Below are 112627 nucleotides of genomic sequence, written 5' to 3'. Positions count from 1 at the left end.
GACCCCGGAGCCCCACCGGACGGTGCCGGGCGCGAGGGCGCCGAGCAGGAGCTCCCGCAGCGTTTCGCGCCGGATCTCCGGACGCCCGCCCTCGCCGTCGTCGTCCTCCTCGTGCAGGACCCGGCCCTCGCGGTCCAGGACGCGGAGGGCCTCGCCTCCGGGGAGCACGGCCGCACGGGAGGCGTCCTCCAGACCGGCCGCCCGCAGCGCCGCCTGCCCCGACTCCTCGTGCATGTCCAGCATGCCGCCCTGGGTCCGCGCGGACGGCCCGGCGTCCCGGTCCAGCACGACGACCTCGACGCCGTGGCGCGCCAGCACCGCCGCCAGCGTGAGGCCACCGAGGCCCGCGCCGACGACGACGATCACGGGAGCTCCGGCGGCGGTCATGGTCGTCTCCCGGGGACGAGGGGATGTCTCTTCGCCACGCTACAACGAACATGTTCGTGGCGAACATGTTCGCCGGATCACGGTCGTCACGGCGTTGACGTGATCTGGACCACACCCTAGCGTCGGGCCGGCGGCTCCCCTGATTCGACGACGAACTGGAGCATTTGCCATGGTCGACTACGACCCCCGTACGGACACCGGCATCCCGACCGAACCGGTCGGCTCGATGCCACGGCCCCAGAAGCTGCAGGAGGCCTACGCGGCCTACGACGAGGGCAAGGTGGACAAGGCGACGCTCGAGGCCGCACAGGACGAGGCGGTGGCCGACACGCTGTCCCGCTACGAGGCCACGGGCGCGCCGATCATCTCCGACGGCGAGCAGCGGTGGTCGTCGTTCGCGACCTACCCGATCACCGACACCCTCGCCGGGACCGGCCTCGCGCCCTCGCTCGGCCCGGGCGGGCAGTTCTTCGCGATCTTCGCCGACGGCCACGGCCGCCAGCTGCCGAAGCTGGTGAAGGGCCCGTTCGAGTACCAGAACTACGCCGTCGACACGCTGCGCAAGTCGCTGCCCCTGGCACACAAGCCGATGAAGCAGGCGGTCATCTCGCCCTCGATGCTGGCGCTGCTCTACCCGCTGAAGGACCCGGTGGAGGGCTACAGCCGCGAGGACTTCGAAGCCAAGCTCATCGACGAGTGCGAGAAGGACATCCGGCAGTCGTTCGACGCCGGCGCCGCGCGCGTCTCCGTCGACTTCACCGAGGGCCGCCTCGCGACCCGTGAGGACCCGCGCAACCCGTGGACCGGCGCCGGCCTGCTCCCGCACTTCATCGACCTGATCAACGGCGTCATGGCGCGGTTCTCCGCCGACGAGCGCACGAGGATCGGCATCCACACCTGCCCCGGTGGCGACCGGGACTCGGTGCACTCCGCCGACGTGCCCTACAACAACCTGCTGCCCGAGATGTTCAAGATCAACGCCGGCTACTTCCTCATCCAGCTCGCGAGCGAGCGCGACAAGGACCCGGTGTACGAGTCGATCGGCAAGAACCTCCGCACCGACGCGGACGGCGTCACGCAGATGGCCTACATCGGGGTGATCAACCCGGGCAACCCGCGGGTGGAGAGCGCCGAGGAGGTCGCCGGGCGCCTCGAGCGGGCCGCGAACTTCATCGACCGCCAGCAGCTCGGGTCCACCGACGACTGCGGGTTCTCGCCGTTCTCGATCGACGAGAAGCCCAACCACGGGTCGCCGGACTTCGCCCGTGACGTGGCGTTCCAGAAGATCACCAACCGGGTCGCCGGCACGCGCATGGCGGCCGAACGGCTCGGAGTGTCCTGAGGCGGTGTGCGTCGAGTTCCGGTCCGAGCGCTCCGACCGCGCGCCGGGCCGGGAGCTGCTCGCGCAGCTCAACACCCTCCTCGACGCGCAGTACCCCGGGCGCGTGGTGCGCCCGGGGTCGGTGACGACCCCCGAGGAGATGGCGCCGCCACGGGGCCGGTTCCTCGTCGGGTACGCCGAGGGGCAGCCCGTCGCGATCGGCGGGCTGCGCCCCCTCGACGACGAGGTCTGCGAGATCAAGCGGATGTACGTCGTCCCCCACGCCCGGTCCCGGGGCGTGGGCCGCGCGCTGCTCGCCGCCCTCGAGGAGGCCGCGCGCGAGCTCGGCTACACGCGGGCGCGCCTCGACGCGGGCAGCGAGCAGCGGCACAGCCGCAAGCTCTTCGCCGCGACCGGCTACCGGTCGATCCCGCCCTACAACGAGAACCACATCGCCGTGTTCTTCGGCGAGAAGATCCTCTGATTCGATCAGCTATGGCGTGGATCACGCCCGGGTGCCAGGCTCTCCTCCGGCGACCCACACCACCACGGGGGCGGCGAATGGCGGAATCCGGCGGCGATCCCGGCGCGGCGTGGCACCAGCGCGTCCTGGCAGAGATCACCCGATGGCCGTGGTTGCGACGCCTCAACGACCAGGTCGCCGAGGCCGTCGACCCGGTCTACGATCGCTTCCGCGCCAACCCGGCCGTCGAACTGATGCACGGCGGTCGCTGGCTCGGGCACTCGCTGCACCCGGCGCTCTCCGACCTGCCGATCGGGTTCTGGTCGGCCGTCCTGCTGCTGGACATGGCCGGCCAGGACGTCCCTCCCGAGGGCTCGCGCCTGGACCCGGCCTCGACGCTCAACGCGGCCGGCATCGCGGCAGCGGCGGCCACCGCGGCCACCGGGGTCGCCGACTGGACGGTCAGCGACGCGGAGGACCGCCGGGTCGGGCTGTTCCACGGCCTGCTCAACGGCGCCGGCACCACCCTGCAGGGGATGTCCCTCGCCGCGCGGCTCGCGGGCCGCCGGCGGACCGGCCAGGTGCTCGGCGCGGCCGGGCTCTCCGTCACCGTGGCCGCGGCCTACGTCGGCGGGCACCTCGTGCAGGGCCGCGCGGTCATGGTCAACCGCGTCGCGACGCACACCGGCCCGCAGCGCTGGGTGAAGGCCGTCGCGGAGGAGGACCTGCCCGACGGCGCGGTCACCGGCGTCGAGGTCGAGGGCCGGCGGGTGATGCTGCACCGCAGCGACGGCGAGGTGCACGCGATCGACGACGTCTGCAGCCACGCCGGCGCGCTGCTGCACCGCGGCGAGATCGACGACTGCACCGTGGTGTGCCCGCTGCACTTCTCGGTGTTCGACCTGCGCGACGGGCACATCGTGCGCGGGCCCGCCCACCATCCCCAGCCCGTGCTCCCGGCACGCGTGCGCAACGGCTGGATCGAGGTCCGCGGCTCCGCGCCGGCGCCCCGATCGCGACGAGCGTCGAACTCCTGAGAGGAACCACCACCATGGCCTGGGAAGCGGTCGCGGACACCGACCAGCTCGAAGAGGGCGACATGATGCTCTGCCACATGGGTGGCGAGCCGATCTGTGTCGTCCGGCTGTACGAGGACGAGGCGGTGGCCGTGCACAACACCTGCACCCACCAGCAGCAGCCGCTCAACGAGGGCTATCTCCAGGAGGACGACTCCCTCATCTGCCCGGCGCACAACTCCCGCTTCGACCTGCACACCGGCATCCCCACCGGCGTCCCGGCCGTCGACCCGATCCCGACCTACGCCTGCAAGATCGAGGACGGCGCGATCTGGGTCGACTTCGAGCAGCAGACCAACGACGCCGCGATCCCGCACAAGCCGTACCACTGAGGCCGTTCGGCGCCGGAGCGGTTGCTTCCCACGAACGGCACCTTCGGCATGCCGAAGGACCACATGAGCTGCCGAGAGTGCCTCTCGGCCGCCCGCGCTAGGTCAGGAAGGTGCGCGGAGAGGTTACGGTCATTGGCTGGGGATACACTCCGCCCTGCTCGCGCCACAACTCAGGACGGGCGAGACACCTTGGCTGATCCGGGTCATAGGAGACGGCGGCCGCGGCTGGGCTGATGTTCCTCCCTGCCCGTGGTGTGCCTACGGCGTCGTCGACAAGCGCGCCACTAACGTTGGCGTCTGTGAGATCGATCCCGTCGATGTTCGCACCGCGGAGGTCCGCGCCAGCCAAGTTTGCACGTCTGAAACTCGCGCCAGCGAGGTTGGCGCCTCGCAGGTCCGCATTCTTCAGATCTGCATCATCGAAACTGGTTCTTGCGTTGGCGACAGCACATTGGAAGTACGTCGACTGGAATGAGACGCCACCCCAGGAGGAGTCGGTCAAGTCGGAGCCGCGCATGTCGGCGCGAGCAAAGTTATGCCCGTCGATGCCTAGGGGAAACACCAAGCCCGCCAGCCTGGCACGGTAGAGATACGCTCGACTAAGGTCGAACCCGGGCTTCGGAACAGCAGCCGCTTCGTCCACCTCCTCGCGCATAGCAATAAGCTGAGGAGCGATCGTGATGAGCGCACGTAGCTGACCGACAACGTATGGCGCCGAAGGGGTCGTCGCGGTTCGACCGGCTCCGATGCGTGGGGCACCGTCCTGACCGTTGACCACCAGCTCGGATTGTGACTTGAGGTAGTTCTCGACGGTGTTGGTAGTAGTCACCGCGAGCGCAACCGTATTTGCCTCGTCTTCGGCGAAGGGCCAGGCATACGAAGTTGCGACGATCCGCTCTTGAAGATTTCGAACCAGGAGGGTGAGCCCCGAGATCCGGGCGGTCGGACTTTCCGAGCCTAACGCATCAAACGCGCTCGAGAGCCTCGCCTCTCTCGCCTGGTGAGCGTTCTCAGCAATTGTCGTCAGTGTGCCGACCGCCGATAGAATCACGGCCAGTACTGCCGCGAATGCTGCGATCGCAGCTACCCTCGTAGCCCTCGCCTGCACGTTCGTGGCGGCAGTCTGTGCTTGCGCCGCCTCCCGCTGCGCAATGACGGCTTCTCGTTGGGCAAGTGCTGCGTCTCGCTGAGCTTCCGCTGCCGCCACGTCACCGTCCGCCGACCTCTCGGCAGCAACGATCTCTCTTAGTCGAAGATCGTTGGCTTCGACTCGCTCGAGATCGTCTCCTTCACCCTCACTACGAGGGTCCGGAACCACGCTCGTGCTCATCGTGTGACCTCAGTATCGCAGCGCAAGCAGATGACCCTGAGACAACAAGCTTCGTCGAACATGCCACGAGTAGCGAGCGATCCCCCCATGCCTTGCAAATTAACCAGTAGGCGGGGCAATAGAGGAAGGCCAAGTCACCCAAGCGGCCCAGTTCGGGAATGACGAGGCCTCTTGCTCCTATGCACTGCGCCGTCAATCGAACACGGATTGTAGTTCGATCGTAGATGGCAGTGCTGCTGCCCAACACTCGGAAGCAATGACCGCAGCCACTTCTCCCGGATTCGCGCACGGAGGCAGCCCACCCAGGGGTCGTTCACAGCGCCGGCATTGTCGGTCTCGTCGCGGCCGCTCAACCCCTCGCCCGTCTAAGGCCTCACGGCCGCGGCGCACCCTCCATGACCTCGTCGGGGGTGCGCCGGTAGGTCCACGTCCCCACGCACAGCACCGTGGCGACGAGGGCGAGGGCCACGGCGACGAGGAGCCCCGCCTCCATCCCGACCCAGACCGCGGCGCTCGCGCCGCCGGCGGCCGCGGCCGGCCAGAAGGCGCCCTGGATGATGCTGTTGTAGGCGCCGTGCGCGACGACGCCCGGCCAGACCGAGCCGGTGCCCAGGCGGATGCGGGCGAGGACGAAGCCCATCGGGATCACGCTGACCATGAACACGATCGCCGCGACGACCGTGTCGGGGTGCTCCGTGTAGATCAGCCCGGCGATGATCAGCGGCAGGTGCCACAGGCCCCAGATCACCGAGTGCACCAGCACCGGGCGCGGGACGCCGGCGTCGACGAGGCGGATCAGCATGTAGCCGCGCCAGCCGATCTCCTCGCCGGCGGCCCACACCATGTTGAGCACGAGGCCGACGGTCAGCGCGCCGAGCAGGCCCATCCAGAACCCGCCCGGGCCGGGGGCGAACGGGACCAGCCCGGTCATCCACGCCGTCCCGAACGCGAGCGCGCCCACCACGAGCGGGACGATCAGGCCCACGACGGACCAGGTCACAGAACGGCCCCCGCCCCAGCGGAAGGACACGTCGCGAAAGCCCTCGCGGTTGACGAGCCGCGTGATCGCCGAGGCGAGCGTGACGCTCCACATCAGGGCGTAGATCCACAGGACGTTGCCGGTCGCGACCATGACCGCCAGCGACAGCGCCTCGAACACGATCACGAGAGGGAAGAACAGGGCCAGCCCGCGCCGGGCCCGTGTGCGGTCCGCCAACGGTCTCGACGGGGCGATCACTCGGGTCACGTCGTTCCTCCTACGGACGAGATCCGTCTGCCGGTGATCCGAGCGTGATGACGCTGCGTGAACATGTCAACGAGCAGTCGCGAAGATGACTGCGCCGATCGGAGTCTCTGTCCGAAATACGACTCGCCGCGGCTACATCAGGTAGCCGATCCCGTGCGCGCCGGCGCCAGGGGCACCGCGCAGGAGGCCGAGAAGCCCTGCGACTCGACGCCCATGGCGACGTTGCTGCGCGTGGTGAGGTTGGCGTAGCCGATCACCGCCGTCAGCTCCGTCATCCCGGCCGGGCCGAGGGCGTCGAGCAGCCGCGCGGCCAGCGCGTCGGTCACCGTCGGGGGCGTGTCGGTCATCGCCTCGGCGTACTCCAGGACGTCCCGCTCGAGCGGTGTGAACACGTCCGCCTCGCGCCACCGCGGCACCTGGCTCGCCACGGCGAGGTCGAGGTGCTCGTTCTGCGCCTGGAAGTAGCCGAGGTCGAGGCACCAGCTGCACCCGACCTTGGCGGCCACCGCCATGTGCGCGTACGTCTTGAGGCCGGCCTCGACGGCGTCCCAGCTCTGGACCTTGCGGCCGAACCCCATGCTCGCCAGGAGCACCTTGCGGTGGTGCCACCCGACCTCGGCGGGTTCGGCGACCTGCCCGAACATCCGCCTGCTGACGAGCTTGACCACCGCTCCGGTGACCCCGGTGAGCTCCTTCTTGGGGACGCGTGGCGTCATGGTGTCCTCCCGTGCGTCTCGTTCCGTCACCGACAGGACGCGACGCACGGCAGGAACGTGACAGCCGCCCAGAACCCCGCGACCGAGGAGGCCGCACCGTGCCGCAGGTGACCGCGACGACGCACCGCACCATCGGGGCCCCGCCCGAGGACGTCCTGGCCGCGATCTCGGACTACCGCGAGGTCCGGCCCGCCGTCCTTACGGAGCACTACCGCGACTACCGCGTCGAGGAGGGCGGCCGGGGCGCCGGCACCGTCGCGCACTGGATCCTCCAGGCGACCTCGAAGCGGAAGCGCGACCAGACCGTCGACGTCACGGTCGACGGGCACGCGCTGGTCGAGCGCGACCGCAACTCGAGCATGGTGACGACGTGGACGGTCGAGCCCGCCGGCGGCGGGACGACCGTCGCCGTCGACACCCGCTGGAACGGCGCCGCCGGTGTCGGCGGGTTCTTCGAGCGCCTCTTCGCGCCGAAGGGCCTGCAGCGCATCCACGACGGGGTGCTGGCGAACCTGGAGGCGCGCCTCACCGGGGGCGCCTGACGCGGTGATGCGCCTACTGGCTGGTATCACTCGCACAGCGAGGGATACCAGCCAGTAGGCCCGGGCCGCGGGGTCAGCCGACGACCGTGTCGATCGCCTCGTGGTGCTTCTCGAACTTCACGTAGTCGTCCTCCATGATCGCCCGCGGGTTGAACAACGGGTCGGCGAGGATGCCGTGGACGCGGCGGCGCTGCATGCCCATGTTGCCGCCGTCGTAGATCGGCAGGACGGCCGCCTCGCGGAGGATCTTCCCGAAGCCGTGCTTCGTCTCGAGGCTGTTGACGCCCACGATCTGCAGGCACTTGTAGACGCAGTCGAACATCATCTCGGTGACCTGGATCTTGTTCATCGCACCGACGAGCTCGGCGTGCTGGTCGTGCTTGTCCAGGTAGTCCGCGGCGCGCCAGGAGAAGTACCGGCCCATCTCGATCTTCGCCGCGACGTCGCCGAGCACGTAGCCGACGTTCTGGAAGCCGATGATCGGCCGGAGCGCGCCGGCGGTGTTGCCGCGGGCGAACTCCAGCGCCATCTCGTAGGCCGCGCGGGCCATGCCGACCGCGGCGATCGCCGCCACCGGGCCGGACCACGCGAAGTTGCGGTTGATGACGAGGTCGCCGTTGCCCTCGGCGCCGGGCAGCAGGTTCGCCGCCGGGATGCGCGCGTTGTCGAAGTGGATCTCGGCGTTCGACGCGAGGCGGTGCCCGACCTTGTCGAGGTGCTGGTAGGTGACGCCGGGCGTGTCGCGCTCGAGGACCAGCGCCGAGAGGCCCTCGGTGCCGCCCTTCTCCGAGTCGGTGCGCACGATGAGGGTCCCGGCGTTGACGCCGCGCTCGTCCCAGCCCGCCGAGGACGGCCAGTACTTGCGGCCGTTGACGACGAACTCGTCGCCGTCGCGCACGGCGGTGAGCCCGACGCCCGCGGGGCGCGGCAGCGGGATGTCGAAGTTCGCGGTGCCCGACGGGTGGCCCGGCGGCTCGCTGGCGGTCCACCCGCCGAGGTACTCGCCGGTGGGGTCGGACGTCGCGGCCCGCAGGAAGCGTTCCTTCTGCTCCTCGGACCCGTACCAGGCCACCGGCATGAGCCCGAGCCCGTTGCAGAGCACGGTGCACGCGAAGCCCGGGTCGACGACGCAGATCTCCTCGGCCGCGATCACCAGGTCGACGCACGACACGCCGCCGCCGCCGTACGCGGCGGGGAGCATGCACATGGCGATGCCGGCCTTGTAGGACTCGATGTACGCGGGCTTGGTCATCCGGAAGCCCTGGAGCGGGTCGGGCTCGGCGTCGGCCGCGGCCACCACGGGCTTGAGGACGTTCTCGGCGAACGCCCGGACCTCGTACTGCAGCTTCTTCTGCTCGTCCGACATCGTGAAGTTGACGGTCATGGGTCCTCCTCGCAGTGCGGTGCCCGCCACGGCCACGGAGCGGGATGAGAGGTACGCGCCGTGCGGGAATCGGCCCGGCACCCGACGCGACGTCGACGAGCGTGGAGCGGCGCGCGCCGCGGGCGGAAGGACGGCGGCACGGACGGCACGACATCGGTCACGAGCGGCGCGGCGCGGCACGAACGGCTTCCGGACCCGTCGGTAGCGAATTAGCATCCGCGATACCGATTTGCGGCGAGAGAAGCTCACCATGGTCGCGGCCCGAGCGAGACGAGCAGGTCATGAAGCACACGAGCCACGCCGACTTCGCGCTGCGGGTGCTGCTCTACCTCCGGGTGGCGCCGGGGCGGCGGGGGTCGGTCGCGGCCATGGCCGAGTCGCACGCCGTGTCGCGGCACCACCTCGTGAAGGTGGTCCAGGGGCTCGCCGGCGCCGGCATCGTCGAGACCTCGCGGGGTCGCGGCGGCGGGGTGCGGCTGGTGCGCGACCCCGGGTCGATCACGGTGGGCGAGGTGATGCGGGCGATGGAGTCCGACTTCGCGGTCGTCGAGTGCCTGGGGCCGGCGCGGTTCTGCCGGGTCGCGGGCGTCTGCGGCGCCCGCAGCGTCTTCTCGCGCGCGCTGGACGCGTACTTCGCGGTGCTCGACGAGGCCTCCCTCGAGGACATCGCAGCGAACGATCTCGGGCTCAAGGGAGCGCTCGGACTGGTGGCCGGCGGGCCGTAGCCGTTCCGGCCGCCCGCGGGCCGGACGCCCGGGAGGACACGACGTGCCCATCGACTTCGACCTGACCGCCGAGCAGCGCAAGACCAAGGACGTCGCCCGCGAGTTCGCGCGCGAGGTGCTGCGCCCCGTCGCCGACCGCGCCGACGCGCTCCCGGACCCGCAGGACGCGTTCCGCGCGATGCGGCCCGTCTACGAGCAGGCCGCCGCGCTCGGCTTCACGAGCATGTTCCTGCCGGCCGAGTACGGCGGGGGCGGGGCCTCGACCGTCGACTTCCTCGTCGCCATCGAGGAGCTCTGCGCCGTCGACCCCGGCTTCCCGACGGTGCTGCTGGTCAACGGGCTCGCCCTCATGCCCCTGCTGCGCTACGGCACCGACGCCCAGCGCGAACGGTGGATCCCTCGCGCGGCCACGGACGTCCGCGGCGACTTCCTCGCCGGCTGGGTCGTCAGCGAGCGCGGCGGCACCGCGAACTTCGACCACCCGAGCCCGCAGGCGGGCATCCAGCTCGTCGCCGACCACGACCGGGCCCGCGGCGAGTACGTCCTGCACGGCGAGAAGCACTGGCCGTGCAACGCGGGCGGCTGGGATCTCGAGGGTGCCGACGTGAACCTCTGCGTGGTGCGCACCGACCGCCGCGCGGGCGGCAAGGAGGCGTTGTCGGCGATCCTCGTCGAGCGCGGCACGCCCGGCGTCTCGTACACCGTGATCGACAAGATGGCCCACCGGACGTGCCAGAACGTCACGATGACCTTCCGCGGCGCCCGTGTGCCCGAGGAGAACCTCCTCGCCCCCGGCGACGGCGACCTGCTCGTCAACCGGAACTTCACCTGGTCGGCCCCGATCGCGGCGATCGCCGCGGTGGCCGTCGCGCGGGCGGCGTACGACTTCGCGCTGAAGTGGGCCAGGACCTACACCGGCGGCGGCGCGGGCCCGATCATCCAGCACCAGGCCGTGGGGCACCTGCTCAGCGAGGTCGCCGCCAAGATCGAGGCCGGGCGCTACCTCTGCTGGAAGGCCGCCCACCACCTCGACGCGAGCGGCGGGGAGGGCCACGCGCTCGGCGCCATGAGCAAGACCTTCTGCGGCGACCTCATGCAGGGCGTCGTCTTCGACTGCATGCGGATCGTCGGTGTCAACGCTCTCGACCGGAAGTTCCCGATGGCGCGGTACTACCGCGAGTCGATGGTCTTCCCCCTCTACGACGCCGGGAACCTCGCGATGCAGCGGCGCCGGGCGTGGGGCGTGATGGCCGACCCGGCGTTCTCGCCGGACACCTTCGTCGACGGCGACCCGATGGTCTTCACCAAGTCGATGGAGGGCTACGGCGTCATCTCGGAGATCGGCTGAGACGTGGACGCCCCCGCCCGCTCCTTCGACCGCGCCTTCGCACGCACCTACGCCGCGTGGGAGCGCTTCGCCGCCGGCGACGGTGACGCCTCCGACGTGCCGCCCGCCATCGCGATGTCCTGGTACCGCTGCCGCGACGTCTACCGGATCGACCCGACCCGCGCCCGACCCGCGCCCGCGCCCGATGCCGCCGACCCCGCCGATCCCGCCGGCCGCCCGGTGCACGGCGGCGTGCTCGCGCGGCTCGGTGCGCTCGGGGCCGCGCTCGCGAGCCGGACCGGCAACCGCGTCGCCACCGTCACCGACGGCCACGGGACGGTCCTCGCGACCTGGGGCGACGGGCCGACGCGTCGCCGGGCCCCGGACGCCGGGCTCGACCCGGCCCTGGCCTGGTCCGAGCCGGTCGCCGGCACCAACGGCGTCGGGACGTCGCTCGTGGCGCGCCGGGTCTGCTCGGTGCGGGGCCCGGAGCACTGGAGCACCGCGCTGCACGAGTGGAGCTGCACCGGCGTCGCGTTCGCCGACCCGGTCACCGGCGCCCCGCTCGCCACGCTCACCCTGGCGAGCTGGCGGGAGATGGTGCCGATCCGGCCCGTCGACCTCCTCGTCGCGACCGCGCCCGTCGCGGCCCTGCTGCAGGGCACCGCCGCCCACCACGGTCGCCGGATCGCGACGGCCTTCGCCGAGCTCGAGCGGCGCACGACCGGACCGCTGCTCGCCCTCGACCTGGCCGGCCGCGTCGTCGCGGCCAACACTGCGGCCCGGCGCCGCGGCGCGGTGCCTGGCGAGTACGCGACCGGGCGCACCCCCGGGCCCCGCGACATCCACAGCCTCGGGCACGTCGCCCCCGACGTCCGCGAGAGGGTCCGGGACGACCCGGGCTGGCGCGGCACGGTCTCGCTGCGCTCCGCCGTCACCGACGAGGACGAGACCTTCCGCGTCATCCCCGTCGTCGCCGGCGCCGACCCGATCGCCTTCCTCGCGTGCACCGACGCCCGCGCCGGGTGCGGCGAGCCCCTCGACCGCGTCCCCGCGCCGCGTCGCGGCGGCCGCCCGCAGCGCGTCCCCGCCGTCGGCCCGGGCGGGCAGATCGTCGTCCTGAACCCGCGGGAGATCCGCTCGGCACGCGCCGACGGGCACGCCGTCTGGTTCGCGACCGACCACGGGCCGCGGCGGGCGACGCGCCGGGGCATCGACCTGGTCGAGCGGGACCTGGCCGGGGCGGGCTTCCTGCGCGTGCACCGCAGCCACCTCGTCAACGTCGCGCGGATCCGCGACGTCGCCCGCGACGGCGACCGGCTCGTGATCAGCACCGCGCCGGAGGAACGGATCCCGGTGTCCCGGCGCCACGTGCCGGCGGTGCGGAGGGCGCTGGGGATCTGAGGGTGCTCAGCGCACCGGGTAGTGCGTCCCCGCCGCCTTGACGGTCCGGATCACCGGCGCCGTCTCGACGCTCTGGACGCCGGGCAGGGTCGCGACGCGCGTGGTCAGGTACCGGTACAGCCCGGCGGCCCCGGTGGTCGCGACGCTGGCGTAGATGTTGGCCTTCCCCGCGATCGCGGCGGCGAACGGCACCTCCGGGTGGGCCGCGAGCGCCCGTCCGGCCGCGTCGAGGTCCGCCGGGGCGACGGCCAGCCAGAGCATGGTGCGCAGCGGCAGGTCCATGACCTCCGGGTCCACGTCGACGTCGAGGTAGAGCAGCCCGCTGCCTCGCAGGTCGTGCAGCCGCCGGCGCACGGTCGACGCCGACGTCCCGCACGTCCGCGCCAGGTCCTCCACCGGGGCGCGGCCGTCGGCCCGGAGCAGGTCGAGCAGGTGCCGGTCGACGTCGTCGAGCCGCGGTGCCGGCACCGCGGCCGGGAGGTGCTCGGAGAGCCGCGCGACCTGCTCGTCGTCCAGCGCGCCCAGCTTGGTGAACGGCTCGCGGGCGCCGCCGTAGAAGACGTGCAGGACCTCGTGGGCGCTGACGTCGAGGATGCGCGGCGTCCGCGGCAGGCGGTGCAGCAGCATCTCGTCGGCGGTGGCGCTGCGCCCGCGCAGGGAGCACGCGATCTCGGTGCCGCCCGCGATGAGTCCGATCCAGGACGTGTCCGGGCGGCGTGCCAGGGCCTCGGCGATCTCGACGCACGCGTCGGGCGCGCAGCGCAGCCGCACGTGCCACTGCTCGTCGCCGACGACCGTGGGGTCGCTGAACCCGACGATCCTCAGCGTCCGGGCCGTGCGCAGGCGCGCGTAGCGGCGCGCGACGGTCTGGTCGGACACGCCGAGGACCTCGGCGACGCGGCGGAACGGCGCCCGCCCGTCGACCTGGAGCGCGTGCACGAGGGCCCGGTCGAGGTCGTCGAATTCCACCGCCACGAGGGCCTCCGAAGTCGAGAGCCGCCGGGAACGGCCGGGAACGTCGTCCGTCACCGCAGCGGATGTCGACGATGGTCGCAGTGACGACGTCCGGTCGTCGAGCCTCCCCGAGGAGAAGCACATGCGTCCGTGGTGGCCGCTGGTGGCGATCTGCCTGGGCACCTTCATGCTCCTGGTCGACGTGACGATCGTGAACGTCGCCCTTCCACCGATCGCCGCGTCGCTCGGCACCTCGTTCTCGTCCCTGCAGTGGGTGATCGACGGGTACGCGCTGGCGCTGGCCGCGCTGCTCATGATCACCGGTACCGTCGCCGACCGCTGCGGCCGCCGCCGGCTCTACCTCGCCGGCCTCGGGGTGTTCGCGGTGTCCTCGCTGGCCTGCGGCCTGGCGCCGTCCGCCGGCGCCCTCGTCGCCGCGCGCGTCGCGCAGGGCTGCGGCGGCGCCGCCATGTTCGCGACGACCGCGGCGCTGATCGCCGCGACGTACCACGGCCCGCGGCGCGGAACCGCCTTCGGCCTCTGGGGCGCGGTCAACGGCCTCGCCGCCGCCTGCGGACCGCTGCTGGGCGGCCTGCTCACCGAGGCGTGGGGCTGGCGGGCGATCTTCCTCGTGAACCTCCCGGTCGCGGTGGTGGCGGTCGCCCTGACCCTCGCCGTCGTCACCGAGTCGTCGTCGGGCGGCACGGGGCGGCTGGACGTCGCCGGCGCGACGAGCTTCACCCTCGCCTCGGGCACCCTCGTGTGGGGCCTGGTCTCGGCCGGCGAGCGGGGCTGGGGCGCGACGCCGACCGTCGTCGCCCTGGCGCTCGCGGCGGTCGCCCTCGCGGTGTTCGTCGTCGTCGAGCACCGCAGCGACGCCCCGATGCTCGACCTCGCGCTGTTCGCGAACCGGTCGTTCACCGCGCTCATGGTCGCCGCCGCCGTGCTCTCGGCGTCCGCCTTCGCGCACCTCGCGCTCGTGTCGCTGTGGCTGCAGTCGGTGCTGGGTCTGAGCCCGATCCGCGCCGGCCTGGTCGCGCTGCCGCTGTCGCTCGCGTCGTTCACCGTCTCGGCGGTCGCCGGGCGCTTCCTGCACTCCGGCTCCCCCGCCCGCCCCGTCGCCGGTGGCCTGGCGCTCATCGGGACCGGGGCGCTGCTCATGACCGTGGTCGGCGCCGGCTCCGCGCCATGGATCCTCGTCCCCGGCCTGGTCGTGGCCGGCCTCGGGGTCGGTCTCGCCACCCCGGTGTTCGTCTCGGCCACCCTCGCCGTCCTACCGCCGTGGCGGGCGGGCGTCGGCAGTGCGGCGGTCAACACGTTCCGCCAGCTCGGCCTCGCCGTCGGCCTCGCGGTGCTCGGGACCGTGTTCACGGGACGGATCGCGTCCACGCTCACGAGCGGCGGCGTCCCCGACGCCGACGGGCTGGCGACGGTGCTGGCGGGCGGCGGCGCGCCGGGCGTGCTCGCCGGCCACCCGACGCTCGGACCCGTGGTCGGCGCGGCGTTCCCGGCGGGCCTGGACACGGTCTTCACCGTCGCCGGCGTCGCCGCGCTCGCCGCGGCCGTCCTCGTCGCCGTGCTCGTGCGGCCGTCGGCGGGACCTGACCGGGACGCTGCGGAATCCGGAGCATCGCCGTCCGCGGCGTCGCCGGCGGGACGTCCGGCGCCGGTGCGGGGCTGACCCGGCCCGTGATCGCTCCGGGTGCTCCTCTGACCCGATGTCATGGGGCTCCAGGAGCACCGGGAGCGATCATGCGCGTGACCCCGGTGCTTGACCCCCCGACACCCGCGCCCGACCATCGGCCGGTGCGGGTGCTCGACAGCGGGACGGTCGCGGAGTTGCTCGATCCGGACGCCCTCCTGTCGGCCGTGGCCACGGCGATGGTCGATCTCAGCCACGGCCGCGCCTCGCTCCCGCCGCGCATCGCCGCGCGGGTCGAGGGCGCGGGGCTGCTCGCGACGATGCCCGCCTACAGCCCGACCGCCGGGGTGCTCGCGGCCAAGCTCCTGACGGTCTACCTCGGCAACGCCGCCGCCGGGCACCCGGTGCACCAGGCGGCGATCGCGGTGTTCGATCCGCCGACCGGCCGGCTGCGCGCCCTCGTGGCGGGCGACCTCCTGACCGCCGCCCGCACCGCCGCGTGCTCGGCGCTGTCCGTCCGCCACCTCGCGCGACCGGACGCCCGCGTCCTGGCCGTGCTCGGTACCGGGCCCCAGGCCCGCGAGCACGCGCGCTACGCGGCCCGGGTGCATCCCTTCGGCGAGGTGCTCGTCGCGGGCCGCGACCCGGACAAGGCGGCCGCGCTCGCCCGGGAGCTCGACCTGCCCGCCCGACCCACCACGCTGGCGGAGGCGGTCGCGGCGGCCGACGTCGTCTGCGCGGCGACCAGCACCGTCGCGCCGATCCTGCGCGACGGCGAGGTCCGGCCCGGGACCCACATCGCCTCGGTCGGCTACATCCCGGACGGGCGGGAGGTCGACGCCGCCGTGCTCCGCGAAGCCCTCCTGGCGGTGGAGCACCGCGCCACGACCCTGGCGCCGTTCCCGACGGGCTCCAACGACCTCGCCGAGCTCCTCGAGCGCGACGAGATCGCCCGGGAGGACGTCGTCGAGATCGGCGAGCTCGTCGCCGGTGACCACCCGGGCCGCTCGGACGCCGAGAGGATCACCGTGTTCAAGTCGGTCGGTGTCGCCGTGCAGGACGCGGCCGCCGCCGCGGCGGTCCTCGCGGCGGCGGAACGGGCCGGCGCCGGGACCGACGTCGCCCTGTGAGGAGCTGCGTAGGGTTCGGGGGTGACACGATACGTCTTCGTCGGCGCCGGGGCGGTCGGCAGTGCGCTCGGCGGTCTGCTGGCCGGAGCGGGCCGCGACGTGCTGCTCGTCGCCCGCGGCGAGCACGCCCGCGCGATGACCGAGCGCGGCGTGACCCTGCGGTGCCCCGACACCACCGTGACCGTGCCCGTGCCCGTCGTGACCGCTCCGGAGCAGGCCCGGCTCCACGTCGACGACGTGCTCGTCCTGACCACCAAGACCCACCAGGCCGAGCAGGCGATCGACGCGTGGACGGACGTCCCGGTGCACGGGGACGACGGCGCCGTGACGGGCCGCGCCGCCGACGTCCTGCCGGTGCTCACGGCCCTCAACGGCGTGGCGAGCGAGGAGATCGCGCTGCGCTACGCCGAGCGCGTCGTCGCGGTCTGCGTCTGGTTCCCGGTCGTGATGATCGAGCCCGGCGAGGTGCTCGTCCGGACCGCCCCGCAGCGCGGCGTCTTCCACGTCGGCCGGTACGGCGTCTCCCCCGATCCGGCCGGCGACGCCACGGTCCTCGACGCCCTCGAGCGCGACTGGACGCCGGCCGGACTGCTGGTCAAGCGCCCGGACGCGGTGATGCCGTGGAAGTACCGCAAGCTGCTGACCAACCTCGGCAACGCGTTGCAGGCCCTGCTCGGCGACGCCTCGGGCGCCGCGGACATCCAGCGGGCGGCCGAGGCCGAGGCCCGCGCGGTCCTCGACGCGGCGGGCATCGCGGTCACGCCCGACGACGAGGCGTGGCCCGGCTGGGAGCCGGACCGCGTCGCGATCCGCCCCGTCCCCGACGAGCCGCCCGTGATGGGCGGTTCCAGCTGGCAGTCGCTCGTGCGCGGCACCGGCACCATCGAGACCGACTTCCTCAACGGCGAGATCGTGCTGATCGCGCGCCGTCTCGGGCGCGCGGCGCCCGTCAACGCCGGGCTCACGAGGCTCGCCCGCCGCGCCGCCCGCGAGGGACGGGCGCCGGGTTCGGCGGACCCCGACGAGCTCCGGGCGCAGCTCGTGGGGACGGCGTGACCCGTCAGCGCGGGTCGAGCACGAAGACGGGGATCTGCCGGTCGGTCTTCGTCTGGTACTCCGCGTAGGACGGGAACGCCGCGACCGCGCGGTCCCACCACTGCGCGCGCTCGTCGCCGGAGACCTCGCGGGCACGGTAGGCCCGCGTCGTCTCGCCGTCCTGGAGCTGGATCTCCGGGTGCGCCCGCAGGTTCTCGTACCAGACCGGGTGCTCGGGCGCGCCGCCCTTGGACGCGACGACCGCGTAGCTGCCGTCGTGCTCCACGCGCATCACCGGCGTGTAGCGGAGCTTGCCGGACCTCGCGCCCCGCAACGTCATCAGCACGATCGGCGCGCCGCGGACCTCGACGCCCGTGGTCGTGCCCGTCTCCAGGATCTTCTGCGTCTGGCCCCGCACCCAGTCGGTCGGGCTCAGCTCGGCCTTCTCATCCGTCACGCCCGGACAACCCCGCTCCAGTCCGGTCGCATTCCGGCTCGTCCCGCGGGCGGAGCGAGCTACCGACCGAACGGCCCCTCCTTCCGGGCGATCGGCCGCTCTTCGGTCCCGGGGCGTCTGGAGATCGCCGAGCCGGGAAGTCGATCGCCATGGGAGCCGACGACACCGTCAAGAACCGTTCGCAGCAGGTGAAGGGGAAGGCGAAGGAGGTCACCGGCAAGGCCACCAAGAACAAGAAGCTCGAGTACAGCGGCAAGAAGGACATGGCCGCGGGTGAGATCAAGGAGCGCACCTCGTAGCGGGCCGCTCCCCTCCGGCACCATGGGCGCATGGTGGCGGGGGCGCAGCGGACGAAGGCCGTGCTGCGGCTGCCGTGCCTCGGTCCCGAACCGATGGGGCTGGACCGGGCGCTCGACGCCGTCGTGGGGTACGCGCGGGCGACGCGCTGGCTGCGGTTCCGGTCCCCCGGCAGCCCGGAGGGCCGGTGGGCGCAGGTCCCGGCGTTCGGCTGGACGCGGTTCGACGCCCGCCCGGCCAGCACGGGCCTCGACGCGGACGTCCTGCTCGGCGAGGGCCTGCACGGGCGCCTCGACCGCGCCGGGTGGCACGACGTCCACGACACCCTCGACCGCACGGCGCCGCTCGTCGACGCCCTCGTCGCCCGCGCCGACGGCAGCCCGCTCTGGGCGCAGGACGACGACGAGCTCTCGGTGCTCGGCGAGCCCGGGACGATCGGCGCGCTGCTGCGCCAGGTCGGACACGAGTCCGGGCCGCACGCCGCCCACGTGCTCGCGGCGCTGCACCACCGTCATCCCGCGCTCGTGCCGCACCTGACCCGCACCACCCGCCGCACGCTGCTCCCCCACCTCGAGGAGGGCGACAGCGGCGTCGAGGCGGTGGTGCGGCGCGACCTGCGGGCCAACGACGACGCCTTCGCCGAGCTCGAGGCCGCGGTGGCGACCGCGATCGGCGACGCGCGCCCCACCCGGCTGCGCCTGCACGACGTGCTGCTCTGGCTGTCGACGACGCTGCGGCTGGCGCACGCCGAGGGCGAGGGGCGCCGGTTCAGGGACCCGGGTCGATGAAGCGGGTCCGGTAGCGGTCCGCGAGCACGAGCAGCGCGAGCTCCGCGACGACGGCCACGACCACCAGCTCGGCGTCGAGGTAGCCGAGCGCCACGTTGACCCCGGCCAGGGCCACCAGCAGGCCGACCCGGCAGAGCCGGATGCCCACGTGGTCGCGGCGCAGGACCAGCGCGACGGCCGCCACGAGCAGGAGCACGCCGACGACCGCCTCGCCGGCCGAGGCGACGACGAGCATCGCGGGCCGCGAGCCCCGCGGGACCACCTGGTCGTCGAGGACGATCGCGACGTCGGGGTCGCTGCTCCACAGGGCCAGCAGGACGACGAGCCCGACCAGCGAGACGAGCCCGAGCGCGATCGCACCGAGGATCACGACGACCCGGTGCGCCCAGCGCGGGAGCAGGACCGCCTCGGCGCGCCGGAGCCCGGCCACGACGGGCCGGCCGCGCTGCCGCGGCTCCTCGACGGGCGTCGCCTCGACGACGGGGCGCAGCGCGGTGGCGTAGGCGACGAGGTCCGGCCGCGCGGTGTCCGTCTCGAGCGCGACGAGGTCGCGGAGCAGGGCCGCCCGGTCGTCCGGGCGCAGCGGGCCGTCGGCGAGGTAGCGCGACCGGACCGCGACGGAGAACGCGAGCGCCCGCGGCCGGTCGAGCCGGGCCCGCCGCGCGAGGACCGCGAGGCCGAGCACACCCAGGAACACCGCGTAGATGATCGGGGCGGCGAGCGGGGTGAAGTAGTCGTTGCGGGCGGTGATGAACTTGCCGACCTCGTCGACGAAGAGCCCCGAGCCGACACCCACGCAGACCGCGGTCGCCGTCGGCACCCACCGGTTGCTGTAGAGCAGCGCGACCAGCCCGCCGACCAGGAGCAGCAGCCCGCCCCAGAGGGCGTGGGCCAGGTGGTACTCCCCGCCGCCGATCTGCGGGTAGCCCGTGAGCGCCAGGTAGAGCCGGGTGACGACGACGGTGACGCCGAACGCCACGGCCACCAGCCGCACGTTGCGGGCGGCGTCGTCGCGCGGCACCGGCCCGCGCCGGGCACGCACGGCCACCGTCGGCGGCCGGTCGTCCTCACGGTCCGGCACGGGCGCCGTCGTGGTCATCTCATCCGTCCTGCGCGAGCCCGGCCCAGGTGTCCCGCAGCTCGCGCTTGAGGATCTTGCCACTCGGGTTCTTCGGCAGCTCGTCGACGAGGACGACGTACTTGGGCGCCTTGAACCCGGCCAGCCGCCCGCGGGCGTGCGCGACGATCTCGGAGGCCTCGGCCCGCTCCCCGTCGCGCAGGACCACCGCGGCGGCGACCGCCTCGATCCACTCGGGGTGCTTGACGCCGAACACCGCGACCTCGCTGACCGCGGCGTGGGTGTAGATGGCGTCCTCGACCTCGCGGCTGGCGACGTTCTCACCGCCGGTGATGATGATGTCCTTCTTGCGGTCGACGATCGTGAGGTAGCCGTCGGCGTCCATCACCCCGAGGTCGCCGCTGTGGAACCAGCCGTCCTTGAACACCTCGGCCGTCGCGTCCGGCTTGCCCCAGTAGCCGCGCATGGCGTGCGGGGTCCGGTGCACGATCTCGCCGACCTGGCCCACCGGCACCGGCCGGTCCTCGTCGTCGTGCAGCCGCGTCTCGACGTTGAGGCTCGGGCGCCCGGCCGTCCCCGCCTTCGTGATCTGCTCCTCCGGGAACAGCACCGTCGCGTTGGGCGCGAGCTCGGTCTGCCCGTAGTAGTTGAACAGCCGGATGTCGGGCAGCCGCCGGCCCAGCTCCTCCAGCACGGCGACGGGCATGATCGCCGCCCCGTAGTAGCCCTTGCGCAGCGAGGACAGGTCGTGGGTGTCGAACGCCGGCGAGCGCAGCAGCCGGATCCACACCGTGGGCGGGCAGAACATCTTCGTGATCCGCTCGGCCTCGACGGTGGCCAGGATCGTCTCCGGGTCCGCGCTGTCGACCACGACGCTCGTGGCGCCCAGGTAGACGTCGGGCGTGAGGAAGTCGTGCAGAGCGGCGCAGTGGTACAGCGGCAGCGCGTGCAGCTCGACGTCGTCGCGGTGGTACTCGCCGTCGACGATGTCGCTGACGTACTGCGCGATGAGGTTGCGACTGGTCATGATCGCGCCCTTGGGCGCCGAGGTGGTGCCGCTCGTGTAGAGCAGCTGCACCGGGTCGTCGTCGCCGATCGCGACGTCCGGCTCGCTCGCGTCGTCGTGCGCCAGCAGCTCGTCGAACGACGTCCACCCGTCGCGCGCGCCCACCGTGACCCGCAGGTCCACGGGCACGTCGGCCGCCTCGAAGGTCTCGACCAGGGCGTCCTCCACGATCGCGGCCGTGGCGCCGCTGTCGTCCAGGACGTAGCGGGCCTCCGAGGGCACGAAGTTGAAGTTCACCGGCACCGAGATCGCGCCGAGCCGCGCGAGGGCGAAGTAGGCGACGACGAAGGCGTAGGAGTTGTGCGAGTGGATCGCGACGCGCTGGTTCCGGACGACGCCCCGCGCCGTCAGCGCGTTCGCCACGCGGTTCGCCTCGGTGTCGAGCTCCGCGAACGTCCTGCGCGTCCCGCGGTGCACCACCGCCGTCTTCCCCGGGTACTTGATCGCGGTGCGCGCCAGCAGCGAGCCGATCGACTGGCGCCGCGCCCGCGCGACGTCCGCGGTGTACGGCGGGAGATACCGGTCGAGATCGTCCATCCGCTGCTCCTCACCGTGGTCGGGGGATCATCAGACCGCCGGGCGGGCCCGGTCGGCAAGCACCCGCGGCTCAGCCGACCGCGTCCGTCCCGATCTTGAACCGGCGCACCTTGCCGACGCTGGTGCGCGGGAGGCTCTCGATGTGGTGCCACTCGCGGGGGCGTGCCGACGGCGCGAGCCGCTCGGCGGCCCAGGCCGCCAGGTCGTCGAGTGCGGGTGGGTCGGCCGGGTCGTGGGGGACGACGTACGCGACGGGCACGTGGTCGCGGACCTCGTCGTCCCTCGCCAGGACGGCGACCTCGAAGATGCCCGGGGCCTGGGCGAGGATCGCCTCGACCTCGGTCAGGCTGACGTTCTCGCCGGCGACCTTGATGACGTCGTCGACCCGCCCGACGAAGCGCAGCGCCCCGCCCCCGGTGTCCACGGCGAGGTCGCCGGTGCGGAACCAGGTCACGCCCTGCTCGTCGGTGGTGAAGGAGCGCTCGGTGACCGCCGGGTCGTCGAGGTACTCGCGGAACAGGTCGACGCCCCGCTCCCCCGCCAGCGTGATCACCCCCGGCGTCCCGGAGCCGGCCTCCTCGCCCGTGGCCGGGTCGACGAGGCGCACCGCGCGCCCGGCGATGGGCTCGCCGATGAGGTCGGGGGCGGGCGGCTCGCTGCGGTCCGCGGTGACGATCGCGGTCGTCTCGGTCATGCCGTAGAGCTGGCGCGGCAGGACGCCGGTGAGCTCGCCGAACCGGCGGTGGTGCTCGGGCCCCAGGTTCTGCGCGAACCAGGTGTGCCGCAGCCGGCAGGTGGTGCCCTCGGGGGTACGCGCGAGGATCATCCGGACCGGGGCGGCGAAGAGGCTGGCGTGGGACGCCCCGAGCTCGGTCGCCTGCTCGACCCACCGGCTCGCCGAGAACGCCGCGGTCAGGGCGACCGAGGCGCCGACCGCGATCGCGGAGGCGAAGCAGTAGAACTGGGCGTTCGCATGGAACAGCGGCAGCGTCACCAGCCACCGGTCGTCCGCCTCGAGGCCCGCCGCGGCCGCCATGGCCTCGGCGACGTAGCGGTAGTTGGCCTGGGTGAGCACCACGCCCTTGGGCTGCGAGGTCGTGCCCGACGTGAACATCACGGCCAGGCGGGCTTCCGGCGCGACGGGGTCCTCGTCGACGGTCCGGCCGTCGCCGGCCCGCAGCCGCCCGCCCGCCCGGACGTCGACGGCGGTCTCCTCGAGCGCGAGGACCCGCACCCTCGAGCCCTCGGCACCGGCGCGGTACGTGTCGGCGCGCGCGGCGGCGTGGAAGCCGACCTTCGGCGAGACGCGGGCCAGCTGGGTCTCGATGTCGCGGCTGCTCGACGCCGGGTCGACGGGCACCATCCAGGCGCCCAGCTCGGCGCAGGCCAGCCACAGCGCGATGAACCCCGGGCAGTTGCGCAGGCACAGGTGCACGGCGTCGCCCTCGACCACACCGTGGGCGATCAGCAGCGCCATCGTGTCGCGCACGACGCGGTCGAACTCGTCGTAGGTCCACGTGTCGACCCGGCCGTCCTCGCCGCGGAACACGAGGAAGGGGCGGCGGCCGTGTCGCGCGACCGCGTCCTGCCAGAGGTGGGCGAAGGTCCCGGGCGTGCCGGTCGTGGTCACCGAAGGATCATGCCGGTCGCCGTCCTGCCCGGGCCAGGGGTCGGTTGCGCACGACGCTTGCGTCGGATCGACGGGTGCGGCAGCGTCCTCACAGCGGAATGTGATCCGCCTAACACGCCCGGCGAGGAGGCCGTAGCCTGATGAAGCTCGCTCTGTACCTGCCGAACTTCCGCACCGAGGTGACGATCAAGGAGCTGGAGGATCTCACCGATCTCGCCGAGGAGCTCGAGTTCGACTCGGTGTGGACGCTGGACCGCATCGTCGTGCCGGAGGCGTCCGACAACGAGCAGCTCCAGCACACCTTCGGCATGATGGAGGGTCTCCCCCACGCCCTGCCGGTCGCCGCCCGCGGGCAGTGGTTCCAGGGCTACCCGCTGCTCCCGTGGCTCGCCGCGCGGACCTCGAGGATCCGCATCGGCCAGAGCATCATCGACACGCCGTTCCGTGCGCCGGGCGTGCTCGCCGCCGAGCTCGCGACCATCGACCACCTCTCGAACGGCCGCCTCAACGTCGGCCTCGGGGCCGGGTGGATGCCCGAGGAGTTCGCCGCCGCGAGCGCGACGGACATCTTCCCGAAGCGGCACAAGCACGTCCGCGAGACGATCGAGGTCCTGCAGGGCGTGTGGGGGAACGACCTCTTCGAGTTCCACGGCGAGTTCGCCGACTTCGACCGGTGCGGCTTCGGCGCGAAGCCGCTCCAGCAGCCCCGCCCGCCGATCTTCATGAGCGGGCTCAAGGACCCGCTGCGCTCGGCGAAGCGCATCACGAAGTACGACCTCGACGGCTGGATCGGCATCCAGGACTCGCCCGAGGGCCTCGGGAAGTGGATCCAGGCCATCGACCAGCAGTTCGAGGAGATCGGCAGCCCGAAGCGGTCGAAGGACCTCGAGATCTGCAGCATGATCTGGACGGTCATCACGGACGCGGAGACCGACCAGACCGACAACGGCGTGCCGTCCAACCTGCTGGTGGGCACCGAGAAGCAGCTCACCGACCGGCTCAAGGCCTACAAGGAAGCCGGGATGACCATGCCGCTGATCTGGCCGCCGTTCACCGACGTGCCGGTGTCGAAGACGCTCGACGACCTCAAGCGGATCAACAACGACATCATGCCGAAGGTCAACGCCGCGTAGGAGACGCGCCGGGAAAGGGGGTCCCATCGCGCCCGGGCGGCGCGGCGGGTCTCCCGTCCCGCACGACCGTGGCGACCCGTCCGGATGACGAGGCCGGGTCGTGTGTGACAGGTGGGACCCGTGTGGTCGATGGTGCCCAGGTGGCATCGGATCGCACCGACTTCCAGAACGACGACTTCTCCTCGGCGTACGACGGGGCGGCGGCCACGGGGATGCTGCACGGCGCGTACCACTTCGCCCTGCCGGACCGCTCGGACGCCGCGACCCAGGCGACCTACCTCCTCGACCACGGCGGGGCCCCGAGCGGGGACGGCCGGACCCTGCCGCCGATGCTCGACATCGAGGACGACCCCTACGGCGACCAGTGCTACGGCATGTCGCCGGAGAACATGGTGGCGTGGATCCGGTCGTTCTCCGACACCGTCGCCGCCCGCACCCACCGCCTGCCCACGATCTACACCAGCCTGCGCTGGTGGAGCGCGTGCACCGGGAACTCCGACGCGCTCGGCGACAACCCGCTGTTCATCGCCCACTACGACGAGGACGTGGGCACCCTGCCGGCCGGCTGGGAGCAGGAGACGTTCTGGCAGTACAGCGACTCCGGGCCCCTGCCCGGCGACCAGGACGTCTTCCACGGCACGCCCGAGCAGCTCCAGGCGCTCGCCGCCGATCCGTCGACGTCGTCTGGGTCCGCGGGCTCCACCTCCTCGAGCACCCCGCCCACGTCGACGTCCACGTCGGCGCCACCGTCCACGCCACCGTCCACCACGAGCACGCCACCCAGCACGACGACGCCCAGCACGACGACGCCGGACTCCCCGGCCTGAGCGGCGTCAGGGCGTCGGCACACCGTCCAGGTCCGGTCTCATCCCGGCGGGCAACGGCAGGCGCAGCCCCGGCGGGGCGTGCCCGTGCCCGGCCCGCATCCGCGCCGCCAGCAACACCGCGGTGACGGCGCCCAGCGCCGCCAGCACGAGTGCCGCCGCGATGGCGGCGACGCCGATCGCGGTGACGGCCGTGGGCGGCACCGGCAGCACGATCAGCACCGGGCTGAGCATCCCGAGCAGTGCCACCGCGGCCGACAGGAACGCGTCGGCCCGGATGACCGCCCGCAGGGTGGCGTCGTACCGGAATCCGGGTGTGCCGTCCATGCTCACAGCACACCCCGGCGAGGTCACGGCGTCGATGACCTCGCAGGTCATGGGACCGGGTCAGGCCTCCTGCGGGGTGAGGGGCGGACCCACCACCTGGAGCCCGTACCGCGGACCGGCCTCCATCCAGCGTTCCAGGTCGGCGGGGTTCACCCCGCCGTCCGGCAGACGCCGCTCGGTGGCGGGGCGGCCGACTTCGTCGTAGACGTCGAGCAGTCCCCCGGGCAGTGCGAGTGCCAGGAACCGCGCCGGGGCCGTTCCCGTGATGCGGAACGCGTGGGGCACCCCGGACGGCAGGTAGATGAAGTCGCCCGCACCCATCCGCGTCAGCTCGTCGCCCGCCCGGTAGGTGATCGTGCCGTCGAGCACGAACCACGCCTCCGCCTCCCGGGTGTGCACGTGGAGCGGGCTCGCCTGACCCGGCGGCTGGCTGACGACCGAGGCGGACAGCCGGCCGCCGGTGTCCTCGCCGCCGACCAGGCGCTCGAGCAACATGCCCATCGCCCAGGTGGCGGGGCCGGTTCCGGCGGCGCGGGCGACCACGCGGTCGTCGGCGGTGCTCGTCGTGGGCATCGGACCCCCCTGTGTTGACCCGAACCTCGTTCGGATGAACAGAGGTTGGCGCGGCGCGTTGCTCCTGTCAATCCGTCCGATGTACGTTCGGGTGAAATCGAGGAAGGAGCGAGGCGCTGGCGACCAGCGACGCCCGGGATCGGCGGTCCACCCGGCGCTACCACTCCCCCCGCCGCGAGGAGCAGGCCGCGGCGACCCGCCGTGCCGTCCTCGGGGCCGCCCGCGAGCTGTTCGTCCGCGACGGTTACCGGGCGACCGCGGTCGCCGAGGTCGCCCGCCGGGCCGGCGTCGCGGTCGACACGGTCTACGCCACCGTCGGCCGCAAGCCGGCGCTCCTCCGCGAGGTCCTCGAGAGCGCGATCTCCGGCACCGACCACGCCGTGCCCGCGCTCCAGCGGGACTATGTCGCCCGCGTGCAGACGGCCACCACCGCCCGCGACAAGATCCAGGCCTACGTCGACGGGCTGGTCGCGCTGCAGGTCCGCCTCGCTCCGGTGTACCTCGCCCTGCGCGACGCCGCAGGCGCCGACGCCGACTCCGCGGCGCTCTGGCAGGAGATCAGCGACCGGCGGGCCGCGAACATGCGCCTCTTCGCCGCCGACCTCCGCGGTACGGGCGAGCTGCGCCCCGAGCTCACCGACGACGCCGTCGCCGACATCATCTGGAGCATGAACGGGCCCGAGTACTGGACGCTGCTGGTGCACGGCCGCGGCTGGTCGGCGGCGGCGGTCGGCGAGCACCTGGTCGATGCCTGGCAGCGGATGTTCCTGACGGCGACCCACCTCGAGGAGGACCGATGACCGAGATCGATGCCGCCGAGGCGCGCCGACGTCTCGACGCCGGCGAGGCCGTCCTCGTCGACGTCCGCGAGCCCGACGAGTGGGGCGCCGGCCACGCCCCGGACTCCCTCCACCGGCCGCTCGGCGACCTCGACCCGGCCGAGTTCGGCGACCGATCCGTGATCACGACCTGCCGCGGCGGCGGCCGCGGATCGCGCGCCGCGGCCGCGCTCACCGAGGCGGGCGTCGACGCCGTCAGCCTCGGCGGCGGCCTGCGGGCCTGGGCGGACGACGGCGGGGCGATCGTGCGCGACGACGGGGCGACGGGCTCGCTCGGCTGACGAGGACCCGTGTCCCGGGGACACGGGTCCTCACCCGGAGCCGGCGCCCTCCGGAGCGGGTTCCGGCTCGTCGCCCTCGGGAGCCCGCTGCGGCTCCTTGCTCTCGCGGTGGGCCCGGACGCTCGCCCGGACCGTCACCACGGCGACGAGCGACAGCGTGATCCACAGGGCGTACTGATCGATCAGGAGCACCACGTCGACGCCGCTCTGCCCCACGCCGTAGCCGAGGCCGGCGACGAGCGCGGCACCGACCGCGTCGAGCACCAGGAACGGGACCAGCCGCATCCGGCCCAGCCCGGCCAGGGCGAACACCGCCGGGGCGGGCACCCCCGGCAGGGCCGCCCCGACGACGGCGAGCGCCATCGCCCAGCGCGGCGCCGACCGGATCCGCGCCACGAAGCGCCGCGCGACCTCGCCGGGCGCCCACAGCTCGAGGATCCGCGTGCCCCACCGGCGCCCGGCGAGCCAGAACAGCCAGTCGAACTTGATCATCCCGACGACGCCCGCGACGATCACCAGCCAGAGGTCGCCCTGCCCGATCCTGGCGAAGGCCGCGCCCGAGCCGATCGCGGAGAGGCTGCCGGTCACCGCGCTGAGGGCGACCGGGTGCGACGCCAGCAGGAACGGCCGGAACGGCATCGACGCGACCATCAGGACGACGACACCGAGCGTCGCGAACACCAGGACCTTGTCGCCGCGCGACATCGGGTGGTCCCACGGCATGGCCTTGCGCCACGCCTGCCTCGCCTCCTCGAGCTCCTCCGGCGTGAAGTCCCGGGACCGCCAGCGGAAGCGCTTCAGCTTCTCCGATTCGGACATGCGGCCAGTCGACACCATGCCGCTGCGGCATGGTCAAGACGTCTCAGGGCGTGAGGACGTCCGGGAAGCCGAAGGCCGCGACGAGGGCGGGGTCCCCGAACTCGACGACGCGTGCGACGCCCGCGGCGGTGGGGACGAGGACGACGACCCCGTCCGCGCGGAGCACGTCGTCGGCGCGCCGGCGGTACACCGCGGCGGCGGGGTGGCCGTTGGCGCGGGTCGGGAGCATCCGCCAGCGGCCGGGAGCGCCCAGCACGTAGGTCCCGAGCACGTGGAGGCACGTCCCGCGACCGGACTGCCAGTCGCGGAACGGGGTCGCCTCGAGCGTGGCGTCGGCGCGCAGCACCAGCTCCAGCAGGCGGACGTCCGAGCGCTCGAACGCCGCGACGTACCCGTCGAGCAGCGCGCGGGCGCGCTCGTCGTCGGGGCCGAGCAGGTCCGCGGGATCCGGTGCCACCTCCGCCAGCCGCGCCCGGGCTCGTTGCAGGCCACTCTTGACCGCCGCGCTGGTGGTCCCCAGGACCTCCGCGGTCTCGGACGCGGAGAACGCCAGGACGTCGCGCAGGAGCCAGGTCGTACGCGGTGGGCCGGCCGGGCGGCACGACGCCGGCGGCGACGAGCCCGGCGAGCTCGCCCAGGACCTCGCCGAAGACCGTTGGAGCGGCCCGAATCAGCGCGCCCAGGTTGAACCCGACGACGTGGACCGGGTGCCGGTAGACCAGGTCCCGGGTCGTCAGCGTCGCCTCACCACCCGCCGAGCCCGTGACCACGACGCGGCCGGTCACCCGCTTCGCCGCGGCCAGGCTCGCGGCGAACACCGCACCGCCCGCCGACTCGAGCACCAGGTCGACGCCGGCGCCCGCGGTCAGGTCCCGGACCTCGGCGGCGAGGTCGGCGCCGCGCGCGTCCAGGACGTGGTCGGCGCCCAGGTCCCGCACGACGCCGTGCTTCTCCGGCGAGGCGGCCCCGAGGACGACCGCTCCACGGTGCTTCGCCGCGACGACCGCCGCCTGCCCTGTCGCGCCCGCCGCGGCGTGGACCAGCACCGTCTGCCCCGCCGTGAGGCCGCCGAGCGGACCGAGGGTGGCCAGCGCGGTCGGCCAGTTCACGACCAGACCCAGTGCCTCCTGCTCGGTCCAGCCCTCGGGCAGGGGCATCGCCGCCGCCGCGGGCAGGACCACGAACTCGGCGAACGCCCCGTCGCCGACACCGACGACGCGGCTCCCCGCCGCCGGACCGGTGACGCCCTCGCCCCGCGCGACGACGACCCCGGCGGCCTCGAAGCCGGCGGTGTACACGGGACGGGGGCCGTCCCCGAACGTGCCACGGGCCTTCGCGACGTCCGCGAAGTTCACCCCCGCCGCGACGACGCGGACGAGGACCTCGCCCGGACCCGCGACCGGCGTCGGCGCGTCGGTGACCAGGTGCATGTCCTGCGGTCCGTCGAGGGAGGTCTGCTGCAGCGCGCGCATGGTCACGGGCCCTTCGTCGCCGGGGAACGGAGGCGGGCGTGCCTCCCTCCTGGGTGGACCCGGGACGGGACCGGAAGGAATCGGTGTCTCAGGGCCCGGTGACGCGCAGCCCGTCGAGCAGCACCCACGTCGCGGGGCCCGTGTCCCGGTAGACGCCCTGCTTGAGGTAGTTCTCGTCGCTGGTCATGGTCGCCCGGGCCTCGCGGGGAACGGTGGCGACGCCGTTCTCCCAGCCCTCGACGAAGCCCGCGTCTTGGTCGCGGGAGAACCTCACGTGCAGGGTGTAGTCGACCCACTCGCCGCGTCGGACCGGCCCGAGCGTGCGGCGCGGCTCGCTCTTCAACCCGTCGCCGCCGATCTGCACGTCACCGTCGTTGCTGACGGTGATCGCCAGCGGCGGTGACCCGGAGCCCGCGTGCCACTGCATCACGATGAACCACACGCCGGTCGGGTTCGGGAAGTCCGCCGGGAACTTCATCGACCACTGGTACCAGCGCTCGTCGCCGTCGTGGACCACGACGCCGTCGGCGTCCGAGCGCACCTCGGCCCGCTCGCCGCCGCCGAAGTCGGGGACGTCGCCCGGCGCGACGTCGAACCGCGCGGCGTACCGGCCCTGGCGGACGTCGTCGGTGACGATCCGCATCGTCCGGTCCCCCTGCCCGAAGCCGGCGCACCGCGAGTTGGTGGTCGCCGTCTGGCAGATGTCCCACTGGCTGAAGTCGCCGGTCTCGTAGTCGCCCCGGAAGAGCTGGCGCGGACCGACCGGGACCACCGGTCCGCCACGGTCGTTCGGGTACGCGGTGGCCGGGTCCTCGGGCGGCGGGGTCGGTGTGGGCGACGTGGTCGGCTCCCCGGGCGTGGTCGTCGTGGTGGGGCTGGTGGTCGTGGTGGGCGTCGTGGTGGTGGGCGTGGTCGGGTCGGTCGGCGGCGGGGGCTCGAAGCCCTCGTCGTACCGCGACCGGGGGTCCGGTGTGGGAGGCGTCGGCGACGGTGTGCCGGCCGCCGTCAGGGTGACACGGACGCCGTCCGGCGCCGCGGCGAGCACGGGCACGAGGCCCACGGCGAGGAGGAACGCGAGCGTCCCGACCACGTGACGACCCACAGCACCGGACACCGCGCGCCTCCCGCCGCCGGACGGGACGGCGGGCGCCTCCCGATCCTCTGGAGATCGACGATCACGTACGGGACGCGTGGGGGGCGAGTGTCGCGTGTGACGACTGGCCGTTCCGGTGACTTACAGCCGCGTGGTTCGCGCGCTCAGCTGACCGTCTTGCCCGTCGTGTCCGCGCGGGACCGGCTGGGCTGCACCCGCTTGGGCTCGCCGGGCATCTTCGGGTACTCCGGCGGATAGGGCAGGTCGCCCAGGTCGTGGTCGCGCTGGTCGCGCTCGACCCACTCCAGGACCGTCTCGAGGCTGCCCGGGTCGTCGTGCAGTCCCGCCAGCGCGTCACCCCGGTCCGCGAGCACGCCGGCGGCGGTGAGGACGTCGAAGTCGTCGGGGTCGACGTCGGCGAGGTCGTCCCACGCCAGCGGCATCGACACCGTGGCCCGCGGGGTGCCGCGCACCGACCACGCGGAGGCGATCGTGCGGTCGCGGGCGGCCTGGTTGTAGTCGAGGAACACGCGCTCGCCGCGCTCCTCCTTCCACCAGTCCACGGTCGCCTCCGAGGGGATGCGTCGACACACCTCGCGGGCGAGCGCGATCACCGCGCGGCGCACGCCGACGAAGTCCCACTCCGGGCGCACCGGCACCAGCACGTGGATCCCGCGCCCGCCCGAGGTCTTCGGACGCCCGTGCAGCCCGGCGTCGTCGAGGACCTCCCGCAGCACGCCCGCTACCCGCACGGCGTCGGCGAAGTCGGTGCCCGGCTGCGGGTCGAGGTCGATCCGCAGCTCGTCGGGCTGGTCGACCTGCCCGCGGCGCACCGGCCACGGGTGGAAGTCGAACGTGCCGAGGTTGGCCGCCCAGGCGGGCACCGCGGTGCGCGTCGGGCAGATCTCCGTGGCGGGCCGCCCGCTGGGGAAGCGGACCTCGACGGTGTCGACCCACTCGGGAGCGCCCTTGGGCACCCGCTTCTGGTAGAAGAACTCGCCGGTGACGCCGTCGACGAACCGCTTGAGGTGCGTCGGGCGCTCGTAGAGGACGGCGAGCAGGGGCTCGCGCACCGCGACGTAGTGCTCGACCACCTGCCGCTTCGTGATCCCCCGGTCCGGGAAGTAGATCTTGTCGGGGTTGGTGACGCGCACGGTCAGGCCGTCGACGTCGATCTCCTCGGCCGGGGACTTCGCCACGGCGGCAGGTTAGGCCCTCAGCCCTCGCCGGTCACGATGCTCTCGTCGGCGGTGCGCAGCCGGTCGGCCAGCGCCTGGAGCTCGCGGCGCAGGCGTGCAAGGTCCTCCTCCTCCATGCCGGTCTCGGCCCGCACGCGTTGCTGGACCGCGAACACCGGCTCACGCAGCGCCTCGCCCTCCGGGGTGCACGTGACCTCGACGGTGCGCTCGTCCTCCGGGCGGCGCCGGCGCACGACCCGGCCGCGCTCCTCGAGACGCTGCAGCAGCGGCGAGAGCGTGCCGCTGTCGAGGTGCAGCTCGCGGCACAACCGGCCCATGGTGGTGGGCCCGTGCTCCCAGAGCACGAGCAGCACGACGTACTGGCTGTACGTCAGGCCCAGCGGGGCGAGGCCCTTGCGGAACGACGCGGCGATCGCCCGCGACGCGTCGTGCAGCGCGAAGCACAACTGCGCGTCGAGCGTCGTGGTCGCCGTGGTGTCCGTGCTCATGGCACCAGGGTAGGCCCGCCGTGAAGACCCGCGGGTTACCGTGGCGCGATGACCTCGCCCGATATGCCCCGCGACGGGGATCACACCGGTCCGCCGGGGCGCTTCGCCGAGGATCTCGTCGGTCTGGACCCGGACGATCCCGAGGCCCGGGCCTTCGCCGCGCACCTGGACCGCATGGAGCGCGTCGGCCCGCCGGCGTTCACGGTCGAGGGGCAGCTGGCCGGCGTCCGCGACTTCGCCGAGTCGGCCAACCGTGCCGGTGGGGCGCGCAGGCTCGCCGCGGTCGTGCTCGTGGCCCTGGTGCTCCTGGGCACCGGCTTCGTCATCTTCGAGGCGCTCGAGGTCGTGCTCGGCGCCGCTTTCTGAGCCGTCGGACGGGGTGCGCGGCGTATTAGCCTGGGTGCATGAGCAGTGACTCCTCGATCGGCGCCCCGAAGGTCAGCAAGTCCGACGACGAGTGGCGCGAGCAGCTCTCCCCGGAGGAGTACCAGGTACTGCGCCAGGCGGGCACCGAGCGCCCGTTCACCGGCGAGTACGACGAGGTCTTCACCGAAGGCGTCTACTCGTGCCGGGCGTGCGGCGCCGAGCTCTTCCGCTCCGAGACCAAATTCGCGTCGCACTGCGGGTGGCCGTCGTTCTACGCGCCCTCGGCCGACGACAACGTGATCCTGCGCGAGGACCGCGCGATGGGCATGACCCGCGTCGAGGTGCTGTGCGCCACGTGCCACTCGCACCTGGGCCACGTCTTCAGCGGTGAGGGCTACGGCACCCCCACCGACCAGCGGTACTGCATGAACTCGGTGAGCCTGCACCTCGAGCCCACCGGCTGAGACGGGTCGCCCGCAGCGGGGGCGGGCACGTTACGGTTTCCTGTCAATGTCATCGACGACCGCACTCGCGCCTCCGCGCCGGATCTCGCGCGGCCTCGCCCGCGACCTCGGCCGCCGTCTCGCCCGCCGCCTGCACCCGATCCAGCCCCGTCGGCTGCTCGTCGCGGCCGGTCGCCAGCTCTCGACCCGTCAGCTGACGGGGCTGCGCACCGCCCTCGGCGCGCTGGAGCAGGGCAACTGGATCCGGCAGATGGAGGCCCACGTCCCCAACCGCGGGGACCGGTTCGACGTGTTCGCCGAGATCGTCGAGCGGCTGCGCTCGCCGCGGCCGCTCTACCTCGAGTTCGGCGTCCACGAGGGCCGGACCCTGCAGTGGTGGAGCGAGCACCTCGCCACGCCTGGCGCCCGCTTCGTCGGGTTCGACAGCTTCGACGGGCTGCCGAACGACTGGCACCAGGACGCCCCGGCGGGCAGCTTCGCCACCGGGATCGTCCCGCGCTTCGACGACCCGCGGGTCGAGGTCGTGCTCGGATGGTTCTCCGACACCCTCCCCGGGCGCGAGCTGCCCGAGCACGACGAGCTGGTCGTCAACGTCGACTGTGACCTGTACTCGAGCACCCGCGAGGTCCTCGACTGGCTCGAGACGCACCTCCGCCCGGGCACCCTGGTCTACTTCGACGACCTCTTCGACCACGACGCCGAGCTCCGCGCGGTGTGGGAGTGGGTCGAGGAGCACCCGGAGACCGTGCGGCCGCTGTCGATGGCGCGCTGGGGACAGCACCTGCTCCTCGAGTACTGCTGACCAGCCCTCTGGTCCGTTCGGCCCAGTCCGGGCCCCCGGGATGCGGCTTTCCGGCCGCGTGCCGGTGTCCGTGACCACCCGCGGGGGGCGTGTCGGGGCAAGGTCGTTACCGTCGGGAGACGGCCAGCCCGCTCCGTCTCGAAGGAGAGAGGACGATGCCGTCGATGACGCACCCGACCCGCCCCGGCACCGCGCCCCACCACACGCGGCGCCCGCACCCCCTCGCGGCGCGGCTCCCGCGGTTCGACGAGAGCGTCCAGTACGACGTCATCCGCGACAGCCTGATGCCCGAGGAGCACATCGACGGCGTGTACGCGAGCGACAGCGCCATCGCGCTGTGCGGGCTCACCAACCGCCGCGTGATCCTGCTCGACACCGCGTTCCCCGGGGCCCGGGCCGCGCTCATCACGGCGCCGTACAGCCGCATCACGACCGTCGCGTTCGTCTCGACCGAGGACGACCCGATCTTCTCCCGCACGGTCGCGATCCAGATCGGCCGGACGTTCTACGAGGTCGCGTGCCGCGGCGAGGAGCAGGCCGCGGAGATCCACGACCTCGTCACCTGGCACCTCATCGACCACTGACCCTCACGCGGTGAGGGCGGGCGTCTCCACGGGGGCGGTCGCGGCGAGCTCCTCGATGCCGACCGCGGCGATCCCGCGCTCACGGGCCACGCGGACGACGTCGCCGAGCAGCGCGGGCCAGGTGCACACCACGGCGTCGACGTCACGGCCGACGAGCTCGCCGACCCGCGCGGCGATCCGGGTGCGGACGTCTCCGGTCGGGTCGAGCAGCGTGCGGTCCACGACGTGGACGTCGGTCACGCCCGGCGCGTGCTCGGCCAGCAGCCGGCGTGCCGCGTGGACATGGGCCGCCGCCACGTGCAGGAAGCCGACGGTCGCCACACACGGAATATGTCACGTCGCGCTGCGTGGTAGGGCAACTTGATCGATGTACGGCTCGTCCGGTACGGCGGACGGCACCCGATCAGGGGAGCGCGCTCAGGGAAGTGCCGTGACCAGCTGGCCCGGGGTGACACGCGGCCCCGTGAAGAACGGGACCTCCTCCCGGACGTGGCGCCGGGCCTCGGTCGCGCGCAGGTCGCGCATGAGGTCGACGATGCGATCGAGCTCGTCGGCCTCGAAGGCGAGGATCCACTCGTAGTCGCCCAGGGCGAACGCCGGCACGGTGTTGGCGCGGACGTCGGCGTAGCCGCGGGCGGCCTTGCCGTGGTCGGCCAGCATGGTGCGCCGCTCCTGGTCGGGCAGCAGGTACCAGTCCAGCGACCGGACGAACGGGTAGAGGCAGAGGTAGCCCTTCGGCTCCTCGCCCGCGATGAACGCCGGGACGTGGCTCTTGTTGAACTCCGCGGGCCGGTGCAGCGCCGTGCCCGACCAGACCGGGGTCGAGGCGCGGCCGAGACCGGTGCGGCGCAGCGCGGTATAGGTGGCCTGCAGGGCCTCGATGTCCGGGGCGTGGGTCCAGACCATCCAGTCGGCGTCCGCCCGCATGCCCGCGAGGTCGTACATCCCCCGCGTCACGACGCCCTTGCCCTCGGCCTGCTCGAGCACCCCGGCGACCTCGTCGCCGAGCGCCGCGCGGTCCTCGGGCAGCCGCGCCGGGTCGGTGCGGAACACCGACCACATCGCGTAGCGCAGGGTCGAGTTGAGCTCGTCGTAGTTCAGCCGGGCCACGGCCCCATGGTGCCACCCGGGAGACGGAGCGCAGCGGAGCTCGACCGATCGACGGCGTCGTCGGGCGCACGTGGCCCGCCGATCACAGCGACTCCTCGGCGCTCGACACCCCGGGCACGCGGTCGGCGCGGAACGCCTCGACGAAGCGGCGGTGGTCGTCGCGGACCACCCCGGCGTAGTCGCGGCCGAACGCGACGAGGTCGGCGACGAACGCGTCCTCCCGGTCCCCCACGACGGCGAGGACCGCGTCCTCGACCTGTCCGGCCACCAGCGCCTGCTCGGAGTCGGCGTCGCTGACGCAGTGGGCCCGGGCGGTGGCGCGACCCAGCTGCACGAGCACGTCGCGCAGCTCGCGGGGCTCGGTGAGGTCGTCCCAGTCGAGGTCGTTCTCGTACGGCGAGAGCTCGCTGACGACGTACCCGGTGCCGCCGAGCACGGTCCAGCCGAGCAGCCGGTCCGCGTGGGCCTGCAGCGCCCGCCGGGACAGCGCGGTGCGGTGACCGTGGTGACGGAACGACGACGCGATCTCCGGGTCGTCCACCGCGCGGCTCGGCGCGGCGCGCACGGCCTGCTTCATCGACAGGACGATGTCGTTGTCGAGCGCCTCGGTCGGGCCCTCGATCAGCACGTTGTAGGCGGGCAGCCCGGCGCTGCCGATGCCGAAGCCGCTGCGCCCGACGACGTCGTGGACGGTGTAGGCCTGCGCGGGCCAGCGCTTCGCCGGAGGGATCGTGTCGAGGTAGGCCTCGTAGGCGGCGACGACCTCGGCGCGCTCGGCGTCGTCGAGGCGCCGGACGCCGGGGCCCAGCCGGAACACCCGGTCCTCCCCCTCGATCTCGGTGAGGTCGTCGAGCAGGGCGCGCCGGCTGCGCTCCCGCGAGCGCTGCAACGCCGCGCGGATCGGCCCGTCGGTGTTGTGCCTGGTCAGGGCGAACTCGCGCTCGGCGGAGCCGCCGGCGAACGAGCGCACGGCGGCGAGGTACGCGCGAAGGTAGGCGGCGTTCAGCGCGTCGATGTCGGCGTCGGAGAACGCCTTGGACCAGCCGAGCAGGGCCACGCTCGCGACGAGCCTGCGCAGGTCCCAGGTCCAGGGCCCGAGGTAGGCCTCGTCGAAGTCGTTGACGTCGAACACGAGCACGCCGTCGCCGTCGAGGTAGGTGCCGAAGTTCTCGGCGTGCAGGTCGCCCTGGATCCACACCCGCCGGGTGCGCTCGTCGACCCACGGGTCGTCGCGGTCGGCGAGGTCGGCGTAGAACAGGCACGCGCTGCCCCGGTAGAACGCGAACGCGTCGGCCGCCATCTTGCGGAACTTCGTGCGGAAGCCCGCCGGCGAGGCCGCCATGAGGTCGGCGAACGCGTCGGCGAGCGTCTCGACGATGACCGTCGTCCGCTCCTCGTCGTCCCGGGCCCCGAGCGCCCCGGCGAGATCGTCCATACCCGGGAGTCTGGACCGGTCGTCAGGCGCGGGCCACAGCCGCCAGGTGGGCGGCGACGCGCTCGGCCGCGGCGTCGGCCGTGGCGAGGCAGGCCGGGACGCCGACGCCGTGCAGGGCCGCCCCGGCGACGGCCAGCCCGGGCAGGGCGGCGACGCCGTCCTCGATGGCCGCGACACGGTCGAGGTGGCCCACCCCGTACTGCGGCAGCCCGCCGGGCCAGCGCACGACGGCGGACTCGACCGGGACCGCGTCGACCCCGGTGAGGGCGGCGAGGTCGTCGCGCGCGGCGCTGACGAGGTCGGGGTCGTCGCGGCGCAGGGCGTCGAGCGAGGCGGCGTCGCCGTACTTCCCGATCGACAGGCGCAGGACCGCGGTGTCCTCGGGGTCGTCGGTGTCGGGCGCGAGGTGCGGCCACTTCTCCGCGCTGAACGTGGCCGCCTTGATCGTCCAGGGCAAGCCGTCGGGACGCCGCTCCCCCGCCCCGATGAGCACCCCCGAGCGCCCGGCCAGCGGCGCGGCGGCCGCTGCCGGCAGGGCGAGCACGACCAGCGCCGACGACGCGAGCTCGATCTCCCCGGCCGCGCGCGCCGCGCCGGGGGCCTGGTCGGCGAGCAGGCGCCGCACGGCGGGGGGCGGCACGGCCAGCACGACGGCGTCGACGTCGAGCGCGGCCGTCTCCCCCGACTCCGCCGCGAGCTCCACGCGCCACCCCTCGGCGGTGCGGCGCACGGCGGTCACGGTGCGCCCGAGGCGGATCTCGGCGCGGGCGGCGAGCGCGAGCGTGGCGGGCAGGTCGGCGAGGCCCCCGCGCAGGGTCCCGAACACCGGCACCGGCGGCGCGCCCTCGACCGGGGGCGCCGGGAGGCAGGCGCGGGCGGCGGCCAGCAGCGAGCGCGGGTCGGCGTCGAGGGCGGTCGCGAGCGCCGGCACGGTCGCGCGCACCGAGAGCCCGTCGGCGTGGCCGGCGTAGACCCCGCCGAGCAGCGGGTCGACGAGGCGGTCGGCCACCTCGTCGCCCAGACGCTCGCGCACCAGCGCGCCCACCGCGACGTCGCCGCCGGGCTCCCAGGGCCCCGGGCGGTCGGCGCGCAGGGCCGCGACCCCGGCCGGGGAGAGCGCGTCGCCGACGACGTCGGGGTCGCCGGGCACGCCCATCACCGTGCGCGGCGGCAGGCCCACCGTGCGCCCGCCGACGCGCAGCGCGGAGGCGGCCGATCCCGGGTGCACCAGCTGGTCGCCGAGCCCGAGTTCGGCGACGCGCGCCGCCGCCTCGGGCCGGCGGGCGAGGAAGGCCTCGGCGCCGACGTCGACGCGGCGCCCGCCGACCTCGAGCGCGGAGAGCTTGCCGCCGAGCGTGCGGGCCGCCTCGGCCACCACGATCTCGGCGTCGGGCCCGAGCAGCGTGCGCAGGCGGTGTGCGGCGGCGAGACCGGTGACCCCGCCGCCGGCGACGAGGACGCGGGTCACGGGACGGCGTGGACGACGTCGACCACCCGGGCGAGGACGTCCGGGTCCGTCTCGGGCAGGACGCCGTGGCCCAGGTTGAACACGTGGCCCTCCGCCGCGGAGCCCTCGGCGAGGATCCGGCGGACCTCGCGCTCGACGACGTCGTGGCCCGCGAAGAGCAGCGCCGGGTCGAGGTTGCCCTGCAGCGCCCGGCCCGGCCCGACGCGGGCGGCGGCCACGTCGAGCGGGACGCGCCAGTCGACGCCGACGACGTCGGCGCCGGCCTCGCCCATCGCACCGAGCAGCTCGCCGGTGCCCACCCCGAAGTGGATGCGGGGCACCCCGGCGTCGGCCAGCCCGCGCAGCACCCGGGCCGAGTGCGGCATGACCAGCTCGCGGTAGTCGCGCTCGGACAGCGCGCCCGCCCAGGAGTCGAACAGCTGCACCGCGTCGACCCCCGCGGCGATCTGCGCCCGCAGGAACCCGAGCGTCATGTCCGCCAGCGCGGAGCACAGCGCGTGCCAGGTGTCCGGCTCGGCGTGCATCAGCGCCTTGGTGCGCTCGTGGTTGCGGCTCGGCCCGCCCTCGACGAGGTAGGACGCGAGCGTGAAGGGCGCGCCCGCGAAGCCGATCAGCGGCGTCTCCCCCAGCTCGCCGATCAGCAGCCGCACGGCCTCGGCGACCGGGGCGGCGCCGTCGGGCTCGAGCCGCGGCAGCGCCGCGACGTCGGCGGCGGTGCGCACGGGGTGCTCGACGACCGGGCCGGTGCCGGCGACGATGTCGACGCCGACACCCGCGGCCTTGAGGGGCACGACGATGTCGGAGAACAGGATCGCGGCGTCCACCCCGTAGCGGCGCACCGGCTGCAGGGTGATCTCGCAGGCGAGGTCGGGGGTCAGGCAGGCCTCGAGCATCCCGGTGCCCTGCCGGACCTCCCGGTACTCGGGCAGCGAGCGCCCGGCCTGGCGCATGAACCACACCGGCCGGCGCGACGGCCGCTCGCGCCGCGCCGCGGCGAGGAACGGGGCGTCGGGCAGGTGCCGCCGCGCCGTGCTGCCCATGCCGTCCGTGCTGCCCGTGCTCACGACCCCTGCCCCGCTCATGGTCCCGCCATCCTCCCACGACCCCCCGGGAGCACCGTGCGCGTGCTCCGGATGCCGGTACCGGTGACGGGCGGGACGAACGGTCACCGGTGGGACGCCTGGGGCGGCCCGGCGTGGGAGGTACAGATCAGAACCCGTTCGGCCTACTGTCATCGAGGTGACGGCGCCCACCACCCACCCCGAGGCGTTCCGGCGCGCGGTCGAGTCCCTCGACGACCTCCGGACGCGCCCGGAGATCGAGCTGCGCACGATGCGCCCGCCCCAGCGGCTGGCCCCGTACTCGGCCGCCTGGAGTGCCGAGGTGCTCGCGACCCCGCCGGCGCCGGGCGCGGGCGAGGTGGACGACGCCGACGTCGTGGTCACGGGCCGCCTGGTGCTGCTGCACGACCCCGAGGGCCAGGACGCCTGGGACGGCACCCTGCGGGTGGTGACCTTCGTGCGGGCCGAGCTCGACCCGGAGCACGCCGGGGACCCGATGCTGCCCGAGGTCGCCTGGTCCTGGCTCACCGGGGCGCTCGAGGACTCGGGCGCGAGCTGGACGGCGCTGGGCGGCACCGTCACGCAGACGTCGTCGGTGCGCTTCGGCGACATCAGCGGGCCGACCCACGCGACCGATCTCGAGCTGCGCGCGTCGTGGACGCCCACCGAGGAGATCCTCACAACGCACGGCGAGGCGTTCGCGGGCGTTCTCGCGATCGCCGCGGGACTTCCGCCCGAGGGCGTGACGACGCTCGGTGCCCGTCGCGCCGGGCGTTCCGGCTGACATTCTCCCGGTACTGGCGGTATCGCTTCCGCAATTCTGTACGTGCATCTGCAGGTCATCCTGCACCATCCAGGGATGCACAGGCTGCCGTCCGATCAGCCCGTGAGTGCTGCGTCGGTCACGCGCAGGCACTGCGTCGTTGGTTGCAGCCCGGATGCGTCGGTCGGCGCCACCGAGCACTCTCCGTAGCAGCGACTACACGCAGTGTCACATAGAGACGATTTCGTGGAGTCTGTCCACTCCAACGTGTGACCGCGGCCGCGTAACACGCGAAACTCCACCGAGCGAAGTTGGCCCTGATGCTCTCGTTAACTCGCCCGGGGGGATATCTTCTCTCGCACGCACTTCCTCGTCCGATCGGCGGCGCGGTCGATGGTTCGAGGGCCCGGTGCGGAATGTCGGGGGGCAAGACCGACTTCTAGGAGGTACTCGACGTGGCAACCGTGGGCCCAGGCATGGCCCTTCGCGGCGTCGCGAGCGGCTTGCTGCCGCCGGCCATGGTCCCGCATCCGCGGGAAGAGATGTTCACTGTCCTGGTGGTCGACGACCACCCGCTGCTGCGCGAGGCGATCGCCCAGCGGCTCTCCTCGATGGGCGCGGGCACCGTCCACGAGGCGGCCTCGATCTCCGAGGCCCGCACCCGGGCGCTGGCCAGCGGGCCGTGCGATCTCGCGATCCTGGACCTGGGGCTGCCCGACGGCAGCGGCCTGGACCTGATCGCCGAGCTCCGTGCGCAGGGCTGGAACCGTGTCGTGGTGCTGGCGGCCTCGGACGACCCGTCCGCGGTCCGGGCGGCCTTCCAGGCCGGCGCCCAGGCGTACCTCCTCAAGTCGGCCTCGCCCGGCGTCGTCACCGACGGCGTGCGGCGGGTCCTGGAGGGTGGCCTGTACGCCGACCCGTCGGTCGCTCCGCTGCTCGCGGCGGGCACCCGCGTGCCGGCGACGGACAACACCCCGCGGGAGCTCTCGGCCCGTGAGGTCGAGGTGCTGCAGCTGGTCGCCGACGGGCGCTCCAACAAGGAGATCGGCGACGCGCTGAGCCTCTCGGCGCTGACGGTCAAGAGCCACCTCTCCCGGATCGGGCGCAAGCTCGGCACGGGTGACCGTGCGCAGATGGTCGCGCTGGCCATGCGGGCCGGCGTCATCCGCTGAGCGCGAGGGCACGCGGGTCGGCCGCCGAAGCAGGGCGGCCGGCCCAGGTCTCGCGGTCCACGGACCCCGCCGGGGGCGCCGGCGGGGTCCGTGGCCGGACCGTCCGCGGGAGATCCGGGCCCGACACGCCCGCGACTTGCTCCGGATCTCCGGCGGATGACGGCGCGGAGGGGCAGACTTCCTCCTCCGTGACGACCGACACGGATTCCGCACCGGACGGGCAGGCGGAGGCACCCGACCCGGACGTCGTCGACCTGCTCGAACCGGCCGACGGCGTACCGCCACTCGTCGCGGACGCGACCGCGCTGGCGGACGCCGCCGCTCGTCTGGCGTCGGGCACCGGTCCGGTCGCCGTCGACGCCGAGCGGGCCTCGGGCTACCGCTACTCGGCGCGCGCCTACCTGGTGCAGCTGCGGCGCGAGGGCACCGGCACCCTGCTCGTCGACCCCATCGCGTGCGGCGGCGACCTCACCGCGCTCGGCGACGCCCTGCGCGGCGTCGAGTGGGTGCTGCACGCCGCCTCGCAGGACCTCGCGTGCCTGGACGAGGTCGGCATGCGCCCCGACAGGCTCTTCGACACCGAGCTGGCCGGCCGCCTCGTCGGCTATCCGCGCGTCGGCCTCGGCCCGCTCACCGAGCACCTCCTGGGCGTGCGGTTGCAGAAGGGCCACGGCGCGGCCGACTGGTCACGCCGCCCCCTGCCCGACGACTGGCTCACCTACGCCGCCCTCGACGTGGAGCTCCTCGTCGACCTGCGCGACGCCGTCGCCGCCGACCTCGAGCGCCAGGGCAAGACGGCGTGGGCCGAGCAGGAGTTCGAGGCCGTCCGCCTCGCGCCGCCGCCGCCCCCGCGCGCCGAGCCGTGGCGTCGCACCAGCGGCCTGCACAAGGTGCGCCGGCCCGCCCAGCTCGCCGTCGTGCGCTCCCTGTACCGCTCCCGTGACGAGCTCGCCGCGGCCCGCGACGTCGCGCCCGGGCGCCTGCTGCCCGACGCCGCGATCGTCGACGCCGCCGTGCGCGAGCCCGCGACCCGCGACGACCTCACGGGCATGCCCGTCTTCCGCGGCCGCGCGCAGCGCCGCCTCGCCGAGCGCTGGTGGTCGGCGATCCAGCAGGCGCGCGCCCTGCCCCGCACCGAGCTGCCCGCGAGTGCGGCGGCGCCCGACGGCCCGCCGCCCGCGCACCGCTGGGGCGACAAGGACCCGGCCGCGGCCGCCCGCCTCGCCGCCGCCCGCGCGGCGCTCGCCGGGCTCTCCGAGCGCGTCGGCACCCCGGTGGAGAACCTCGTGACGCCCGACCTCGTGCGGAGGCTGTGCTGGTCACCGCCCGAGGCCGACGCGGACGCCGTCGGCGCAGCGCTGCGCGCGCTCGGCGCGCGCCCCTGGCAGGCGGAGCTCGCTGCGCCCCTGCTGGCCGAGGCGCTGCGGGCCGAGCCGCCCGCCGCCGAGGACTCCGCTCAAGAATCCGACGGCGCCTGAGCCTCCGCGCGCAGCGGCAGCTCCACCGTCACCGCGAGGCCGCCGCCCTCGACCGGCTCGGCGACGACCCGCCCGCCGTGCGCGCGGGCGACCGCCCGCACGATCGACAGCCCGAGTCCGGTGCCGCTGCCGGTGCGCCCGGCGCCGCGGCGGAAGGGCTCGAAGAGCTCGGTCACCATCGCCGGCGAGACGACCGGCCCGGACGAGGACACGGCCAGGACCGCGTGCCCGTCCTCGGCGCCGGTGCGCACCGTGAGCCAGCCGCCCTCGACGTTGTGGCGCACCGCGTTCTCGACGAGGTTGCCGGCCACCCGCCCCAGCAGCGCGCTGTCGCCGGTGACGGCGGCCGGGGCGAGGTCCGTCCGCACCCGCAGGGCGCGGTCCCGGGCCTCGGCCCGCAGGGCGTCGAGGGCGGCGGGCACGGTCTCGGCGAGGTCGACCGGCTCGGACGGCACCGTGTCGGCGGCCTCGGTGCGCGCGAGCAGCAGCAGGCCCGCCACGAGGTGCTCCGCGCGGCGGGTCGCGTCGCGGATCACCTCGCCCATGCGCCGGAGCTCGGCGGCGTCGGCGTCCGGGTCGGCGAGCGTCACGTCGACCTCGGTGCGCAGCACGGCCAGCGGCGTGCGCAGCTCGTGGCTCGCGTTCGCGACGAACCGGCGCTGCGCGTCGAACGCGGCCTGCAGGCGGTCGAGCATGGCGTCGAAGGTCGCGGCGAGCTCGGCGACCTCGTCCCGGGGCCCGGAGACACCGATCCGCGCGTCGAGCGACTCGGCGGACAGGCGCCGGGCCGTCGCGGTGACGTCGTGCAGCGGGCGCAGCACCCGCCGCACCAGGACCCAGGACACGAGCCCCGCGGCGAGCACGACCATCGCGAACGCGATCGACCCGACGCGCAGCACCTCGGTGCGCGCCGACTTCCCCAGCGCGTCCGCCAGCTCCCCGGCGGGAACCCGGACGCCCTCGACCAGCACCGGCGTCCCGGGCGGCAGCTGAGGCACGGCGGCGACGACCTCGCCGACCAGCATCCAGCCCAGCCACACCAGCAGCACGGCGACCACGGCGACGAGACCGGTGGCGAGCAGCGTCAGGCGGACGCGCAGCCCGGGGCCCCGGCGCTCGTGGGACGAGCGCTCGAGCTCGGCGGGCGCGTCGACCCGGGTGGCTGCCACGTCCGGACAGTACGACCCGCCGCGTCTGGCCCCCGCGAACGGTCGGGCCGGGACCTCAGACCGTGGCGGGGGCGTGCACCGGGACGCGGTAGCCGGAGCCGACGACGGTGTCGATGATCCCGGGGTCGCCGAGCTTCTTGCGCAGGGTCATCACGGTGACCCGCACCGTGGTGGTGAACGGGTCGGCGTTCTCGTCCCACACCCGCTCGAGCAGCTCCTCGGAGCTGACGACCGCGCCGCTCGCCGAGAGCAGGACCTCGAGCACGCCGAACTCCTTGCGCGTGAGCTCGAGGGGGGCGCCGTGGCGCGTCACCGTGCGCTTCGACGGGTCGAGCACGACGTCGGCGGCGCGCAGCACCGGCGGCACGGCCGGGGTGGCGCGACGGCCGAGGGCGCGCACGCGGGCGACGAGCTCCGGGAAGTCGAACGGCTTGGGCAGGTAGTCGTCCGCGCCCAGCGCCAGGCCCTCGATCTTGTCGCGCAGCGCGCCGCTGGCGGTGAGCATGATGACGCGCGTGACGCCACCGACGATCTCGGCGCACAGGTCGTCGCCGGACATCCCCGGCAGGTCGCGGTCGAGGACCACCACGTCGTAGCGGGTGATGCCGACCTTCTCGCTGCCCTCGTCGCCGTCGTATGCGACGTCGACCGCCATCCCCTCGCGGCGCAGGCCCCGGGCCAGCGCGTCCGCCAGGGCCTGCTCGTCCTCCACGATCAGTACTCGCACGTCCTCCACGGTGCCACAGGTCACCTGAGCAGGCGCTGAGAAGAATCCCAGCTCAGCGTGCGAGATCCGCGTCCGGGACGGTGAGCGCGTCCCGGCGCGACACCCACTCGGTGACCCGGCGGGCGACGTCGGCGTCGGTGAGGCCCGCGGCGGCGAGCACCTGCCCGCGCGAGGCGTGGGCGAGGAACGCCTGGTCGAGCCCGAGCCGGTGCACCGGGACGTCGATCCCCTCGGCCGAGAGCGCCTCGGCCAGCGCCGACCCGACGCCGCCGTGGCGCCCGCCGTCCTCGACGGTGACCACGAGACGGTGCTCGGCGGCGAGGTCGGCCAGCGCCCGCGGCACCGGCTGCACCCAGCGCGGGTCGACGACGGTGACGCCGATGCCCTGGGCCGTCAGACGCTCCGCGGCCTGCACCCCGAGCTCGCCGAACGCGCCGATCGCCACGAGCAGCACGTCGGGCACCTCGGGCAGCGCGCTGTCGGGCAGACGGTCGACGGCCGTGGGGCGCGGGGCGACCCGCGACGGGCGCGACGGCTCGGCGAGGACGTCGACCCGGCCGGGGCCCTCGGCGGCCCCGAGCGTGCGCAGCGCGGGCACCGAGGCCGGGACCGCGCCCTTGGACCAGCGCAGGGCGGTCGGACCGTCGCCGATGGCGACGGCCTCGCGGAGCTCCTCCCGCAGCGTGACCGCGTCGCGGGGCGCGGCCACGCGCAGGCCGGGGACGATCCCGAGGATCGACAGGTCCCACATGCCGTTGTGGCTGGCGCCGTCGCTGCCGGTGACCCCGGCGCGGTCGAGGGCGATCGTCACGGGCGCGCGGTGCAGCGCGACGTCCATGAGCATCTGGTCGAACGCCCGGTTGAGGAACGTCGAGTACAGGGCGACGACGGGGTGCAGGCCGCCGGCGGCGAGCCCGGCGGCGGAGGTCATCGCGTGCTGCTCGGCGATGCCGACGTCGAAGAGGCGCTCGGGGTAGGACTCGCCGAACTTCGCGAGCCCCGTCGGGCCCCCCATCGCCGCGGTGATCGCGACGACGTCGGAGCGCTCCCGGCCCAGCTCGAGCATCGACTCGGTGAACACGGTGGTCCAGTCCCGCGGCTTCGGCCCGACCGGCCGCCCGGTCTCCGGGTCGAGCGGCCCGGGCGAGTGCATGAGGTCGGCCTCGTCGGCCTCGGCCGGCGCGAAGCCGCGGCCCTTCGCGGTGACGGCGTGCACGACGACCGGGCCGCCGAAGTCGCGGGCGCTCTGCAGCGCGTGCTCGAGGGCCTCGACGTCGTGCCCGTCGACCGGCCCGAGGTACTTCAGGCCGAGGTCGGCGAATAGCGGCTGGGGGCTCAGCGCGTCCTTCACCCCGGCCTTCGCGGCGTGCAGGGCCGAGTAGAGCGTCGACCCGACCAGCGGCAGCCCCTGCACGGCGCGCTTGCCGTGCTCGAGGGCCTGCTCGTAGCGGGGCAGCAGGCGCAGCGAGGAGAGCTTTCGCGAGAGCCCGCCGATCGTCGGGGAGTACGACCGGCCGTTGTCGTTGACGACGATCACGACGGGCCGGTCGGGGGCGGCCGCGATGTTGTTCAGCGCCTCCCAGCACATCCCGCCGGTGAGGGCGCCGTCGCCGACGACCGCGACGATCGCCCGGTCGCGGCCGGTGAGCGCGTCGGCCTTCGCCAGCCCGTCGGCCCAGGACAGGGCGGTGGAGGCGTGGGAGTTCTCGACGAGGTCGTGCTCGCTCTCGGCGCGGCTCGGGTAGCCCGACAGGCCGTCGCGCTGGCGCAGCCCGTCGAAGTCGCCGGACCGGCCGGTGAGGATCTTGTGGACGTAGCTCTGGTGGCCCGTGTCGAAGACCAGGGCGTCGCGCGGCGAGTCGAACACGCGGTGCAGGGCGAGGGTCAGCTCCACCACACCGAGGTTCGGGCCGAGGTGGCCGCCGGTGCGGCACACCTTGTCCACGAGGAACGTGCGGATCTCCGTCGCGAGGGCGGACACCTCGTCCGCGTCGAGCCCTCGCAGGTCCGCAGGGGTGCGGACACGGTCCAGCAACGTCACAGGACACCTCGGCTCGGCGGGTGGACGGCTACGGCCCCGCCAGTCTACGGAGCCGCGGCGGCCCCGCAGCGTGCGACGACGTGGGTCTCAGTGACGCGGGCGACGGGCGAGGTAGACCACTGCCGGCGGCACGTTCGCCAGCACCGTGCGGCTGACCACGACCTCCTCGAAGTTCGCCTCGAGGTTGCGCTGCACCTGCTTCGCGGTCGGGAAGAACCGGATCCAGGCGTGCGCGAGCTGCGTCACGGCGCCGCCCGGGGCAGCCAGCCGGGCCAGCGGCGCGAAGATCGAGCGGTCCTTCGGCGCCGTGGCGAGCCAGGGCAGGCCGGAGACGGCGAGATCGACGCGCACGCCCTCGGCGAGCAGGCGGTCGACCACCGCGTGGGCGTCGTCGCAGATCACCTCGACCTTCGGGTGGCGCTCGGCGAGGACCTCGGCCATCCGGGGGTTGAACTCCACCGCGATGTGCCGGCCGCGCCCGTGCAGCCGTTCCTGGATGACGTCGGTGACCTGGCCGGTGCCGGCGCCGAGGTCGAGCACCACCGGGTCACCGGTCTCGGGCAGGGGCGCGGCGGCCTGGCGGCACAGCGGCGGGAAGCTCGGGAAGAGCGCCGCGACGTGCAGCGGGTCGCGGAGGAACTCGCGGGCGAAGGCCTGGATCGCCTGGGTCTCGGTCACGATGGCTCGTCGGCTCCGGGGTGCGAGGGGACGGCGGGTGGCGCGAGCGCCGCGCCCGTCGCGGTGACGGCGGCGAGGAGCGCGCGGGCGACCTCGCCGACCATCGCGTCGTCGGGCGAGAACTCGGGGTGGTGCAGGCCCGGTCCCTCGCCCGGGGTCGTCCCGGCCGCGGCCGTGCCCACGAACAGCATCAACGACGGCAGGTGCTCACCGTAGTGGCTGAAGTCGTCGGCGCCGCAGGAACGGAAGGTGGTGTCGAGCACGAGACCCGTGACCTCGGGACCGTCGTCACCGGCCGTCCCACTGCCGTTCACCCGGTCGTCCGCGCGCCGGCTGCCGAGCGCCCGAGCGACCGTGCGGGCCAGCGCCTCGTCGTTGACGACGGCCGGCTCGTTGGGCACGACGGTGAGCGTCGCCTCGCACCCGTACGCCCGGGCCGTGTTCTCGACCACGGCCCGCACGGCGGCGAGCAGCTCGTCGCGGTCGGCGTCGAGCGCGCGCACCGTGCCCCGCGCCGTGGCGGTCTCGGGCACGACGTTCGGCGCCGACCCGGCCTCCATCTGCCCGAGCGTGATGACGCCGGCGGTCATCGGGTCGACGCGGCGGGACACGATGTGGTGCACGCCGCTGACGATCTCGGCCAGCGCCAGCACGGGGTCGCGGGTGCGGTGCGGGTAGCCGCCGTGGCCCCCGCGCCCGTGCACCTCGATCTCGATCTCGTCCGCCGACGCGTTGACCGGGCCGCCGCGCACCGAGACGGTGCCGCGCGGCAGCTCGGGCTGGACGTGGACGCCGACCATCGCCCCGGCACCGTGCGCGGTGAAGCGCGCGTCGGCGGCGACGTCGGCGGCACCCGACGGCGCCTTCTCCTCGCGCGGCTGGAACACCCCGAGCACCGGCGTCGGGACCCGGTCGGCCCCGGCGCGCGCCAGGGCCCGCAGGACGGCGACCAGCGCCGCGACGTGCACGTCGTGCCCGCAGACGTGGGCGGCGGGGCCGGTGGCGCTGAAGGGCAGGCCGGTGCGCTCGACCACCGGCAGGGCGTCGAGCTCGGCGCGGACGGCGACGGCGGGGACGCCGGCGTCGGCCCGGGCGCCGAGCCGCACCATCGCGCCGGTGTCGGCGACCGGGTCGGGCGTGCCGGGCAGGACGTCGGCCAGGGCCTCGAGCACCAGGTCGCGGCTGTCGGCCTCGTCGCCGGAGAGCCGCGGCTCGCGGTGCAGGGCGTGGCGCAGCGCGACCGCGGCGTCCAGCTCGGCGTCCAGCGCCGCCCGCAGGCCCGGGTCGACGCGGGGCGGGACGGCGGCGTGCGGGGTGGTGTGGGGGGTGTCGGGCACGGTCACCCCGGCATCCGCCCGTAGACGCGGCGCGCGTTGTCGGTCCCGATCATGGTGGCCACCCGTTCGGCGTCGGCGGGCGCGAGCTCGTCGGTCGCGCAGAGGTGCTCCAATAGACCACCCAGCGCCGACCGGAACCGCAGCGCCCCCAGCAGGTGCAGCTCCGGGAGCCCGAAGGCGTCCGAGGAGTAGAGGACCTTGCCGTAGGGCGCGAGCTCGAGCAGCTCGGCGACGACCGTGGCGGCCCGCGCACCGATGTGGGGCACGGCGAGGCCGACGTCGACGTGCACCACCGCGAACACCTGGGCGAGCCACGCCGCCTCCCGGTGGTAGGGGTAGCAGTGCAGCAGCATCAGCGGCACGCCGAGCGGCTCGACGAGCCGGGCGAGGTCGATGAGCAGGGCCGGGTTGGCGCGGTGCAGGTCCTCGTCGCGGTCGCCGAAGCCGGTGTGCAGCTGCAGCGGCAGGCCGGTGTCCAGGCCGGCCCAGAGCCCGTGGCGCAGCAGGACGGGGTCGCGCAGCGGCGCGCCGGTGTCCGCGCGGTCGCGCAGCCAGCGGCCGGCGGCCTGCTCGACCTGCGCGGGCTCGGGGCGGGTCGGGTCGACGTCGAGCCCGGCGCGGTAGGCCAGGACGCTCTTGGTGGCCACGGGCACCGGGTCGGCTGCGCCGTCGGTGCGGGCGGCGACGGCCTCGCGCAGCGCCTCGCCGTAGCCCGCGGCGTCCACCCCGGCGTCCGCGACCGCCTCGGCCACCGCCTCGAGGCGCACCACGTCGCCGACCGGGGCGCCCGCCGCGGTCCCGAGGGCCGCGGGGGCGAGCAGGTCGCCGGCGGCGAAGCCGTGGTCGACGAGCAGCGCCCCCACCCCGGCGCCGCCGAGGAAGCGCCGGTTCACCTCGTCGGGCCCGAGCTCGGCGCGGCGGGCGAGGTAGTCGTCCGGGGCCGCGTGGGCGGGGAGGTCGAGCGCGGGCGCGCACCAGCGGCGCACCGAGAACCCGAGCGCGGAGTCGAAGCTGCTCGTGCCCGCGGCCGGGGCGGCCCCCTCGGTGAGCAGCGCCTCGAAGCCCGCCCGGTCGAGCGGGCCGTCGACGACGCTGTGGCAGTGGTGGTCGACCAGGCGCACGCCGTCGAGGAAGTTCACCGGCCCGGCCGGCACGAGTCCCGCGCTCACCAGGCTCCCGCTCGGGCTCCCGCTCACCGGTGACTCCCTCGACGCCGCCGGGTCCTGTGTACCGGAGCGCCTCACGTCGCGAGCAGGGTTGCGACGCATTCGACGTGATGGGTCATCGGGAAGGCGTCGAACGCCCGCAGGTGCTCCAGCCGGTACCCGTGCTCGGCCAGCGCCGCGACGTCGCGGGCGAGCGCGGCGGGGTCGCAGGCGACGAGCACGATGCGCGCGGCACCCTGCTCGCCGAGCTCGCCGGCCAGGCGCCGTCCCAGCCCTTTGCGCGGCGGGTCGGCGACGATCACCGACGGCGGGCCCGGCAGGCCGCCGAGCGTCTTCTCCACCCGGCCGCGCACCACCTGCACCGCGGGCAGGTCGGCCAGGCACTCCCCCGCCGCGGCCGTCGCCGCGGGATCGTTCTCGACCAGCACGACGCGGCCGCCGGGGCCGACGCGCTCCGCGAGCGGCGCCGCGATCAGGCCCGCACCGCCGTAGAGGTCCCAGACGCACGCGCCGGCCTCGAGGTCGCCGGCGCCCTCGAGGACCGCGTCCACCACCGCGTCGGCCGCGTGCGGGTGGACCTGCCAGAACGCCTCGGCCGGCAGCGCCCAGTCCCGCCCCGCGGCCCGCTCGTGCGCGACGCCGCTGCCGACCTCGGGGTGCCGCTCGCCCTCGAACAGCTCGGCGGCGTGGACCTCGCCGTCGGCGTCGCGGACCACTTCGACCTCGGCGGTCGGTGTCCACTCCCGCTCCAGGACCGGCAGCAGCGCCCCGGGCGCCGCGATCGGGCAGTCGCCGACCGGCAGCACCTCGTGGCTGCGGTGCGCCCGCAGGCCGGGCCGTCCGTCGTCGGTGACCGCCATCCGCATCCGCGTGCGCCAGTCCAGCGGCCCGCCGGGCAGTTCCTCGACGACCACCTCGCGCTCGACCCCGGCCAGGTGGGCGAGCTGCTCGGCCACCACCGCCGCCTTGAGCGCGCGCTGGGCCGCGGGGGTCGCGTGCTGCCAGTCGCAGCCCCCGCACCCGCCGGGGCCGGCCCAGGCGCACGACGGCTCGACCCGGTCCGGCGACGCCGCCAGGACGGCCACGGCGTCGCCGCGACAGAACGAGCCGCCGCCGTCCTCGGTGACCACCACCCGCACCCGCTCGCCGGGCAGGGCGTGGCGGACGAAGACCACACGGCCGTCGTGGCGGGCGACGCAGTGGCCGCCGTGCGCCACGGGACCGACGTCGACCTCGAGGAGGCGGTCGGTCCAGTCGAGGGTCCCGGCGGCGGCGTCGGTCCCGGCGGGGCTCATCGCGGGCGGGCCGGCGTCTCGTCGCGCGGGCCGCCCGGGCGCGACGGGCCCGACGGGGCGCGGTCTGCCGTCGCCGGGCTCGGCGGCGGGGCCGGCGCGGCGTCGGGCGGCGCACCGGCCGCGGTCGTGCCCGGGGGCGGCTCGTAGCCCCGGCGGGCCGAGCCGGGGGCGCCCGGGGGCCGGCGGGCCGCGGCCCGCTTCGAGGACTCCAGCTGCCACGGCACGCTGACCACCATGACACCCTGCTGGAACAGCAGGCGGCCCTTGAGGCGCAGCGCGCTCTGGTTGTGCAGCAGCTGCTCCCACCAGCGCCCGAGGACGTACTCGGGGATGAACACGGTGACGACGTCGCGCGGGTTGTCGGTCCGGATCCGCTTGACGTACTGCAGGATCGGCTTCGTGATCTCCCGGTAGGGCGACTCGACGACCTTGAGCGGCACCGGGATGTCCCGCGCCTCCCACTCCGCGACGAGCGAGCGGGTGTCGGCGTCGTCGACGTTGACGGTCAGCGCCTCGAGCACGTCCGGGCGGGTGGCCCGGGCGTAGGCGACGGCGCGCAGCGTCGGCATGTGCAGCCGGGAGACGAGCACGATCGCGTGGTTGCGGCTGGGCAGCGTGCTCGTCATGACGTCCGGGGCGGCGATCTCCTCGCTGACCCGGTCGTAGTGGCGCCGGATCGACAGCATCATGAGGAACGCCAGGACGCCGGCGACGATGGCGATCCAGGCTCCGACCATGAACTTGGTCACCAGCACGACGAGCAGCACGGTGCCGGTCATGGCGGTGCCGAAACCGCTGATCCAGCGCGAGCGGGTCAGCCGGGTCCGCTCCCCCGTGTCGGTCTCGGTGCGCAGCAGGCGGGTCCAGTGCCGCACCATCCCGGTCTGGGACAGCGTGAACGAGACGAACACGCCCACGGTGTAGAGCGGGATCAGCGCGGTGACCTCGGCCGAGAAGCCCACCACGAGCACGACCGCGAAGAACGCCAGGAAGAGGATCCCGTTGGAGAACGCGAGCCGGTCGCCACGGGTGTGCAGCTGGCGCGGCAGGTAGCGGTCCTGGGCCAGGATCGAGCCGAGCACCGGGAAGCCGTTGAAGGCGGTGTTGGCGGCGAGCACCAGGATCAGCGCCGTGAAGATCGTGACCGCCCAGAACCCGGGCGGGAAGCCGTCGAACACCGTGCGCGCCAGCTGCGCGATCAGCGTCTCCTGGCGGTAGCCGGGCGGGGCGCCGACGAGCTGCTCGGGGCGCTCCGACATCACCACGCCCGAGGCGCGCGCGAGAGCGATCATCCCCGAGAACAGGAACACCGAGATCAGCCCGAGCATCGCGAGCGTCGTGGCCGCGTTCCGCGACTTGGGCTTGCGGAACGCCGGCACGCCGTTGGAGATCGCCTCGACGCCGGTCAGCGCCGCGCAGCCCTGGGTGAACGACCGGAGCACGAGGAAGACGAGGGCGAGCTGGGAGAGGTCGCTCGTCGAGGAGCCGCCGTCCTCGGTCAGCACGCCGAAGCCCGCGCTGGGCGCGACGAGGCCGTCGCCGAACACGACGCGCAGCACGCCGACGACGATCATGCCGGCGAGGCAGACGATGAAGCAGTAGGTGGGGATCGCGAACGTGATGCCCGACTCGCGCACCCCGCGCAGGTTGATCGCCGTGAGCACCAGGATCGCGGCGACGGCGAAGAACACCTTGTGGTCGCCGACGAACGGGATGAGGGCCCCGAGGTTGTCGGCGGCCGACGAGACCGAGACCGCGACGGTGAGCGTGTAGTCGACGAGCAGGGCGCTCGCCACGGTGAGCCCGGCGTACTTGCCGAGGTTGACCGTCGCGATCTCGTAGTCGCCGCCGCCCGACGGGTAGGCGTGCACGTTCTGGCGGTAGCTCACCACGACCGTCGCCAGCACGACGATGACGGCCACCCCGACCCACGGCGAGAGCACGTAGGCGCCGAGCCCGGCCAGCGAGAGGGTGATCAGCACCTCCTGCGGGGCGTAGGCGACCGACGACAGGGCGTCGGAGGCGAACACCGGCAGGGCGATGCGCTTGCGCAGCAGGGTGCCGTGCAGTTCGTCGCTGCGGAACGGGAGACCGAGCAGCAGTCGCTTGGTCGCCGTGGCGAGCTTGGGCACAACCGGAAGCGTAGGCGCGTGGGGGCGCTCCGGCGCACCCGGCGCAAGGGCACGTCCGAGGGTCGGGAGGTCGGTCGGACGGACGCTCCGGGCGATACGGTGCGCACCGCCCACAGGCAGCGGTCGGGGAGGCAGGGATGACGCGGTGCACATCGTCGTGATGGGCTGCGGGCGCGTGGGGTCGTCCGTCTCGCTGGCCCTCGAGCGGCTCGGCCACGACGTGGCCGTCGTCGACCGCGACCCGCAGGCGTTCCGGCGTCTGGGCAGCGACTTCCACGGCCAGGAGGTCGTCGGCACCGGGTTCGACCGCGAGGTGCTCACCGCCGCCGGCATCCACCGCGCCGAGGCCTTCGCCGCGGTGTCCTCCGGCGACAACTCGAACATCATCGCCGCGCGGGTGGCCCGCGAGACCTTCGGCGTCGGCCAGGTCGTGGCCCGTATCTACGACGCCAAGCGCGCCGCGGTCTACGAGCGTCTCGGCATCCCCACGGTCGCAACCGTGCCCTGGACCACCGACCGGCTGCTGCGGATGCTGCTCCCCGACGGCGTCGCGACCGCTTGGCGCGACCCGTCGGGCACCGTCGCGATCATGCAGCTGCACTTCCACGAGGACTGGTCGGGGCGCCCCGTCACCGAGCTCGAGGAGGCCACCGGCAGCCGCGTGGCCTTCATCGTGCGGTTCGGCACCGGCCTGCTCACCACGGACGACACGGTGCTGCAGGCCGAGGACGTCGTGTACGCGGCCGCCGTCAGCGGCACGGTCGCCGCCGTGACCGCCGCCGCGGCGACGTCCCCGGAGAGGGCGGAGTAGGCGATGCGTGTGCCGGGGAGGGACGACCGATGCGTGTGACCGTGGCCGGAGCGGGAGCGGTGGGCCGCTCGATCGCCGCCGAGCTCGTCGAGGCCGACCACGAGGTCATGCTCATCGAGCGTGACCTCGCCCACGTCGAGCCGGAGGCGGTGCCGCAGGCGGAGTGGGTGCACGCCGACGCCTGCGAGCTCGCCTCGCTGGAGGAGGCGCGCCTGCAGGGCTGCGACGTCGTCATCGCGGCCACCGGCGACGACAAGGTCAACCTCGTCGTCTCGCTGCTCGCCAAGACCGAGTTCGCGGTGCGCCGCGTCGTCGCGCGCGTCAACGACCCGCGCAACGAGTGGCTGTTCACCGACGCCTGGGGCGTCGACGTCGCCGTCTCCACCCCGCGCATGCTCGCCGCGATGGTCGAGGAGGCCGTCTCCGTCGGCGACCTCGTCCGCCTGATGACGCTGCGCCAGGGCACGGCCAACCTCGTCGAGGTCACGCTGCCCGCCACCACGCCGCTGGCCGGGCGCGCGGTCCGCGAGCTGCCCCTGCCCCGCGAGGCCGCCCTCGTCGCCATCCTGCGCGGCGGGCGCGTCATCGTCCCGCAGGCCGACGACCCCCTCGAGCCGGGCGACGAGATGATGTTCGTCGCCGGCGAGGACGTCGAGGAGGAGATCCAGCGCGTCCTCTCGGGCGGGCCCGAGGACTGAGCTGTGGTGCGAGCTGTGTCGCAGCGAACGCCCTATCGGCGTGCTCAGCTGGACGTTCGCTGCTTCTCGGCGCGCGTTCGCCGCGTTGATCTCCGTCGCCCCGGCGCCGGCTCGCCGTGGGACGCCGCGCGGCTGCGCCGGATGGCCCACACCGTGACGAGGGCGGCGAGGGCCGCGAGCGGCACGCCCATGGCGATGCGCACCCAACCGAGCCAGGTGTCGGCGTACGCGGAGTCGTAGAGCCAGCGCTGGACCACGAACCGCGCACCGAACACGAGGACCCAGGCGAGCGACGCGAGGTCGAAGGCCCGGAGGACCCGCGGGTCCTGCCGCCAGGTCTGGCCCTCGCCGTTGACGAGGTGCCAGATCACCCCGACCAGCGGGCGCCGGGCGATCACCGACAGCAGGAAGACGCCGCCGTAGACCAGGCTCGTCCAGATGCCGAGCAGGAAGAACCCCTTGGCCTCGCCGGTGCGCCAGGCGACGAACGCGCACACCGCGACGCCGAGCAGGCCCGAGAGCGCGGGCTGCACGGCCTCGCCGCGGACCAGGCGCCACACGGCCACGGCGACCGCCGAGACCACGGCGGCGATGATCGAGGCGACGAGGTTGCCCGCGACGGCCTGGACCACGACGAACACGACCACCGGGACGCCGGAGGCGACGATCCCGGAGATCCCGCCCATCTGGTCGAGCAGCGTGGGCGCCTTCGTCGGGTCGGCGGCCTCCTCCTCGACGTCGGCCCGGTCGGGCTCGTCGAGCGCGTCGTCGGCGTCGTCCGCGGACGGCGTCGCGAGCACCTCGGTCGGCGGCTCGGTGGTCCGGGAGCCGCGCAGGCCGCGCACCGGTCCCGTGGGCGGGTCGGCGTCGGCAGGGGCGGCGTCGGGGGCCGCGGAGCGGGGGCGGTCGGGCCTCGGGTCGGCGCCGTGGTGGCCGCCGCTGCGCGTGTCGGGTCGGATGGCGGTCTCCCGGGGCGGCGTGTGCCCTGCTCGGCTCAGGGCGCCCGCTGCAGCTCGTAGTAGGGGTTGTAGATGACCTTGCGTCCGTCGCGGACGGCGACCCGCCCGCTCGCACGCACCGTACGACCCGGCTCGATGCCCGGGATCCGGCGGCGTCCCAACCACACGAGGGTGACGCCGTCGGTGCCGTCGAAGAGCTCCGCCTCGAGGGTGGCGACCGACCCGCGCGGGCAGATCTCCACCGAGCGGAGGCGGCCCTTGACGGTCACGGACTCGCCGGTGCTCGAGTCGCACGCCCGGTTGCACCCGGAGCGGACGGCCTCGGCGGACAGGTCGTCGGCGTCGAGGTCGCCGACGTCAGAGGTGAGGCGGCGGACCATGCGGCGCAGGAATCCGGTCTCGGCGGTCATCACAACGCTCCCGTGCGTCCCCGCGGCAGTGCGCCCGGACGGGCACCCTCGGCCGCGGATGACTGAAGGATAAACGGATCGTGCGCCATCGGTATGCCCGTCCCACACTCCGGAACGGGCGTCAGCTGCGACCCGGCGACGTCCCCGCGCCGTCGCGCTGGGGCAGCATCATCGGGATCACGGGCCCCTCCGGCCGGGTGATCTGGCGGGGCTTGGTCGGCATCGACTCGACGAGGGAGTCCGCGAACTCCGGCGGCACGTCCTCGGGCACCTCGAGCGGCAGCAGCGAGCGCACCGGCAGCGGGTCCGACGACCGCACGACCACGGTGCCGCGGATCATCTCCCGCAGCATCCCGTGCAGCTTGAGCGCGTGCTCGACCGGCCCGGTCCCGACCCCGCGCAGCATCCAGCGGGGGCCCTCGACGCCCACGACGCGCGCCACCGTGTTGCCGTTGCGGGCCACCAGCTCGCGGCCCCACTCGCCCCGGTCGCGACGGATCGTCGCGCCCTCGGACTGCAGCTGGGCGGCCAGCTCCTCGGCCAGCTCCGGCCACAGGCCCCCGGTGCGCGGCGCCGCGAAGGCGCTGACCGTCAGCCTGCCCTCGGGGATCATCGCGTGCACCGCCCGCAGCGGCCCTGACGGGTCGGGCTCCGCCTTGAGCCGCGCGCCGCGGGGCACCGGCAGCTGCACCGAGCCCAGGTCGAGGCGCAGCCGGCCGTCGCGCGGGGCGTCCTCGGCGTCCCAGGGGCCCTGCCGCTGGTGGTGACGCCGCCCCGCGGGGTCGGCGGCCGCCGAGACCTGCGCGACGCGCCCGGCGCGATGCCGGTGCCGCCCAACGCCCTCGCTCACCGCTGCTCTCCTTCCGTCCCTGCGCCGGCGACCCCGCTCGAACCGAAGCCGCCCGCCCCCCGTGCCGACGGCGCGACGGTGGCGAGCGTCTCGAGGTCGTCGACACCCTCGAGCACCCGGAACTCGGCCTGCTCCACCCGCTGGACCACCAGCTGCGCGACGCGGTCACCGCGCCGCACCGTGACGGTCCGGGCCGGGTCGTGGTTGACCAGGCACACCATGATCTCGCCCCGGTAGCCGGCGTCCACGGTGCCCGGTGAGTTCAGCAGCCCGACGCCCTCGCGCACCGCGAGCCCGGAGCGCGGCATGACGAACGCCGCGTAGCCCTCGGGCAGCACGAGCGCGATCCCCGTGCCCACGAGCGCGCGCTCCCCGGGGGCGAGGGTCACGTCGCGAGCCGCGGCCAGATCCGCGCCGGCGTCGCCGGGCCGGGCCCGGGACGGGAGCGGCAGCCCGGGGTCGAGGCGGACGACGTCAACCGGCACCACGGCGGGCGAGACTACTCTGGGTGTCGTGAGCTCCCCGCGGCCCTCACCGGGATCCGACGCCGGCTCGGGCACGAGCCCGGTCTCCGGCGGCGACCACGCCGAGCGCCTCGGCGTGCCGTGGTGGTGGTGGCCGCCGACGGTGCTGGTCGCCGTGCTGCTGGCCGCGGAGCTCCACATGGGGCACCCGGGCGTGCGCGCCTGGCTGCCCTACGTGCTGCTGATCCCGATCGCCGTGGCCCTGCTCGTGTGGATGGGCCGCGTGCGCGTCGCCGTGAGCGGCACCGGTGGGCAGCGGGAGCTGCGGGCCGGCCCGGCGCACCTGCCGGTGTCGATGATCGGTCGGGTCGACGCCGTCACGGGCGAGGACAAGCGCCTCGCCCTGGGCCCTCGGCTCGACCCGCAGGCCTTCGTGCTGCACCGGCCGTGGGTGGGTCCGGTCGTCCGGATCGAGGTCCTCGACCCGGACGACCCCACCCCGTACTGGGTCGTGTCAACCCGTCACCCGGAACGGCTGATCGCCGCCCTCAGATGAGGGTCACGCCGCACAATCGCGGCAGATGAACATGCCTCCACGCTGATCCGCGAGACGGCTGCGGTGGTGCACGAGGAAACAGCTCCCACACGTGAACTCGTCAGCCTGCTTCGGCAGCACACGGACCGTCAGTTCCTCGCCGGAGAGGTCGGCGCCGGGGAGCTCGAAGCTCTCGGCGGTGTCGGTCTCGTCGACGTCGACGGCGGCGGACTGCGCTTCGTTGCGGCGGGCCTTGAGCTCCTCGAGGGAGTCCTCGCCCATCTCGTCGGTCTCGTTGCGGCGCGGGGCGTCGTAGTCGGTCGCCATAGCGGTTCCCACCCTCGGTCTTGCCCGGTTTCCTGCCCGGTTCCATCTCGGTCGTGCGGCTCCACAACGCGGGACGGCGACCGTTTGTGCCGGGCCAGAAAGTGACCCGGATCTCATCTGGGAGGTCCCTCGGCACGGACGACGCGACGTCCGCGCGGCTGTGGAGCGGCGGGAGGGTAACCCATGGGAGCCCGTCCGGTCAGCCGACCCCCGGGGACGCGCCGCGGCGACGGAGGAGTCCGCCACGGCGCCGGCCACCACTACCCTGGTCCGCACCCGCGGGGACGGGTGCGGAGTCGGGGCGGGAGGACGTCGGTTGGTCGGCACGGTCAGGGCGGGCACGGAGAAGGTCCGCGACGTCTACCGGCGGCGCAACATGTGGCCCGCGACGGTGCTCGTGGCCGTGCTGGCCGTGGCGAGCATCGTCACCTGGACCATCGTGTTCACCAGCTCGACCGCCGGTTCGGTCACCAGCTGCAACACCTCGCCGGTGGCGGGCGCCGGCTCGCCGCAGCCGACGGACGCCCTCGACGACCAGCAGGCCGCCGCGCCCGGCGACGTCCGGGTGAAGGTGCTCAACGGCGCCGGCCAGCGCGGGCAGGCCCAGCTCGCGGCCGCCGAGCTGGGCGAGCTCGGGATCGCCGAGGCCGCCCCGCCCGACAACGACCCGCTCTACCCGTCGCAGGACCTCTCCTGCGTGGGCCAGATCCGCTACGGGCCCGACGGCGCGGGGGCCGCGCGCACGCTCAGCCTGGTCGTGCCCTGTGCCGAGCTGGTCTCGGACGGCCGCTCGGGCAGCGAGGTCGACATCGCGCTGGGCGACGACTTCCGCGACATCTCCCCCGGCCAGCCGGTCACCGAGGCCCTGCGCGCGCTCGCCCGGCAGACGGCCACCGACGGCTCGGGCAACCCCGCGAGCGTGCCCGACGACGCGGCCCTCACCGCGCTGCGCTCGGTGGACTGCAGCTCCTAGACCTCTCCTGCACCCTCGGCGACGAGCAGCTTCGTCAGCGGCCCGGCGAGCGCGGGGGCCGCGACGAGGGTCGCGTCCTCCCCCAGGCCCTCGGGGTCGGCGCCCGGCAGCCGCACCACCGCTCCGGCCTCCTCGGCGACGAGGCCGCCGGCGGCGACGTCCCACGCGTGCAGCCCGTGCTCGTAGAAGCCGTCGAGCCAGCCCGCGGCGACCGAGCAGAGGTCGAGCGACGCGCACCCCGTGCGGCGCACGTCGCCGATCCGCGTCGCGATCCGGGCCAGCAGCGCCGCCTGGCGGCCGCGCCGGGCCGGGTCGTAGTTCAGGCCGGTGCCGACGACGGCGAGGCCGAGATCGTCCTGCTCCGGGGCCCGCAGCGGCTCGTCGTCGCGGTGGGCGCCGTGCCCCCGCGCGGCTCGCCACACCCGCCCGGAGACGGGCTCGACGACGGCGCCGGCGACCACGACGCCGTCCACCTCGGCACCCAGCGACACCGAGAACCACGGCAGGCCGTGGGTGTAGTTGACGGTGCCGTCGATCGGGTCGACGACCCACCGCACCTGGCCGGGCGCCGGGGTGCCGCTCGCGCCGCCCTCCTCGCCGAGCACGAGGTCGCCCGGACGGGCCGCGGCGAGCCGCTCCCGGACCAGCGCCTCGCACGCCGTGTCGCCCTCGGTCACGACGTCGGTGGCCGAGCTCTTGGTGTCCAGGCGGTCGGGGCGCACGACACGGTCGCGCACCGCGAGGGCGAGCGCCGCGGTCTCGCGCGCGATCGCGACCGCCAGCTGCTCCAGAACGACCGGGTCGACGGGGTCCACCGGCGCATCCGACCACACGGAGATGTCCACACGACGACGCGCGGACGATCGCGCTCCGCAGCAGTCGGAATCGATCCCGGTACCCCGCCCGGGCCCGGTACCCACGGTGTCGTGACCGCGAGGTGCGACGGGGAGTGCTCACGCTCGTTACAATGAAGCGCGAGCCGAGGCGGGGCACCGGTCGAGACCGGCTCCCTCACGCGCCGGCCTCGCGTCCGGGCCGCCCGCCAGGGGGCCCGGGCTCGTCGATCCGAGCATCGCCGTGCAGCCGTTCGTCACGAAAGGTCGTCTGTGGCAGCCGCAAAGTCCGCAACCCGACGCCGCGCCGCTGACGCGGCCGACACCGACGCCACCACCACGGGCGGGCCGGTCGGTGTGGTGGCCGCTCCCGAGGACGCTCCGGCGCCGGCGAAGAAGGCGGCCGGCCGCTCGGCCAAGGGTGCCAAGAAGGCCCCCGCCAAGGGCGCGAAGAACGGCGGCGCGACGAAGACCGACGCCGACGCGCCCGAGGGCGCCGAGGAGATCGACGGCGCCGACGGACCCGAGGGTGCCGACCTCGAGGGCCTCGAGGGCGCCGAGCTCGAGGCCGCGGCCTCCGAGCTCACCGAGGACGTCGTCGTCCTGGGCGCCGAGGTGGTCGAGGCCGCCGAGGTCGAGACCGAGGAGCCCACGGAGGAGGACAAGAAGTCCGGCGACTTCGTCTGGGACGAGGAGGAGTCCGAGGCGCTGCGCCAGGCGCGCAAGGACGCCGAGCTCACCGCGTCCGCCGACTCGGTCCGCGCCTACCTCAAGCAGATCGGCAAGGTGGCGCTGCTCAACGCCGAGGAGGAGGTCGAGCTCGCCAAGCGCATCGAGGCCGGCCTCTACGCCTCCGAGCGGCTGCGCAAGGTCGCCGAGGCCCAGCAGGAGCTCGCGACGCAGATGCGGCGCGACCTGCGGTGGATCGTCCGTGACGGCGAGCGCGCCAAGTCCCACCTGCTCGAGGCGAACCTCCGCCTGGTCGTCTCGCTGGCCAAGCGCTACACCGGCCGCGGCATGGCGTTCCTGGACCTCATCCAGGAGGGCAACCTGGGCCTGATCCGTGCGGTCGAGAAGTTCGACTACACCAAGGGCTACAAGTTCTCGACCTACGCGACGTGGTGGATCCGCCAGGCCATCACCCGCGCGATGGCCGACCAGGCCCGCACCATCCGCATCCCGGTGCACATGGTCGAGGTCATCAACAAGCTCGGCCGCATCCAGCGCGAGCTGCTCCAGGACCTGGGCCGCGAGCCCACGCCGGAGGAGCTCGCCAAGGAGATGGACATCACCCCGGACAAGGTGCTGGAGATCCAGCAGTACGCCCGGGAGCCCATCTCGCTGGACCAGACGATCGGCGACGAGGGCGACTCCCAGCTCGGTGACTTCATCGAGGACTCGGAGGCGGTCGTCGCCGTCGACGCGGTCTCCTTCACGCTGCTGCAGGACCAGCTGCAGTCCGTCCTCGCGACGCTGTCCGAGCGCGAGGCGGGCGTCGTGCGCCTGCGCTTCGGCCTCACCGACGGCCAGCCGCGCACCCTCGACGAGATCGGCCAGGTCTACGGCGTGACGCGCGAGCGCATCCGCCAGATCGAGTCGAAGACGATGTCGAAGCTGCGCCACCCGTCGCGCTCGCAGGTCCTGCGCGACTACCTGGACTAGCTGCCCACCCGCGATCGACGGCCCCCGGAGCTGCGGCTCCGGGGGCCGTCGTCGTGTGGGCTTGGTGCGGTGCTCTCCAGATCGATCTCTTGGGAGTGTCAGGAGCGCGGTCGCCCGGCGCGCCGAGCCTTCGCCCTGAGGTCCGGGGTCGACCGTTGCGTCCGATTCAGTGTCGAGGACTGCCCGTCCGGCGCGTCGCCTCGGCGGAAGGTATCGATCGTGGTCTCATCCTCGCCCTAAACATCCGATCGAGTGAATGCAGGGCCCGAGGGCCCTGTAGTGGGTGGGGCCGGAGATGACAGGACCCGGGAACTTCGACGCGTCGAAGCTACGGATCGCGGGCATCGTCCTGATCGCTCTCGCCGGCGTGGCCGTCCTGGTGGGCGTGCTCGCGCTCGGGGGCGGGAGCTCGACGACACCTGTCGCGACACCGACCACCTCGCCCCCGGGCACGCCCGGCTCGACCTCCGCGACCGGCCCGCTCCCCGGCCCGTCCCCGGAGACCGTTCCGCCCGGCCCTGGGGTTCCTGGTGCCGAGCCGCCGGAGTCCGTCCCCGGCTCTCCCGGCGCCGTGCCGCCGGGAACGGGTCCCGGCGCGCCGGGTGTCGTGCCGCCCGGTGCGAGCCCCGTTCCCGGCGGCGCGCCGGCCGGCGCGCCCGGTGGCGTGCCCGGCGCTCCTGCGGGTGGCACTCCTGCGGGTGGCACTCCTGCCGGCGGCGCTCCCGCGGGCGGCACTCCTGCGGGTGGCACTCCTGCCGGCGGCACTCCTGCGGGCGGCGGGCCGGTCGTGGCCGCGCCGATCGTCCCGGGTGGCGCGACCGGCGGGGCAGTGGCCTCCGGCGGTGCGGTCACCCCCGGCGGAGCCCTCGCGCCCGGCGGCACAGTCGCGCCAGGCGGGGCAGCCGCGCCGGGCGGAGTGACCGCTGCTGGCGGACCGGCGCCTGCCGACGGATCTGTCCCTGCCGGCGGGGCAGTCGCCGCGGTCGCCCCCGGCGGCGCGATCGCGGCGGTGCCCGGCACAGCGGCGACCCCCGAACCCGGACTGACTTTCTATCCCCCCGCTTACAACAACGCCTTCGCCAAGGCGAATCCCTCGCCCCCTCTGCTCGGCAGAGCGATCAAGAACATACTTGAAGCGAACAATGAGCCGATCGACGAAGATGCTCCTCCTGATGAGGCGCTATGCTTTGCCGAGCCCACCTGCTTGCGAGGAGTCGTCGAACTCTTCGTCTTTGCCGATTTCGCCGTAAGCGATCAGCAAGAGGGCACGCCGGAGAGCGGCTGGCATGGCTGGACGCTTGGACAGGACCCGCAGCAACCCGGCATCGACCTTGGGCAGTTCCTGGCGACTCCTTCTACTGGCGTTCCGTGTGGTGCAAGGCCAGTCTTCTATTACGAGTCCGATGATGACTTCTTCAGATCACCAGGCGTTGCGGGGAGTCGAGAGCGCGAAGAACGCCTTCACGATGCACTGGCGTCGGTCGAAGTCTCCGACTCCACGCCAGGCCTCCTGCCCGCGTTCGACAGGGCACTTGAGCAACTAGAGACCGAGAGATCCACGGTCCGCGTGTACAACAACTCTCCAAGAACCGGTCTGGCCGACCGCGCGGCCGACCAACTGCGCGAGGCAGGTTGGAGCGTTGGCATGGTCGGCAACTACAACGCGATCGAAGTTCCTGAAAGCACGGTCTACTACCGCCCCAACACCGGCGAGGAGGGCGCTGCCCGAGCACTCGCGACCCGGTTCGGAGCTACGGCGTCGGAACGCTTCCCGGATATCTCGAACGCCTCGCCCGGTGTGATCGTCATCGCTGCGGAAGATTGGGACCAGAACGTCAACAGGTCACCAGCGCGGTCCTGCAGCCGCACCCGGCCGCCCAGTTCCTGAAACGGGAGGCCTCGCGTGAGACACATTGCGAGTCCTGTCGGCGACACGGCCACGGGATTCGGCTGCGGGCCCTGACGCAGGGAGCCCGTGCGTTCTCGTTGACGGCGGCGTGGACTTGATCGCAGATGCGAGCGGGAGTCCTGTCCTGGCTGGTGCTGATCAGGAGCACCTCTTGCACCTGGCCGGGCCAGGCAAGGTGGATGACGCGCCCGTGATCTTGACGGCGACCCGGGGCGAAGCTCCGCCCGGAGGCGAGGGGCACGTTCGGCAGGTCTCCGGGCCTGTCGATCATGCGCAAGGTGCCCCTCGCGACACGGGTGGGCACGTCCGCTCTCCGGAGCCACGGTTACTGGCTGGTATCGCTCGCCTGGCGAGCGATACCAGCCAGTAACCCTCAGCCCGGCCGTCGCCCTCCCCGGGAACCCCAGCGCGCGCACAGCGCCCGCCCGCGGCCCGAGCACCCCGCCGACGCCGCCCGCACCCCGCCGACCCCGCCCTGCCCCGAACAGTCCCCGCCACCCCCGCACTGACCCGAACAGCCCACGCCCCGCGCGCCGGCACGTCGGCCGTCCGGACCTGTCAGATTGCGCCTTGCCTCGCAGATGCCGCTCCTTGGAAACTATTTCCTACTCGCGCGGGATCGAGTGTCGAGGAGGACGCGATGGCGACGTACGCCTACCGCTGCCCCGCTTGCGGCACGTTCGACCAGACCCGTCCGATGGGTGAGGCCCCGGAGTGCGTGGCGTGTCCACGCTGCGCTGCGTCCTCGCCGCGACAGTGGACCGCTCCGCTGCTCGCGCAGATGAACCCCGCGCTGCGGTCGGCCCTCGCGCGGGAGGAAGCCAGCCGCGACGTCCCCGAGGTGGTCACGCGCGCCTCGGGCTCCGCGCGTCGCTGATCGGGCGAGCAGGCGGCCCGGCGCCGCCCCGTCGGTCGCCCGTGCCCGTCCCAGGGAGGACCCCCAGTGGTTGCCACCGGCCTGTTCTACGTCGGCGCGGTCCTGTTCGTGAACGGACTGCTGCTCCTCGGCTTCATCGACCCCAAGGCCGCGGGGGTCATGAACCTGTTCGTCGGCACGCTCCAGGTGGTCACCCCGACGTACGTGATCTTCACCGCGAACGGTGACGCGGCGACGATCCTCACGGGGTCGGGCCTGTACCTCTTCGGTTTCACCTATCTCTACGTCGGGATCGGCCTGCTCGCCGACCTCGACACCACCGGCGTCGGGTGGTTCTCGCTGTTCGTCGCCATCGCCGCGCTGGGCTACTCGTGGGCGAACTTCACGCTCGCGGGCGCCCCGTGGCTCGGCGTGATCTGGCTCTACTGGGCCGTGCTGTGGACGCTGTTCTGGCTCGTGCTCGGGCTCAAGCGGGAGTCGCTGACGCGCTACACCGGCTGGGTCACGCTCATCGAGGCCTGGGTGACCGCCGCGATCCCCGGCTTCCTGCTGCTCACCGGCCAGTGGCCGGCGACGGGCCTCACCGCCGTGGTGCTGGCTGCCATCGGCATCGTGATGTTCCTCGTCCTCCTGCCCACCCTCCGCGGGCCGCGCCGGCAGACCGCGACGGCGGGCGAGGGCGGCCCCGCCCCCGTCGAGACCCCGCCCGACCAGGCCTACACCCGCACCTGATCGCTTCCTCGTCCGCAGTCCCCGGTCGGCGACCGCCGACCCGTTCCTGGAGAAGGTGACCGACCGTGCCCGAGACCGTGTTCGAGGTGGACCAGTCCAAGTCCATGCGCGACCAGGCCGTGCCCGGCCACAACCGGTGGCACCCGGACATCCCGCTGGCCGCGATGGTCCGGCCCGGGAGCGAGTTCCGGGTGGACTGCCGGGAGTGGACCGACTCGCAGCTCGGCAACAACGACTCCGCCAACGACGTCCGCGACGTCGACCTCAGCCACGCGCACATGCTGTCCGGGCCGATCGGGGTGGAGGGCGCGGAGCCGGGCGACCTGCTCGTCGTCGACATCCTCGACCTCGGCCCGTGCCAGGCCCCGCAGGAGTTCGGGGACGCGCCCGGCCAGGGCTGGGGCTACACGGGCATCTTCGCGAAGGAGAACGGCGGCGGGTTCCTCACCGACACGTTCCCCGACGCGGCCAAGGCGATCTGGGACTTCCACGGCCAGGTCGCGACCTCGCGCCACCTGCCCGGCGTGCGCTACACCGGCATCACGCACCCCGGCCTGTTCGGCACGGCACCGTCGGCCGAGCTCCTCGAGCGGTGGAACCGCCGCGAGCGCGCGCTCATCGCGCGCGACCCGGACCGCGTGCCCCCGCTCGCGCTCCCGCCGCTGCCCGAGAGCACGCTCGCGGGCCAGGCCACCGGCTCGGTCGCCGAGGCCATCGCCCGGGACGGCGCCCGCACGGTGCCTGCCCGCGAGAACGGCGGGAACCACGACATCAAGAACTTCACCCGCGGCAGCCGGGTCTACTACCCGGTGCACGTCAAGGACGCGAAGCTCTCGGGCGGCGACCTGCACTTCAGCCAGGGCGACGGCGAGATCACGTTCTGCGGCGCGATCGAGATGGGCGGGTTCATCGACTTCGGCGTCGACCTCATCAAGGGCGGCATGGAGGCCTACGGCGTCACCACGAACCCGATCTTCATGCCGGGCAACGTGGAGCCGCGCTACTCGGAGTTCCTGACGTTCATCGGCATCTCGGTCGACGAGGACGACACCAACGAGTACCTCGACGCGACGCTGGCCTACCGGCGGGCGTGCCTCAACGCGGTCGAGTACCTCAAGAAGTTCGGCTACACCGGCGAGCAGGCGTACCTGCTGCTCGGCTCGGCGCCGATCGAGGGGCGGGTCAGCGGCGTCGTGGACATCCCGAACGCCTGCTGCTCGCTCTACCTGCCGACCGCCATCTTCGACTTCGACATCCGCCCGTCGGCGTCCGGTCCCGCGCGGGCCGACCGGGGCATGTCGGCGGTCACGAGCTGATCGGCGGACCCCCCGCGGCCGGGGTGGGCGGCGCGCCCCCGTCCACCCCGGGCCGTGAGGTCACGACCGGGACCCCGCCGCAGTTCCAGCAGGACGGCTCGGGGTCCTGGTCGCGGCCGGCGACATCGCACGACGGGCAGTGCCAATGACTGAGGATGAGAGACACGAGGAGACTCCGGAGGACGAGGACCCGCGGTCGCGTGAGTGGGTTCCCCCCGCACGGCACGTCGCCGCCGACCGCGCCTCGGTGCACAGTCTGTACACAGTTCATCACATCACGGAGGCACTGGCCGAGGCGGGCGAGCCCGACGAGCCCGTCGTGCTCGACCGGAAGGGCCCGCACCGGAGCATCGCGGGCCTCGAGCGCCTCCTCGACGAGGCGCTCGAGGAGGAGGAGGAGGAGACCCGGCGGGCCGACGAGGACGAGGGCTGCTGAGCCGGGTCAGGCCAGCCGGCGGATCCCGGGCCACAACGCCGCCCAGGTGTCCCGGCGGCCGGTGGCGATCCAGACCGGCGCGCCGCGTTCCTCGTTGTCGACCCCGACCGCGTTGTCGATCCGCCCGACCGGCCGCAGGTCGGTGAACCAGCGCCGCAGGGCGGCCTCCGGGTAGCCGACGGCCACCACGGTGGTCGCGGACTCCGGCGGCGGACCCCAGTCGGCGTAGCTGTTCTGGCCGCTGTAGGCCGGCGGGAGGTCGGGCACGCCGGGCCGGCCGCGCAGGACGTCGACCGCGCCCGCCTCGCCGTAGTTGCTGCCCAGCAGCACGGTGCGGGCGCGCTCCGCGGGCGGCACGAGCGCGTAGGCGCGGCCGACGGTGTCGAGGTACTCCGGCCACCCGACGGTCTCGGCCGGGATCGGCGAGACCGCGACCTGCGGGCTCCCGGGCAGCCACCGCGCCGGGACCAGGGGCAGCATGAGGACCGCGATCACCACCGCGTTGACGGTCAGGACGGTGCCGACGACGCGGGCACGGCCGCGGGCGGCGCGCATCCACGCGACGACGGGCACGGACCCGGCCGCGAGGAGCACCGGGTACAGGCCGGCGAGGTAGTAGTGCTTGCCGCCGGCGGCGAGCAGCAGGACGAACAGCAGCCCGTAGGCGACGGCGAACGCCCGGGCGGACACGACGGACGGGTCGCGCACCAGCCGCCACAGCCCCGCGACCCAGATCGGCACGAGGAACGGGCTGACCTCGATGAGCTGGAAGAGCGGGAACGTCCAGCGCGGCTCGCTGCCCCCGTTGCCGACCGTCGCGACCTGCTGCCCGAAAGCCAGCTGCGGCCAGCCGTGCGTGGCCTGCCATACCAGGTGCGGCGCCCACAGGGCGAGGGCGACCAGCGCCGCGAGGCCGAGCCACGGGTCGCGGAACACCCGGCGCGGGCCGACGGCGAGCACCCCGAGCGCCACGACGCCGAGGAACGCCGCGACGAGCGACTTGGTCAGCAGCCCGACCCCGGCGACGACGCCGACGGCGAGCCACACCCGGCCGCCGTCGCGCAGGGCGCGCACCAGCAGCCACGACAGGGTCGTCCAGACGAGCAGGTCGAGCGTGCTGGTGGAGAGCATGTGGCCGGTGGCGATCGGGAACGCGGCCCCGGCCGCGCACCCGGCGGCGACGGCCGCGGCGACGCGGTCGCCGCCGAGCTCCCGCGCCATCCGGCCCGTGATCACGACGCACAGGCCGAGGGCGAGCGCCGGCACGACCCGCAGTGCCGTCGGCGACACCCCGAACACCACGGCCTGCGCCGCCGCGAGCCACGGGACCAGCGGGGGGTTGTCGACGTAGCCGAGCGCGGGGTGGCGTCCGGAGACGAGGTAGTAGAACTCGTCGCGGTGGAAGCCGTAGCGCGCCGACACGGCGAGCAGGAGGACGGTCACCGCGAGCCCGATCAGCGCCGGCGCCGCCGCGAGCAGCCGCGCGCGTCGCGTCTCGACCTCGTCCACCCCGCCCCCGGACCGCCTCAGATGAGCCCGAGTGATCGTGCCACGGCCACCGCGTCGGGACGGGACGCGACGCCCAGCTTGCGGTAGAGGCTGCGCGTGTACGCCTTCACGGTGTTGATCGACAGGAAGAGCGCGTCGGCGATCTCCCGACGCGTCGCGGTGCCGGTCAGCGCCCGCAGGATCGAGAGCTCGCGGTCGGTGAGCGTCTCGGGCAGCGCACCCCGGTCGTGCGCGGACCGGGCCGCCTCCCGGCCGATCCGCTGCTCGGCGCGCACGAGCCGCTCCACCTCGTGGGGCAGCACCGGCTCCCCCTCGTCGACGACGTCGCGCGCGACGGCCAGCGCCCGCCGCGCCGCGGCACGGCGCCCGGCAGCCAGCTCGGCGTCGGCGAGGAACACCAGCCCGGCGACGTGCACGCTCGGCCGGGCGCCCGCCTCCGCCGCGGTGACCGCGCGGGCGAGCACCGCGCGGGCGGCGTCGATCTCGCCGCGGCGATAGGCGTGGCGGCCCTCCACGATCCGCACCGAGGCCGCGACGGGCGTCGAGGGCCCCCAGGCGCGCTCCACCGCGTCCGCGAGGGGACCCGCCTGCTGGACGAGCCGCTCCAGCTCCTCGTCCTGGTCGGTGTCCCCGAGGGCGAGACCGAGCACGCCCCCGAGCTGCAGCGACAGGTCCCGGGTCCAGGCGCCGGCGTTCCGCGTGCGCCACGCCTCGCGCAGCAGCGGGACGGCGTCGGCGAAGCGGGCGTCCCTGGCGTAGGCGCTGCCCAGCGCGGCGAGGGCGGGGGGCGAGGCCGTTTCCCCGCCGGCGGTCTCGCGCCGGACCGCCTCCTCGGCGAGCTCGACCGCCCGCCCCGGCTCCGCGTCCGAGGTCGCGATCATCGCCCGGCACATGAGGGCCGCGGCCCGCCCGTCGCGCCAGCCCGCGACGACGTCGGCGGGCGTGATCCGGGCGTCGCACACGTCGAGCCAGTGCCACGCGCGGTCGGGCCGTCCCGCGATCGCGGCGGCGTACGCGAGGCACAGCGCGAGCGTCGGTGACACGACCCCGACGGGCAGGCGGGCGCCGAGCCGCTCGTAGGAGGCCGCCACGCCGCGCTCGACGAACCACATCCACTCGGCGGTCATCAGCGCCGCCGCGCCCTCGGCGTCGCCGCCGAGGATGCGGTGCTCGGCGGCGTCGTCGAGCCGTCCCCGATCGGCGAACCACGCCGCGGCGCGACGGAGCACCTCGCCGTCGCCGGCACCCGCCTCGCGGCGCAGCGCGTCCTGCAGCAGGCCGTGACAGCGGTACCACTCGCGGTGCTCGTCGAGTCCGACGACGAACAGGTCCGCCCGGTCCAGCTCCTCGAGGACGTCCGCGGATCCCGTGCGGTCGAGGACGGCGTCGCAGAGGGAGCCGGACAGCCGGGCCAGGGGCGCCGTGGCCACGAGCAGGTCGCGCTGCGCCGGCGCCAGGTCGGGCAGGACCTCGGCGGCGAGGTAGTCGAGCGCGTGCCGGTGGTGGGCGGGCCGGCCGTCGCCGCCCCGCCCGCGCAGACCCAGCCCGCTGAGCTGGAGGCCGGCCGCCCAGCCCTCGGTGCGCTCCCAGAGCGTCCGCACCCCGTCCTCGTCGACGTCGGTGCCGGACACAGCCGCGACGAGGTGCGCCGCCTCGGCGACCGAGAACCGCAGCTCCGCGGCCCGCAGCTCGGTCAGCTCGCCCCCGGCCCGCAGCCGGGCGAGCGGCAGTGGGGGGTCGCGGCGGGCGGCGACGACGATCCGCAGCGACGGCGGCAGGTACCCGACGACGTACTCGAGGCCCTCGTGGATCCGGCGGTCGGCGAGCAGGTGGTAGTCGTCGAGCACCAGCACGTGGCGTCGGGTCGTCGCGGCCAGCTCGTTGAGGAGCACCGGGAGTGCGTGGTCGACCGGCGCGGCTCCCGGCGTCCGCAGCGCCTCCAGCGCCTCGGCGCCGAGACCGTCCGCGGCCTCCCCCAGCGCGGTGAGGACGTAGCTCCAGAACCGCGCCGGCTCGTCGTCGCCCTCGTCCAGCGACACCCACGCCACGACGACGTCCGCTCCCGGTGCCGACGCCCACCCGCTGAGCAGGCTCGTCTTGCCCCAGCCCGCCGGGGCGGCGACGAGCGTCAGCCGGGTGTCGGCGTCCCGGAGGCGTTCCTCGAGCCGTGCGCGGCGCACGGCGCCCGCCCGGACCGGCGGGATCACCCGCTTCACGGTGAGCAGCGGGCTGCGCGAGGGGACATCGGTGGTCATGGCCGCTCCGTGCGCCGGCGATCGGCCGAGGAGTCTGCCACCTCCACGGCACCCCGGGTGCACCTCGTCGCGGGGTGGTGCGGCACTGCCCGTACCCCCGGCACGCTCGATCCACCCGACCGACCCGGCCCCGGGAGGACCGCCGTGGTGACGACCGAACCGGCGCCGCCGGCACCGCCGGGCGTGAGCCGGCGACACGTGCTGCGTGGCCTGGGCGCCGCGACGGGGGTCGCCGCCGTGGCCGCGACGGGCCTGCTGAGCTACCGCGCCTACGACGCCGCCGTGCTCGACCCCGGGGGCGGCGACGCGCACGCGCCGTGGCGGGACTGGCGCGCCGTCCCCGGCCCGCTCGGCGCCGTCGGCGCGGCCGTCCTCGCCGCGAGCCCCCACAACACCCAGCCGTGGCGGTTCGCGGTCGCCGACGACGCGATCGACGTGCTCGCCGACCCCACCCGCGGCACCGGATCGGTCGACCCGTTCTCCCGCGAGCGCGACGTGGGGCTGGGGTGCGCGCTGGAGAACCTCGTCCTCGCGTGCCCACCGCGCGGCCTGTCCCCCACGGTGACGCTGCTGCCCGGCGGCGACCCGGTCGCCCGGGTGGCCCTCACGCCGGGCCCGGCCGTCACGCACCCCCTGTACGACGTCATCGACCGCCGGCACACCGACCGCGGCCCGTTCCGGGCGACGCCCCTGGCCCCGGCGACCCTCGAGGCGCTCTCGGGTGCCGACCCGGCCGTCCACTGGGTGGTGGACACGGCGGCACGGGCCGCGCTCGGCCGGCTGCTCGTCGACGCGGCCGAGGCGCTCGTCGCGGACACGGAACAGTCGGTCGACAACTTCGCGTGGTTCCGCGCGACGCACGACGACGAGGAGCGCCACCGCGACGGGCTCGTGCTCGACGGGCAGGGCTTCGGTCCCCTCCAGCTCGGCGCCGCGAAGCTGCTGCCGCCCTCGTCACGCGCCGAGGGCGACCGGTTCTGGGTCGACCGGACCCGCGACGTGCACGTCGCGACGGCCGCCGCCTACGGGGTGGTCACGACGCCCGCGGACACCGACGACCGCGCGGCCCACCTCGAGGCCGGGCGCCTGCTGCAGCGCGTGCACCTGCGCGCCACGTCCCTCGGGATCGCGCTGCACCCGATGAACCAGATCACCGAGCGGCTCGACCGGGAGGCGACGACGGGTACGGCCTCCGACCTCGGTCCGCGCCTCGCCGCCCTGCTGCCGGCCGGCACACGTCCACTGCTCGTCTTCCGCGTGGGCGTGCCCGTCCGACCCGCCCGACCGACCCCGCGGCGGCCCGTCGCGGCGGTGGTCGCGTGAGACGGGCGTGGGCGGCCCGTCTGGGGACCGCGGGTGCGCTCCTGCTGGCCGTCGCCGGCGTCGTGCAGGTGGCGTTCGGTCGCGCCGTCCCGGCGTGGACCGGCGCCAAGGCGGCACCCGTCCCGCTCGGGCTGCTCACGGTCGCGCTCGCGGCCCTCGCGATGCTGGCCGCCGGCCGGGCGCGGCGTCCCGACGACCCGCCCGGGCTGCGGGCGGCCGTCGCACTCGGCCTCGCCGGGCCCGGGCTGCTGTGCCTGAGCACCGTCGGGGTCCTGGCGTGGCTGCCCGCGGCCCTGCTCGTCGCCGCGGGCGCCCTCGTCGTCGCCGACGGCGGGCGCGCGCTGGTCACCGCCGTCGCGGCGCACCGGTACCGGGTCCTGCTGGGGGCGCTCGGGTGCTGCCAGTGGCTGATGGCCGCCGCCGCGGCGCCGGTGCCCACCGTCGCCGCCGTCGTGGGCGGCGCCGCCCTGCTGACCGCCGCCTGCCTGCCGCACCCGGGCCCCGCCGTCCTGACCGGGCTCGTCGCGCTCGGCGTCGTGCCCCTCGCGGTCGTCGGCTGGGCCGGGATCGTCCCGCTGGTCGTCGCCGTGGCGGCCGTTCCGCTCGCGGCGGCCATCCGGCCGATGGTCGTCACCGGGGGGCGTTCCTAGACTCCTCGCCGTGACCGTCAGCCGCTCCCCGCAGGGTGGTCTCGCCGAGGTCCTGGACCTGATCCTCGACAAGGGCCTGGTCATCGACGTGTTCGCGAAGGTCTCGCTGGTCGGTATCGAGATCCTCACGATCGACGCGCGGATCGTGGTCGCCAGCGTCGACACCTACCTGCGCTTCGCCGAGGCCACCAACCGCCTCGACCTGCACGAGAAGGGCGGCGCCGGGCTCACCGAGCTGCCGGGCCAGCTGACCGAGAAGACGATGCACGGCGGCGCGAAGGGCATCACCAAGGGCGTGCTCGACGCCACCCACGAGACGTGGCAGGAGATCCGCGAGGAGCGCCGCGAGAAGAAGCGCAGGCGGCGCGGGTAGCGATCACCGTCGCGGCGCCTGCCATGCTGGCGCCCGTGCAGCCCGACCCCACCGCCCCCGCCGACGGAGCTCCCGACGCCGCCGAGGTCCACCGCCGATCGGTGGCCCTGATCCAGGGCATGGACTCCGGCGACCTCGACGCCGTCGGCACGCTGCTCGGCGAGCTCGGCGGTCCGGAGGAGTTCGCCGCGCAGGTCGTCAGCCTCGCGAGCCTCGCGCGGCTGCTGCTCGACCAGCGCGAGGACACCGCGCCGGGCTTCGACGAGGCCCGCGCCGCCGTGCTGCACGAGCTGGCGGGTGTGCTGGCCGCCGCGGAGATCCGCTGACGCCGACCCCACCCGCCCGGAGGGGTCGCGGGGCGTCGGGCAGGATCGGGGGGTGAGTGCCGCGAGGGAAGTGTCCGCCGAAGAACCCTCCGTCGCCGAGGACGCGGCGCTGTCCCGCGAGCTCGCCGACGCGACCGGCGCGCTGCTCCTCGAGCTCCGCGACGACACCGGCCCCGGCCGCGACCGCGAGTACCGCGGCGACGCCGAGGCCCACGAGTTCCTCGTCCGTGCGCTGCAGCGCCACCGACCCGCCGACGCCGTGCTCTCCGAGGAGGGCACCCAGGACCCGGCACCGCGGCGCGGGGCGCACCGGCTGTGGATCGTCGACCCCCTCGACGGCTCGAGCGGCTACGGGCGGGGCGGGGACGAGTGGGGCGTGCACGTCGCGCTCGTCGTCGACGGGGCCCTCGTCGCCGGGGCCGTGGCGCTGCCCGCCCGCGGCGAGCTGGCCGACTCGGCCACCGTCGCCCCGGTCGCGGACACGCCGGTCGACCCCGAGCGCGGGCTCACGGTCACCGTCAGCCGCTCGCGCCCGCCGGTGGAGCTCCGGCGCCTCGCCGCCGTCTACCCCGTCCGCACGGTCGGGCTCTCCGCGGCGGGGGTGAAGACGCTCGAGGTCGTCGACGGGCGCGTCGACGCCTACCTGCACTCGGGCGGGCAGTACGAGTGGGACAACGCCGCGCCCGCCGCCGTCGCCGAGGGCGCCGGGCTGCGCGTCACCCGCCTCGACGGCACGCCGCTGCCCTTCGGCGCCGACGACCCCTACTCGCCCGACCTGCTGATCGCCCGCCCCTCGGCGCACGACGCGATCCTGGACGTCCTGCTGGGCTGACGGGTCCGGGGTGTTCGAGGAATGCGGCTTTCCTGGCGTGTGACGCCAGGATCGCCACATCCTCGCTCGCGCGACACGCCGGTCAGTACCGCCAGCGCCAGGCCGCGAGGACGTCCTCGGTGTCCCGCTCCGCCGCCCACGTCGCATCCGCGCGGCGCACGGCGAGGAAGGCGCCGAGGCGCTCGGGCCCCAGGGCGTCGGTGATCCGGGGGCACGCGAGGAGCGCCGCCTCCTGGCCGGCCTGGGTGGTGGGCAGCGCCTCCACGCCCGCCGCGGCGCGCGCCGCCTCGTCCCAGGTGCCCGGGTCCTCGCCGATCGGCGCGGGGGGCCGGAGGCCCTCCTCGACACCGGCGACACCGCACGTGAGCAGCGCGGTGAGGGCCAGGTAGGGGTTGGCGGACGCGTCGGACACCTTGAGCTCGACGTTCGCGTGATCGGCCCCGAGCATCTCCGAGCCCAGGACGTAGCGCAGCGGGGCCTCGCGGTTCTCGACGCCCCAGAACCCGTAGGCGCCCGCGAAGAACCCCGGCCGCAGCCGGGCCGTGGACCCGACCGAGGGCGCGGTGACCGCGGCCAGGGCGGGCAGGTCGCGCAGCAGCCCGGCGACGTACCCGCCGCCCGCCGTGCCGGGTCCCTCGGGGCCGCCGGCGAGGAGGTTGACGCCGTCGCGCCACAGCGAGGTGTGCACGTGCCACCCGTTGCCCGCGACCTGCAGCGACGGCAGCGGCGCGAAGCTGATGCGCAGGCCGTGGCGCGCGGCGGCGGCCAGGACGGTCTGCCGCGCGAGGAGCTGGTCGTCGGCGGCCCGCACGGGGTCGGCGGCACCGAGGGAGATCTCGACCTGCCCGGGCCCGTACTCGAGGTGGAGCTGGCCGATCCGCAGCCCGTTGGCCTCGGCGTCACGCAGCAGGTCGGTGGCGAAGGCGTCGATCTCGAGCAGGCCGTGCGGGCTGTACGCGGGACCGCCGTAGGCGGGCACGAGCCCGCCGTCGGGAGTCGGCGCGGAGACCACGAACTCCATCTCGTAGCCCACGAGCGCGGTGTAGCCGCGGTCGGCGAGCGCGTCGACGGTGCCGGTCAGCAGCGAGCGCTGGTCCCACGCCCACGGCGTGCCGTCGACGGCGACCTGGGTGCCCGGCGCCCACGCGAGGCCGGGCTGGCCCGCCAGCGGGGTGACGCGGTCGAGGTCGGGGACGAGGCGCACGTCGCCCGAGGGCGTCTCCCGTCCGGGCGCGCCGTACTGGATGCCGTCGTTCGTGTCGAAGATCGCGAAGACGGTGCTGACGCCGATCCCCGTCCCGGCCACCTGCGGCAACGACGCCACCGGCACCGTCCGCGATCTCGGGATGCCGTTGTTGTCGGCCCAGACCACCGTCACGCCGGCCACACCGGCGCTCCGCAGTTCCTCGACGAGCCCCGCCGCCCGCTCCGCCGTGTCGCCCATGGCCGCCTCCGCTCCACCCGTCGGCATGGTGGCGCACAGGCTAGTGGGCGACGGTCACATCGCCGCCGTGACCGCGCGGGGCGTGCCGCGCCCATCACGGCGGGTCCCGGCGCCCGGACCGCTCGTCGCTCGAGATCGACTCCCGATCGGGTGGTCCTCGCCGTACCCAGAAACGACCGGTCCCTCACCTCCGATGAGCGGTTCGTGACGGACGACAAAGCACCGCGTGAACACGAGCGGTCGCGGTCAGCGTCTGACACAGTGGAGGGGCGACGGTCGCACGACCGGAGCTCGCGGGCTCGGACACTTCGTCCAGGGCCTCGACGGAGGGAGATGACGATGCCCGGCACCCTGACCCGGCCAGAACTCACCGCCTCGGACCGCTGCGATCGCTGCGGTGCAGCGGCGAAGGTGCGCGCCGTACTGCCCTCCGGTGGAGAACTCCTCTTCTGCGGGCACCACGCCCGGGCCCACGAGGCCAAGTTGAAGGAGCTGTCGGTGGACATGCAGGCCGGAGAGACCGCATGACAGCCGTCTGACCAGCGAGTTCTGAGAGCACGACCCACAAGCTGAGATCGAGTCCACGACGGGCGAGGACCCCAGGGTCCTCGCCCGTCGTCGTGCGCGGGGTGATCACGTGTCGATCACCGGGCCGGGCGCCGAGATCACGCGTGTCCAGACACCGCCGCCGCGAGAGGATCTCGCCGTGCCGAGCGGTGATCGTCGGCGATGAGGCGCCCTCTGAGACCCCTACTGCGTTCGGCGGCCAGGCCGTTCGCCTCCGGACGAGCGCCGGCGATCACCCCCATCGTGACGCTCTGGTGAACACCGTGACGCCGCCATGTCCGAGCGCGACGGCGGCGACAGGCGTCGACCAGCACCGTGTGTGATGTGCACCACACGTCACCGATCGAGCACCGTGCGTCAGTGATCAGCGCCAGGACCGCAGGGTGGCGATCCGCTCCTCGATCTGCTCGATCGTCGCCATCGGCGTCGCCGGCCCACCGCAGTGCTTGCGGAGATCACCGTGGATCTGGCCATGCGGCTTGTTGGTGCGGTGGTGGTGCGCGGCGACGAGAGCGTTGAGCTCGCGCCGCAGATCCTTGAGCCGCTCGGCCACACCCACGTCGCGGCGGAACTCGCGCGCCGGCGCCGGCTGCTCGGCCGTCGTCACCGCCGCCGGCGTCTCGTCCGGCGCGGCCTGCTGGTCGAGCTGCTCGCTCTGGCGGCGGCGCAACAGCGCGCGGACCTGGTCGGGCTCGAGGAGCCCGGGCAGGCCCAGGTAGTCCTGCTCCTCGGCCGACCCCGTGCCGACGGCCGTGCCGAACGAGGACCCGTCGTAGATCAGCTGGTCGAGCTCCGCCTCGGCCGAGAGCGACTCGAACGCCTTCTCCTGCTCACCGGGCTCGTCCTCGGTGCGGTTGGCCGCCTCGACGAGGTCGTCGTCCCAGCCCTCCTTCGGGCGGTGGGGCTCGCCGAGGACGTGGTCGCGCTGCACCTCGAGCTCGCTCGCCAGCGTCAGCAGCGAGGGCACGCTCGGCAGGAACACGCTGGCCGTCTCGCCGGGGCGCCGCGACCGGACGAAACGCCCGACGGCCTGCGCGAAGAAGAGCGGCGTCGAGGCGCTGGTCGCGTAGACGCCGACGGCCAGGCGCGGGACGTCGACGCCCTCGGAGACCATGCGCACGGCGACGAGCCACCGGTCGTTCGAGCGCGCGAACTCCGCGATCCGCCCCGACGCCTTGGGGTCGTCCGAGAGCACGACCACAGGCTCCTCACCGCCGATGCGGCGCAGGAGCGTGGCGTAGGCCTTGGCGGTGGTGTGGTCGGTGGCGATCACGAGGCCGCCGGCGTCGGGCACGCCACTGGACCGCAGCTGGGTGAGGCGCGTGTCCGCGGCCTGCAGCACCGCCGGCATCCACTCGCCTTTGGGGTCGAGCGCGGTCTTCCAGGCGCGGGCGTTCTGCTCGGCGGTCAGGGGCTCGCCGAGGCGGGCGGTCATCTCCTCGCCGGCGCTCGTGCGCCAGCTGGCCTGGCCCGAGTAGGCGAGGAAGACGACCGGGCGGACCACCCCGTCCGCCAGCGCGTCGGCGTAGCCGTAGGAGTGGTCGGGCCGGGAGCGCAGCACACCGGCGGCGTCGGGCTCGTAGGTGATGAACGGGATCGGGCTGTCGTCGGACCGGAACGGCGTGCCCGTCAGCGCGAGGCGGCGTGTCGCGCCGGCGAAGGCCTCGCGCGTCGCCTCGCCCCACGACTTGGCGTCGCCCGCGTGGTGGATCTCGTCGAAGATCACGAGGGTCCGGCGGCCCTCGGTGCGGTTCATGTGCAGCACGGGGTGCGCGGCCACCTGCGCGTACGTCACCGCGACCCCGCGGAAGTCGGTGGAGGTCCGGCCGACGCTGTTGGAGAACTCCGGGTCGATCGCCAGGCCGGCGTGGCGGGCCGCCTCCGCCCACTGGTGCTTGAGGTGCTCGGTGGGGCACACGATCGTCACGGTGTCGACCGTGCGGTCGCCCAGGAGCTCGGACGCTGCGCGCAGCGCGAACGTCGTCTTGCCGGCGCCGGGCGTCGCGACCGCGAGGAAGTCGCGGGGACGGTCGGTGAGGTAGCGGGTGAGCGCGCGCCGCTGCCACTGGCGCAGCGGACGTGCTCCCGAGGGATCGGTACTGGTCGGGCTACCGGTCGCGCGGGTGGTCAACGGCCCTCCGGGGCGGACGTCGGACAGGGGAGCTACCCGGTGGGCTACTCCCCGTCGTCACCGCCCCGCGGCATCTTGTTGAAGATCTCCTTGCACGCCGGGCACACCGGCGAGCCCGGCTTCGGCGACCGGGTCACCGGGAACGTCTCCCCGCAGAGGGCCACGACCATCGACCCCGTGACGGCCGATTCGGCGACCTTGTTCTTCCGCACGTAGTGGAACATCTTCGGGTCGTCGTCGCCCGTGCGGTCGGTCCCCTGCGGGCGGGTGTCGGGAAGCACCGCGGTCTGGCTCATGGCTCCATGATGCCCCACCGACCCGACACGGGGCTCACACCGGCCCGGGGTGTGTGGCGGGCCGATCCCGCGAAACGGCACCCACGCCGTCGACGCCGCTGTCACCGTGACGAGCACCTGATCCCCGGCGACGAGGAGCGTCCGTGACCCACCCGGCCCACACCCTCGGCCGCGGTCCCGCACGGCCGCTCCCGTCGCCGCTGGTCCCGCGGCGTGTCGGGGACATGGCCGAGGTCCCCGACGATCCCGGCTCGCGCACCACGGCCCTGCTCGCGTTCGTCACGGAGCACCGGGCCCGGCTGCTGCGGGTCGGGCTGCACCTCGTGGTCGCCGCGCTCCCCCTGCTCGCCATCTCGGCGCACGTGTTCGGCCTCGTCCCGATGAACGTGACGGCGGGGCTCGTCGTCGTCCCGCTGACGCTGCTCGCGGTGATGCTCGGGGTGTTCTCGCCCGCCGGCGAGGAGCGGATCGTGCTGGCCGGGGCGATGTGGGGCGTGCTCGCCACCCTCGTGTACGACGCCGTGCGCCTCGACACCGTCTACCTGCTCGGGTGGTGGGGCGACTTCATCCCGCGGGTGGGCACGTGGATCCTCGACATCGACGCGGGGCAGTCGGTCCTCGGCGCCGTGGTCGGCTACGCGTGGCGCTACCTCGGCGACGGCGGCGGCATCGGCGTCGCGTTCTTCGTCCTCGTCGCGGCCACCGGGCTGCGGCGCTGGGGCGAGCGCGCGACGGTCACGGCCGCCGTCGTGTTCGCGGTCTTCCCGGTGTGGACGGGGCTCGTGGCCACCGTCGCGCTCGCGCCGCGCGGGCAGCAGCAGATGTTCACGCTGACCCCCGCCACCGTCGCGCTCTCGCTGGTCGGGCACCTCGTCTTCGGACTGGTCCTCGGGCTGGGCTGTGCGCGGTGCCGGCGCCTCGAGCAGCACTGGCCGTGGATGCCGCTGCTCGACCGGGGACGTCCGGTGTCGGTCGTCCGGAGCCCCGTCCGTGACGGGCGGTGGGGGCCGCCGGCCCTCGTCGCGCCGCCGGAGACCGACGCCGAGCGCACCGAGATCCGGGTCGAGCGCCCGGTACCGCTGCCGCGCGCCGCCCCCGGTGGGCGGTCCGCGACCGGTCCGGCGCTCGTGCCGGAGGGCCGGCGGGCTTCGCCGGTCTCGGGGCCGGTCCCGTTCGCGCGATCCCGCTCGGCGTCCCCGGGCGAGCGGGCGTCCGGGCCGGTCCGTCTCGACCGGCCGTCGGGGCCGGTGCCGATCGAGCGACCGTCGGGGCCGGTGCGGCTCGACCGGCCGTCGGGTCCGGTCCCGGTGGATCGCCCGTCGGGGCCGGTGCGGGTGAACTCGCCGTCGGGGCCGGTGCGGGTGGACTCGCCGTCGGGGCCGGTGCGGGTGGACTCGCCGTCGGGTCCGGTGCCGGCTGGCTGGCGCGCCTCGGCGGGCAAGCGCCCGTCGGCTCCCGTGCCCGCGCGCGATCCCCGGTCCGGTCCCGTCCGGCTCCCGGACCGGGGCCGAGGACCCGAGCCGGTCCGGGAGCGCCACTCGGGTCCTGTGCGGCTCGCCGCACCGGCCTCGGCGACGGACCGTCCGCCGGGAACCGTGTCGGCCGGGAACCCCCATTCCGGCCCTCTCCCGACCTGGTCGCGAGCCGTGCCGACCGACGCCCGCGACCCGTGGCTCGGCGATGGCGGAGGAGAGGCCGCGAGTTCTCCCAAACCGCACCCGGGCGCCGCAGCGCGCGGCTAGCGTCCGCGCCGCGGAGGACGGATGCGGGGGACGGAGGGCGATGACCAGGTCCGGAGGGGGCTCGTGGCGGCGCGCCGGCGCGCGCCCGCCGGCCTCCCCGACCCCGGACAGCCCGTGGGACGCGCTCGACCGCGAGCGCCGCGGTCCCCGACGTCTCCCGGTGCTCGTGCTCGCTCTCGCCGCGGCCGCCGTCCTGGTCGTCGGCGTCGCCGTGACCGCCGGGACGCCGGCCGTCTCGCACGGCGGGGTCGTGGCGGTCGCCGACGACGACGAGCAGGGTTCCGACGACCAGGGATCGGGCGGCGACGAGGGATCCGGCTCGGGCGGCGGGCGCTCGGACGAGGGTTCGGGCGGGCAGGACGAGGGTTCGGGGTCGGGTGGCGGCTCGGGATCGGGTGCGGAGTCCGGGGCGGGCTCCCCGTCGGGCTCGGGCGCCGGGTCCGGTGCGGCGGGGGAAGCGGCCGCGTCCGGGTCCCGGTGCGACGCGGGCGCGGGAGGTGCGGGGTCGGCCGGCTCGGGATCGGGAGCCGGCGGTTCGGCGTCCGGCGGTTCGGCGTCCGGCGGTTCGGCGTCCGGCGGTTCGGCGTCCGGCGGTTCGGCGTCCGGCGGCTCCGGCGGCTCCGGCGGCTCCGGCGGGTCGAGCTCTGGCGGATCGAACTCCAGCGGATCGAACTCCAGCGGATCGAACTCCAGCGGATCGAACTCCAGCGGATCGAACTCCAGCGGATCGAACTCCAACGGGTCGAGTTCTGGCTCGGGGGCTTCGGGCTCGGGTTCTTCGGGCTCGGCTTCGGGCTCGTCGGACTCCCGATCGTCAGGCTCCGGCAGTTCCGGCAGTTCCGGTTCCTCCGGCTCGGGCTCCTCGGGCTCCTCGGGCTCCGCTTCCGGATCCGGCTCGTCGGGGTCCGGTGCGGACAGCGGATCGGGCGGCGGCTCCGGTTCAGCCGGCGGCTCCGGATCGGGTGGCGGCGGCGGGCAGGGCGGCGGCGGGCAGGGCGGCGGCCAGGAGTTCCCGAATCGCGACAAGATCGGGCGGGCGTGCGTGAACGAGTACGTCGACATGCAGCAGATCCGGTCGCTGCAGAACCCCGGTCAGGGCGGGGTGTTCTCCGGAGGCAGTTACTCGATCACGTGCGCGATGAGCAGCCACCACAACTCGGACAACTTCGTCATCGCCCCGGGCGTGCGCAACGGCGCCCAGCACACGCACGACTACGCGGGCAACGAGGGCACCAACTTCGCCTCCGTGGACCAGACGCTCGAGGAGTCCTCGACGACGTGCACGAACGGCGACCGCCACCCGTTCTTCTGGCCCGTGCTCCGCGACCTGCGCGGACAGGGGCCCGACGTCGGCGCCGACGGCGGCAGCCTCGACGGCAACATCGGCTCGTTCGTCGAGCCGTCGTCGGTCGACTACACCTTCCACGGCCACGGCACGCGGCGCGCGGAGGCGATGCCGCTGAACATCACGCTGGTCACGGGGTCGGCCAAGGCCGGCACGAAGAACGGCGAGGGCAGCAACGCGAAGTTCACGTGCTCGGGAGCCGGCGGGCGGATGACCGACCTCTACGCCATGTGCCCGCAGGGCTCGGCGCTGCAGCGGGTCTTCGACTTCCCCAGCTGCTGGAACGGCCAGGACCTCGATTCCGAGGACCACCACTCGCACATCGTCTATCCCGACGAGGACGGCGAGTGCGCCCAGGACTTCATCCCGGTACCGGCGCTGCGGGTCACCGTGAACTACGACGACGTGCCGCCGGGCCGGCAGTTCGCCATCGACAGCTTCCCGGAACAGCAGCACAACCCGATCACCGATCACGCCCTGCTGGAGTACCTGTCGTCGGAACGCCGCGCCCAGGAGGGCGTGGAGTGCATCAACGCCGCCCGGCGGTGCACCCAGGGCGCCGAGCAGGACGCCGCGGCCACCGGGTCGTCCGACGCCGCCGACCAGGTGCCGCCGTCGCGGAACTTCGCCCACGCCCTGGCGACCCACGCGACCGCGCACTCCTCGCACCCGTCAGCGGCGTCCGGGCACGGCGGCTCCCACGCCCGACCCGGGGCCGGGCACCACACCGTCCCGGGAGCCGACGGGCCCGCGTCCCGCGCCCTGCCCGCGACGCTCCCGCCACCGGACGCCGGGACCGGACCGCTCCGGGCGTGGGGCGCCGGGTCGACCCTGGGACCGCTGCCCGGCCTCGCACCCCTCCCGCCCCTGGCCGCGCCGCTCGGACCCGCCGATCGCAGCACCTGAGCGCCGAGGTCAGGGCACCTTCGTCCACTCGACCACGATCGCCGGCGTGCCCTCGGGGTCGACCCGGACCGGCAGCACCGCACCGGGGCGGACCGCGGCGACGTGGGCGAAGGGCACACGCACGCGTCGACGGACACGGCGCCCGCCGACGTCGAGGTCCAGGACCGGCAGCGGCTCGGTGCCGATCGCGCTCGACGTGCTCGTCACCGTCACCACCTGCGCGGCTGTCGGTATGCCCCGCCGGGCGGTGCGCTCGAGCGCGGCCGGGCTCCCGAACCACCGGCGCTGCAGGACGATCCAGACTACGCCCTGCACCAGGAGGTTCCCGCCGAGCACGGCGAACGTGAGGGCCGTCGCGAACCGCGCGGTGTCCTCGAGCACCGGCAGCGCCACCGGGAGAGCGACCAGACAGAGCGCGGCGCCGGCGAGGAACCACCGCCCGAGGCGCTCGAACGTGACGGTCATGCACTCCCCCGCTCCTCGTCCCGCACGATCATCGCGGGCGGGGCGGGGTGCGCGGTAGCTATCCCTCGCTGCCGGTGCGGGGCGGCGGCTCGGTGTCGACGACGTGCGGGGGCTCGTGGTCGGGCGCGTCCTGACGCGCCTGGCGCGGGGCCTCGGTGCGCTGGCCGCGCCGGTCGAGGGCCTCGGCCGCCTCGATGATCTGGGCGTCGGGCACCGACCCCAGCTCGCGGTGGTTCTTGCGGTAGCGGTTGGCCTTCTCCGACTTCTTCGGCGGCCGGTCGTTCGCGATGAGGACCGCCACCCACGGCAGCGGCACCGACAGCACGATGAACGCCACCGCGACCCACGGCAGCTGGAAGGCGATCCCGAAGACGCCCGCGAGCAACAGGCACGGGATGCGGCACGCCATGATGATCGAGTACCGCTTCTTGCGCGCAGCGAACTCCTCGTCGTACGAGACCGCCGCCTCGGTGATCAGGATCGGTTGCCCGTCGTCGTCCTGACGTCGGTTCACGCTCGTCGCCTCCTCGGCACCTGCCCTCGCCGGCGGGTGCCCACAGCATCCACCCTCAACCCTGGTCGTGGGTGGCGCCACCGGGAGCACGGTCGCTCAGGAGCTCGCTTCCGCCTTCGCGGCCTTCGCCGCCTTCTTCTGGGCCTGCTTGAACTCGCGCACCTCGCCGAGCGTCACGGGGTCGACGACGTCGGCGATCGAGCGCCGCGAGCCGTCGTCGCCGTAGTGGCCCGCCGCCTCACGCCAGCCCTCCGGCTCCACCCCGCACTGCTTCCCCAGCAGCGCGGTGAAGATCTGCGCCTTCTGCTTGCCGAAGCCCGGCAGCGACTGCAGGTTGGCGAGCACCTCCCGCCCGCTGCCCGCGTCGACCCAGAGCCGCTCGGCCTCCCCGCCCCAGTCGGACACGATGAGGCGGCACAGCGCCTGCACCCGCTCGGCCATGGAACGCGGGTACCGGTGCAGCGCCGGCGGCCCGGTGAAGGCCGCGACGAGCGCCTCGGTGTCGTACTCCGCGATGCCCCGGGCCGTGATCGGGCCGCCGATGCGCTCGGTGAGCAGGGCGGGCGAGGCGAAGGCGCGCTCCATCGGGAACTGCTGGTCGAGCAGCATCCCGATCAGCAGCGCCAGCGGGTTGGTGCTCAGGACCGCGTCGGCGTCGGCGTCCTGCGCGAGGGTCAGGTCGGGCACCCGCTCAGCCTCGCAGATTCTTCTCCAGGACGGCGAACCTGAAGTCGTCGTCGCGCGGCTCGCCGACCCCTTCCTCCCCGTACGGGAACGGCCGCGACTCCCCCGTGCGCACGTAGCCGCGGCGCTCGTACCAGGCGATGAGCTCCGCGCGGCGGTCGATCACGCACATCACCATCGTCGTCGCGCCGCGGTCGCGGGCATGGTCCTCCGCGGCGTCCAGCAGCGTCGACCCGATGCCGCCGCGCTGGGTGCCGGGCCGCACCGCGAACATCCCGAACGAGGCCGTCTCCGCGCCCGGCTCGAGGGTGACCGCGGCGCATCCGACCAGGTTGCCGGCCACGAGGACGGTGATGGCCGGGTTCGCCACGTCGGCGGCCAGCAGCTCGCGCGTGGTGCGGGGCCCGTCGATGAGGTCGGCCTCGGAGGTCCAGCCCTCACGGCCGGACGGCCCGCGGTAGGCGCTGTGGACGAGGGCGAGCAGGGAGTCCACGTCGGCGGCCTCGGCGACGCGGATCGTCAGCGGTGCGGTCACGGGATCCCAGTGTGCCGTGTCGTCGGCGCCACGAGCTGGTCGTCGCCACGATCGACGTCGGCGGGTGTGCGCGTCACGACGGGGACCCCGCGTGCCCAGAGCCCGATGCCGCGGCGGCGGATGGCGGCCGCGACCCGCAACGTCACCAGCGGGTGCCGCAGGGTGGCGGTGAGCACGGCGCGCGGGGTCGCGGGACGGCGGCGCCCGCGCAGCGTCGCGACGAACGCGGTCGCACCCTCGCGGCGCAGGACGACGGTGGCGCCGAGCGTGTCGCCGGGCTCGGGCACCCGCATGCGGTACTCGCCGTCGACGGTGAAGAACGGCGAGACGTAGAAGTCCTTGTCGACCCGGGCGCGACCGTCGTCGTCGACGTCGAGCAGGTAGTGGTGGCGCCCGCCGTAGGTGTTGTGGACCTCGGCGACGACCGCGACCAGCGCCCCGGAGTCGTCGCGGCACCAGTAGAGCGTGATCGGGTTGAACACGTACCCGAGGACGCGGGCGTGGGCGAGCATCAGCACCCGCGCCGGGCGGGCGATCCCGCGGGCCGCGAGGAACGCGTCGAGGTTCTCGCGGATCGTGCGCCGCGGGTCGCCGATGTGGTCGGCGGCCTCGAACCGTGCGAACGGGCGCAGCGGGGCGGGCAGGCGCGGGAGGTCGTCGAGGTCGACGAGCCACAGGTAGAGCCGGTGGGTGAAGGCGTGGTCGAGCCGTTCCAGACGCCGGTGCCCGACCTCCGCCTCGTAGATCGCGGGCGCGAGCGTGTGGCGATACGGACGCTCGGTGGCAGCGGTGGCCCACCGCTGACGTCTCACCACGTCACCCCGAGCGACGCGGCAGCGCGGACACCGGCGGCGCAGCCGTCCTCGTGGAAGCCCCAGCCGTGGTACGCGCCGGCGAAGGCGAGGCGGTCGTCGTTGAGCGCGGGCAGCCGGCGCTGGGCCGCCACGGACTCCGGCGTGTAGGCGGGGTGCTCGTAGGTCATCTTCGCGATCACCGTCGACGGGTCGATGCGGTCCGCGGCGTTGAGGGTGACGACGTGGGTGTCCGGCCCGTCGAGGCGCATGAGCCGGGTCATGTCGTAGCTGACGAGCACCCGGTCCTCCCCCGGCACGCGCAGCAGGTTCCACGACGCCCGCGCCCCGGCGGCGCGCGGGAGCACCGAGGTGTCGGTGTGCAGCCAGGTCTCGTTGCGCGAGTACCGGAACGCGCCGAGCACGTCGCGCTGCTCCGCGGTCGGCGCGGCCAGCAGCCGCAGGGCGTCCGGGGCGTGGGCGGCGACGACCGCGCGGTCGAACCGGCGCTCGACGTCGGCGTCGTCCCGCACGAGCACCTCGTCGCCGGAGCGCACCAGCGCGCGCACCGGCGTCGACACCTCCACCGCCGAGAGGCCCTTGGCGGCCCGCTCGACGTACGAGCGCGAGCCGCCGACGACCGTGCGCCACTGGTGCGACCCGCCGACCGAGAGCATCCCGTGGTTGGCCAGGAACGCGAACAGGTACCGCGCCGGGTACTGCCGCGAGAGCTCCGCGCCCGACGACCACACCGCCGACACCACGGGGACCGCGAACGTCTCGACGAAGAAGCGCGAGTAGCCGCCCGCGTCGAGGAACGCGCCGAAGGTCACGTCCTCCCCCAGCGGCGACGAGCCGTCGACGACGGCACGGGCCTCCCGGTGGAACCGCAGGACCTCGCCGAGCATCCGCAGGTAGCGCGGATACGCGACGTTGCGCGGCTGGGCGAACAGCCCGCGGAGCCCGCGGGCGCCCGCGTACTCGAGACCGGTGGCATCGTCGCGGACGCTCATGCTCATCTCGGAGTCCTGGGTGGAGACCCCGAGCTCGGCGAACAGCCGCAGTAGGTGCGGGTAGGTCACGTCGTTGTGGACGATGAAGCCGGAGTCGACGGCGAGCGGGCCGACGTCGTGGGTGTGGGCGTGCCCGCCGAGCCGGTCGTCGGCCTCGAAGAGGGTGACGTCGTGGCGACGTTGGAGCAGGTAGGCCGCCGTCAGACCCGCGACGCCCGCACCGACGACCGCGACCCGCTCGCGCACGCCACCACTCCCTCTACGGATCCTCCAGCGGGACCTCGAGCCCCTCGGGGTCCCCGGCCGCCATGGCCTTCGCGACGGCCTCGGTGAACGGTTCGAGACCGAGCGCCCCGAGGGCGAAGTGTGTGACCAGGTCGTGCCACGCCGCCGCCCGGCGCAGCATCGCGTGACCGTCGCCGTGCACATCGAACCGTGCCACGCGGTCGGACACGGTCGCGACGCGCTGGGCGAACCGCAGCGAGGCGCGCGGGTCGGTCATGCGCTCGCGGTCGCCGTGGGCGATGAGGACGGCCTGCCCGGCGAGGTGGGCGTACGGCTCCCCGCGTTCGATCCAGGGCGCGAGGCCGGCCACCCCGACGACGCCCTCGTCGCCGCCGACGCGCAGCGCCGCGCGCCCGCCCATCGAGTGCCCGACGAGGACGACCGGCACGTCGCCGTGGCGCGCCCGGACGTCGCGCAGCGCCCAGCGGGCGTCCTGGACGGGGTCGAGGTCGGGGGCGTTCCAGCCGCGGTAGCGGTAGCGCAGCAGGGCGACGTCGACGCCGCGCCGGGCACCGGCGGCGGCGAGGCTGCGCGCGAAGGGCACCATGCGCAGGTACGGCAGCCGCAGGCCGTCGGCCGGCCGGCGGTTGTCCGGGCTGCCGCCGTGCAGCACGAGGACCGCTGCGGAGACGGGCCGCCGGGTGGCGGGACGGACGCGGTCGAGGCGCGGGAGCGTCACCGGCCGCCGTCCCGGAGATCGAACCCGCGGCCGCCGCGGGACGAACGCCCCACCGACGACACCAGGCATCCCGGCGCGCGGCCGGGAGGAGGGAAGCCCCCATGCAGGCCGGAGACACCGCCCCCGACTTCGAGCTCGCCGACGACACCGGTACCCGCCGGACCCTGTCGGAGCTCCTCGCCGGCGGCCCGGTGGTGCTGTTCTTCTACCCGCTGGCCTCCTCGGGCGGCTGCACCCAGGAGAGCTGCCACTTCCGCGATCTCGCGGGCGAGTTCGCCGCCGTCGGCGCGCAGCGTGTCGGGATCAGCGCGGACTCGGTCGAGAAGCAGCACGCGTTCTCCTCGGAGCACTCCTTCGACTATCCCCTGCTCTCCGACCCTGGCGGCGTCGTCGCGAAGCAGTTCGGGGCGAAGCGGTCGTGGCTGCCGGCGCTGCCGGTCAAGCGGAAGACCTTCGTCATCGACACCGACCGCACGGTGCTCGGCGTCATCGGCGGCGAGATGAAGTTCGACAACCACGCCGACGACGCCCTCGCCCTGCTCCGGTCGCGCCAGGGCGCCTGACGGTCGTCCCGGCCCGGGCCCGCTCACGTGGCACGGGCCGGGCGCGAGCCCGGGGGCAGCGGCAGGAAGCCCGAGGTCCGTCGCACGTACTCGTCGTAGCCCGGGCGCTGGGACATCGACTTCTCGGTCAGCTCCTTGCCCGTCACCGAGACGAGCAGGTAGGTCATCAGCAGCGGCCCGACGACGCTGACGAGCGCGAGCGGGTGGCCGGCGGCGACGACGAAGACGCCCCACCAGACGCACGCGTCGCCGAAGTAGTTCGGGTGCCGGGTGTAGCGCCACAGCCCGCTGTCGAGGATCTTCCCCTTGTTGTCCGGGTCGGCCTTGAACGCGGCGAGCTGGGCGTCGCCGACGCTCTCGAAGACGAACCCGACGAGCCAGAGCAGGGCGCCGACGACCACGACGCCGAGCACGGTCGACGCCCGCACCATCGCCGCGAGCACCGGCAGCGAGACGACGAGCATGACGCCCGCCTGCGGCAGGTAGACCTTCCGCAGCACCGTGGCCGTCACCGCGCCCGGCGGGTGGTCGTCGCCGAGCATCTCCGCGTAGCGCGGGTCCTCGCCCTTGCCGCGGTTGCGCCAGCCGATGTAGAGCCCGAGGCGCAGGCCCCACACCGCCACGAGCGCGAGCGCGACCGTGCGCACCAGCGCGTCGCCGACGCCGAGCACGCCCGAGACCACGTACGCGACGACCGCGACCGCCACGAAGCCCAGGCCCCACGTCACGTCGACGACGCTGTGCCGGCCGGTCGCCCGCGCGACGACGAGCGTCAGCGCGAAGGCGACGACGACCGTCGCCACCGCGCCGACGAGCAGGAGGCCGAACGCGCCCAGGTCGAAGCTCACGACTCGTGCGTACCCGCCTCCGCGCGCGCCGGCACCGACCAGTCGTCACGCGTGGCAGGCATCCCGCTGCAGCCGCGGTCGGTCGGGCGGGCGAGGAGGATCTGGTCGACGCCCATCCGGTTCTCCTCGAACGCCAGCGCGCCGCCGGCGAGGTAGAGCCGCCACATCCGGGCGCCCCGCTCGCCGAGGAGCCCGACGGCCTCGTCGAAGCGGTCCTCGAGCGTCGCGAGCCAGGCCCGGATCGTCGGCACGTAGTGCTCGCGCATGACGTGGACGTCACGGACCTCGAGCCCGGCGTGCTGGAGGAAGGTCAGGGTGTCGCCGACGGGGCGCATGACCATGTCCGGCGTCACGTAGGTCTCGATGAACGCGCCGCCGCCCGGGGCGTTGGCGCCGCGCGACATCTGCTGCACGAGCGCCCGCCCGCCCGGGCGCAGCGCGCCGTGCAGCGTCGCGGCGAACGTCGGGTAGTGCTCGTCGCCGACGTGCTCGCCCATCTCGATCGCGCTGACGGCGTCGAACGGACCGTCGGTCGCGGTGATCCGCTCGGCGACGTCGCGGTAGTCGAGGAGGTCGACCTGGACCTTCTCGGCCAGACCCTCGGCCCGGATGCGGGTGTTGACGTGGTCGCGCTGCTCGCGGGAGATCGTCACGGCGCGGACCTGGGCGCCGTGCTCGCGGGCGGCGTGCACGGCGAGCGAGCCCCACCCGCAGCCGATGTCGAGCAGGCGGCGGCCGGGCGCGAGGTCGAGCTTGCGGCAGATCAGCTCGAGCTTGTCGTGCTGGGCCTGGGCGAGGGTGTTCTCCGGCGCCGTGTAGTAGCCGGACGAGTAGGCCATCGACGCGTCGAGCAGGAGCGCGTAGAAGGCGTTGCCGGCGTCGTAGTGGTGGGCGATGACGTCGCTGTCGCGGCGGCGGCTGTGCCGGCGTCCCTTGATCGTGATGGCTTCGGGCGGCGGGGCGGGCTTGGGGCCGATCAGCCCCAGACGTGCCGCGTTCGTCGCGAGTCCGGGCAGCTCGCGGGCGCCCGGTCGCCTCTTCGTGATCGTTCCGGAGTTGATGAGCGTCCACATGGTGGAGAGGCCGTCGGCGAGATCGCCGTCGACGTCGAGGTCGCCCGAGACGTACGCGTGCGCGAGCCCCATCTCCCCCGGCTCCCAGAGCAGACGGCGCAGCGCCCGCCGCGAGCGCAGCACCACCGTCGGCACCCCGGGCCCGGGCGCCGGGCCCGCCTCGCTCCCGTCCCACGCCCGGATCCGCACCGGCAACGGCCCGTCGAGGAACGCCCCGACCGCTCCCGCGACCCGCTGTGCTGCATCCACCGTGCTCTCCCTCCGTCGGCTACCGCAGCACCATCGGACCGCGCCGGCGATCGGTTCACCGGTTGGCCATTCGTCACAACCGGATGTCGCGATCGGGTCTCCCCGGCGCGTCGTTCGGGTGATCCGAGTACGAACTGTGCTCGGATTCACCCCATGGGGGTGGGACTGGGAGTCAACGACGTCCCGATCGTGGGAGAGCCGCTCGCCTACGGGGTTGGCTTCATCGCACTTCTGCTCGTTCTGGGCTCTCGATATCTGGTCGCCTACATCAACACCCTCGCCCACGAAGGCGGTCACATGCTCGCCAACCTCGTCACCTTGCGCGGCACCGACTACTGGGAACTCGAGGACAACGCCGACGGCGGGACGATGCCGAAGAATGTCGGCGGCTGGATCAGGAAGAACATCGGCTCCTTCGTTGGCTATCCGACCCCGCCGCTCCTGGGCCTGGCGGCCGCAGCACTCATTGCCGTGGGCAATCCGTGGGCGGTTCTTCTGGCCTCGATCGTCCTTTCAGTACTTGCGGTGGCCTTGTCCAAGGGCGGCCTCGCCTTCCTCGTGCCGACTCTGGTCGTCCTCGGGCTCACATGGTTGCTCCTGGCGGGTTCTGGCAACCTCCAGGCTGTCTTCGCCGTCGGGATCGCCTGGGTGCTCCTCATCGGCGGCTTCGTCAAGAACGTCAGTCTCCTGGGGGCCCCATCTCAGGACGGCGCCAATCTCGCCGGGAGAACCCTGATCCCCAATTTCGTGTGGTCGCTCATTTGGATCTTCATTGCACTCGTTGCCTTGATCGTCGGCGGGCAGCTCCTCCTCCGCCCCGGTTACGGCATCGGCTGACCCCGGCGCGCCCCAAGATCGCTCCCGGTGCTCCGTCGACCCGATGTCATGGGGTCAGAGGAGCACCTGGACGGATCATGGCCCGATCCTCGCCGCTTCCGCCCGGTCGCCGACCCGGCCAGGATCGGTCGCACCCTCGGCGACGGTGCCGGGAGGACGGCTCTCGACCGCCCGGGAGGACACCCCGATGAGCACGTACGTCCTGGTCCACGGATCCTGGCACCACGGCGGCCTGTGGGAGGGGGTGGCCGAACCCCTCCGCGCGCAGGGCCACACCGTCCACACACCGACCGTCGCCGGGCACGGCCCGGGCGTCGACAAGGCCGTCGACCACGACGACTGCGTCGCCTCGATCGTCGACCACATCCTCGGACACGACCTCACCGACGTCGTCCTGCTCGGCCACAGCTTCGGCGGCACCGTCATCGCCCGCGTCGCGGAGGAGATCCCCGAGCGGCTCCGGCGCCTGGTCTTCTGGAACGCCTTCGTGCCCGCGCCGGGCAACTGCCTCGACGACGAGACCCCGCCGCACTACCGCGAGCTCTTCGCCCAGCTCGCCGGCGCGAGCGGCGACAACACGATCATGCTGCCGTTCCCGATCTGGCGGGAGGCGTTCATCCAGGACGCGCCCCTCGAGCTGGCGCAGTCGACCTACGAGCTGCTCTCCCCCGAGCCGTACCAGCCGTTCCGCGACAAGCTCGCCCTCACGCGCTTCTACGAGTCCACGATCCCGCGCTCCTACATCAACGCGACCGAGGACATCGCGCTGCCGCCGGGCGAGTGGGCGTGGCACCCGCGGATGTCGAGCCGGCTGGGCATGTACCGGCTCGTCCAGCTGCCGGGCAGCCACGAGGTCATGTTCACCAACCCCGGCCTGCTGGCGGAGAAGATCGTCGAGGCCGGGCGCGACTGACCCGGGGGCTTCTACGCATGCACGACCCGGGCCGGACAGACATGATCTGTGTCATGGCGCGGCAGGACCGACTCCGGCGGATCTCCCAGTCCCACGACCGTCGGCGCTCGGGGCGGGCGATCCGGCTCTGGCGCAAGCTCGCGATCTGGGTGCTCTACCCGCGCACGGACCGCGGCTTCTGGTACGGGTTCGCGATCGACGTGCTGTGGCCGGTCCTCATGGCCGTGGCGCGCTGGGACTTCCGCGGCGGCCGCCAGATCCCGACGTCGGGGGGCGCGCTGGTCGCGGTGAACCACCTCTCGCACGTCGACCCGATCGTCCTTGTCGCCTACACGCTCGCCCAGGGCCGCGTGCCGCGGTTCCTCGCGATGAAGGAGCTGTGGGGCAAGACGGTGGTCGGCGCACCGCTGCGCGGCGGTCGGCACATCCCGGTCGACCGCGGCAAGTCCGGGATCGAGGCCTACCGGGCGGCGGTCGAGGCCGTCGGGCGCGGCGAGGTCGTCGTGGTCTACCCGGAGGGCGGGTTCGCCGACCACTCCGACGGCTGGCCGCGCGCCGCCCGCACCGGCATCGCGCGGATGGCTCTGGAGACCGGCGCTCCCGTCATCCCCGTCGCGCAATGGGGCTCGAACATGCTCCTCCCGCCGACGGCGACGCGACCGACGCTCTTCCCGCGCGCCACGTTGCAGGTCCTCGCCGGCCCGCCGGTCGCCCTCGACGACCTGCGCGAGGGCCGCATCGGCCGCAAGGCCCTGCAGGAGGCCACCGACCGGATCATGGGCCGGATCACCGAGCAGCTCGCGGTGCTGCGCGGCGAGGACCCGCCGGAGCGCCCCGCCCCGCACGAGACGGAGCACCCCGACCACGCGGCCGCCGAGCTCCAGCCGCCGGCCGTGAGCTGACCGGCCCGGTCCCGGAGATCAGGAGCGCGCCACGCACCGGCATCCGTCGCGCCGGGTGCACAGCGCGCTCTTGATCTCCGGCCCCGCACGGTCTCGACGAGCCGACCCGCGCGCGCCTGGTCGTGATCAACGGGGACTTCGTGCGCGTAGAAGCGGCGAACAGCGCGTTCGCTGCAACCACGAGCGCGTTCGCTGCAAGCCCGGGCGCGTTCGCTGCACACCACGGCGCGGCGACCCCTCGGAACGACCAGAGGGCACCGCGCCGTGCCTCCGGCACGTGAGCACTTCGGAGTGCCCAGGCACTCCGAAGTGCTCACCTGCGCGGAGCGCACCTAGCCCTGCATCTGCTTCTGCATCTCCTCGACGACGGAGGGGTCGACGAGCGTGGACGTGTCGCCCAGCTCCTCACCTTCGGCCAGGTTCTTCAGCAGGCGCCGCATGATCTTGCCCGACCGCGTCTTCGGCAGGTCGTTGGCGAAGATCACCGACGCCGGGCGGGCCAGCTTGCCGATCGACTGGGCCACCTGCTCGCGCAGCGCCTGCTCCAGCTCCTCGGTGCCCTGCTTGTCGCCCTTGAGCGACACGAAGGCGATGATCGCCTGGCCGGTGTCGTCGTCCTTGCGCGCCGCGACGGCGGCCTCGGCCACGTCGGCGTGCTCGACCAGCGCGCTCTCCACCTCGAAGGTCGAGAGGCGGTGGCCCGAGACGTTGACGACGTCGTCGATGCGACCCATGAGCTGGATGTCGCCGTCGGCGTCGTACTTGGCGCCGTCACCGGCGAAGTACGCGTCGGAGTACTTCGACCAGTACGTGTCCTTGAACCGCTCGTCGTCCTTGTAGAGCGTGCGCATCATGCCCGGCCAGGGCTGGGTGAGCACGAGGTTCCCGGTCTGCTCGACGTCGAGCTGGTTGCTCTCGTCGTCGCGGATCTCCGGTCGCACGCCCGGGAACGGCTGCTGCGCCATGCCGGGCTTGAGCGTCGTGATGCCGGGCAGCGGCGTGATGAGGATGTGCCCGGTCTCGGTCTGCCACCAGGTGTCCATGATCGGCGCCTTGCCGCCGCCGACGTGCTCGCGGTACCACTCCCACACGTCGGGGTTGATCGGCTCGCCGACGCTGCCCAGGATCTTGATCGAGGACAGGTCGTGGCCCTCGAGGTGCTGCTCGCCCGCCTTCATGTGCGACTTGATCGCCGTGGGCGAGGTGTAGAGGATCGAGACACCGTACTTCTCGATGATCTTCCACCACACGGCCTTGTCCGGGTAGCCGGGGACGCCCTCGTAGAGCACCGAGGTGCACGCGTTGGCCAGCGGGCCGTACGTGATGTAGCTGTGCCCGGTGATCCAGCCGATGTCGGCGGCGCACCAGTAGACCGAGTCGTCCTTCACGTCGAAGACGAGGTTGTGGGTCGTCGTGACGCCGAGCAGGTAGCCGGCCGTCGTGTGCACGACGCCCTTGGGCTTGCCGGTCGAGCCCGACGTGTAGAGGAGGAAGAGCAGGTCCTCGGACTCCATCGGCTCGCACGGGCAGCTCTCGGGGTCGTCCGAGACGTTCGCCGTGAGGTCGTGCAGGTAGACGTCCCGGTCGTTCATCGGGATGTCGGCGCCGCTGCGCCGCACCACGACGATCTTCTCGACGGTGGTGGGGCCGGCGTCCAGGCCTTCGTCGGCGTTGGTCTTCTGCGCGCCGGCCTTGCCGCCGCGCATCGCCTCGTCCTGGGTGATGAGGACCTTGCACTCGAGGTCGTTGCAGCGCTCGGCCACGGCCTTGCCGCTGAACCCGCCGAACACCACGGTGTGGGGCGCGCCGAGCCGGGCGCAGGCGAGCATCGCCACGACGGCCTCGGGGATCATCTGCATGTAGATCCCGACCGGCACGCCCTTGCCGACGCCGAGCTCCTTGAGGCCGTTGGCCATCTTCACGACCTCGCGCTGGAGCTGCGAGAACGTGATGTCGCGGGTCTCGGACGAGTCCGGGCCGTCGTCGGGCACGACGTGCAGCGCGACCTTGTCGCCCTTCCCGCCCTCGACGTGCCGGTCGACGCAGTTGTAGCAGGCGTTGAGCTTGCCGCCGACGAACCACTTCGCGTACGGCAGCTGCCAGTCCAGGACCTGGTCGTAGTCCTCGAACCAGTCCAGGCGCTGCTTGGCCTGCTCGTCCCAGAACGTCTCGAGGTCCTGCTCCTTCATCTCCGGCCGGACGTTGGCCGTCCTGGACAGCTCCGGGTCCGGCGGGTAGGTCTTCCCCTCGCTGGTCTGTTCCGACATCCGCGTAAGCCTCCCGGTCGTCGTCCCGGGCACCCCCCAGCGTCTGGACGCGTGGTGCCCCGTGCTGTGTGCGCAGCGTCATGCACAACCCCGACCTGTGACAACGGTGCGTTCGGAGGGGTCGCGGACAGGGTGGCGAGGACCGACTGCGGCGGCAGTGTGACGATCTCCCCGTGCCCCGACCCGACCACCCCGACGCACAACGTCGCCGTTCGGACGGTGTCGTGGCTCCACATGCCCGAATGTGGCGTGGCTTACGCACCGCGCTGCTCCGGGGAGGTTTCACCGTCGACGGCGTCAGCGCCCTGCTGGGGTCGACGGCCCGCGCCGCGCTCGACCGCGGCGAGACGACACCCGCCCGCCGCGCCGTCCGGGACGCCGGCGACGCGGGCACGTTCGTGCGGCTGTTCCTGCTCGGCGACACCCTGCCCCGGGCCGACGTCGCCGCCGCCCTCGAGCCGGTGGCCGTCGTCGACGCCGTCACCGCCGGGCTGCTGAGCGAGGAGGACGGCCTCGTCACGGCCGCACTCGACCTGCGCCCGCACGGGGACGCCGCCCTGCCCGCCGCGCCGCCGTGGTGGGTGCTCTCCGACCTCGAGGTCGGCCCCGCCCTGCGCACCGCGGGCCGGGAGCACGTCCTCGGCACCGGGGCGGCGTCGCTGTCGCTGGCCCGGGCGACCGTGCGCCGCCCGGTCGGCACCCTGCTCGACGTCGGGACGGGGTGCGGGGTGCAGGTCCTGCACGCGTCGGGGCACGCGGAGCACCTCACCGCCACCGACGTCTCCGAGCGCGCCCTGGCGATGGCGCGGGCGACGTTCGCCCTGAGCGGGATCGGGGCGGAGGTGCTCCCGGGCCCGTGGCTCGAGCCGGTGGCCGGGCGGCGCTTCGACCAGATCGTCAGCAATCCGCCCTTCGTGCCGGGCCCGCCGCAGGTCGAGCACGTGTACCGCGACGCGGGGCTGGGCGGGGACGGGGCGTCGGCGCTGCTCGTCGGGGCCCTGCCGGCGCACCTCACCGAGGGCGGCGTCGCGCAGCTGCTCGCGTCGTGGCTCATCACGTCCGAGGACTGGACGGAGCGCCCGCAGGCGTGGCTCGCGGAGGCGGCGCGGTCGGCCGCGCCCGGCGGTCTGGACGCGTGGGTGGTGCAACGGGACGTCGCCGACCCCGCCCTGCACGTGGGCACCTGGCTGCGCGACGCGGGCGTCGACCCGGCCTCGCCCGAGGGCACGGAGCTCTCCGAGCGGTGGCTCGACTTCCTCGCCGCCGAGGGCGTCCACGCCGTCGGCTTCGGGTTCGTCACGCTGCGCCGGACCGCGCCGGACGTGCCCGGGACCGTGGTGTGCGAGGACCTGCGCCAGTCCCACGACGACCCGCTCGGCCCCGAGATCGAGGCGTGGCTCGACCGCACGGCCTGGCTGGCGCGCCACCCCGGCGAGGCGCTGCTCGACGTGCGCCTGCGCGTGCCCGACACCGTCGCCCTCGAGCGCGGGCTGGTCTCCACCGACGAGGGGTGGGAGCCGGTGGCCGCGACGCTCGTGCGTCTCGACGGCCCCCAGTGGCGCCACGACGTCGACGAGCTCGGCGTCGCCCTGCTCGCGGGGTGCCGCGGGTACCTGCCGCTGCGCGATCTCGTCGGGCTCCTGGCCGTCGCGCACGGCCGCGACGCCGACGAGCTCGCGGAGGCCGCGCTGCCCGTCGTCCGCGACCTCGTGCACCACGGGATGCTGGTGCCCGCGCCGTGAGGGCCGTCGTGAGCCGCGTGACGTCCGCGCGCGTGGTGGTCGACGGCGAGGTCGTCGGGGAGCTCGACCGCCCCGGCCTGCTCGTCCTGCTCGGGGTGCACCGCGACGACGGTCCCGACGCGCCGGCCACGATGGCCCGCAAGCTGCACGAGATGCGTCTGCTGCGCGACGAGGAGTCGTGCGCCGAGACCGGCGCGGGGCTGCTCGTCGTCAGCCAGTTCACCGTCTACGGGGACACGCGCAAGGGCCGGCGGCCGTCGTGGTCGGCTGCCGCACCGCCCGCCGCCGCGCACGCCGCCGTCGACGCCGTCGTGGCCGCGTTGCGGGCGCGCGGGGCGAGCGTCGCCACCGGGAAGTTCCGGGCCGACATGCGCGTTGAGTCGGTCAACGACGGCCCGTTCACCGTGCTGGTGGAGATCTGACGGAGTTGCCTCCGGGTGGCGCGTGCCATGCGTCAGGCACGCCACATCGGGCTACCCCTCCGTTGTATCCCAGTTCGGGAACGAACGCCGCCCCCGACGCGTTCGACCAGATGACGCGGCGCCCCAGCACCTTCGCGCCGCGCAGGGAGGAAGCAATGACGGCGACACTCGCACCGCAGACCGGCCCCGAGGCGGCCGTGCCCGCCGGGCCTGCTGAGAGCGATCTCGACGCCCAGGGCCCTGCGGCGGACCTCGTCCGCGTCTACCTCAACGGTATCGGAAAGACCGCGCTCCTGACGGCCGCCGACGAGGTGGAGCTCGCCAAGCGCATCGAGGCGGGCGTGTACGCCGCGCACCTGCTCGAGGACTCCGCGGACATGGACGGCCAGCGCGCCGCCGACCTCCGGGCCGTGGCCCGCGACGGCCGCCGCGCCCGTGCCCACCTGCTCGAGGCCAACCTGCGCCTGGTCGTCTCGCTGGCCAAGCGCTACACCGGCCGCGGCATGCCGCTGCTGGACCTCATCCAGGAGGGCAACCTCGGTCTGATCCGCGCGGTCGAGAAGTTCGACTACACCAAGGGCTTCAAGTTCTCGACCTACGCGACGTGGTGGATCCGCCAGGCCATCACCCGCGGCATGGCCGACCAGGCCCGCACCATCCGCCTGCCCGTCCACCTGGTCGAGCAGGTCAACAAGCTGGCCCGCATCAAGCGCGACATGCACCAGACCCTCGGTCGCGAGGCGACCAACGAGGAGCTGGCCGAGGAGTCGGGGCTGACGCCGGAGAAGGTCGCCGACCTCCTGGACCACAGCCGCGACCCGGTCAGCCTGGACATGCCGGTCGGCTCCGAGGAGGAGGCCCCGCTCGGGGACTTCATCGAGGACGCCGAGGCCACCGACGCCGAGTCGACGGTCATCTCGGGGCTGCTCCACGACGACATGCGCCGCGTCATCGCGACGCTGGACGAGCGCGAGCAGAACGTCATCCGGCTGCGCTACGGCCTGGACGACGGCCAGCCCCGCACGCTCGACCAGATCGGGCGCCAGTTCGGGCTCTCCCGCGAGCGGGTCCGCCAGATCGAGCGCGAGGTCATGGTCAAGCTCCGCGACGGCGACCGGGCGCGCCGCCTGAAGGCCTACGCGGCCAGCTGAGCGGGATCTCCGGGGACGCAGCGTGACCGGATCGGTCACGTTGCGGCCGCCCGAAGTGCGCATTGACGGTGACTCGCCGGTAACGGCAGTCTGAATCACACGGGCCGGGTGTGATCGCACTCACGTGGAGCGCACCGGTCCGGCCAACCACGAGGCAGGCGGCGCGCGACGCGGCCCGCCGGCGACGGGAGACCGGGACGGTCGGGGGCCGGCCCGGTCTTCCGGCTTTTCCTAGGGCACCGCACCCGTGAGGACGACCCGGCGCTCCCCCAGCGGCGCATCGAGGGTCACCTCGAGCGGCGGGTACACGAGCTCGCGCGTGCACGGTCCGGGACCGGTGCTGAACTGCACCACGCGCAGCACCACCCGGTCGGCCCCCTGCTCGACGACCTCCGCGCGTGCGTCGGTGCACCCCCCGGCGCGCCCGTAGACCCCCACCACGCGGTCGCCCCGCGTCCACACGAGCGTCGGGAGCCCGGCGGGCAGCGCGCCGGCGTCGACGCGCTCGGCGGGCAGCGCGCCGGCCCCGGCGGGCGGCGTCGCCACGAGCGGGTCGGGGGTCGCCGGCACCGGTCGGTTCGACGGCGGCGGTGCGCCGGTCGGGATCGTGGGCGGTGCCTCCGGCGGCGGTTCCGGTGTGCCCCCGGACCCGCACCCCGCGGCCAGCAGCACGATCGCCGCGAGCAGGCCGAGGCGCAGGGTCGTCGGGAGCATCGGTGCGCGGCGCATGGTCCGTCCGACCGTAGGGCTCCCCCGGGCCACCCCGCCGCCCCGACGCGGTCACTCCTTCGTGAGGTGCGGCTCCTCAGCGCAGGCGGCGGGGACCGGCGTCGCGGGGGCCCGGCGGCGGGCCGAGGGTGACGGTGACGCCGGTCGGGTGGGCGCCGCGGTCGGCGGCCAGCACCGGGTCGAGCACCAGCGACCGGATCTCCGGCACGGTGTCGGCGAGCACGCCGATCCGCAGCACGAGGTCCTCGAGCGCCGGCAGGTCCGCGCGCCGGGCGCCCCGGTAGCCGTCGAGCAGCGGCGCGGCGCGGGGCGCGCGGACCAGCGTCGCGGCGTCCATCGTCGACAGCGGGGTGGCGCGGTAGGCGCGGTCGCCCAGCAGCTCCCCCACCACGCCCGCGAGGCCGAACGACACCAGCGACCCGAACGACGGGTCGTCGCGGATCTCCACCACGCACGGGATGCCGGGCGGCGCCTGCACCTGGACGTAGACCTCGTCCGCGCCCGACAGGTCGACGAGCTGCTCGTAGGCGCTCGCGATCGCCGAGGACTCGGTCAGCCCCACGTGCACCCCGCGCAGGTCGGTGCGGTGGCGCCACCGGCGGTCGGCGGTCTTGAGCACCACCGCGCCGCCCAGCTCCCGCGCGGCCGCGACCGCCTCGTCGGCCGAGCGCACGCGGCGGAACGGGGCGACGACGACGCCGACGCAGCGCAGCAGGGCGTCGGCCTGCTCGTCGGAGAGCACGGTGCGCGGCGCGGGCGCCAGCTCGTCGACGAACGCCCGCGCGGCGTCGACGTCGACGCCGGAGGGTACGACGAAGTCGCCGACGGGGCGCGAGCGCCACTGCGTGTAGCGCACCGCCCGGGCCAGCGCGAGGACCGCGCGCTCCGGGCTCGGGTAGGACGGGATGCTGCCCCGCTGCGGGCCGGCGTCGCGGTGCCCATCGCCGTGCCCGCTGCCGTGCCCGTTGCCGTGCCCGTTGCCGTGCCCGTTGCCGTGCCCGTTGCCCCGGCCGTCCTCCTCGGCGCGCACCGTCAGCACCTCGGGCACGCCCTCGGAGGCCAGGAACGTCGAGACCACCGGTTTGTCGGCGCCGCGGACGGCGTCGGCGAGGGCCTGCGCGTGGTCGGTCGGGTCGGTGGTGACCGCCGGGACGAAGGCGACGACGAGCGCGTCGCACTGGTCGTCGGCGAGCAGGTCGGTGACCGCCTCGCGCAGCTCCTCGGCGCCGCTGGCGGTGCCCAGGTCGACCGGGTCGCGGGCCAGGAACAGGCCCTGGGCCAGGACGACGTCGGCGGCGAGCACCCCGAGCGCGGTCGAGTTGCCGACGATCCCGATCCGCGGGCCCGGCGGCAGCGGCTGGTGGGCCAGCAGCTGGGCGGCGTCGAAGAGCTCGTCGACGGAGTCGACCCGGATGACCCCCGACTGGTCGAACACCGCCGCCACCGCGGCCTCGTCGATCGGCTGGGTGCTGGCGGCGAGCCCTGGCGCGGCGGCGACGTGGCGCCCGCTCTTCACCGCGACGACGGGCTTCTGGCGGGCCAGCCGGCGCGCGACGCGGGCGAACTTCCGCGGGTTGCCGAAGGTCTCGAGGTAGAGCAGCACGACGTCGGTGTCGGGGTCGGTGTCCCAGTACTGCATGAGGTCGTTGCCCGACAGGTCGGCGCGGTTGCCGGCCGAGACGAACGACGACAGCCCGAGTCGGCGGTCCGCGGCCGCGGCCAGGATCTGGATACCGAGCGCGCCGGACTGGCAGAAGAACCCGACCCGCCCCGGCGGGGGCAGCACCGGCGCCAGGGAGGCGTTCAGTGACACGTCCGCGGCGAGGTTCACCACGCCGAGCGCGCTCGGGCCGACGACCCGCATCCCGTTCGCGCGGGCGTCGGTGACCAGCTCGCGCTGGGCGGCGAGCCCGGTCGGGCCGGTCTCGCCGAAGCCCGAGGTGATGACGACGAGCGCGCGCACGCCCTTCGAGAGGCAGGCGTCGAACACGCCCGGCACCTCGTCGGGCGGCACCGCCAGCACCGCGAGGTCGACGTCGTCGGGGATGTCGGTGACGGTCGGGTACGCCCGCACCCCGCGCACCGAGCGTGCCTCCGGGTGCACCGGGTAGACGGGCCCGGTGAACCGGCCGCGCAGCAGGTTCGCCAGGACGACGTGGCCGATCTTCGTCTCGTCCGGCGAGGCGCCCACGACCGCGACCGAGCGCGGCGAGAGGACGTTCGCCACGCTGCGGGCCTCGGCGCGCTGCTCGCGGGCGTGCTGGACCTCCCGGGCCCGCGAGGTCGACGCGACGTCGAACTCCAGGTGCAGCGTCGAGCCCTCCAGGGCCCGGCTGACCTCGAACCCGGCGTCGCGGAAGACGCGCACCATCTGGTGGTTCTCGGTGAGCACCTCGGCGACGAAGCGCGTCAGGCCGCACTCGCGCGCCGCGGCCGCGAGGTGCTCCAGGAGGATCGAACCCAGGCCGCGGCCCTGGTGGTCGTCGCGGACGACGAACGCGACCTCGGCGGCCGACGACTGCGCGAGCCGCACGTAGCGCCCGATCGCGATGATCTCCCGGCCCAGCCAGAGCACGAGCGCGACGCGGTCGTGGTGGTCGACCTCGACGAAGTTCTTGAGGTCGCGCTCGGGGATGTGCGGGTAGGGGCTGAAGTAGCGGAAGTAGCGGGTGCGGTCCGAGAGCTGCCCGTGGAAGGCGACGACCGCGGCGGCGTCGGCGGACGAGATCGGCCGCAGGTGCGCGGTCGCCCCGTCGGAGGCGACGACGTCGGCCTCCCAATGCGCCGGGTAGGGGGCGTCGGGGACCGCGCGGACCTCCGCGGTGGCCGCGTCGGGGTCGGCGGTCTCGGTCGTCGACTCGGTCATCGAGAGCCCCAGGGGGATCGGTGTGCCCGCGGGTCAGTCACGGCTGTCCGCAGGGTCGAGACCGTGCAGCGGGAACACCGCGCGCCGCGTCTCGAGCAGGAACGGGTCGACCTCGACCTCGGTGAAGCCGCCCCACGGCTCGAAGTCCGTCGGGGCCTCCTCGGTCATCGAGGTCGGCAGCGGCCGGCGGGTCTTCTCCGTCGCGTAGGAGGTCCAGTCCGCCGGGATCGGCCGGTGCGGCTCGACGTCGCGGTCGAGGACCGTCGCGAGCAGGTGCGTCCACGAGCGCGGCACGGCCCGGAAGAGGCCGTAGCCCCCGCCGCCGAGGGCGAGCCACTTGCCGTCGCTGTGCTCGGCCGCGAGCCGCCGCAGGCTCCGGTAGATCGCGCGGTGGCCGTCGACCGAGAGCGACAGCTCGGCCAGCGGGTCCTCGTGGTGGGTGTCCACGCCGCACTGGGTGACCAGGATCTGGGGCCGGAACGCCCGCAGCAGGCCCGGGACGACCGCGTGGAAGGCCCGCAGCCAACCGGCGTCGCGCGTGCCGGGCGGCAGGGCGAGGTTGACCGCGGACCCGGACGCGGCGCCCGCACCCAGCTCCGAGGCGAACCCGGTGCCCGGCCACAGGGTGCGCGGGTGCTGGTGCATGGAGATCGTCAGCACGCGGTCGTCGTCGTAGAACGCCTTCTGCACGCCGTCGCCGTGGTGGACGTCGGTGTCGATGTAGCAGATGCGCTCGTAGCCGTGGTCGAGCAGCCAGGAGATCGCGACGGCGCAGTCGTTGTAGACGCAGAAGCCCCAGGCGTGGTCGGCCATCGCGTGGTGCAGGCCGCCGGCGATGTTCACCGCGCGGTCGGCGCGGCCCTCGGCGATCTCCCGGGCGGCGGCGATCGACCCGCCGCACACCAGGGCACTGGCCTCGTGCATGCCCTCGAAGATCGGGTTGTCGGTGGTGCCGAGCTGGTGGACCGGATCGTCGCCGCTCGTGGGCGCCCGCCGGACGGCCTCCAGGTAGGAGGCCAGGTGGATGCGCTCGACCTCCGCGTCGGGCGCCGGCGTCGGCACCATCGGCTCGATCCCCTCGAGCACGCCGAGCGTGCGCGCGAGGCGCATCGTGAGGTCCAGCCGGACGGGGTGCAGCGGGTGGTCCTCCGAGAGCTTGTAGCCGAGCAGGCTCTCGTCCCACACGACGGCCACGCGGGCCGGATCCACCGTCGGCACCCCGGAGCTCGTCACGCCCCGACCGTACCGGCCGCGGTCACGCCCCGGTCTCGACCGGGCGCCCCGTCCCGCACCAGTGCGACCAGCTGCCGACGTAGAGCCCCGCGGGGTCGTCGGGCGGGCGCAGGCCCGCGTGCTCGAGCCCGAGCACGAGCATCGCCGCGCTGACGCCCGACCCGCAGTAGGCACCGACCGTGCCCGCCCCGTCCACGAGCGGGCGCAGCACCTCGGCGGCGCCCTCGGGGTCGCGCCAGTGCCCGTCCGCGACGAGCGCCGCGGCCGGTGCGCTCGCCGCGCCCGGGACGTGGCCCGCGACCGGGTCGAGCGGCTCGGTCTCGCCGCGGAAGCGCTCGGGCGCCCGCCCGTCGAGCAGGACGGCCTCCCCCGACCCGGCGACGCCCGCGGCGTCCTCCGCGGTGAGCACCGGCATCGAGCCGGTCGTGATCTGCAGGCTGCCCGGCCGGCGGACACCGGTGCCGGTGGTGGTGACCTCGCCGCCGGCCGCCACCCACGCGGGGAAGCCGCCGTCGAGCACCGCGACCCGATCGTGGGGCAGGCCGGCCCAGCGCAGCACCCACCACGCCCGCGCGGCCGCCATCCCGTCGCCGCCGTCGTAGACGACGACCTCGCCGCCGCGGTCGGCGCCGGCGCGCTGGAGCGTCTCCTCGAGCACGTCGGGGTCGGGCAGCGGGTGGCGCCCGGCCGGACCGGGCGGGCCGGCGAGCTCGGTGTCGAGGTCGACGTAGACCGCCCCCGGGACGTGGCCTGCGTCGTGCTCGACGAGGCCGGGCGGGTCCTCCCGCGCCGCCGCCTTGCGCTCCTTGGCGTTCTTCGGCGGCGGCCGCAGCGTCCACCGCACGTCGAGCACCACCGGGCGCCCCTCCTCACGCTGCAGGGCGTCGCGGAGCCAGGCGACGGGCACGACAGGGGTGGGTAGTGGACCCGGCGAGGTGGCCATGCTGCGATCGTGCCCTGCCGCACGGCGTCTCCGCCGTCCGGTGTCCGATCTCGTCGGTAGGATGGCGTGGCGGAAAGGGGTGGGCATGAACGACCTCATCGACACCACCGAGATGTATCTCCGGACGATCTACGAGCTCGAGGAGGAAGGGGTCGTCCCCCTGCGAGCCCGGATCGCCGAGCGTCTGGAGCAGAGCGGGCCCACGGTGAGCCAGACCGTCGCGCGGATGGAGCGCGACGGTCTCGTCCACGTGGCCGGCGACCGCCACCTCGAGCTCACCCCCGGCGGCCGCGCCAAGGCCGTCGCCGTCATGCGCAAGCACCGCCTCGCCGAGCTGCTGCTCGTCAACGTCATCGGCCTCGAGTGGGAGCACGTCCACGTCGAGGCGTGCCGCTGGGAGCACGTCATGAGCGACGCCGTCGAGCGCAAGCTCTTCACGCTGCTCGGCGAGCCCTCGGTCTCCCCGTACGGCAACCCCATCCCCGGCCTCGCGTACCTGCGCGGCAACGAGGCCGACCCCGAGGTCACCGCCCCCGCCCGCACGCCCACCCCCGACGAGGCCGGCCTCGTGCGGCTCGACGAGTTCGCCCGCAGCGGTGGCGGCAAGGTCGAGGTGCGCCGGATCGCCGAGCACATCCAGCTCAACGAGCGGCTGATGGCCGACCTCAAGAGCGCCGGCGTCCTGCCGGGCAGCGATGTCGACGTCGTGGCCATCCCCCGCTTCGGCGACGCCGTCGGGGTCGGGCACAAGGGCGCCAACGCCTCGGTCGACCCGCTCGTCGCCCACGCCGTGCTGGTGCGCGCGCAGTAGTTCCCGCACGAGCCCCCGCACCGGGTGCGCCCGGCTCCGCCCGGCACACTGACGGTCATGACGTTGGTGGTCACGGGCGGGGCGGGATACGTCGGCAGCGTGTGCGCGCGGCACCTGCTGGACGCGGAGCACGACGTGGTGGTCGTCGACGACCTGTCGACCGGGCACCGTGACGCCGTGCCCGACGGGGCCCGCCTCGTGGTGGGCGACGTCGCCGAGACGGCCGACGACGTGCTCGGCGGGGGCGACGTCGACGGCGTGATCCACTGCGCGGCGCGCTCCCTGGTCGGCGAGTCGACCGAGAAGCCGGCGAAGTACTGGCACGGCAACGTCGTCACCACGATCGCCCTGCTCGACGCCCTGCGCCGCCACCGCGTGCCCCGCCTGGTGTTCTCGTCGACCGCGGCGACCTACGGCGAGCCCGAGACCTCGCCCATCACCGAGGACGCGCCGACGCGGCCCACCAACACCTACGGCGCCACCAAGCTCGCCGTCGACCACGCCATCGGCACCTACGCGGCGGCCGCGGGCGGGGAGTTCCGGGCGGTGAGCCTGCGCTACTTCAACGTCGCCGGCGCCCACACCGGCACCGCGGGCGGCACCAGCGTCCCGGCCCTCGGCGAGCGGCACACGGTCGAGACCCACCTCATCCCGCTGGTGCTCCAGGTCGCTCTCGGGCAGCGCGACGAGATCGCGGTCTACGGCGACGACTGGCCCACCGCGGACGGCACCTGCGTGCGCGACTACATCCACGTCGACGACCTCGCCGACGCCCACCTCCTCGCGCTGGACCTGCTGGCCCGGGGCGACGGGCCGGCCGGCGGTCACCTCGTCTGCAACCTCGGCAACGGCACCGGGTTCTCCGTGCTCGAGGTGATCGAGGCCTGCCGCCGGGTCACCGGGCACCCCATCCCGGCGCGGGTGGCGCCGCGGCGGGCGGGCGACCCCGGCGTGCTCGTGGCGTCCTCGGCCCGGGCGCAGGCCGACCTCGGGTGGAAGCCCACCCATACCGACCTCGACGGCATCGTCGCCGACGCGTGGGCGTTCGCCCGGTCCCGGACCTCGTGACCGCGCTGGTCCTCTTCGACCTCGACGGCACCCTGGTCGACTCGTCGCCCGGCATCGCCGCCTCGCTCGCCGCGGCCGCGGACGGCGCCGGGGTGCCACGCCCCGACGCCGACCAAGTGCGCGCCCTGCTCGGTCCGCCGTTCCCGCAGGCGTTCGTCGACGTCCTCGGCCACGACCCCGCCACCGCCGAGGCGATGATGGACGCCTACCGGGAGGTGTACGCCGCGGGCGGGCTCTACGACGTCACCGTCTTCGACGGCGTCCCCGCGATGCTGGCCCGGCTCGCCAAGGCCGGGCACCGGCCGGCCCTGACCACGAGCAAGCCCGACGTCTACGCCCGCGAGGTGCTGCGCCACGTCGGGCTCGACGCGGCGTTCGACGCCGGCGTCTTCGGCGCCACCCTCGACGGGTCGCTGGCCGGCAAGGCCGCCGTCGTGGACCTCGCCCTGCAGACCTGCGACGGGCCGGTCGTGGCGCTCGTGGGCGACCGGCACCACGACGTCGACGGCGCCCACGCCCACGACCTGCCCGCCGTCGGCGTGACCTGGGGCTTCGGCGGCGCCGCCGAGCTGCGGGCGGCCGGGGCGGACCACCTCGTCGACTCCCCGGCGGCGCTCGGGGAGCTGCTCGAGCAGCTCGCCGCGGTCTGCCCCGCCCGCTGAGCGGACTCATCCGGCGCGTCCCCGCAGCTGCGCCGCGGCCTCGTCGCTCGACTCCCGGACGAGCGTCCGCAGCGCGTCGGGGCCCATCCCCGAGGCGAGCAGGGAGTCGATGAGCCGGGTGAGCCGGTGACCCGGATCGGCGGCCAGGGCGCGGTCGAGCGCGACCGTGACCAGCGCCGATCCCCCGCGCACGAGCAGCGCGCACGCCAGCAGGATCGCCGGCTCGGCGACGTCGGGCTCCGGCAGCGCGCGGACCAGCTGCGTCCACAGCCGCTCGGCCGCGTCCGCGACCGCCTCGTCCGGATCGAGCGCCCACCCCATGACGGTGTCGCGCACCCCCGGATCGCCGAGGGCCACGGCGAGCCGCGCGAGCTCCTCGTCGCCGAGCGGGCGGCCGGCGGCGACCTCGTCGCGGGCCGCGACGACCGCGGCCAGGTCGCGCCGCGCGGCGGCGGGCCCGCCGAGCTCGCGGTCGAGCCGGGCCGCCTCGTGCTCGGCGCGGACCAGCTCCGGCAGCCGCGGCGGGACCGCGGGCGCGAGCGAGCCCTCCATCTCGCCGCGGGACGCGTGGGTGATCCGGCCGCGCCACGCCATCTCGGCCGCGAGGGGCGAGTCGTCCGGGGACGCCACCGAGCCGGCGCAGTCGCACGGCGGGTAGCACCGCCACCGGACGCCGGCGGCGATGCGCGGCACCCACAGCCGGGAACGCACCGGGATCCCGCGCTCGCCGAACGCCGCCCCGACGGCCGCGACGACGTCCGGCCGCGGCGGCTCGCCGTCGGGCGCCGGCTCCGCCACGACGATCGCCATCACCTCCTGCGGCCCGCTCGCCGCGACCGGCGTGGCGCACCCTGCGGCCAGCGCGTCGACGTCACCGGGTGCCGGCAGGTCGGCGCGGGCCACGACGCCGAGCCCGCGGCGACGCCCCCGCCCGTGGACGGCGACCAGCACGATCGACGCCTCGGGCGTGAAGCCGAGGAGGTGCGGGACCGCGGCGATCAGCTCACCGGGGTCGTGGACGCGCAGCCGGGCCGACGGGGAGCCGGCGCGGGACGGACGGGTGGGGCCGGGGGGACGAGGGCGGTGGTCGGTGCTCACACCTGGTTCGACGCAGCGCCGGTTCCCCCGGATCCCGCCGCTTCTCCCGGCTGTGGACAACTCGGGCGGAGTTCGCGCGCTCGTCATCCCGCCCGGCTTGCCGGGGCCCACCCCGGCGGCGAGGCTGGGCCCGTGCACCCGGTGGATCCCGCGACGGACCCCTCACCCGACGACGCCGCGGAGGAGACCGTGCCCTCCGCGCGCCGCGACTACGACCTGCTCGTCCTGGGCTCGGGCCCCGGCGGGCAGAAGGCGGCCATCGCGGCCGCGAAGCTCGGGAAGCGGGTCGCGGTCGTGGAGCGTCGCGGGATGGTCGGCGGGGTCTGCACCCAGACCGGCACGATCCCGTCCAAGACGCTGCGCGAGGCCGTCCTCTACCTCACCGGCTACGCCATGCGCGGGCTCTACGGCGAGAGCTACCGCGTCAAGCAGGACATCACCGTCCAGGACCTCCTCGCGCGCACCCACTTCGTCATCGGGCGCGAGGTCGAGGTTATCCGGGCGCAGCTGCAGCGCAACCGCGTCGACCTGCTCTCCGGGGAGGGGCGGTTCGTCGACGAGCACACCGTCGAGGTCGTCGGCGAGCGTCGCGGCGAGCACCAGGCGGTCACCGCCGACCGGATCGTCGTCGCGACCGGGACCCGGCCCGCACGGCCGCCGGAGGTGGAGTTCGACGACCGCCGCGTCGTCGACTCCGACGGCATCCTCGCGATGGACACGATCCCGGCCAGCATGGTCGTCGTCGGCGCCGGCGTGATCGGCATCGAGTACGCGTCGATGTTCGCCGCCCTCGGCACCCGTGTCACCGTCGTCGAGAAGCGGCCGCAGATGCTCGACTTCTGCGACGCCGAGGTCGTGGAGTCGCTGAAGTTCCACCTGCGGGACCTGGCGGTGACCTTCCGGTTCGGCGAGGAGGTCGCCGGGGTGTCCGTGTCCGACCGCGGCACGGTGACGCGGCTGGCGTCGGGCAAGAAGATCCCGGCCGAGACGGTCATGTACTCGGCGGGGCGCCAGGGCGTCACCGACGAGATCCGGGTCGAGCGCGCAGGTCTCGAGGCCGACGCGCGGGGGCGCATCAAGGTCGACGAGCACTACCGCACGGCGGTGCCGCACATCTACGCCGTCGGCGACGTCATCGGCTTCCCCGCGCTGGCGGCGACCTCGATGGAGCAGGGCCGGCAGGCGGCGTACCACGCGTTCGGCGAGCACCCCAAAGAAGCCGGCAGAGCCTCGATGACCGACGTGTCGCCGTACGGGATCTACACGATCCCGGAGGTCAGCTACTGCGGCGCGACCGAGGCCGAGCTGACCGAGAAGTCCGTCCCCTACGAGGTCGGCATCTCGCGCTACCGCGAGCTCGCGCGCGGCCAGATCGTCGGGGACAACTACGGGATGCTCAAGCTCCTGGTCTCCCCCGAGACCCATGCCCTGCTCGGGGTGCACGTCTTCGGCACGTCGGCCACGGAGCTGGTGCACATCGGCCAGGCGATCATGGGGTGCGGCGGCACCGTCGACTACCTGGTCGACGCGGTGCTGAACTACCCGACGCTCTCCGAGGCCTACAAGGTCGCCGCGCTCGACGCCACGAACAAGATCCGTGCCCTCGAGCAGTTCGCCTGAGCCCGGGTTCGCCCGGGACCGCTTCGTCCTGCCCCGCGCGCCCGACGGGTCCGACGCGGTGTACCTCGCCGGCAACTCGTTGGGCGCGCAGCCGCGGGCGGCCCGGGACGCGCTCCTCGCGGCCGTCGACGACCAGTGGGCTCGCGTCGGGGTGGCCGGCTGGGAGGACTGCGGCTGGTGGGCGACGCCCCGGCGGCTCGGCGACCGGGTGGGTGCGCTGGTCGGGGCCGCGCCGGGGCAGACCGTCGTCGGCGACTCGACGTCGGTGCAGCTCTTCGGCGCGCTCGTCGCCGCTGGACGGCTGCGTCCGGGGCGCGCGACGCTGCTCTCCGACGCCGGCCACTTCCCCACCGACCGCTACCTGGCGTCGTCGGTGGCGCGTCTGACGGGACTCCGGCTGGTGACGTCCTCGCCGCCGGCGATGGTCCCGGACGCCGACACCGCCGTCGTGGCCGTGCCCGCGGTCGACTTCCGCACCGGGGAGCGCTGGGACCTCGCCGCGATCGTCGAGCGGGCCCACGCCGCGGGCGCCGTCGTGGTCGCCGACCTCTCGCACGCCGTCGGCGCGATGCCCGTCGCCCTCGACGCGCTCGGCGTCGACCTCGCCGTCGGGTGCACGTACAAGTACCTCAACGGCGGGCCGGGCGCGCCGGCGTTCGCCTACGTCGCCGCGCGCCACCACGACGCCCTCGACCCGCCGCTGACCGGCTGGACCGGCCACGCCGACCCGTTCGGGATGACCGAGGCGTGGACCCCGGCGCCGGGCGTCGGGCGGCTGCGGGTCGGGACCCCGCCGATGCTCTCGATGCTCGCGCTCGACGGGGCGCTGGGGGTGTTCGACGACCCCGACGCCGCCGACCTCGCCGACGTCCGCGCCGCGTCGCTGGCCCTGGGCGACGCCTTCCTCGCGGCCCTGCCGGCGGTGGACGTCGTCACACCGCGCGAGCACGACTGGCGCGGCGGGCACGTCGCGGTGCGCGTGCCCGATGCCGAGGGGCTCTGCGCGGCACTGGCCCGGCGCGGCGTCGTCGTCGACGCCCGGCCGCCGGACCTGCTGCGGTTCGGCTTCGCGGCGCCCTACGTCACCCTCGACGACGCGCGCACCGCGGCCCGCGAACTCAGCGCCCTGCTGGGCTGAACGTCGTACGTGGTGGTGTCAGCGAAGTGCCGTCACGGACGCTGAGCGTCCGTGACGGCACTTCGCTGGTCACCCGGCGCTGCTCCGATCAGCTCCCGGTCGGGAAGCGCAGGAGCGCGCCGACGCCGTCCTGCAGCGACGTGCCGCCGCCGAGGACCGACACGCTGCCGCCGAGGGCGCCGACCGCGCGCAGGAGCACCTGCTCGGACGGGCGGGCGACGGGCTCGGTGTCGGAGAGCTGTGCGAGGTTCTTCGGGTCGGTCGAGATCTGCTCGGGCGAGGAGCCGACGTAGAGCTCGCCGGGGATCTCCTGCCCGTCGACGAGCACGAGGGTGTCGACGGCGCCGGTGCGCGCGGCCTCCAGCACGGGCTCGAGGCCCTCGACGGCGTTGGCGTGCGCCTTGCCCTCCAGGAGCTGCTCGCGGACGCGGCCCTCCTCGCCGGTGGCGACGGTGCCGGCGACGCGCAGCAACTCGTCCTCGAGCGCGGTCTCCGAGGCGCCCGCGGCGCGGCTGCCGGCGTCGAGCTCCTCGGTGATCTCCGCCAGCTCCGTCGGCAGCTTCGAGCGCACGGCCTGGCGGCCCTGGACCTCGCCGGCGAGGGCGAGGACCTGCGGCCGGAACGACGAGGCGGCGCTGCGCAGGCCGGCGACGACCTCCTCGGCGTTCTGGTACGTCGCCTTCTCGTGGCGGCGCTGGCGCTGCTTGTGCGCGTTGCCGCCCTCGCGCGCCTTGTGCACGTTCTCGACCGCGCTGCCGCTGATGTGCTGCTCGTCGAGCTCGCGGGCGCCGGTCTCGTACGCGGCGACGAGCTCGTAGAGGTCGCCGCCGGTCTGGTCGACGATCGCCAGCAGCGTGCGCACCGAGCTCGACTGCGAGCGGTAGTAGCGCCCCAGCTCGGGCAGCGGGCTCCAGATCGCGACGTCGCCCGCCGCGCCGACGGCCTCGACCTCGTCGTCGAACAGCACGCCGTCCGCAGAGGCGACGAGCACCCGCCCGACCTCGGTGAGGGAGCCGGCGCGGTCGTCGCCGAGCTCCTCGTCGAGCGCGGCGATCGTCTTGTCGTCGGCGCCCCGCTGCTGCAGCTGCTTCTGCAGGTCCCGCCAGCGGAGCTCGACCTGCTTCGCCGAGTTCTCCCCTGCCTGCACGGCCTCCAGGTAGACCGTCGCGAACGGTCCCGGCCGCTCGAAGATCTCACGCGTGCGCGACAGGTCCATCCGGTGTTCCTCCTCAGGGCCCGCGGGTGTTCGCGGGGTCGTGTCTCGGGGTTGCCCCTCGCCTACCCGAACACCCGGCGGCACATGCCTGTGCGCCCCGGCGGTGGGAGGACCAGGGCCCCGGCGCGCTTGACGTGGCGCGTCACCGGCGCCGTGTCCACGCCGTCGATCCCCGGGGTCGCGCCGAGGTCGCCGACGAGCAGGTCGTGCAGCGCGTCGATGTCGGGACACAGCACGAAGGCGACCACGTTGGTGGCGCCCGTCGTGGACGCCGCGAAGGCGACGGCCGGGTGCGCGTCGAGCGCCGTGGCGACGGCCGGGACGCGGGACGGCGCGACGGTGAGCCACAGCACCGCCTCGCAGGCCATGCCCACGGCCCCGGGCTCGACGTCCACCTCGAAGCGCAGGACGCCCTCGTCACGCAGGCGGTCGAGGTGCCGGCGCACCGAGGACTCGGACCACCCGGTCGCCGACGCGAGCGCCGGCGCGGGCGTGCGCCCGTCGCGGGCCAGGGCGTCGAGCAACCGGTCCTCCGCCGCGTCGAGCCGCCGCGGGGTCGGCCGGGACGGCGGCACGGTCGTGCGTCCTCGACCGCGTCACCGAGCTCTCGTCGCCCGGGAGCCACCTGCTCACCGACGTCGTCGGCCGGGCACTGC

Annotated in this window: 110 protein-coding genes and 3 pseudogenes (1 of these 113 only partly in view); 54 read left to right on the top strand and 59 right to left on the bottom strand. The window is 74.3% G+C overall.

Annotated elements, in window-relative coordinates; all coding sequences use genetic code 11:
- A protein-coding gene (locus QSK03_RS07690) for an FAD-dependent oxidoreductase (RefSeq protein WP_285650002.1) crosses the window boundary here: on the bottom strand, nt 1–387 show its 5' end (the start). Its footprint begins 753 nt before the window's first position; the window shows 387 of its 1140 coding nt (coding positions 1–387); its start codon is at nt 385–387; its stop codon lies off the left edge, out of view.
- 169 nt (nt 388–556) lie between these two features.
- On the opposite strand from QSK03_RS07690, the gene QSK03_RS07685 reads away from it, so the two are divergent.
- The 4 genes from QSK03_RS07685 to QSK03_RS07670 all read left to right on the top strand — a co-directional run bounded on the left by QSK03_RS07685 (nt 557) and on the right by QSK03_RS07670 (nt 3579).
- Nucleotides 557–1729: a uroporphyrinogen decarboxylase/cobalamine-independent methonine synthase family protein gene (locus QSK03_RS07685; RefSeq protein WP_285650000.1), complete on the top strand. Its 1173-nt coding sequence runs from the start codon at nt 557–559 to the stop codon at nt 1727–1729.
- A gap of 4 nt (nt 1730–1733) precedes the next feature.
- Nucleotides 1734–2192 (top strand): GNAT family N-acetyltransferase, encoded by a 459-nt coding sequence (locus tag QSK03_RS07680; protein ID WP_285649998.1) that lies wholly within the window; start codon nt 1734–1736, stop codon nt 2190–2192.
- Between the two features lie 77 nt (nt 2193–2269).
- Nucleotides 2270–3208, top strand: coding sequence for a Rieske (2Fe-2S) protein (locus QSK03_RS07675; RefSeq protein WP_285649995.1), 939 nt, complete (start codon nt 2270–2272; stop codon nt 3206–3208).
- A gap of 14 nt (nt 3209–3222) precedes the next feature.
- The gene (locus tag QSK03_RS07670; protein ID WP_285649992.1) at nt 3223–3579 is read left to right on the top strand and encodes a Rieske (2Fe-2S) protein; all 357 of its coding nucleotides are present in this window, start codon (nt 3223–3225) and stop codon (nt 3577–3579) included.
- Nucleotides 3580–3676: 97 nt separating this feature from the next.
- Here the strand turns inward: QSK03_RS07670 and QSK03_RS07665 are convergent, their stop codons facing one another.
- From QSK03_RS07665 to QSK03_RS07655, 3 genes are all read right to left on the bottom strand, one after another.
- Nucleotides 3677–4909: a pentapeptide repeat-containing protein gene (locus QSK03_RS07665; protein WP_285649990.1), complete on the bottom strand. Its 1233-nt coding sequence runs from the start codon at nt 4907–4909 to the stop codon at nt 3677–3679.
- Nucleotides 4910–5282: 373 nt separating this feature from the next.
- Entirely contained in the window at nt 5283–6155 is an 873-nt protein-coding gene (locus QSK03_RS07660) for a type II CAAX endopeptidase family protein (RefSeq protein WP_285649988.1), read from the bottom strand.
- A gap of 137 nt (nt 6156–6292) precedes the next feature.
- Complete coding sequence (locus QSK03_RS07655) at nt 6293–6871, bottom strand: carboxymuconolactone decarboxylase family protein (RefSeq protein ID WP_285649986.1); 579 nt, start codon at nt 6869–6871, stop codon at nt 6293–6295.
- Nucleotides 6872–6969: 98 nt separating this feature from the next.
- On the opposite strand from QSK03_RS07655, the gene QSK03_RS07650 reads away from it, so the two are divergent.
- Complete coding sequence (locus QSK03_RS07650; protein ID WP_285649984.1) at nt 6970–7413, top strand: SRPBCC family protein; 444 nt, start codon at nt 6970–6972, stop codon at nt 7411–7413.
- Nucleotides 7414–7486: 73 nt separating this feature from the next.
- Here QSK03_RS07650 and QSK03_RS07645 read toward each other — a convergent pair whose 3' ends face one another.
- Nucleotides 7487–8797, bottom strand: coding sequence for an acyl-CoA dehydrogenase family protein (locus QSK03_RS07645; protein ID WP_285649983.1), 1311 nt, complete (start codon nt 8795–8797; stop codon nt 7487–7489).
- 281 nt (nt 8798–9078) lie between these two features.
- Here QSK03_RS07645 and QSK03_RS07640 point away from each other — a divergent pair, with 281 nt between their 5' ends.
- Genes QSK03_RS07640 through QSK03_RS07630 form a run of 3 tightly spaced genes read left to right on the top strand, consistent with a single transcriptional unit; the run spans nt 9079 to nt 12253 of the window.
- Nucleotides 9079–9522: an RrF2 family transcriptional regulator gene (locus tag QSK03_RS07640; protein WP_285649981.1), complete on the top strand. Its 444-nt coding sequence runs from the start codon at nt 9079–9081 to the stop codon at nt 9520–9522.
- Between the two features lie 43 nt (nt 9523–9565).
- Nucleotides 9566–10870 (top strand): acyl-CoA dehydrogenase family protein, encoded by a 1305-nt coding sequence (locus QSK03_RS07635; RefSeq protein ID WP_285649979.1) that lies wholly within the window; start codon nt 9566–9568, stop codon nt 10868–10870.
- A 3-nt stretch (nt 10871–10873) separates the two neighbouring features.
- Complete coding sequence (locus QSK03_RS07630) at nt 10874–12253, top strand: DNA-binding protein (protein ID WP_285649977.1); 1380 nt, start codon at nt 10874–10876, stop codon at nt 12251–12253.
- A gap of 6 nt (nt 12254–12259) precedes the next feature.
- Here the strand turns inward: QSK03_RS07630 and QSK03_RS07625 are convergent, their stop codons facing one another.
- Nucleotides 12260–13228 (bottom strand): Lrp/AsnC family transcriptional regulator, encoded by a 969-nt coding sequence (locus tag QSK03_RS07625; protein WP_285649975.1) that lies wholly within the window; start codon nt 13226–13228, stop codon nt 12260–12262.
- Nucleotides 13229–13349: 121 nt separating this feature from the next.
- Between QSK03_RS07625 and QSK03_RS07620 the strand changes: the two genes are divergently transcribed.
- The 3 genes from QSK03_RS07620 (at nt 13350) to QSK03_RS07610 (ending at nt 17035) form a co-directional block, all read left to right on the top strand.
- Nucleotides 13350–14888 (top strand): DHA2 family efflux MFS transporter permease subunit, encoded by a 1539-nt coding sequence (locus QSK03_RS07620; RefSeq protein ID WP_285649973.1) that lies wholly within the window; start codon nt 13350–13352, stop codon nt 14886–14888.
- A gap of 125 nt (nt 14889–15013) precedes the next feature.
- Nucleotides 15014–15979, top strand: a complete 966-nt coding sequence (locus QSK03_RS07615) for an ornithine cyclodeaminase family protein (protein WP_285649971.1) — start codon at nt 15014–15016, stop codon at nt 15977–15979.
- A 21-nt stretch (nt 15980–16000) separates the two neighbouring features.
- Entirely contained in the window at nt 16001–17035 is a 1035-nt protein-coding gene (locus tag QSK03_RS07610) for a ketopantoate reductase family protein (RefSeq protein WP_285649969.1), read from the top strand.
- 4 nt (nt 17036–17039) lie between these two features.
- Here QSK03_RS07610 and QSK03_RS07605 read toward each other — a convergent pair whose 3' ends face one another.
- Nucleotides 17040–17471, bottom strand: coding sequence for a nitroreductase family deazaflavin-dependent oxidoreductase (locus tag QSK03_RS07605; protein ID WP_285649968.1), 432 nt, complete (start codon nt 17469–17471; stop codon nt 17040–17042).
- 329 nt (nt 17472–17800) lie between these two features.
- On the opposite strand from QSK03_RS07605, the gene QSK03_RS07600 reads away from it, so the two are divergent.
- Nucleotides 17801–18556 carry a hypothetical protein gene (locus QSK03_RS07600; protein ID WP_285649965.1) on the top strand — a complete coding sequence of 252 codons (756 nt, stop codon included), beginning with the start codon at nt 17801–17803 and terminating at the stop codon, nt 18554–18556.
- On the opposite strand, the gene QSK03_RS07595 is transcribed toward QSK03_RS07600, so the two are convergent.
- From QSK03_RS07595 to QSK03_RS07585, 3 genes are all read right to left on the bottom strand, one after another.
- Nucleotides 18537–19655 carry a hypothetical protein gene (locus QSK03_RS07595; RefSeq protein ID WP_285649962.1) on the bottom strand — a complete coding sequence of 373 codons (1119 nt, stop codon included), beginning with the start codon at nt 19653–19655 and terminating at the stop codon, nt 18537–18539. The genes QSK03_RS07600 and QSK03_RS07595 overlap by 20 nt on opposite strands.
- Before the next feature lies 1 nt (nt 19656).
- The gene (locus QSK03_RS07590; RefSeq protein ID WP_285649960.1) at nt 19657–21237 is read right to left on the bottom strand and encodes a fatty acyl-CoA synthetase; all 1581 of its coding nucleotides are present in this window, start codon (nt 21235–21237) and stop codon (nt 19657–19659) included.
- Nucleotides 21238–21307: 70 nt separating this feature from the next.
- Nucleotides 21308–22867, bottom strand: coding sequence for a class I adenylate-forming enzyme family protein (locus tag QSK03_RS07585; RefSeq protein WP_285649958.1), 1560 nt, complete (start codon nt 22865–22867; stop codon nt 21308–21310).
- A gap of 140 nt (nt 22868–23007) precedes the next feature.
- Between QSK03_RS07585 and QSK03_RS07580 the strand changes: the two genes are divergently transcribed.
- Together QSK03_RS07580 and QSK03_RS07575 are read left to right on the top strand one after the other, a co-directional pair.
- Entirely contained in the window at nt 23008–24000 is a 993-nt protein-coding gene (locus QSK03_RS07580) for an LLM class flavin-dependent oxidoreductase (protein WP_285649956.1), read from the top strand.
- A gap of 140 nt (nt 24001–24140) precedes the next feature.
- The gene (locus QSK03_RS07575; RefSeq protein ID WP_285649954.1) at nt 24141–24827 is read left to right on the top strand and encodes a GH25 family lysozyme; all 687 of its coding nucleotides are present in this window, start codon (nt 24141–24143) and stop codon (nt 24825–24827) included.
- A 6-nt stretch (nt 24828–24833) separates the two neighbouring features.
- Here the strand turns inward: QSK03_RS07575 and QSK03_RS07570 are convergent, their stop codons facing one another.
- Both QSK03_RS07570 and QSK03_RS07565 read right to left on the bottom strand, forming a co-directional pair.
- Nucleotides 24834–25151 (bottom strand): hypothetical protein, encoded by a 318-nt coding sequence (locus tag QSK03_RS07570; protein ID WP_285649952.1) that lies wholly within the window; start codon nt 25149–25151, stop codon nt 24834–24836.
- 60 nt (nt 25152–25211) lie between these two features.
- Entirely contained in the window at nt 25212–25724 is a 513-nt protein-coding gene (locus QSK03_RS07565; RefSeq protein ID WP_285649950.1) for a cupin domain-containing protein, read from the bottom strand.
- A gap of 116 nt (nt 25725–25840) precedes the next feature.
- Between QSK03_RS07565 and QSK03_RS07560 the strand changes: the two are divergent.
- The 3 genes and pseudogenes from QSK03_RS07560 to QSK03_RS07550 form a co-directional block, all read left to right on the top strand.
- Nucleotides 25841–26059 (top strand): annotated as a pseudogene (locus QSK03_RS07560) (TetR family transcriptional regulator); the annotation flags it as partial.
- Between the two features lie 45 nt (nt 26060–26104).
- The gene (locus QSK03_RS07555; protein ID WP_285649948.1) at nt 26105–26524 is read left to right on the top strand and encodes a hypothetical protein; all 420 of its coding nucleotides are present in this window, start codon (nt 26105–26107) and stop codon (nt 26522–26524) included.
- Nucleotides 26521–26844 carry a rhodanese-like domain-containing protein gene (locus tag QSK03_RS07550; protein WP_285649946.1) on the top strand — a complete coding sequence of 108 codons (324 nt, stop codon included), beginning with the start codon at nt 26521–26523 and terminating at the stop codon, nt 26842–26844. The genes QSK03_RS07555 and QSK03_RS07550 overlap by 4 nt, the downstream gene beginning before the upstream one ends.
- A gap of 30 nt (nt 26845–26874) precedes the next feature.
- Here QSK03_RS07550 and QSK03_RS07545 read toward each other — a convergent pair whose 3' ends face one another.
- The 6 genes and pseudogenes from QSK03_RS07545 to QSK03_RS07520 all read right to left on the bottom strand — a co-directional run bounded on the left by QSK03_RS07545 (nt 26875) and on the right by QSK03_RS07520 (nt 31915).
- Nucleotides 26875–27663, bottom strand: a complete 789-nt coding sequence (locus QSK03_RS07545; RefSeq protein WP_285649945.1) for a DedA family protein — start codon at nt 27661–27663, stop codon at nt 26875–26877.
- A gap of 43 nt (nt 27664–27706) precedes the next feature.
- Nucleotides 27707–28120, bottom strand: a complete 414-nt coding sequence (locus QSK03_RS07540) for a sigma-70 family RNA polymerase sigma factor family protein (RefSeq protein WP_285650097.1) — start codon at nt 28118–28120, stop codon at nt 27707–27709.
- Nucleotides 28121–28283: 163 nt separating this feature from the next.
- Nucleotides 28284–29093 (bottom strand): annotated as a pseudogene (locus QSK03_RS07535) (zinc-binding dehydrogenase); the annotation flags it as partial.
- Between the two features lie 130 nt (nt 29094–29223).
- Nucleotides 29224–30249 (bottom strand): polysaccharide lyase family 20 protein, encoded by a 1026-nt coding sequence (locus QSK03_RS07530; RefSeq protein ID WP_285649943.1) that lies wholly within the window; start codon nt 30247–30249, stop codon nt 29224–29226.
- A 143-nt stretch (nt 30250–30392) separates the two neighbouring features.
- Nucleotides 30393–31427, bottom strand: a complete 1035-nt coding sequence (gene ligD / locus QSK03_RS07525) for a non-homologous end-joining DNA ligase (protein WP_285649941.1) — start codon at nt 31425–31427, stop codon at nt 30393–30395.
- A gap of 17 nt (nt 31428–31444) precedes the next feature.
- Entirely contained in the window at nt 31445–31915 is a 471-nt protein-coding gene (locus tag QSK03_RS07520) for a MarR family winged helix-turn-helix transcriptional regulator (protein WP_285649939.1), read from the bottom strand.
- Nucleotides 31916–31963: 48 nt separating this feature from the next.
- On the opposite strand from QSK03_RS07520, the gene QSK03_RS07515 reads away from it, so the two are divergent.
- The 4 genes from QSK03_RS07515 (at nt 31964) to QSK03_RS07500 (ending at nt 34131) form a co-directional block, all read left to right on the top strand.
- The gene (locus tag QSK03_RS07515) at nt 31964–32281 is read left to right on the top strand and encodes a hypothetical protein (protein WP_285649937.1); all 318 of its coding nucleotides are present in this window, start codon (nt 31964–31966) and stop codon (nt 32279–32281) included.
- Between the two features lie 38 nt (nt 32282–32319).
- Nucleotides 32320–32745, top strand: a complete 426-nt coding sequence (gene msrB / locus QSK03_RS07510; protein ID WP_285649935.1) for a peptide-methionine (R)-S-oxide reductase MsrB — start codon at nt 32320–32322, stop codon at nt 32743–32745.
- A gap of 46 nt (nt 32746–32791) precedes the next feature.
- Nucleotides 32792–33547 carry a class I SAM-dependent methyltransferase gene (locus QSK03_RS07505; RefSeq protein ID WP_285649933.1) on the top strand — a complete coding sequence of 252 codons (756 nt, stop codon included), beginning with the start codon at nt 32792–32794 and terminating at the stop codon, nt 33545–33547.
- 164 nt (nt 33548–33711) lie between these two features.
- The gene (locus tag QSK03_RS07500) at nt 33712–34131 is read left to right on the top strand and encodes a PH domain-containing protein (protein ID WP_285649931.1); all 420 of its coding nucleotides are present in this window, start codon (nt 33712–33714) and stop codon (nt 34129–34131) included.
- Between the two features lie 3 nt (nt 34132–34134).
- On the opposite strand, the gene QSK03_RS07495 is transcribed toward QSK03_RS07500, so the two are convergent.
- From QSK03_RS07495 to hemE, 5 genes are all read right to left on the bottom strand, one after another.
- Nucleotides 34135–34452, bottom strand: a complete 318-nt coding sequence (locus QSK03_RS07495) for a hypothetical protein (RefSeq protein ID WP_285649929.1) — start codon at nt 34450–34452, stop codon at nt 34135–34137.
- A 96-nt stretch (nt 34453–34548) separates the two neighbouring features.
- Entirely contained in the window at nt 34549–35241 is a 693-nt protein-coding gene (gene hemQ / locus QSK03_RS07490) for a hydrogen peroxide-dependent heme synthase (protein ID WP_285649927.1), read from the bottom strand.
- An 82-nt stretch (nt 35242–35323) separates the two neighbouring features.
- A complete protein-coding gene (locus tag QSK03_RS07485; protein WP_285649925.1) occupies nt 35324–36676 on the bottom strand; it encodes a DUF2252 domain-containing protein in 1353 nt (450 codons plus the stop codon).
- A gap of 22 nt (nt 36677–36698) precedes the next feature.
- The gene (hemG, locus tag QSK03_RS07480; protein WP_285649923.1) at nt 36699–38144 is read right to left on the bottom strand and encodes a protoporphyrinogen oxidase; all 1446 of its coding nucleotides are present in this window, start codon (nt 38142–38144) and stop codon (nt 36699–36701) included.
- Entirely contained in the window at nt 38141–39184 is a 1044-nt protein-coding gene (gene hemE, locus QSK03_RS07475) for a uroporphyrinogen decarboxylase (RefSeq protein WP_285650095.1), read from the bottom strand. Before hemE ends, hemG begins: the two co-directional genes overlap by 4 nt.
- Before the next feature lie 199 nt (nt 39185–39383).
- Here hemE and QSK03_RS07470 point away from each other — a divergent pair, with 199 nt between their 5' ends.
- The 3 genes from QSK03_RS07470 to QSK03_RS07460 all read left to right on the top strand — a co-directional run bounded on the left by QSK03_RS07470 (nt 39384) and on the right by QSK03_RS07460 (nt 42618).
- On the top strand, nt 39384–39989 hold the full coding sequence (locus tag QSK03_RS07470) for a DUF3000 domain-containing protein (RefSeq protein WP_285649921.1): 606 nt from the start codon (nt 39384–39386) through the stop codon (nt 39987–39989).
- A gap of 434 nt (nt 39990–40423) precedes the next feature.
- Nucleotides 40424–41140, top strand: coding sequence for a response regulator (locus tag QSK03_RS07465; RefSeq protein ID WP_425550260.1), 717 nt, complete (start codon nt 40424–40426; stop codon nt 41138–41140).
- A gap of 188 nt (nt 41141–41328) precedes the next feature.
- Nucleotides 41329–42618: an HRDC domain-containing protein gene (locus QSK03_RS07460; RefSeq protein WP_285649919.1), complete on the top strand. Its 1290-nt coding sequence runs from the start codon at nt 41329–41331 to the stop codon at nt 42616–42618.
- On the opposite strand, the gene QSK03_RS07455 is transcribed toward QSK03_RS07460, so the two are convergent.
- The 8 genes from QSK03_RS07455 to QSK03_RS07420 all read right to left on the bottom strand — a co-directional run bounded on the left by QSK03_RS07455 (nt 42597) and on the right by QSK03_RS07420 (nt 53163).
- Entirely contained in the window at nt 42597–43718 is a 1122-nt protein-coding gene (locus QSK03_RS07455; RefSeq protein ID WP_285650090.1) for a sensor histidine kinase, read from the bottom strand. The two genes, QSK03_RS07460 and QSK03_RS07455, sit on opposite strands and share 22 nt — an antisense overlap.
- 124 nt (nt 43719–43842) lie before the next feature.
- Entirely contained in the window at nt 43843–44514 is a 672-nt protein-coding gene (locus tag QSK03_RS07450; protein ID WP_285649917.1) for a response regulator transcription factor, read from the bottom strand.
- Between the two features lie 52 nt (nt 44515–44566).
- The gene (gene dxs / locus QSK03_RS07445) at nt 44567–46555 is read right to left on the bottom strand and encodes a 1-deoxy-D-xylulose-5-phosphate synthase (RefSeq protein ID WP_285649915.1); all 1989 of its coding nucleotides are present in this window, start codon (nt 46553–46555) and stop codon (nt 44567–44569) included.
- An 87-nt stretch (nt 46556–46642) separates the two neighbouring features.
- On the bottom strand, nt 46643–47233 hold the full coding sequence (locus QSK03_RS07440) for a class I SAM-dependent methyltransferase (RefSeq protein WP_285649913.1): 591 nt from the start codon (nt 47231–47233) through the stop codon (nt 46643–46645).
- Nucleotides 47230–48576, bottom strand: a complete 1347-nt coding sequence (locus QSK03_RS07435; protein ID WP_285649912.1) for a M20 metallopeptidase family protein — start codon at nt 48574–48576, stop codon at nt 47230–47232. The genes QSK03_RS07440 and QSK03_RS07435 overlap by 4 nt, the downstream gene beginning before the upstream one ends.
- Nucleotides 48573–49766, bottom strand: a complete 1194-nt coding sequence (locus tag QSK03_RS07430) for an amidohydrolase family protein (protein WP_285649910.1) — start codon at nt 49764–49766, stop codon at nt 48573–48575. Before QSK03_RS07430 ends, QSK03_RS07435 begins: the two co-directional genes overlap by 4 nt.
- A gap of 44 nt (nt 49767–49810) precedes the next feature.
- A complete protein-coding gene (locus QSK03_RS07425) occupies nt 49811–51031 on the bottom strand; it encodes a class I SAM-dependent RNA methyltransferase (RefSeq protein WP_285649908.1) in 1221 nt (406 codons plus the stop codon).
- Nucleotides 51028–53163, bottom strand: coding sequence for an APC family permease (locus QSK03_RS07420; protein WP_285649906.1), 2136 nt, complete (start codon nt 53161–53163; stop codon nt 51028–51030). The genes QSK03_RS07425 and QSK03_RS07420 overlap by 4 nt, the downstream gene beginning before the upstream one ends.
- 145 nt (nt 53164–53308) lie before the next feature.
- Between QSK03_RS07420 and QSK03_RS07415 the strand changes: the two genes are divergently transcribed.
- Together QSK03_RS07415 and QSK03_RS07410 are read left to right on the top strand one after the other, a co-directional pair.
- Nucleotides 53309–53974, top strand: coding sequence for a potassium channel family protein (locus tag QSK03_RS07415; protein WP_285649904.1), 666 nt, complete (start codon nt 53309–53311; stop codon nt 53972–53974).
- A 29-nt stretch (nt 53975–54003) separates the two neighbouring features.
- On the top strand, nt 54004–54672 hold the full coding sequence (locus QSK03_RS07410) for a potassium channel family protein (protein ID WP_285649902.1): 669 nt from the start codon (nt 54004–54006) through the stop codon (nt 54670–54672).
- A 44-nt stretch (nt 54673–54716) separates the two neighbouring features.
- Here QSK03_RS07410 and QSK03_RS07405 read toward each other — a convergent pair whose 3' ends face one another.
- From QSK03_RS07405 to dut, 4 genes are all read right to left on the bottom strand, one after another.
- Entirely contained in the window at nt 54717–55517 is an 801-nt protein-coding gene (locus tag QSK03_RS07405; protein WP_285649900.1) for a DUF3159 domain-containing protein, read from the bottom strand.
- A gap of 149 nt (nt 55518–55666) precedes the next feature.
- Nucleotides 55667–56041, bottom strand: a complete 375-nt coding sequence (locus QSK03_RS07400; protein WP_460384408.1) for an OB-fold nucleic acid binding domain-containing protein — start codon at nt 56039–56041, stop codon at nt 55667–55669.
- 121 nt (nt 56042–56162) lie between these two features.
- Nucleotides 56163–56891, bottom strand: coding sequence for a DUF3710 domain-containing protein (locus QSK03_RS07395; protein ID WP_285649896.1), 729 nt, complete (start codon nt 56889–56891; stop codon nt 56163–56165).
- Entirely contained in the window at nt 56888–57376 is a 489-nt protein-coding gene (gene dut / locus QSK03_RS07390) for a dUTP diphosphatase (RefSeq protein WP_285650087.1), read from the bottom strand. The genes QSK03_RS07395 and dut overlap by 4 nt, the downstream gene beginning before the upstream one ends.
- 28 nt (nt 57377–57404) lie before the next feature.
- Between dut and QSK03_RS07385 the strand changes: the two genes are divergently transcribed.
- Nucleotides 57405–57911 carry a DUF3093 domain-containing protein gene (locus tag QSK03_RS07385; protein ID WP_285649894.1) on the top strand — a complete coding sequence of 169 codons (507 nt, stop codon included), beginning with the start codon at nt 57405–57407 and terminating at the stop codon, nt 57909–57911.
- A 3-nt stretch (nt 57912–57914) separates the two neighbouring features.
- Here the strand turns inward: QSK03_RS07385 and QSK03_RS07380 are convergent, their stop codons facing one another.
- The gene (locus tag QSK03_RS07380) at nt 57915–58217 is read right to left on the bottom strand and encodes a DUF4193 domain-containing protein (RefSeq protein ID WP_116706156.1); all 303 of its coding nucleotides are present in this window, start codon (nt 58215–58217) and stop codon (nt 57915–57917) included.
- 316 nt (nt 58218–58533) lie between these two features.
- Between QSK03_RS07380 and cei the strand changes: the two genes are divergently transcribed.
- Nucleotides 58534–59190 (top strand): envelope integrity protein Cei, encoded by a 657-nt coding sequence (cei, locus tag QSK03_RS07375; RefSeq protein WP_285649890.1) that lies wholly within the window; start codon nt 58534–58536, stop codon nt 59188–59190.
- Here cei and QSK03_RS07370 read toward each other — a convergent pair.
- Nucleotides 59187–60005 (bottom strand): inositol monophosphatase family protein, encoded by an 819-nt coding sequence (locus tag QSK03_RS07370; protein ID WP_285649888.1) that lies wholly within the window; start codon nt 60003–60005, stop codon nt 59187–59189. The genes cei and QSK03_RS07370 overlap by 4 nt on opposite strands.
- Nucleotides 60006–60239: 234 nt before the next feature.
- Between QSK03_RS07370 and QSK03_RS07365 the strand changes: the two are divergent.
- The 6 genes and pseudogenes from QSK03_RS07365 to QSK03_RS07340 all read left to right on the top strand — a co-directional run.
- Nucleotides 60240–61685, top strand: a pseudogene (locus QSK03_RS07365) (RNA polymerase sigma factor); the annotation flags it as partial.
- Nucleotides 61686–62694: 1009 nt separating this feature from the next.
- On the top strand, nt 62695–63573 hold the full coding sequence (locus QSK03_RS07360; protein WP_285649886.1) for a LytR C-terminal domain-containing protein: 879 nt from the start codon (nt 62695–62697) through the stop codon (nt 63571–63573).
- A gap of 661 nt (nt 63574–64234) precedes the next feature.
- Nucleotides 64235–64471 (top strand): FmdB family zinc ribbon protein, encoded by a 237-nt coding sequence (locus tag QSK03_RS07355; RefSeq protein WP_285649884.1) that lies wholly within the window; start codon nt 64235–64237, stop codon nt 64469–64471.
- A gap of 66 nt (nt 64472–64537) precedes the next feature.
- Entirely contained in the window at nt 64538–65203 is a 666-nt protein-coding gene (locus QSK03_RS07350) for an AmiS/UreI family transporter (RefSeq protein WP_285649882.1), read from the top strand.
- 65 nt (nt 65204–65268) lie between these two features.
- Entirely contained in the window at nt 65269–66519 is a 1251-nt protein-coding gene (fmdA, locus tag QSK03_RS07345) for a formamidase (RefSeq protein WP_285649880.1), read from the top strand.
- A gap of 247 nt (nt 66520–66766) precedes the next feature.
- Nucleotides 66767–66955 carry a hypothetical protein gene (locus QSK03_RS07340; RefSeq protein ID WP_285649878.1) on the top strand — a complete coding sequence of 63 codons (189 nt, stop codon included), beginning with the start codon at nt 66767–66769 and terminating at the stop codon, nt 66953–66955.
- Nucleotides 66956–66961: 6 nt separating this feature from the next.
- Here QSK03_RS07340 and QSK03_RS07335 read toward each other — a convergent pair whose 3' ends face one another.
- Together QSK03_RS07335 and QSK03_RS07330 are read right to left on the bottom strand one after the other, a co-directional pair.
- Entirely contained in the window at nt 66962–68464 is a 1503-nt protein-coding gene (locus QSK03_RS07335; protein ID WP_285649876.1) for an ArnT family glycosyltransferase, read from the bottom strand.
- Nucleotides 68465–68481: 17 nt separating this feature from the next.
- A complete protein-coding gene (locus QSK03_RS07330; protein ID WP_285649874.1) occupies nt 68482–70719 on the bottom strand; it encodes a winged helix-turn-helix domain-containing protein in 2238 nt (745 codons plus the stop codon).
- 147 nt (nt 70720–70866) lie between these two features.
- Between QSK03_RS07330 and QSK03_RS07325 the strand changes: the two genes are divergently transcribed.
- The 5 genes from QSK03_RS07325 to QSK03_RS07305 are packed head-to-tail and all read left to right on the top strand — an operon-like array spanning nt 70867 to nt 74223.
- Nucleotides 70867–72042 (top strand): Acg family FMN-binding oxidoreductase, encoded by a 1176-nt coding sequence (locus tag QSK03_RS07325; RefSeq protein WP_285649872.1) that lies wholly within the window; start codon nt 70867–70869, stop codon nt 72040–72042.
- A complete protein-coding gene (locus QSK03_RS07320) occupies nt 72039–72692 on the top strand; it encodes a hypothetical protein (protein WP_285649871.1) in 654 nt (217 codons plus the stop codon). The genes QSK03_RS07325 and QSK03_RS07320 overlap by 4 nt, the downstream gene beginning before the upstream one ends.
- 10 nt (nt 72693–72702) lie before the next feature.
- The gene (gene gvpJ / locus QSK03_RS07315; RefSeq protein ID WP_285649869.1) at nt 72703–73065 is read left to right on the top strand and encodes a gas vesicle protein GvpJ; all 363 of its coding nucleotides are present in this window, start codon (nt 72703–72705) and stop codon (nt 73063–73065) included.
- A 35-nt stretch (nt 73066–73100) separates the two neighbouring features.
- Complete coding sequence (locus QSK03_RS07310; protein WP_285649867.1) at nt 73101–73391, top strand: hypothetical protein; 291 nt, start codon at nt 73101–73103, stop codon at nt 73389–73391.
- Between the two features lie 52 nt (nt 73392–73443).
- Nucleotides 73444–74223, top strand: a complete 780-nt coding sequence (locus QSK03_RS07305) for an inositol monophosphatase family protein (RefSeq protein ID WP_285649865.1) — start codon at nt 73444–73446, stop codon at nt 74221–74223.
- A gap of 82 nt (nt 74224–74305) precedes the next feature.
- Here the strand turns inward: QSK03_RS07305 and QSK03_RS07300 are convergent, their stop codons facing one another.
- Nucleotides 74306–75667 carry a type I glutamate--ammonia ligase gene (locus tag QSK03_RS07300; RefSeq protein ID WP_285649864.1) on the bottom strand — a complete coding sequence of 454 codons (1362 nt, stop codon included), beginning with the start codon at nt 75665–75667 and terminating at the stop codon, nt 74306–74308.
- A gap of 333 nt (nt 75668–76000) precedes the next feature.
- Between QSK03_RS07300 and QSK03_RS07295 the strand changes: the two genes are divergently transcribed.
- Nucleotides 76001–76195 (top strand): DUF7455 domain-containing protein, encoded by a 195-nt coding sequence (locus QSK03_RS07295; RefSeq protein WP_285649860.1) that lies wholly within the window; start codon nt 76001–76003, stop codon nt 76193–76195.
- Nucleotides 76196–76598: 403 nt separating this feature from the next.
- On the opposite strand, the gene QSK03_RS07290 is transcribed toward QSK03_RS07295, so the two are convergent.
- Nucleotides 76599–78365, bottom strand: a complete 1767-nt coding sequence (locus QSK03_RS07290) for a DEAD/DEAH box helicase (RefSeq protein ID WP_285649858.1) — start codon at nt 78363–78365, stop codon at nt 76599–76601.
- A 44-nt stretch (nt 78366–78409) separates the two neighbouring features.
- A complete protein-coding gene (locus QSK03_RS07285; RefSeq protein ID WP_285649856.1) occupies nt 78410–78661 on the bottom strand; it encodes a DUF3039 domain-containing protein in 252 nt (83 codons plus the stop codon).
- Between the two features lie 143 nt (nt 78662–78804).
- Between QSK03_RS07285 and QSK03_RS07280 the strand changes: the two genes are divergently transcribed.
- Nucleotides 78805–80403, top strand: a complete 1599-nt coding sequence (locus QSK03_RS07280) for a hypothetical protein (protein ID WP_285649854.1) — start codon at nt 78805–78807, stop codon at nt 80401–80403.
- A 1042-nt stretch (nt 80404–81445) separates the two neighbouring features.
- Complete coding sequence (locus QSK03_RS07275) at nt 81446–82654, top strand: DUF1996 domain-containing protein (protein ID WP_285649853.1); 1209 nt, start codon at nt 81446–81448, stop codon at nt 82652–82654.
- A 9-nt stretch (nt 82655–82663) separates the two neighbouring features.
- On the opposite strand, the gene QSK03_RS07270 is transcribed toward QSK03_RS07275, so the two are convergent.
- The 7 genes from QSK03_RS07270 to QSK03_RS07240 all read right to left on the bottom strand — a co-directional run bounded on the left by QSK03_RS07270 (nt 82664) and on the right by QSK03_RS07240 (nt 87620).
- Nucleotides 82664–83119: a hypothetical protein gene (locus tag QSK03_RS07270; RefSeq protein ID WP_285649851.1), complete on the bottom strand. Its 456-nt coding sequence runs from the start codon at nt 83117–83119 to the stop codon at nt 82664–82666.
- 58 nt (nt 83120–83177) lie between these two features.
- On the bottom strand, nt 83178–83633 hold the full coding sequence (locus QSK03_RS33110) for a DUF3099 domain-containing protein (protein WP_352231957.1): 456 nt from the start codon (nt 83631–83633) through the stop codon (nt 83178–83180).
- A 96-nt stretch (nt 83634–83729) separates the two neighbouring features.
- Nucleotides 83730–84320 carry an HhH-GPD-type base excision DNA repair protein gene (locus QSK03_RS07260; protein ID WP_285649849.1) on the bottom strand — a complete coding sequence of 197 codons (591 nt, stop codon included), beginning with the start codon at nt 84318–84320 and terminating at the stop codon, nt 83730–83732.
- 4 nt (nt 84321–84324) lie between these two features.
- Entirely contained in the window at nt 84325–84852 is a 528-nt protein-coding gene (locus QSK03_RS07255; RefSeq protein ID WP_285649847.1) for a GNAT family N-acetyltransferase, read from the bottom strand.
- Nucleotides 84849–85598: a DUF1365 domain-containing protein gene (locus tag QSK03_RS07250; protein WP_285650084.1), complete on the bottom strand. Its 750-nt coding sequence runs from the start codon at nt 85596–85598 to the stop codon at nt 84849–84851. The genes QSK03_RS07255 and QSK03_RS07250 overlap by 4 nt, the downstream gene beginning before the upstream one ends.
- Before the next feature lie 62 nt (nt 85599–85660).
- The gene (locus QSK03_RS07245) at nt 85661–86902 is read right to left on the bottom strand and encodes an NAD(P)/FAD-dependent oxidoreductase (RefSeq protein WP_352231955.1); all 1242 of its coding nucleotides are present in this window, start codon (nt 86900–86902) and stop codon (nt 85661–85663) included.
- A 13-nt stretch (nt 86903–86915) separates the two neighbouring features.
- Nucleotides 86916–87620, bottom strand: coding sequence for an alpha/beta hydrolase (locus QSK03_RS07240; RefSeq protein WP_285649845.1), 705 nt, complete (start codon nt 87618–87620; stop codon nt 86916–86918).
- 101 nt (nt 87621–87721) lie between these two features.
- On the opposite strand from QSK03_RS07240, the gene QSK03_RS07235 reads away from it, so the two are divergent.
- On the top strand, nt 87722–88183 hold the full coding sequence (locus QSK03_RS07235; protein WP_285649843.1) for a peroxiredoxin: 462 nt from the start codon (nt 87722–87724) through the stop codon (nt 88181–88183).
- A 23-nt stretch (nt 88184–88206) separates the two neighbouring features.
- Here the strand turns inward: QSK03_RS07235 and QSK03_RS07230 are convergent, their stop codons facing one another.
- Complete coding sequence (locus QSK03_RS07230) at nt 88207–89031, bottom strand: DUF1295 domain-containing protein (protein WP_285649841.1); 825 nt, start codon at nt 89029–89031, stop codon at nt 88207–88209.
- Nucleotides 89028–90353, bottom strand: a complete 1326-nt coding sequence (locus QSK03_RS07225; RefSeq protein ID WP_285649839.1) for an SAM-dependent methyltransferase — start codon at nt 90351–90353, stop codon at nt 89028–89030. The genes QSK03_RS07230 and QSK03_RS07225 overlap by 4 nt, the downstream gene beginning before the upstream one ends.
- A 153-nt stretch (nt 90354–90506) precedes the next feature.
- Between QSK03_RS07225 and QSK03_RS07220 the strand changes: the two genes are divergently transcribed.
- The 3 genes from QSK03_RS07220 (at nt 90507) to QSK03_RS07210 (ending at nt 93005) form a co-directional block, all read left to right on the top strand.
- Nucleotides 90507–91190 (top strand): M50 family metallopeptidase, encoded by a 684-nt coding sequence (locus tag QSK03_RS07220; RefSeq protein WP_285649837.1) that lies wholly within the window; start codon nt 90507–90509, stop codon nt 91188–91190.
- 187 nt (nt 91191–91377) lie between these two features.
- Nucleotides 91378–92103: an alpha/beta fold hydrolase gene (locus tag QSK03_RS07215; protein ID WP_285649836.1), complete on the top strand. Its 726-nt coding sequence runs from the start codon at nt 91378–91380 to the stop codon at nt 92101–92103.
- A gap of 53 nt (nt 92104–92156) precedes the next feature.
- Nucleotides 92157–93005, top strand: coding sequence for a lysophospholipid acyltransferase family protein (locus QSK03_RS07210; protein ID WP_285649834.1), 849 nt, complete (start codon nt 92157–92159; stop codon nt 93003–93005).
- Between the two features lie 332 nt (nt 93006–93337).
- Here the strand turns inward: QSK03_RS07210 and acs are convergent, their stop codons facing one another.
- Complete coding sequence (acs, locus tag QSK03_RS07205; protein WP_285649832.1) at nt 93338–95272, bottom strand: acetate--CoA ligase; 1935 nt, start codon at nt 95270–95272, stop codon at nt 93338–93340.
- 242 nt (nt 95273–95514) lie between these two features.
- Between acs and QSK03_RS07200 the strand changes: the two genes are divergently transcribed.
- The 3 genes from QSK03_RS07200 to QSK03_RS07190 all read left to right on the top strand — a co-directional run bounded on the left by QSK03_RS07200 (nt 95515) and on the right by QSK03_RS07190 (nt 98587).
- Nucleotides 95515–97014 (top strand): DUF7782 domain-containing protein, encoded by a 1500-nt coding sequence (locus tag QSK03_RS07200; protein ID WP_285649830.1) that lies wholly within the window; start codon nt 95515–95517, stop codon nt 97012–97014.
- Nucleotides 97011–97436: a D-aminoacyl-tRNA deacylase gene (gene dtd, locus QSK03_RS07195; RefSeq protein WP_285649826.1), complete on the top strand. Its 426-nt coding sequence runs from the start codon at nt 97011–97013 to the stop codon at nt 97434–97436. The genes QSK03_RS07200 and dtd overlap by 4 nt, the downstream gene beginning before the upstream one ends.
- Nucleotides 97437–97591: 155 nt before the next feature.
- Nucleotides 97592–98587, top strand: a complete 996-nt coding sequence (locus tag QSK03_RS07190) for a sigma-70 family RNA polymerase sigma factor (RefSeq protein WP_285649824.1) — start codon at nt 97592–97594, stop codon at nt 98585–98587.
- Between the two features lie 231 nt (nt 98588–98818).
- On the opposite strand, the gene QSK03_RS07185 is transcribed toward QSK03_RS07190, so the two are convergent.
- The 4 genes from QSK03_RS07185 to QSK03_RS07170 all read right to left on the bottom strand — a co-directional run bounded on the left by QSK03_RS07185 (nt 98819) and on the right by QSK03_RS07170 (nt 104358).
- Complete coding sequence (locus QSK03_RS07185; RefSeq protein WP_285649822.1) at nt 98819–99316, bottom strand: hypothetical protein; 498 nt, start codon at nt 99314–99316, stop codon at nt 98819–98821.
- Between the two features lie 76 nt (nt 99317–99392).
- Nucleotides 99393–102182, bottom strand: a complete 2790-nt coding sequence (locus QSK03_RS07180) for a bifunctional acetate--CoA ligase family protein/GNAT family N-acetyltransferase (protein WP_285649820.1) — start codon at nt 102180–102182, stop codon at nt 99393–99395.
- 33 nt (nt 102183–102215) lie between these two features.
- The gene (locus tag QSK03_RS07175) at nt 102216–103415 is read right to left on the bottom strand and encodes an acetoin utilization protein AcuC (RefSeq protein ID WP_285649819.1); all 1200 of its coding nucleotides are present in this window, start codon (nt 103413–103415) and stop codon (nt 102216–102218) included.
- Between the two features lie 22 nt (nt 103416–103437).
- Nucleotides 103438–104358: a sulfurtransferase gene (locus QSK03_RS07170; RefSeq protein WP_285649817.1), complete on the bottom strand. Its 921-nt coding sequence runs from the start codon at nt 104356–104358 to the stop codon at nt 103438–103440.
- Between the two features lie 85 nt (nt 104359–104443).
- Here QSK03_RS07170 and QSK03_RS07165 point away from each other — a divergent pair, with 85 nt between their 5' ends.
- From QSK03_RS07165 to QSK03_RS07155, 3 genes are read left to right on the top strand one after another with little or no spacing between them, the layout of a single operon-like run.
- Entirely contained in the window at nt 104444–105169 is a 726-nt protein-coding gene (locus tag QSK03_RS07165) for an iron-dependent transcriptional repressor DtxR (RefSeq protein WP_285649815.1), read from the top strand.
- Nucleotides 105170–105226: 57 nt separating this feature from the next.
- Nucleotides 105227–106237: a UDP-glucose 4-epimerase GalE gene (galE, locus tag QSK03_RS07160; protein WP_285649813.1), complete on the top strand. Its 1011-nt coding sequence runs from the start codon at nt 105227–105229 to the stop codon at nt 106235–106237.
- A complete protein-coding gene (locus tag QSK03_RS07155; protein ID WP_285649811.1) occupies nt 106207–106899 on the top strand; it encodes an HAD hydrolase-like protein in 693 nt (230 codons plus the stop codon). Before galE ends, QSK03_RS07155 begins: the two co-directional genes overlap by 31 nt.
- Before the next feature lie 6 nt (nt 106900–106905).
- Here QSK03_RS07155 and QSK03_RS07150 read toward each other — a convergent pair whose 3' ends face one another.
- Nucleotides 106906–107997 (bottom strand): DUF4192 domain-containing protein, encoded by a 1092-nt coding sequence (locus QSK03_RS07150; protein ID WP_285649809.1) that lies wholly within the window; start codon nt 107995–107997, stop codon nt 106906–106908.
- 141 nt (nt 107998–108138) lie between these two features.
- Between QSK03_RS07150 and sthA the strand changes: the two genes are divergently transcribed.
- Together sthA and QSK03_RS07140 are read left to right on the top strand one after the other, a co-directional pair.
- Nucleotides 108139–109617: a Si-specific NAD(P)(+) transhydrogenase gene (sthA, locus tag QSK03_RS07145; protein ID WP_502872144.1), complete on the top strand. Its 1479-nt coding sequence runs from the start codon at nt 108139–108141 to the stop codon at nt 109615–109617.
- A complete protein-coding gene (locus QSK03_RS07140) occupies nt 109595–110755 on the top strand; it encodes an aminotransferase class V-fold PLP-dependent enzyme (RefSeq protein WP_285649807.1) in 1161 nt (386 codons plus the stop codon). The genes sthA and QSK03_RS07140 overlap by 23 nt, the downstream gene beginning before the upstream one ends.
- A gap of 88 nt (nt 110756–110843) precedes the next feature.
- Here the strand turns inward: QSK03_RS07140 and QSK03_RS07135 are convergent, their stop codons facing one another.
- A complete protein-coding gene (locus tag QSK03_RS07135; protein ID WP_285649805.1) occupies nt 110844–111971 on the bottom strand; it encodes a baeRF2 domain-containing protein in 1128 nt (375 codons plus the stop codon).
- 62 nt (nt 111972–112033) lie between these two features.
- Nucleotides 112034–112546, bottom strand: coding sequence for an Lrp/AsnC family transcriptional regulator (locus tag QSK03_RS07130; protein WP_285649802.1), 513 nt, complete (start codon nt 112544–112546; stop codon nt 112034–112036).
- Nucleotides 112547–112627: the final 81 nt, after the last annotated feature.

The sequence above is a fragment of the Actinomycetospora sp. NBRC 106375 genome, from assembly GCF_030269665.1.
In the GTDB taxonomy this organism is placed as follows: Bacteria; Actinomycetota; Actinomycetes; order Mycobacteriales; family Pseudonocardiaceae; genus Actinomycetospora.
The sequence above is the reverse complement of the archived record's forward strand: the minus strand, read 5'-3'. Positions and strand labels throughout refer to the sequence as shown.

What these genes read in the sequence shown, in the direction of transcription:
- QSK03_RS07200 (WP_285649830.1), top strand. Translation starts at nt 95,515, where the DNA reads ATGTGGCGTGGCTTACGCACCGCGCTGCTCCGGGGAGGTTTCACCGTC.
- galE (WP_285649813.1), top strand. Translation starts at nt 105,227, where the DNA reads ATGACGTTGGTGGTCACGGGCGGGGCGGGATACGTCGGCAGCGTGTGC.
- QSK03_RS07515 (WP_285649937.1), top strand. Translation starts at nt 31,964, where the DNA reads ATGACCTCGCCCGATATGCCCCGCGACGGGGATCACACCGGTCCGCCG.
- QSK03_RS07185 (WP_285649822.1), bottom strand. Translation starts at nt 99,316, where the DNA reads ATGCGCCGCGCACCGATGCTCCCGACGACCCTGCGCCTCGGCCTGCTC.
- QSK03_RS07500 (WP_285649931.1), top strand. Translation starts at nt 33,712, where the DNA reads ATGACGCACCCGACCCGCCCCGGCACCGCGCCCCACCACACGCGGCGC.
- QSK03_RS07330 (WP_285649874.1), bottom strand. Translation starts at nt 70,719, where the DNA reads ATGACCACCGATGTCCCCTCGCGCAGCCCGCTGCTCACCGTGAAGCGG.
- hemE (WP_285650095.1), bottom strand. Translation starts at nt 39,184, where the DNA reads ATGGGCAGCACGGCGCGGCGGCACCTGCCCGACGCCCCGTTCCTCGCC.
- QSK03_RS07675 (WP_285649995.1), top strand. Translation starts at nt 2,270, where the DNA reads ATGGCGGAATCCGGCGGCGATCCCGGCGCGGCGTGGCACCAGCGCGTC.
- QSK03_RS07485 (WP_285649925.1), bottom strand. Translation starts at nt 36,676, where the DNA reads ATGGACGATCTCGCCGGGGCGCTCGGGGCCCGGGACGACGAGGAGCGG.
- QSK03_RS07235 (WP_285649843.1), top strand. Translation starts at nt 87,722, where the DNA reads ATGCAGGCCGGAGACACCGCCCCCGACTTCGAGCTCGCCGACGACACC.
- QSK03_RS07135 (WP_285649805.1), bottom strand. Translation starts at nt 111,971, where the DNA reads ATGGACCTGTCGCGCACGCGTGAGATCTTCGAGCGGCCGGGACCGTTC.
- acs (WP_285649832.1), bottom strand. Translation starts at nt 95,272, where the DNA reads ATGTCGGAACAGACCAGCGAGGGGAAGACCTACCCGCCGGACCCGGAG.
- QSK03_RS07220 (WP_285649837.1), top strand. Translation starts at nt 90,507, where the DNA reads ATGGGGGTGGGACTGGGAGTCAACGACGTCCCGATCGTGGGAGAGCCG.
- QSK03_RS07550 (WP_285649946.1), top strand. Translation starts at nt 26,521, where the DNA reads ATGACCGAGATCGATGCCGCCGAGGCGCGCCGACGTCTCGACGCCGGC.
- msrB (WP_285649935.1), top strand. Translation starts at nt 32,320, where the DNA reads ATGAGCAGTGACTCCTCGATCGGCGCCCCGAAGGTCAGCAAGTCCGAC.
- QSK03_RS07165 (WP_285649815.1), top strand. Translation starts at nt 104,444, where the DNA reads ATGAACGACCTCATCGACACCACCGAGATGTATCTCCGGACGATCTAC.
- QSK03_RS07670 (WP_285649992.1), top strand. Translation starts at nt 3,223, where the DNA reads ATGGCCTGGGAAGCGGTCGCGGACACCGACCAGCTCGAAGAGGGCGAC.
- QSK03_RS07590 (WP_285649960.1), bottom strand. Translation starts at nt 21,237, where the DNA reads ATGGACGATCTCGACCGGTATCTCCCGCCGTACACCGCGGACGTCGCG.
- QSK03_RS07170 (WP_285649817.1), bottom strand. Translation starts at nt 104,358, where the DNA reads ATGGCCACCTCGCCGGGTCCACTACCCACCCCTGTCGTGCCCGTCGCC.
- QSK03_RS07520 (WP_285649939.1), bottom strand. Translation starts at nt 31,915, where the DNA reads ATGAGCACGGACACCACGGCGACCACGACGCTCGACGCGCAGTTGTGC.
- QSK03_RS07425 (WP_285649908.1), bottom strand. Translation starts at nt 51,031, where the DNA reads ATGAGCCCCGCCGGGACCGACGCCGCCGCCGGGACCCTCGACTGGACC.
- QSK03_RS07620 (WP_285649973.1), top strand. Translation starts at nt 13,350, where the DNA reads ATGCGTCCGTGGTGGCCGCTGGTGGCGATCTGCCTGGGCACCTTCATG.
- QSK03_RS07570 (WP_285649952.1), bottom strand. Translation starts at nt 25,151, where the DNA reads ATGGACGGCACACCCGGATTCCGGTACGACGCCACCCTGCGGGCGGTC.
- QSK03_RS07215 (WP_285649836.1), top strand. Translation starts at nt 91,378, where the DNA reads ATGAGCACGTACGTCCTGGTCCACGGATCCTGGCACCACGGCGGCCTG.
- QSK03_RS07600 (WP_285649965.1), top strand. Translation starts at nt 17,801, where the DNA reads ATGGTGGCGGGGGCGCAGCGGACGAAGGCCGTGCTGCGGCTGCCGTGC.
- QSK03_RS07380 (WP_116706156.1), bottom strand. Translation starts at nt 58,217, where the DNA reads ATGGCGACCGACTACGACGCCCCGCGCCGCAACGAGACCGACGAGATG.
- QSK03_RS07580 (WP_285649956.1), top strand. Translation starts at nt 23,008, where the DNA reads ATGAAGCTCGCTCTGTACCTGCCGAACTTCCGCACCGAGGTGACGATC.
- QSK03_RS07645 (WP_285649983.1), bottom strand. Translation starts at nt 8,797, where the DNA reads ATGACCGTCAACTTCACGATGTCGGACGAGCAGAAGAAGCTGCAGTAC.
- QSK03_RS07685 (WP_285650000.1), top strand. Translation starts at nt 557, where the DNA reads ATGGTCGACTACGACCCCCGTACGGACACCGGCATCCCGACCGAACCG.
- QSK03_RS07665 (WP_285649990.1), bottom strand. Translation starts at nt 4,909, where the DNA reads ATGAGCACGAGCGTGGTTCCGGACCCTCGTAGTGAGGGTGAAGGAGAC.
- QSK03_RS07640 (WP_285649981.1), top strand. Translation starts at nt 9,079, where the DNA reads ATGAAGCACACGAGCCACGCCGACTTCGCGCTGCGGGTGCTGCTCTAC.
- QSK03_RS07655 (WP_285649986.1), bottom strand. Translation starts at nt 6,871, where the DNA reads ATGACGCCACGCGTCCCCAAGAAGGAGCTCACCGGGGTCACCGGAGCG.
- QSK03_RS07285 (WP_285649856.1), bottom strand. Translation starts at nt 78,661, where the DNA reads ATGAGCCAGACCGCGGTGCTTCCCGACACCCGCCCGCAGGGGACCGAC.
- QSK03_RS07190 (WP_285649824.1), top strand. Translation starts at nt 97,592, where the DNA reads ATGACGGCGACACTCGCACCGCAGACCGGCCCCGAGGCGGCCGTGCCC.
- QSK03_RS07545 (WP_285649945.1), bottom strand. Translation starts at nt 27,663, where the DNA reads ATGTCCGAATCGGAGAAGCTGAAGCGCTTCCGCTGGCGGTCCCGGGAC.
- QSK03_RS07565 (WP_285649950.1), bottom strand. Translation starts at nt 25,724, where the DNA reads ATGCCCACGACGAGCACCGCCGACGACCGCGTGGTCGCCCGCGCCGCC.
- QSK03_RS07210 (WP_285649834.1), top strand. Translation starts at nt 92,157, where the DNA reads ATGGCGCGGCAGGACCGACTCCGGCGGATCTCCCAGTCCCACGACCGT.
- QSK03_RS07270 (WP_285649851.1), bottom strand. Translation starts at nt 83,119, where the DNA reads ATGACCGTCACGTTCGAGCGCCTCGGGCGGTGGTTCCTCGCCGGCGCC.
- QSK03_RS07505 (WP_285649933.1), top strand. Translation starts at nt 32,792, where the DNA reads ATGTCATCGACGACCGCACTCGCGCCTCCGCGCCGGATCTCGCGCGGC.
- QSK03_RS07410 (WP_285649902.1), top strand. Translation starts at nt 54,004, where the DNA reads ATGCGTGTGACCGTGGCCGGAGCGGGAGCGGTGGGCCGCTCGATCGCC.
- QSK03_RS07295 (WP_285649860.1), top strand. Translation starts at nt 76,001, where the DNA reads ATGACGATGCCCGGCACCCTGACCCGGCCAGAACTCACCGCCTCGGAC.
- QSK03_RS07355 (WP_285649884.1), top strand. Translation starts at nt 64,235, where the DNA reads ATGGCGACGTACGCCTACCGCTGCCCCGCTTGCGGCACGTTCGACCAG.
- QSK03_RS07300 (WP_285649864.1), bottom strand. Translation starts at nt 75,667, where the DNA reads ATGGGCGACACGGCGGAGCGGGCGGCGGGGCTCGTCGAGGAACTGCGG.
- QSK03_RS07180 (WP_285649820.1), bottom strand. Translation starts at nt 102,182, where the DNA reads ATGACCGAGTCGACGACCGAGACCGCCGACCCCGACGCGGCCACCGCG.
- QSK03_RS07595 (WP_285649962.1), bottom strand. Translation starts at nt 19,655, where the DNA reads ATGACCACGACGGCGCCCGTGCCGGACCGTGAGGACGACCGGCCGCCG.
- QSK03_RS07400 (WP_460384408.1), bottom strand. Translation starts at nt 56,041, where the DNA reads ATGACCGCCGAGACCGGATTCCTGCGCCGCATGGTCCGCCGCCTCACC.